Origin of the sequence: Salipaludibacillus neizhouensis, from assembly GCF_002886185.1 — a bacterium.
Taxonomy (GTDB): Bacteria; Bacillota; Bacilli; order Bacillales; family Salisediminibacteriaceae; genus Salipaludibacillus; species Salipaludibacillus neizhouensis.
Genome location: NZ_KZ614146.1, coordinates 2,098,657 through 2,213,999 on the forward strand (window position 1 = coordinate 2,098,657; position 115,343 = coordinate 2,213,999).

Consider the following 115,343-nt stretch of genomic DNA (forward strand, 5'->3'; position numbering starts at 1 on the left):
CGTGATAAATTTTACCCGTAATTCCTTTCCCACTTGCTGCATTTTCTCCATTTACAATCGTAAGATCAGGACGGTATTTCGATTTTAACTTCGGTAAGTATTCTCTCAGCGCTGATCTACCTGGAGAGCCAACAATATCTCCTATAAATAATATTTTCATTTTCAATCCCTCATTTTTTCATTATGTAATCATATAGTTTAGTCGAAAATTCATTACGTATCAAATATAGTGAAAAACTAATTTTTGTACATTTAAGATTTCCAGTCTCTCGCACACAAACACATATGTAAATTTTATTTGAACCCAATCATTGTGATTTCAAGAAAAGTTGCATAGCGGTTTTTGATATGTGCACATTAAAGAGAACTCTTTATTTACATTTTCATCTTTTAAAAAGGAAAAAAAGTGGTATAAAATACCACTTTATTTCGCATACTCAACAGCCCTTGTTTCACGGATCACAGTAACTTTAATGTGCCCAGGGTAATCAAGTTCATCTTCAATTTTTTTCGTTATATCACGAGCAAGTTTATACGAATCTTCATCCGTAATATAATCAGGCTTCACCATAATTCGAACCTCACGGCCAGCTTGGATAGCATATGTTTTCTCCACGCCCTCGAAAGATTCAGAGATCTCTTCAAGTTTTTCCAAACGTTTAATGTAGGTTTCCAATGTTTCTCTTCTCGCACCAGGTCTTGCTGCTGATAAAGCATCAGCTGCAGCTACCAATGTCGAGATAACAGATGTCGCCTCTGTGTCTCCATGGTGAGAGGCAATACTATTTATAACAATTGGATGTTCTTTGTATTTCGTTCCTAACTCAACACCTATTTCAACGTGGCTACCTTCTACTTCATGGTCAATTGCTTTACCAAGATCATGAAGGAGACCGGCACGTCTTGCCATTTGAACGTCTTCCCCTAATTCTGCTGCCATGATGCCCGATAAATGAGCAACTTCTACAGAATGCTTAAGGACATTTTGCCCATAACTTGTGCGAAATTTCAAACGACCTAAGATCTTAATTAAATCGGGATGTAAATTATGAATTCCCATTTCGAATGTCGTTTGTTCCCCATACTCTCGAATTAATTCATCCACTTCTCTTCTTGCTTTATCCACTGTTTCCTCAATTCTTGCTGGGTGAATTCGGCCGTCCTGGACAAGTTTTTCAAGAGCAGTTTTTGCAATTTCCCTTCGTATAGGATCAAAACCAGAAAGGATAACTGCTTCAGGAGTGTCATCGATTATTAAATCGATTCCTGTTAATGTTTCTAATGCACGAATATTTCGGCCTTCTCGGCCAATAATTCGACCTTTCATTTCATCGTTTGGTAAACTAACAACAGAAACAGTAGTTTCCGCAACATGATCAGCAGCACATCGTTGAATCGATAAAGAAAGAATTTCTTTCGCTTTCTTATCTGCTTCTTCCTTCGCTCGCGTAACAGATTCTTTTATAAAAACTGCCTTTTCATGTGCCAACTCATCTTCCATTGTCTTCATAATAATTGCTCTTGCTTCATCTTTCGTAAAAGCAGAGATTCTTTCTAATTCTAGCTTTTGTTCTTGTAATGATTCCTCGACTTTGCTATTCATCTCGTCGATTTCATGCTGACGTTTCGACAATTGCTCTTCTCGTTTTTCAAGAGTAACTTCCTTTTTGTCCAACGTTTCACTTTTTCGATCCAATACTTCTTCTTTTTGAACTAATCGATTTTCTTGTTTTTGAATATCGTTCCGACGATCACGAACTTCTTTTTCAGCATCCATTCGAAGCTTATGAGCTTCGTCTTTTGCTTCAAGAATTGCTTCTTTTCTGCTCGAGTCCGCTTCGCGTTTAGCATCGTCAATCGTATGCTTCGCCAATGCTTCTGCACTCGATATTTTTGCTTCTGCGAGTGATTTACGGACGAAATATCCAACTAGAAAAAAGATTACTACAGTGAATAGCAAAATGAGGATTTGTACGATCAGACTATCCAAGACTGATTCACCTCCTCATGCTATTTCTCGGTGGAACTAAATTTCAAATTTCTTTACATGTTCATCCATTCATAAATAAAGCATTTCATACATCCAAATACGACTTTAAGAAAAAAATCGTAAAATGCAGTATTCTCACTAATTGTATGCTTCATACTCAATAATGTCAAGCATTGGTAAGGGTTCTAAGACCTATTTTTTACATCTGAGGGTAACCCAAAGGAGTCCCGAAAAATAACCGGAACTCCTCCTGTTTTTTCATTATTTTAAATCTAATGGTAGGTCTGCTTCTTCATCAACCTCTTCTGGAACGGGAACATCTTTTGGCTTGACTAGCCCATGATGCTCACGGATTTGTTTTTCAATGTCTGCAGTAATTTCAACATTTTCTTTCAAAAACTGCTTGGCATTTTCCCGGCCTTGTCCCATTCGCTCACTGTTAAAGGAATACCATGCACCACTTTTTTGAACGATATCCAATTCTGACCCGATATCTAGGATCGATCCTTCTCTTGAAATACCAAGTCCGTACATGATATCAACCTCTGCTACTTTGAACGGAGGAGCAACTTTGTTTTTTACTACTTTAATTTTCGTTTTATTCCCTACCATATCATTTCCTTGCTTAAGTGTTTCTGCACGACGGACTTCAAGTCTTACCGAAGCATAAAACTTAAGTGCTCGCCCCCCTGGAGTAGTCTCCGGGTTACCAAACATGACCCCAACCTTTTCACGGATTTGGTTAATAAAGATAACGATTGTTTTCGATTTGCTAACCGCGCCCGAAAGTTTTCGTAAAGCTTGAGACATGAGACGTGCCTGTAAACCAACGTGTGAATCTCCCATTTCCCCTTCAATTTCAGCTTTCGGCACTAGCGCTGCAACCGAGTCAACAACTACGATATCAACAGCCCCACTTCGAACTAGTGCTTCAGCAATCTCTAAACCTTGCTCTCCAGTATCAGGCTGCGACAAAAGTAGATTGTCAATATTAACGCCTAAATTTTGGGCATAAACAGGATCTAATGCGTGTTCTGCATCGATAAAAGCGGCTTGTCCACCATTTCCTTGAACTGCAGAAATAGCGTGCAAAGAAACGGTCGTCTTACCTGATGATTCAGGACCATATATTTCAATTACTCTTCCTCTTGGATAGCCACCTATTCCTAAAGCAATGTCTAATGCTAATGAGCCACTTGAAATGGTCGATACACGATGCTCCGGTTGCTCACCCAGCTTCATAATAGATCCTTTACCAAATTGTTTTTCAATTTGTTTTAACGCCATATCTAATGCTTGTTTACGATCTGACATTCTACAATCTCTCCTTCATCTATTTAAAAATTTTACTATCATCCTTGAATTCTATCTTATCCTATTTAAACACACTTGCCACCATTTTTACAAACATTCGTTCGCTTTTTCATTTTACAAATAAAAAACCGCCTCGTCAATAGATAAGGCGGATTCTATTTTAATTATTTTCTTTTAGGTCTCGGTTTTGCCGGCTCCAGATTAATTCTGGCACCACTGACTCTCGAGTATTTTAACCCTTCGTACACAAACGGTGCTACTTCTTCTGGCACTTCCAAGAACGTAAAGTTTTCAAAGATATCTACTCTCCCGACAGATTTCGGATTCACTCCGACAAGACGTGATACTTCATCGACTAATTTTTTCGGTGTCAAATCTACATTACGCCCAACGTTGATAAAGAAACGGGTCATTCCTTTTTGAGCTCCTGTCTCGCCAAAGTTATACCCATCGTCATTCATATCATCACGGCTGTAGAAGGCAAGTTTCATTAAAGCGGTAACCACTTTTTCCGCAGGATATTGGTCTAGTAAATCTGTAACAACACTATCATACAAACTCTCTTCCTCTTCATCGTTTTCAATTAAATCGATGATTTGACCTTTCCACACATGTTGTTGTTTTTCCACTACCTCTTCCACTGAAGGTAAACTTTGTGCAGGAATATTCATCTTAATTTGTGACTCAATAGAACGTAAATGTTTCATTTCTCTTGGTGTAACAAGCGTTAACGCAATACCATCTCTTCCGGCTCTACCCGTTCGTCCGATTCTATGGACATAACTCTCCGGATCTTGAGGGATGTCATAGTTGATCACGTGCGTAACATTTTGAACATCTATTCCCCTAGCAGCAACGTCAGTTGCAATTAGAAATTCAATTGCTCCATCACGAAACTTTTTCATGACCATATCACGCTGCGATTGAGATAAGTCTCCGTGAAGTCCATCTGCCATATACCCTCTTGCTTGAAGTGCTTCGGTTAATTCTGCTACACCTTTTTTAGTTCTGCAAAAGATAATTCCTAATTCGATCGTTTCACTATCAATAACTCGGCATAAAGAATCTAATTTATTTTTCTCAAGTACTTTATAATAGACTTGATTAATTGAAGGCGCAGTAACGTCTCCTTTGCTAATCGTAATTTGCTTAGGATTTTTCATGTATTTGTTAGAAAGTTTGCGAATTGCCGGAGGCATTGTCGCTGAAAACAGCATCGTTTGTCGATCACTGTTCACTTGCTTAAGAATCTTTTCAATATCCTCAACAAAACCCATATCAAGCATTTCATCCGCTTCATCCAAAATAAGCGTATGAACTTTTTGTAATTTTAAAGTACCACGATTCAGGTGATCTAAAATTCTTCCAGGTGTTCCGACAACTATTTCCACACCTCTATTCAAGGACTTGATCTGATGCCCAATAGATTGCCCCCCGTATACAGGTAAAGTCTGAACATGCATAAATTTAGAAAGTTTTTGTAATTCTCCTGCTACTTGAATCGCCAATTCTCGTGTAGGAGTTAAAATAAGCGATTGAACATGCTTTTCCTTCGTTAAATGCTCTAACAACGGAATTCCAAATGCTGCAGTCTTACCTGTTCCTGTTTGTGCTTGTCCAATGACATCTTGATTTTTTAGTATTTCAGGAATAATTTTTTCCTGAATAGGTGATGGAGCTTCGAACCCCATATCTTTTATTGCTCTTTGTAACTCATCAGAAATTTCAAACTCTTCGAATTTCATCATTATTCATCCACCTTTTCCTTACTAAGTTCATGTAGAAGATAATAAAAACCATGCTTTGCAGCTCTTTCACGTATATTTTTTCGGCTACCTGCTAATTGTAATTTAAACACTTCTACATTGTCATTTACTGCTATTCCAATGTAAACTAGACCTGCACTCTTGCCCTCCAAAGAATCAGGACCTGCAACACCTGTAAAACTGATACCAACATCTGTTTTAAGTAGTTTCTTTACATTCAAAGCAAGAAGTTCAGCACACCTTTTACTCACTGCGCCTTCTTTGGTTAATACTTCTTGCGGTACAGATAATTGAGCTTCCTTCACTGCATTACTATAACATATGATTGCACCCTTAAAAACTGAGGACGATCCAGCAACTTCGGTTAAAGTACTAGAGAAATCCCCTCCTGTCAGGCTCTCTGCTGCTCCGATTGACAACTTTAATTCTTGAAGTCGGTCAACCACTATACCATGCAACTGTGCCTCTCCTTCACCATAAAAATAGGGAGATACACGACTGACAATCTTTTGCTTCAATTCTTCCAGTTTTAGTTCGTTTTCACTCGCATCCGTGCCTTTCACCGTTAACCTTAATGTAACTTCTCCACCTGAAGCTAGAGGCGCTACAGTTGGATTTGTTTGCGATTCAATAATGTCATCAATTTCGTGAACCAATTGCGATTCCCCAATATTAAAAAAACGTAACACTTTTGATTGAATTTGATCTTTTGTATGTAATTCCTGTTGTAGAAATGGCCCAGTATATCTTTCAAACATTGGAATCATCTCTGTAGGTGGTCCTGGAAGAAGAATTACTTTCTTCCCGGATACATCTACTGCCATACCACAGGCCAAGCCATGATCGTTAGGAAATACGTAAGAACCTTGGATTATTAACGCTTGTTTCAGGTTATTTTCCGTCATTTTCTTTTCGCGTCCAGCAAAATATGCATGAAGTCTTGCTTCTGTATTCTCGTCATATACGAGTTCCCTACCTGTAACTTTGGCTAGGATTTCTTTCGTTATATCATCTTTTGTCGGTCCTAAACCACCAGTGAGGATAAGTAAATCGGATCTCTCTAGTGCAGTTTCTACTGTTTTTTCCAAGCGAGCTTCATTATCCCCCACAACAACATGGTGATAGACATCAATCCCAAGTTTTGAAAGTTCTGAGGATAAAAATGTAGCATTTGAATTTTCGATCTGCCCTAGCAGTAGCTCCGAACCTACAGCGATAATTTCTGCATTCATGTTGTAATCATCCTTCCCATACCATCACATTGATTTATTCAAGACATGTTTATTTTTCACAAAATAATCTATGCCGGATAGTACTGTTAGAATGACTGCGACATATACCATTATCGTTGCAAAAGGAAAATTCATGAGTTCAAAAATCATGTTATGCAGTAGGAGTGCTGCTGCTGCAATGATTTGGCTTACTGTTTTCCATTTCCCCCAAGTACTTGCAGCAATAACCTCACCTTCGCCTGAAGCGACAAGTCTTAACCCGGTCACAGCAAACTCTCTACTTAAGACCACAATAGCTGCCCAAGCAGGGAACATGTCCAAACCAACAAGAGAAACAAAAGCAGCTGTAATAAGCAATTTGTCTGCTAACGGATCGAGAAACTTCCCCATGTTTGTTACTAAATTATGTTTTCTCGCATAGTAACCATCAAGCCAATCTGTTGCACTGGCAATGATAAAAATGATGGCAGCAACGAAATGGTGAACGGGAATATCCGCACCTAATATACTCCAAACTCCCCAGTTGAATGGAACAAGCAAAAACACCATAAAAAGAGGGATTAATATAATCCGTGATATTGTAATTTGATTTGGAATGTTCACGAGAATCCTCCTATCTGCTTCATTTTATTATGTAAATATATTCTGGACCTTTTCAATTTTATCAAAAAGACAGGCGTAATGCGAATACTAACGATTCTGATTTTTCTTTAATAGCCAAAAGGGATGAATCAAGGCCAAAGCAGACCATATGACACACCCCAATACAAACAATATGAAAAATATCTCATAAGAAAAACGCAAAGCGTCTTTTGTTAAATACAGCGTGAGCTTTCGCCACCAACATTTAAGCATCATTCAAGCCCTCTGTTCAAAAGCATACATCTCTTAAAATGAAGAATATTATAAACTTTTCAGCTTGCAAAAAAGCACTGAAAAAGTGCAAATCGACTTTTTCAGTACTTTTCTCTTAATACTGAATTATTTTTTGATTACGATTCTAACTCCACTTCAACATATTGTCGAACCCCTGCATCGTCGTTTTGATACTCCAATAGCTCATCGTTAATATAAATATCAGCTGTTGTTACGTTTCCAAGATTAAAAATAATGTGTGATTCATCTGAGACGTCTAAAGAAACAGTATCACCTTGAGTATGCGGTCCTTCATGAAGACTATCGCCATCCGAATTAGAAATTCCGATCCAACTGTCTCCCGCGACTTCTATGCGAATCTCAAAGCTGTCCGTGCCTGAAAGTTGGTAGAAAGAACGATTACCCTCTATTGAGTCTAAAGTCATTGACTGAGCTACTTCTTCTTCCTCTTCTTCATTATTCTCTACACTGTTTGCATTATTCTCATTTTCACTACCGTTGGCAGCGCTGCTATCTTCTTCACTACTAGCATTACTCACTGCTTCTTCATTCCCGTCGACGGTTTCATTCTCCTCGTTGACGGAATCAGTGATTTCAAGAGACGGCTGCTCCTGTTGTTGTTCTCTCGGAACAGATGCATCATCACTATTGCCTTGATTGAAAAGCCAGATTCCACATGCAATAACTAAAAGAAAAATTACAAGCACAATCGTAGGGATGAACGATGCAAAACGAGATTTACGCCTCACTGTTCTAGGTTTTGAACGATTTACTCTTGGCGGAAGATCGACCCGTTCTCTCTTGGGTTGAGGTAATTCCTCCTTGTGCTCATCAAAAATCATATCAGGATCTAAACCTACTGCTTCTGAGTAGCTTTTCACAAAAGCTCTGGCATAAAATTCACCTGGCATCTTTGAAAAGTTACCTTCTTCTATTGCCATTAAATAACGCTTTTGTATTTTTGTGACTTTTTGCATTTCCTCTAGCGTATAACCTTTTTCTTCTCTAGCTGACTTTAGTCTAATTCCTAGTTCTGACATTTAAACACCCACTAACTACCTGATATCAAAGGATGAGAAGCCTGATTCTACAGCCTCGTATGTAATTTCTTCGTTCTCATCACTTCGAAGTTCAATGATATAATCAAAATCTTTTAAAGTATATTCCGTTTCCCTAATAAATATATCAGGGTGCTCTACAACTTTTGTTGCAGGAAGTCTCATCATTTCCGATACAAGCATTTGATGCCTTTCTGACGCTCTCATTGTAGACACGATTCCATCAATAATATAAATATGATGTTCTGACATTTCATCATCGGCAAGTTGACTGCGTATTGTCTGTTTTAAAAGAGTGGAGGATAAAAAAGACCACCTTTTGTTCGCACAGACACTTGCAGCGACAACAGACTCTGTTTTGCCGACACGCGGCATTCCACGAATACCAATTAGGCGATGACCATCTTTTTTAAACAATTCCGCCATGAAATCCACCAGGATTCCAAGTTCTTCACGTGTAAAGCGAAATGTTTTTTTTTCATCCTCATCCCGCTCAATATAACGACCATGCATAACAGCTAATCTGTCGCGAAGCTTTGGTTGGCGGATTTTACGTAACGTGATCACATCCATCGTTTCAAGAATCAATCTTAGTCGCATGATAGCTTCATCATTAACACTTTTAATTAACATTCCTCTTCGACGGTGCTCAACACCATTAATTGTAACAATATTTATATGGAGCATTCCCAATAAAGAAGCAATTTCACCAAGTAGCCCTGGTCGATTTTCATGGATTTGATATTCCATGTACCACTCTTTTTGTTCCATTGGTAACTCCCTTCGTTTAGTTTAGCATATGTCTCTTGCTATCATAATAGATTTTTTTCATCTTTAAAAGGGATTTATGAAAATCCGGGATAATTCCTTCAGGTTTTAGGCAATATTTCCAAAAATAATTGAAAAATGTGGGAAACTATGTGAAACAATATAAATATATTGGCAATTTCGATAAAGAGAAAGAGCACCGTCATAGAGACGATGCTAGAAAAGCTCTTCTTATTCACTCTATTTTTGTACAAGTTTTACCATCATATTAGCTATTGCATGTTGTTCTTCTTCAGATGCAACAGACCACATATCGGCTAACACTTGCTCTTGCTCATTCTTTGGTTGTACTTCATCAGCTAAATATTCTCCAACTTGATAAGCTACCTCTGAGACAGTTGACTGATCCATTCCATCACTTTGACCTTGATCAAGTTTGCCGCCTAAGAAGTCTTTCCATTGATCCCAATGATCTAATACAGACATGCTTCATTCCTCCTTTTTGTTATCTTCGTGTTTATTTTCTCACGAAAGAAGAATATTATTCACACCTGTAAAAGATTCGTTTAACAATACCAAGCACCGTTAAGCCGGAGTATATGTCCATTCATATAAGTCATTTCGGGCGATATCAGAAATTCTACCGCTACCGCTACTTCCCTTGCCTCACCTATGCGACCTGCAGGTATACTATTCTCCAGATGCTCCATTTCCTCCAGCGTATACTCATCTAACATTTTTGTTTTTATGGCACCTGGTGCGATACCGTTTACTTGAATTCCACTAGGTGCTACTTCTTTAGCTAATGCTTTCACAAATGCATTCTGTCCGCCTTTAATCATTGAGTATGACACCTCATTCGAAGCTCCAGTTTCGCCCCAAATAGAAGTAATAAAGATTATTTTTCCTTTTTTGTTTGAAATCATCGCCGGTAAGAACTCTTTTGTAATCATCGATGGTGTGATAAGACCAATAGCCATTTCCGTAGCCAGTTCGTCTTGTGAAATGTCTTGTAATAACCCGGAGTTTGACACTCCAGCATTATGAACAATGACCTCTGGAGTAATGGATAGTGATTGGATAATACTTATTGTTTCTGTTGCATCAGCAAAATCTGCTTGAAATATTTTGCAATTGCTCTTATACGTTTTCTCTATTTCCAGTAAAAGTTTATCCATTGCGGATCTATTTTTATGATAGTGGAGAATTAAGTCATAGCCTGCCTTTGCAAGTCTAATACTAATCTCATGACCAATATCCCCACTGGCACCGGAAATAAATGCTACAGGTCTAGTCATTACTATTCGTGCTATCCTCACTTTTAACAATACATTGACTCATCTGAGTATCCAACGTGAAATGCTCTTTCATCGTTTCTTTTAATTGCTCTAAAGTTAATGACTCAAGCATAGGGATTACATGAAATAGATCCATATCATTAAAACGATAACGGGTAAATTGGTTTGCAATAAATTCAGGAGAGTTCATCGCCTTTAGGAAATATCCGATTTTCTTTTTTCGAATTCTATCTATTGCTTCTTGGTCAATAGGCTGTTCAATAAAATCTTTTACCATCTCTTCAATTCGGGAAGCTAATAGTTCTGGGTCATTGGAATCTCCACCGATGACAGAAAAACCAAATCCTTGCTCTGCTGTATAATCAAAACTAAAGCTATCATCAATTAATCCTTCTTCATAAAGGCTTTGATAATTTGTTGAACTTTGTCCAAACATCATTTCCAGAACTAACTGTAACGATAACTCATGTCTTAAAAGGTCTTCACCGCTTCTATTTGGATTTTTATCCTTAATACCTACTAAACATTTCCCTGTATTAACTGGCATAGGAATAACTTTTTTCTTTGTACTAACTTCTGAAGATTCCGATTCAAAAAAGCGTTTAATCTCTTCAGGTTTTGCGAACGTTTTTGCTTTTTGATTGTTTTTCACTTGTTCCATCACTTCATCAGGGACTACATTTCCAACGATAAATAAAACCATGTTACTAGGATGATAAAATGTTTCATAACATGTATATAGTAATTCTTTCGTTGTTTTCATAATTGAGTCTACTGTCCCTGCAATATCAATAGAAACAGGATGATTTTGGTACATTGCTGTCAACAAACCAAAGAAATTTTGCCAATCCGGATTATCTTCATACATCTTAATTTCCTGTTCAATAATTCCTTTTTCTTTTTCAACAGATTCATCTGTAAAATAAGGTTTCTGAACAAAATTCATTAATGTTTCAAGATTATCTTTTACATTCATCGTACTTGAAAATAAATAAGCTGTTCTCGTAAAGCTAGTAAATGCATTTGCCGATGCGCCTTGTTTACTGAACTGTTGGAATACATCGCCTTCTTCGTCATCGAACATTTTATGCTCTAAAAAGTGAGCAATACCATCTGGTACTCGTGTCTTTTCATCTTTACCAAGAGGAGTAAAATGATTATCGATAGATCCGTATTTAGTTGTAAACGTTGCAAATGTTTTATTAAACCCTTTTTTAGGCAAAACATACACCTGCAGACCGTTAGATAGTTCTTCCGCATAAAGCGTCTCTTGTAATTGATCAAATGTAAGCTTACTCATTTGCAGATTCCTCCTTTCCCTTTAAAAAATAAGTGGTATCCAGTTGAATTTTTGATGCGACCTGTACGATATCTTCTTTCGTCACTTCGTCTATTCTAGTCATCCATTCCTCTAAGGGAATTCTTCCGACCCCTACTTCATTTTGATATTCCAACTCAATTCTTCCACGTGGCGAATCCATTGTTTCAAGGATTTGATTTTTAAATACAGCTTTTGTTTGCTCTATGTCTTCCTCTGTAAACTCACCGTTTTGCATGTCTTCCATCTGCTTGAAAATGATACTAGTTGCTTCATCGTATTTATTTGATTCAATACCAGCCATTACGATTAATAGACCTTTCATACTTTCAATCCGGGATGCTGCATAATAAGCAAGAGATGCTTTTTCACGAACATTTATGAAAAGTTTCGAATGAGAAAAACCGCCGAATATACCGTTGAATAATTGTAAGGCAAAGTACTCCTGGTCTCCGTATGTAACATTAGTCCGGTAACCTAAATGAAGTTTACCTTGCTGTATTTCTTGTTCTTCAACAACTTCGCGCGGCTCTCTTGATTGCTGGTTTGCACTAGAATCTGGGGAGTTATTATTAGTATTAGTTGTTGTTTCATTGCGAGTGATCATAAAATACTTTTCAATCATTTCTTTTAAATCGTCATGGTTCATATCGCCCATAATATAAAAATCTATTTGATCATTTTGCAACACTTGCTGATAATATTCAAACAGGTTTTTACTGTCTATAGCATCTAAATCTTTTTCTTCCCCTAATACGTGAAGACCAAAAGGTTCGTTCTTACACATTTCTTCTGTCAATCGTTTGTTAGCAAATCTCATTTTATCATCAAAAATAGACGCAATTTTTTGGCGATGCGTTCTTATTTCGTCCGAGAGTATTTTATCATCAAATTGATTATTTGATATTTTTGGATGAAGAAAGACTGAAGAAAGCAATTTTAAGCCTTGTTCCATTAAAGGCGTGTTATCTTTTAAGAATTTTTCGTTTGCAATATCCATTCGGAATGACATAATCTGATTTTCACCTTTTTTTACAATATCACCTTGCAAAGAAGCACCATAGAGATCTTCTAAAGCACTTCGCAGAGCCAATCTTGTTGGATAATCCTCCGATCCACTTTGTAAAACTTGAGGCAGAATAGCCCTTTTGGTTACCGTGTCTTTCGCTAATGGGGCTTTCAATTGGATGACAAATGTATTCGTTTTAAATGTGGTTGATGGAATATAATGCACATTTATGCTTCCAGATTGGAAATGAATCACTGGTTCTTGGTTCATATAAATTACCTCCCTCTAATTACTAATACTATTCCTTAAAATGAACTGATTATGTTATTTCATACTCTTTAATTGTACTTAACAGACCAATAATTAGCAAAAAATTCATATTTTCCATGAAAATACTAGCTATTTTTATAAAACAACAAAAAATAAGCAATAAATCGAGATGTGATCACCCGTTCAAGAAAAACTCTCAACAGATAATCACACTTCGGTTCATTACTTACTAAAAAGAGGAAATCCAACACTTTTATTTTGTTCGTCTTAATAAACTCTTTTACGCATTACGTGGAACTTAAACTTGTCTGCTCTAAAATAGTTAATGGAATACAATACCGGTTTATCCAACTCATTAAAGTGCATTTGCTTTAGCACTAATAATGCTGTTTCCGGCTCACATTGCAAAATCTCAGAAATTCGTTCGTGATAACCAATCGGTTCAATTTGTGTCATAGCATAGGTAATTGTTGTACCTGACTTTTCCAATTGATCAAAAATTGATTGTTGTTGGTGGGAAACATAATCAGGTAAATGTTGTTTAGGAATCTTATCTAAACAATAAACAACCGGTTCTTCATCAGCTGTCCTAACTCGATCGATAACGATCATATCTGTCAATTCTTCATCATTAAACCTTCGTATATCATCTTCCGTTGCACTCTCAATCGTAGAAGAGATATAATTAGTGCCAGGTACTTTATTCCCGCGTTTAATCATGTCTGTCACACTAAATAATTCTTCAATGCCAGAAGAAAAAAGGGGCTTCGTATTAATAAATGTCCCAACTCCATGTCTCCGAATAATCACACTCTCATCTTCAAGCATGCGTAACGCTTCTCTAAGTGTTGCTCGACTAATTCCAAGTTGTTTAGATAACTGAAATTCAGAAGGTAATCGTTCTCCAGTTTCGTAAATTCCATTTTCAATGTCTTCTTTGATTTTATCTATTACTTGTAAGTATAATGGCCGTTGATCAGATTTAATCATCTAAACCCCCCTTTTCTGAAACAAAATAGTCATTTTTTCTATAATTTAATGTAACATGAAATATGATTTTGGACTATCATTATTTAATCGTTTTCAGTGTTTTTTGACATCAGACGCCATTCGTGTCATTTTGAGAGATTGGATCCTCTGAGATCTTTGCTACAAGAACTTCGCGAGGTTTACTTCCCTCATAAGGTCCCACAATACCTCTAACTTCCATTTCATCGATCAGTCTCGCAGCCCGAGCATAACCAACTCTAAAACGGCGCTGTAACATCGAAACGGAAGCAGTTTGCATTTCCGTAATTAATTTAACTGCATCGTTATACAGCTCGTCTTGTACTTCCTCCCTTACTGGATCGGAGTCCCCTTCTTTTGGCATCATTTCTTCCGCATATTGTGCCTTTTGCTGCTCAATACAGTGCATCACTATTCTTTCAACTTCATCATCGGATAAAAAAGCGCCTTGAATTCTAGTCGCTTTAGAAGCTCCAACAGGTAAAAATAACATATCTCCTTTACCAAGGAGTTTTTCAGCACCATTTCCATCTAAGATAGTTCTAGAATCTGTAGAACTCGACACACCGAAGGCGATTCTTGATGGTATATTTGCTTTAATCACTCCAGTAATAACGTCAACAGAAGGTCTTTGTGTTGCAATGATTAAATGAATCCCTGCTGCTCGGGCCATTTGTGCTAAACGCGTTATCGCATCCTCCACGTCGGAAGAAGCAACCATCATTAAATCAGCTAACTCATCCACAATGACAACGATAAAAGGAAGTGGTGAATGGGCCTCCGCCTGATCCCGTTTTTTGTTTTCTCTTTTTAAATATGTGTTGTAACCTTCTATATTCCGGGTTCCAGAGGCTGCAAAGAGTTCATACCTGCGTTCCATTTCATTCACTACTTTTTTAAGAGCCTGCGCTGCTTTCTTTGGTTCTGTAACAACCGGAGATAACAAATGCGGAATACCATTATACACATTTAATTCAACCATTTTAGGATCAATCATCATTAATTTCACTTCATGAGGTTTACTTCGCATCAAAATACTAATGATTATTCCATTAATACATACACTTTTTCCACTTCCTGTTGCACCTGCGACAAGAAGGTGAGGCATTTTATTGAGTTCTGCAATAACTGCTTCTCCTGAAATATCTCGCCCCAACGCGATTGCTAACTTATTCTCTTTTTCTTGCATTTGAGAAGAATCAAGCACTTCTCTCAGCGTAACCAGTGACACTTCCTGGTTAGGTACTTCAATCCCTATTGCAGACTTACCCGGAATTGGAGCTTCCATCCGAATATCCCTCGCAGCTAGAGCTAACGCTAAATCATCTGTTAAGTTAACAATCTTGCTAACTTTCACTCCAGTACTAGGATATACTTCATATTTTGTAACAGATGGTCCCAAATGAACCTTTGTAACTTTTGCATCGACTCCAAAGCTCTCTAATGTACGTTCTAATTTTCTCGCGTTTTTTGATAGCATGGCATGTTCTTTTGACTGGCTTGCTTTGGCAGGATTCGATAACAAATCAAGATGTGGAAGTTTATAATCTTCGTTTTCAGATTCTGCAATGACCAAAGACTTTATTACTTTACCGTCTTCTGCTACCTTTGTTTGAACTGGTGCTCCTACAGAAGTATGTGTGGCAGTAGCAGTAGCTGCAGTTACTTTTTCGTTCTCTACTTCAACAGGATCCTCATGTGATACTGGTGGCGTTTCATTATTTCCGTAAGCTTTTTTAGAGAAATCATAAATGATCGGCTCCTCTTCAAATTCATCGTCAGATTCCTCTTCTTTAATTTTCTCAGCTTTTACAGAAGGGGAGGAAGCTTTCTTTTCGCCCCTTTTTTGTTTCACATTTCCCCAGAAAGTAGAAACAGAATCTCTAAGTCTATTTTTCATGTGAATAAAAAAGGCTGAAGGAACTCCTCCACTTTTTTTCAAGATATCAACAAATGATTTACCAGTTATTAAAACTAACGAAGTAATAATAAGTCCTATTGCAAAGAAAATTGTCCCTCCCGAGGAGAAGAGCACATGGCTAACCGAATATACGATTGCACCAATCATTCCTCCACCTAAATTCTCGGTAATCGCTGCCCCCTGTAACTGCTGCCAATATAAATCCCAAGTGTTTCTAATGACAGAGAAATCATTAAATTCTACCCGATCGGACAGGTCTTGAAAGAGTTGTACATGGCTCAATAACATGATAGAAATAATCAATAAATAAAGGCCAATAAATTTCCGGGTCCATACAACAGGGAGTTTTTGCTTTAACATAAGATAAATGGAAAAAAGGAAAAGACTTATCGCTAATAAAATATGCCAGCTTCCAAGAAAAAATCGAAATAATTGCACTAGTCCTTCTCCAATAACTCCTAATTGTGCGAAAGTAACAAGAGAAATAATAAAAAGAAAAAGCCCTGAAAGTTCATACGTCAATTGCGATTTCCATTTCTGTGTTTTTTTTGTGCGTTTTTTTGCCATCAGATCACCTCAAAAATTCTTCAATATGCATTTCTTTATGTATGAACGGAAGAAGCAGCCGAATGATCGGCTGCTGCCACCTTATTCACGAACGCTTGTTTCGTTCATTATAGCATAATTATATTATTTATAACTAAATGTTTTAAGAAAAACGGCATAGCCGTCTTTTATTAAATACAGCGTCAGCTTCCACCGCCCCGAGTAGCACATACGAACTGCGTGTAGGTGCTACTCGAAAGGTAGGGTGGGTTTTTCCCTTGATACGTGCGGTGTGAAGGTAGCTGTCAACTTAACTCTCTCAGAAAAACCGAAGTCCTCTAGAGTTGAATCATTTGTCCAGGGGCATATTTGGATTCTAAAAACATATTTGGATCCGTTGCTAATAAACGAACGATACGACATGACTTTAAATCTTTCTCTCTTTCGACCACAAGCTGCCCTCCAGGAATCGAAACAAGCTCTTGGGCTCCGTACTCAGACTCGTCAACGGGAAACATGAGGTGAGGATTTTCGTAAGTATATAAGATCATTGAACAACATCCCCTTGCATTTGCTGCTTCTGTTCATCAATTAGCTCTTGCAGTTTTTTTATCGCTTGACCTAATCCACCTACTTCGTTTATTAAACCAGCTTTAACAGCATCCGTCCCTATCACATTTGTCCCTATATCACGAGTGAGATTTCCTTTTGAAAGCATTAATTCTTTAAAATCCTCTTCTGATACGGAGGAATGCTGCGTAACAAAATTAATGACACGATCCTGCATTTTATCCATGTACTCAAAACTTTGCGGCACACCAATGATAAGACCTGTTAGCCTTATTGGGTGAATGGTCATCGTTGCGGATTCAGCGATAAAAGAATGTGTGCCAGCTACGGCGATTGGTACACCAATAGAGTGACCTCCCCCTAAAACTAATGTCACTGTTGGCTTGGTCATCGAAGCAACCATTTCTGCCAAAGCTAAACCCGCTTCAACATCCCCTCCGACGGTATTTAGGATTAATAGTAACCCTTCAATTTTGGAATTCTGTTCTGCAGCTACCAATTGAGGAATAACATGTTCGTATTTCGTCGTTTTATTTTGCGGCGGTAACTGCATATGACCTTCAATTTGGCCAATGATTGTTAGAACGTGTATATTGCTTTCTTCCATTGCAGGAACATTCGTCGACCCTAATTGTTGAATTTTATCGAGTATTCCACCTTTATTCTTATTATCCTGATCTTGATTGGGTTCTGGTTGATTTTGATTGCTCTGTGTCATGAAAAACCCTCCTTCTAATCATTAGTATGGAGGGTGGGAAAACTTTTCATGCAAAAATAAAAGAGTTACTTATTCATGCGAACATGATAAGTAGCTCTTTCGTCAGTGTTTAAGCTTCCATTATTATTGGCATGATCATTGGACGACGCTTTGTTTTTTCATATAAAAATCTGCTTAGTTGATCTCTGACTTGCCCTTTCATCTGAGACCACTCCGTTTGATTTAGTTCCATCGACTGAGCTAATGCCTTCACTACCAACTTTTCTGCTTGCTTAATTAACTCTTCAGATTCCCTTACATAGACGAAACCTCGTGAAATAACATCAGGACCTGATAAAATTTCGGTATGCTTCTTATTTAACGTAATGACAACAACAAGTATTCCGTCTTTGGATAGAAGTCGGCGATCTCTTAAAACAATATTACCAACATCACCTACACCAAGTCCATCTATTAGTACATGACCTGCAGGAATCTTAGACGTTCGCTGGCCTTTTCGTTTATTAAATTCTACAGTTTCGCCTTTATCCAGTAAAAAGATATTACTGTCTTCGAGACCCACCGAACGAGCTAATTTCCGGTGCGCATGCTGCATTTTAAATTCACCATGTACTGGGATAAAGTACTGCGGTTTTATAAGATTCAATAGTAGCTTTAGTTCTTCCTGACTTGCGTGACCGGATACATGAACTTTTTTAGAACTACCATACACCACTTCTGCACCTGTTCTAGAAAGAAGATCTACAACTTCAGAGACTGTTTTTTCGTTACCCGGTCTTGGCATAGCAGATATAATTATTCGATCTGTTTTCTCTATTCTTACGAGTGGGTGAGTACCTTTAGCAATTTTTGAAAGAGGACTTAGTGCTTCCCCTTGGCTGCCTGTTGTTATGACAACCAACTTTTCTCTATCATGCTTCTTCATTTCATCAACAGTAAGAATGGTATTATTTTCATCCACTAAATACCCTAATTTCCGGCAAATGTTCGTCACCCGTTCAAGTTCTTTTCCTAAAAAGACAACTTTCCTTTCCACTTTTTCAGCAGCATATAAAACTTGTTGAATGCGGTGAATATGAGTAGCGAAAGTCGCCACAATAATACAACCTTCCGCTTCATGGAAAGCATCTTTCAATCCTTCTGCAACAATGGAATCTGATGGTGTATTTCCAGGAATTTCGGAGTTTTTACTGTCTGAGAGCAGACAAAGAACACCCTTCTCACCAATTTCAGTTAGCTTACTAATTTCAGTAGGCTTACCATCAACTGGATTTTGGTCAAATTTAAAGTCTCCTGTATACACGATAGGTCCCTGCGATGTGTGTACGATAATGCCCAGTGAGTCAGGGATACTGTGGTTTGTCCTAAAAAAGCTTACAGGTGTTTTACCGACTTTAGTTTTTGAATTCGCATGAATTTCAATGAATTTAGGTTTATTTTTTAACTTAACTTCGTTACACGCTTCTTGGACTAGTGCTAGGGTAAGTTTTGATCCATAAACCGGTACATTTAGTTCTCGCAGTACATATGGAATCGCTCCGATATGATCCTCATGGCCATGACTCAAAATGATACCTTTAATTCGTTCTTTGTTTTCGGTCAAATATGATATGTCAGGAATAACAATATCTACTCCAAGCATGTCATCTTCGGGATGCATACATCCTGAGTCTAATATTATTATTTCCTCATCTAATTCTACGACATACATATTTTTCCCGACTTCCCCTAAGCCGCCTAAGGAAAATATTTGTATTTTATCTGTTTGCTGGTTTGACAATTGTAAATCCTCCTATTTTTTTATAATCACTCTCATCCGAACCACCCACTTTCATCAGTATAACGTATTATCGTTTTGACCGACAACTATTGTTTATTTCTAATTAAAAATATAGGCGTCAAAATTATAAAAGACCGTGTATCTTATTTAGGAATATTTCCTAAAATAGATTCACGGTCTTAAAATAGTTTTTTGAATTAGATAGTGTCTAAAACTTGAGAAACTAGTTTTCTCTCTTCGGTTGTTAACGGAACAAGTGGAAGTCTAACGCCACCAACATCCATCCCTTTAAGCTGTAAAGCTGTTTTCACTGGGGAAGGGTTTGGAGCAATAAACATGTCTCTCATCACCGGTAACAATCTCTGATGAATAGTACTGGCTGTTTTAACATCTCCACTTCGGAATGCTTTAACCATCTCTTGCATTTCTTTCCCGATCACATGACTGGAAACAGACACCACACCGTCAGCTCCAACTGCTAACGCAGGAAGAGTTAAACTATCATCCCCGGAATATACTTGGAATTCTTCGGGTGTATTCGAAATTATCGTAGTCATTTGATCTAAGTTACCGCTCGCTTCCTTAATAGAAGTAATGTTTGGAATTTTAGAAAGTGCAACAACTGTTTCAGGCAACATGTTAACAACAGACCGGCCAGGAACATTATAAAGCATTACAGGCAAAGATGTTTTCTCGGAAATAGTTTTAAAGTGTTCATACAAACCTCTTTGGGAAGGTTTATTATAATAAGGGGTAACAAGCATGATTCCATCTACACCGACCTTCTCGGCTCGAACTGTTAATTCTGCCGTCGCATAGGTGTCATTCATACCGCTCCCTGCAATAACCGGGATTCTCCCTGCTGCAGCCTTTACCGATTGATCATATAACGCAACCTTCTCTTCCATACTAAGCGTAGCAGATTCACCAGTCGTCCCACCGACGACCACACCTTCTGTTCCATTAGCAATCAAATAATCTATTAATTTAGGGAGTTTATCAACATCTATTTTCCCATTTGAATCAAATGGTGTAACCATCGCTGTTAAGACGCTTCCTAGTGCCATATATCCCACTCCTCGCTTCGACTAACTCTCTAGATAATCGGATTTAACATTTTTTAACTGTAAATTTTAGTTACCCAGTAAAAACACCTGATGAAGCGCATTTACTGCATTAATCATATCTGTTTCTTTTACTAAGACCCAAATTGTTGTGTGTGAATCGGCTGATTGCAAGATTTGAATGTGCTCATTTGCTAATGCTTCGACTATTTTAGAAGTAATCCCCGGGACCCCTGTCATTCCAGCCCCCACTGCCGAAACCTTTGCGCAATTTCTAGTGATTTCAGGAAGTAAATCCATCTCTTCTAATACTTGCACTGCAAGGCTGGTGAGATGATCCGGGACTGTGTAGGCCACTCCCAGCGGATGAATACTTATAAAGTCCACGGAAATTTCAGCTTTCGCCATAGCTTTAAACACCTTTGACTGTAGTTCATATTCCTCTTCTTTTGCGGTTAATTTAATCTGAGTAACATTGCTCACTTGTGCAATACCGGTAATTGGTCTTTCATCGATATCTTTGCCTAAAACATTTGAAGTACTGGTTGTGATCAACGTTCCGTAGTCGTCCTCGGAAGTAGACCGGATCCGAATTGGAACTTTTGCCTGCATTGCTACTTCCACTGCACGAGGATGAATAACCTTTGCACCTTGATAAGCCAAGTTGGAAATCTCGTTGTAAGTGACAACACTAATCGTTTTTGCATTTTTGACGATTCTTGGATCTGCTGTCATGACACCTGTTACATCCGTAAAGATATCAACCACTTCAGCTTGAAGAGCTGCTCCTAAAGACGTGGCGGATGTATCAGATCCTCCTCGTCCTAATGTTGCTGTAGTACCCTTAGGAGTCTCCCCTTGAAAACCAGCTACAACAATAACATCATAATCCTCTAATGCTGTTCGCAAACCCTCTACTTTCATCTCAGTGATCTTTGCATTTGTATAATCTTCTGTCGTACGAAAACCAGCCTGAGCACCAGACATTGCAAGTGCTTTGACACCCTTTTGCTGCAATAGCGTGGAAAATACGACAGATGAAATTGTTTCTCCACAAGAAGCAAGCATATCCTGTTCCTTTTTTGAGATCGGAGTAGTGATTCCCCCTACTAGGCCTAATAATGTGTCTGTTGCATAAGGGGCCCCATTTCTACCCATTGCAGAAACAACCACTACCACTTTATATCCTTCTCTCAAAGCCTCTAAAACATGATGACCCGAACGTTCTCGTAATTCCTCAGATTGCAGGGAGGTCCCACCGAATTTTTGTACCACAATTTTCATAGACTTCTTCAGCCGCCTTTACGTTCTGTATTATTTTAATAAACCTAGTTTAATTAAAGAAAAACCAATTTGAACGGAATTAAGTGCAGCACCTTTTAACAGATTATCTGCAACAATCCACAAATGGAAACCTTTTTCCTCATCTAGATCTCGTCTGATTCTTCCAACAAACACATCGTCTTTTCCTTTTGCTGCACTTGCTAATGGATAAACCTGATTACTTGGATCGTCTTGAAGTGTAATACCTGGCGCTTCAGACAGTAATTGCCGAATGCCTGGTACATCAAGTCCGTCTTGCTCTACTTCGATATAAACAGACTCTGAATGTCCAGTCTCAACTGGCAACCGGACACACGTAGCCGCCACTTTCAACGAATTATCATGCATAATTTTCTTTGTTTCGTTCATCATTTTTAGTTCTTCAAAAGTATATCCATTCTCTTGAAACACATCAATTTGCGGTATAGCATTAAATGCAATCTGATAATGGTTTTTATCACCAGATACAGGGAGTACTTGAGGATTAATTTCTTTTCCTTCAACGATTTGCTGAGATTGCTCATACATTTCATCAATCGCTTTAACCCCTGCTCCTGAGACCGCTTGATATGTAGAAACAATTATTTTCTTTAAACCTTTTGCTTTCTTGATTGGTTCCAACGCTGCCACCATTTGGATCGTTGAACAGTTTGGATTAGCAATGATGCCTGAATGATTTTTTAGATCTTCTTCATTTACTTCTGGTACAACTAATGGAACATCTTCATCCATACGGAATGCACTTGTATTATCTACAACAATTGCCCCACGCTTTACTGCTTCTGGTGCTAATGCTTGAGAGATGGATCCACCTGCACTGAATAGAGCCAGTTGAATGCCTTCGAATGATTCCGCTGTTGCTTCCTGAACCGTTATTTCCTCACCTTTAAACATAATTTTTTTACCTGCTGACCTTTTTGAAGATAAAGGTAAAAGTGATGCAACCGGAAAATCTAATCTGTCTAAAGTATCTATCAGTTGTTCTCCAACTGCTCCCGTCGCACCTACAATCGCTACATGATAACCTTGCTGTGTCATAATAAAATCTCCTTCCAATTCATCCATTACTGTATTTTTACATTCTTGTTAGAGGATGTTCAAAAAGTTCAACGATCATTTCTTCTGCGTCTCTTTTTAGGTGCAGCACGTCATTACTGTCGATTTTTATCTTTCCTACAGAGCTTGTTCTTTTTATTAATCCCTTTTTGAACTTAACTAATACAATACTACATGATCATCGCCGTTAAGAAAAATCTTAACGACGATCACTTCCTCTACCTCTATTTTATCAAGTGTGTCAAATAATTTCATTATTCTTTATAAGTTTCTATTATAACAGGTTGATATTGTTCTTTTTTCAAGGCAGATTCTATTGTTTGTGGTAACTTGGTAAAGTCTGCCACAAGAGAATTTGGCTTTTTAAAAGGATGATCTTGACCAAAGGGAACAAAAAATATATTTTTTGTTGACATTAGTTTCATCACATTTACCCCGTTCAATCCAAGCGCATCATTTGTAGATATCGCAAGGACAACTGGACTTCCTGTACGAAGTGTCGCCTTTGCTCCCATTAAAACAGGTGTATCAGTTAAGGCATTTGCAAATTTGCTTGTCGAGTTTCCAGTTAACGGAGCAATAACCATGCAATCTAAAGGTGTTTTTGGTCCGAACGGTTCAGCTTTTACAATAGAGTCTACAATAGGCTCTTTCGTAATCTGTTTAATTTTTTCTATCCACATTGCGGCCTCACCGAATTTCGAATCCGTATTTTGAATGGTATAAGACAGAAAAGGAGTCACCTTTGCTCCACTTGCCACAAGAATCTCCATTTGAGGTAAAGCGTCGCCATACGTACAGTGAGATCCCGTCAATCCAAATCCAATATGTTTTCCTTCTAAAGACACGTTATGTCCTCCCTTCTGTTAATTCAATCCATTGATCTTTTAATAGAACGGATAATAATTGTGCCAATTGAAGACCTGCTGTTTTAGGCGCTACTAATCCAGGGAGACCTGGTGCTAACATAGCTTTAATGGATCTTTTTTTAGCAAATTCAAAATCTGTTCCTCCTGGCTTAGATGCTAAATCTATAATAAAAACGTGGCTTGGCATTTGAGATATAACATGAGATGTGATAATTAGAGATGGAATTGTATTAATCACGACATCTGCATGACAAACGACATTGCTCAGTTCATCTAACGGCTTCGGATTCACATTCATTTCATAAGCCCTAGCCAGCAATGCCTCTTCTTCAGCAACCACAGTTACATTTGCACCTAACCCATGAAATTTATTGGCAATTGTTTGACCAACTCTTCCAAAACCTACAACTGTTACGTTTGCTTTGTGAATCGTTACATTTGTATGTTGAATAACAAGCATAATCGTACCTTCCGCGGTTGGAATGGAATTGTAAATTGCTAAATCATCTCTCGTCATTACTTCAATAAGTTCTCTATTTTCTTCAGAAATTAATGACTTCAAAGTTTTGTTCGCAACTCCAGTATAAAACCTCGTGTTGGAAGAGGTTTTTTTCACCCAATCTCTCTCCAGTACTAAAGGATTACCAGAAAATATTGATTCAACTTCATTATTAGTATCCATACCACTAACTGGAAGGATTACTGCATCCAAACTTTCTGGATTAGTCGTACCAAATTCTTTTTTTTCCGCTTCCAGAAAACCATCATCTACATTATTAAATCCGATAAGGTGAAGCGTAGCATCTAGTGCAGATAGTTTTCTAATCACTTCTATTTGACGCAAATCTCCTCCAATAATGGCTATTTCCATTCCACTTAACAAATAATATCTCCCCTCTCGCTATAATAGAAAGGGAATGGAGAACCTTGCGATGTTCTCACCACATTCTATGTAGTGCTATCTATTTTGTGAGTAAAAACAAAAGCATAAATGCCTTGTTTTAAACTGATTATGTAACCTAAATGCGTTCATTATTTCTAAATAAATTAGTGATAATACCTAGGCATTAGCCCTTTCTTTCGATGTTTTAGTGAACCTCATTTCGAGAATAAAAAATTCTTATAAAAACTTTGAATGTTGTTACAAAGAAATGTTTGAAGAAGCGTTTTCTGAGGTAAACAGACTCGAGTACTTCCCCGTTCTAAACATCCAATTTAGCCAAAAACACAAAATCTCCCCATTTTAAAGAGACTGCAGAAAAATAAAAATACCTTTTTCTGCAGTCTCTTTAAAGTTCGTTATTTTACGGCGTCACCTCAATGATGATCATATCGGTTCCTATTTTCCTTATCTGTTTCCAATAAACCGTTACTTCTTTCTCTCGCTTTCCAAGTCCAAACCATTTCAAAGTAGGAATAACAAAAGCTTGTATTTGTCCACTTTTTTCATCAATTTGCAAATCCGTTTGACCCAAAACTCCCAGACGCTCTCCTTTATGATAATCAATGATTTCTTTTTGACTAATTTCACTCAAACGCATAAAACCCTCCCCCTTCTTTATATTATTATATGAAGAGGGGGAGGGTAACTATGATTATCATTTTAGGATATTTAATTAACAGACAGGGTTGCAGGCATTTTCCCCTCAGGACTTATCAAAGTAGAAGAAAAATCTTTAGAAAAAATATCTTCACATGTTTCTTGAATATCTTTCATCTGCACATTGTCAACAGACCTAGCGACTTCATCAAGCGTACGATGTTGTTTTAAAAGCAACTCGTTTTTCCCATTGCGACTCATTCGACTGCTAGTGCTTTCAAGACCTAACATCAGACCGCCCTTTAATTGTTCTTTTCCATTTCTAAGTTCTTTTTCTGTTAAGCCATGTTGACGCATTTCATCGATCGTATTTATTATCACATCATAGACATTATCAAGTTGCGCCTGTGCAGAGCCACTGTAAATTGTCAGCATCCCTGAATCATTGTAGGACGAGTGATAAGAAAATACAGAATAAGCTAAGCCTCTATTTTCACGAATTTCTTGGAATAGTCTGCTACTCATACTTCCACCGAGTGTATTATTCATTAAGATTAACGAATAAATTCGAGGATCATTAATTCGATAGCCATCAAAACCTAAACAAAGATGGGCTTGTTCTGTATCTTTTTTACGCACGATATTATCTGGAATAAATATCGGCTTTTCCAGTGTATCATTGGCAGGCTTCCGTTTTAAGGATGCAAAAAGTTCCTGGACATATTCCACGTAAGACTCATCCACGTTGCCACAGATAGAGATAACGACATTATCAGCGTGATAATATTTGTTCATGAAGTTAAGCAGGTCTTCCTGAGTAAAAGATTCCAGTGTTGTTTCGGTACCTAAGATTGGATAAGCTAATGGATGTTCGCCATAACTAGCCTTACTTAGCAAGTCGTGAACAAGATCATCTGGAGTATCTTCGTACATTTTAATTTCCTCTAATACAACACCTTTTTCTTTATTCAATTCTTTGGTTTCAAACTGGGAGTTAAAGTACATATCTGCTAACACATCTGCAGCATATTTCGCATGGGTATCAAGTACTTTCGCATAATAACAAGTATATTCCTTGGATGTCAGTGCATTCACATGACCGCCAATCGAATCAAAGGCCTCTGCTAATTCTTGAGCAGTTCTTGTTTTTGTCCCTTTAAAAAACATATGCTCAATAAAATGAGATAATCCATTTTCTTGCTTGTCTTCATTTCTTGATCCTGTACCAATCCACACTCCGATCGATACGGAACGAACCGTATGATTAGGTTCAAATACAACTCTTAAACCATTCTCGCTGACATAACGTTTTATCACTGTATATCCTCCTAAAATTAAAAATCATCAAGGTGCTCTTTTTTCGCCTAAAACTTCAGATAATTTCCCTAAAGCTAATCCTTTTTCTTTTACTCCTTGAAGAATCAGTTCCAGACCTTTCTCTGCTGATTCGGTTGGGTGCATTAAAATAAGTGACCCTGCTTCTGTTTCATTCACGACGCGATCAGCCATCGCTTTTGGGTCTGGATTTTTCCAATCAATCGTATCTACTGTCCATAATACGGTATATAAATCATAATCTCTAGCAATTTCTACAACTTCCTGGCGATAACTACCACTCGGTGGAGCAAACCATGTGGGAGTTACATTGAGTGTTGCCTCAATCACTTCATTCGTGCGAGAAATCTCATCATTTATTCTACCAGAAGACAATTGTTTCATGTTTGGATGAGAATAGGCGTGATTACCTATCTCGTGACCTTCCTCTTTAATCATCATAGCAAGATGAGAGTTATTTTTCACCCATGAGCCATCTAAAAAGAACGTAGCTTGAACATTATTCTCACTTAATATTTTTAATAGCTTTGGCAAATATTCGTTTCCCCATGCAACGTTCACCATAACGCCAGCCATTTGTTTCTCTGGATTACCTCGGTAGATCGGTTGAGCGGGCAAATCAGCCAAAGAAACACTTGGAGTTGTTTCATGAAAAATCAGTTCTGATTCATCAAAGGTATCATATTTTTTGAGTTTCTCATAAGACGCTTGCACATCTATGGTTTGACCGTTTAATCCTGGAATAGCTTTCCAAACAGAATCAACTTTTGCATCCATTGGTGCGATATCCAATTCTTTTTTATGACTTAATATTTCCATATATAAAGGGTCTTCTTCTTTCACAACTTCTTCCGCTTGTCCCCATTTTTCTTCCACGTATCCTTTTGAAATAGGGCTATGTGCAGTAGATAGCGTTAAACTTAATATAAAACAGAAGGTGCCTATTTGGATCACTATTTTCTTAAGCATTCTGCATTCCTCCTTCTTTAACAATTATGTTAAAAAAGGACAAGATAGAACCTCATAATTTCAACCAGCCATCGTTTTATAAATCTTTATCCCAAACTTTCACAATGTGCTTAACGCTTGAATAAGAACGCATAAAAAAACGTTTGAGGAAGTATTATCCACAAACGTTTCTCAATAATCTAAGTTACTTTACATCGAATAATTATTGTTAGAGAAATTTACTTTTTTTCCTCTTCTTCCAATAAAACTTTACGAGAAAGGTTGACACGTCCTTGATTATCTACTTCTGTAACTTTAACCATGATTTCATCACCCAAAGAAATCACATCTTCTACTTTTGCAACACGCTCTTTTGCAAGCTGGGAAATATGAACTAAACCATCTTTACCTTTAAATATTTCTACAAAGGCTCCAAATTTTTCAATTCGTTTCACTTTTCCTAAATACGTTGCACCTACCTCGACATCGCGTACAATATCTTCAATCGTTGCTTTTGCTTTATTATTCATTTCTTGATTTAACGAGGAGATATAAACAATACCATCTTGCTCGATATCGATTTTAACACCTGTTTCTTCAATAATTTTATTAATGATCTTACCACTTGGTCCAATTACATCACGAATCTTGTCAGGATGAATTTTCATTGTTAAGATCTTCGGTGCATGAGCACTCAATTCTTTACGAGATTCCGGAATAGTAGCCAGCATGTTTTCCAAAATAACTAATCTGCCTTCTCTAGCCTGTGATAGAGCTTCTACTAATACAGCCTTATCAATCCCTTGAATCTTAATATCCATTTGTATTGCAGTTACACCTTTAGCCGTTCCAGCCACCTTGAAATCCATATCTCCAAGAGCATCTTCCATACCCTGAATATCAGTAAGTACAGTCAAATCATCTTCATGCTTGACGAGACCCATAGCGATACCTGCCACTGGAGCAGTAATAGGTACACCCGCCGCCATCATTGCTAACGTACTAGCACAAATACTTGCTTGAGAAGTCGAACCATTTGATTCTAAAACCTCAGACACTAAACGAATCGTGTAAGGAAATTCTGATTCAGGAGGAATAACTTTCTCCAAAGCACGTTCCCCAAGGGTACCGTGTCCAATTTCCCGACGTCCCGGTCCTCTTATAGGTCCTGTTTCACCCACACTGAATAACGGGAAGTTATAGTGGTGCATAAAACGTTTTGAAGCTTCTACACCTAAACCATCCAGTATTTGAACGTCACCTAAAGCACCTAGCGTACAAATACTTAACGCCTGTGTCTGTCCACGAGTGAATAGTCCTGATCCGTGTGTCCGTTGTAAAATATCGATTTGTGAAGCTAACGGACGAATCTCATCTTTTTTCCGTCCATCAGGTCGGATATTTTCTTTCGTAATTAACTTACGAACCGTTTCTTTCAATAATTTATCTAGTACTTGTTTAGCATCTTTTGTTCGGTCTTGTTCCTCATCAACATAGCCTTCTAACATTTCATCGTAGACTTCTTTGATGGCGATTTCACGTGCGCCTTTTTCAACAACTGTTGCAGCTTGTACAAGTTGTGTTGTAGCCTTTTCACGAAGCTCAGCTTCCAGCTCTTTATCAAGAGTAAGAAGTTTCACTTCCATTTTTGTTTTACCGAGTTTCTCTATAATCTCTTCTTGGAAGGAAACTAATTTTTTGATTTCTTCATGTCCATACATAATTGCATCCAAAATGATTTCTTCAGGAAGCTCATTTGCTTCTGCTTCCACCATATTAATAGCATCTTTTGTTCCAGCAACGATTAGATTTATATCGCTCTGTTTCATTTGATCTGTACTAGGATTGATGATAAATTCCCCATTAATACGACCAACTGTTACTCCGGCAATAGGACCATCAAACGGGATGTCTGAAAGCGATAATGCAAGTGATGAACCGACCATAGCCGACATTTCTGAAGAGCAATCTAGGTCACTACTCATAACGATGCTGATAACTTGAACATCATTTCTAAATCCATCTGGAAATAGAGGTCGAATCGGACGATCGATAAGTCGGCTAGTTAGAACCGCGTGATCACTTGGACGTCCCTCACGTTTAATAAACCCTCCGGGGATTTTCCCAGCAGCGTAAAGGCGTTCTTCATAATTCACTGTTAAAGGAAAGAACGGTAAGTCTTTTGGTTCTTTTGAAGCTGTAGCAGTAGATAATACTGTAGTATCACCATAACGTACCATTACTGCGCCGTTTGCTTGCTTTGCGTACTGTCCTACCTCGAACGTTAACGTACGGCCGGCCCATTCCATTGAAAATGATTGATTTTCTTGATTCATCTTTAGTTTAACTCCTCTCATTCAAGTAATAGTTCCTTTTATAATTAACTTTTATTTATGTAGTTATGATAAAAGCAATAATATTTTTATAATAGAGCAAATCTTTTATGTGTTGAAAAACAAGGCTGTTTTATTAAAAGTTGTTAGGATTCCGCTTGAATTCGCTACAGCCCGTACACTTTCCGATTCTCCAAGCTTATAACCAAACAAAAATATCATAAAAAATCATTCACCAAGTGTCATTCTAAGTTTTAGAAGTAGGAAATTTTTAACTATCTACGTAAGCATAAGAAAAAGCGGGAGAAACTCCCGCTTACGTAATTATCGACGAAGACCGAGCTTATCGACAACTTGACGGTAACGAGTAACATCCTTATTACGTAAATACGTAAGTAAGTTACGACGTTGACCGACCATTTTCAAAAGACCACGACGTGAGTGATGATCTTTCTTATGAGTACGCAAATGATCATTAAGCGTAGTAATTTGCTCCGTAAGGATAGCTACTTGCACTTCAGGAGAACCTGTATCCTTGTCATGAGTCTTGAAATTTTCAATAATTTCATTTTTACGTTCTTGAGTTAATGCCATTTTGCTACACCTCCTTCTTTTCATCCCCAATTGCCGAGCAAACGTCGGTGACTCGATTTGCCAAGCATTGGTTCTTAACATTTTTAATCATACTAGTTTTATTGCCATATTTCAAGTTTTTCATTCATTTTACACAAAGAAAGAAAAATTTAACCCGTTTTTGGCAGATTCTGCGATCTAAGAATCTTGTTCAAATAAGCTTCTAGCTGTTTCTTTATCTTTTGAAATTTGCGCGATTAAATCATCAACGGAAGCAAACTTTTTCTCTCCTCTTATTCTTGCAACAAATGAACAAGAGACTTCTTTGTCGTAAAGATTACCATCGAAATCGAAAAGATGAACTTCAATCGTTGGAATCTCGTTTGAAGGATCATGAAAAGTTGGTTTGTATCCTATATTACAAACTCCGCGATGCCAGTTTTTGTCTACACGTAACCATACAGCGTAAACACCTGTAGTTGGAATAACTACTTTTTCGTGATAAGCAATATTAGCTGTCGGAAAACCAATCGTTCGTCCACGCTTTTCACCATGAACGACCTCGCCATATATGACATATTTTCTTCCCAAATAGGTGGTTGCCTTATCAATATCCCCCTGTAAAAGTGCATGACGAATTTCAGTAGAACTTATTTTCTCACCTTCATACGTGATTTTATCCACCGTTGTCTGAGATATCTTCTCACGAGAATGAAAAGGTAATGTTTCCATGGACCCTTTACCTAATCGACCATAGGAATAATCAAAACCTGCGACAACATGATTAATATTTAACCCAATTAAATACTGATCCACGAATTCCTGAGGAGACAATTCTGAAAAAGCAGTGTCAAATTCAATGATAAACAAGTAATCTATCCCAAGTTCAGATATCTGTTTTTCTTTTTCTTTAATCGTGGATAAATAGTATACGTCATCTTTATCAGTTTTACGTAAAACTTCTTTCGGATGAGGAAAAAATGTCATAACAGCAGACTTCAATTGCATCTCATTCGCTTTTTTTTTCGCTGTAAGAATCACTTCTTGATGCCCTCGATGAACTCCATCGAAAAAGCCCAATGCTGTAGCTGTCTCAGGAAATTCCATTTGAGTATGAGGGTGTTTTAACTTCACTATTTGCATTATTACCACCTCATCGCTGATGAACAGTTCTTATCATTTTTTCAGGTTTCATACTGTCTGCTCTTTTTTCATCTTTTTTATATAAAGCGAGACATTCTCCTTGTTGATTATACAAACCCCAAATCGTTTCGTCCATCGATTTAACTTCTTCTGGTATAGTCAAAATCGCTCCTTGCATTACTCTCATTGCATCATGGTCGGTCACTGTTATTTTCGGAAAACTTGAAAGAGCTTCTTCCGGGCTAATTAATAAATCTTGTTGTTTATCCTGAAGCCGGTATTCATCCAGCGTCTCCAAGGTATAACAATTCTCCCTATGGAAAGCGCCTGACGCTTCACGAATTAAATGAGACATATGTGCTGGGTATCCTAACTTCTCGCCAATGGCAACAGTTAATGTGCGTATGTATGTGCCTTTACTGCAAACGGCTCTAAAAGAAAATGAAACTGTTCCATCTTGATTCTTTTTTGGATGATCTAGTAATTCAAGCTCATAAATCGTTATTTCACGGCTGGGACGGTCTATTGTGATTCCCTCTCTGGCATATTCATAAAGCTTTTTTCCTTTTATTTTCACAGCGGAATACATCGGCGGAGTTTGTTTAATTACTCCTTCAAGCTGGCGCAACACTGCTTTAGCACTGTCTTCCGTGATGTCCTCTTTAATTTCTTTTTTGTCTACTAATTCTCCCGAAGAATCTTCCGTTGTCGTCGAAAATCCTAATGTTACTTCACCAATGTATGTTTTCTTTTCAGCAGTTAAATACTCTACAATTTTCGTTGCTCTACCCAGACAAACAGGAAGAACTCCTTCAACATCAGGGTCTAGCGTCCCAGTGTGACCTGCCTTTTTAGTACCGAATCTCTTCCCAACTTCTCTCACTGCAGAAAAAGAAGTCATTCCTTTAGGTTTCCATAAAGGAAAAACACCTATTAATTCGTTTGACATTATGTCCACTCTCCAGATTAAGTTTAATTTAGTATTTAACCAAAAGAAAGGGGAGACAGATTTCCTCCATCTCCCCTAGTATTATTACTTATCTTTATTTAATCCACGTAAAAGCTCATCAATTCGGTTTCCTCGTTCTATGCTTTCATCGAATGTGAAAGATAACTCCGGTGTCTTTCTAAGTTGAATTCTTTTACCGATTTCAGATCGAATAAAACCGTTAGCTTGCTCTAACGCTTGAAGCGTTTTTTTACGTTCTTCATCTTCCCCGTAAACAGTAATAAATGCTGTTGCTTGTTGCAAGTCACCGGTTACATCGACTGCAGTGACTGTAACGAAACCTATACGGGGATCTTTAAGATCTCTTTGAATGATATCTGTTAACTCTTTTTTTATTTGTTCCCCAACACGATTGGCACGAACTTTACTCATAGCAAGACACTCCTATCGACAACGTAGATTCTTTCTTTTTATATTATAAGCTTAAATCCTATAACCATTCCCAAGTGATTGAAGTAACTTCTAATTGCTCATTCGAATCAATAATGGAAATTGCCCGCTGAAGTTCTTTTTCTACTTGGATCTTTTGTGATCCTACAGAAACAATTGCCCATTCTGTCCGTTGCCAAACATCTTGGTACCCAATCTCTGCAATAGAGACATTGAACCGTTGCTTCACGCGAGTAGCAACACTTTTGGTTACAGATCGTTTTTCTTTCAATGAATGGGGATGATAAATCACCGCTTCAACATTGATCGATCCAATTATCATTTACGTTTAATTTCTTCCATAACATAAGCTTCGATGATGTCTCCCTCTTTCACATCATTAAAGTTCTCAAGAGTTATCCCACATTCGTAGTTGTTGGCAACTTCTTTTACATCGTCTTTAAAACGTTTTAATGCGCGAACGTCACCTTCAAAAACAACAACTCCGTCTCGAATAACCCGTACAGATGATCCTCTTGTAATCTTTCCTTCTGTTACGTAAGAACCGGCAATTGCACCAATTTTAGATACTTTAAATACTTGTCTTACCTCTGCTTGCCCAATAACTTTCTCCTCAAATATCGGATCCAGTAGGCCTTTCATTGCAGATTCAACCTCTTCGATTGCATCATAAATGACACGATGTAAACGAATATCTACTTTTTCAGCATCAGCTGTTCGTTTTGCGTTTACGTCTGGTCGTACGTTGAATCCAATTATGATTGCTTTAGAGGCAGAAGCTAAAATAACATCGGATTCTGCAATTGCACCAACACCTGTGTGAATAATGTTTACTTTCACACCTTCTACTTCAATCTTCTCTAAGGTACCTTTCATTGCTTCTGCAGAACCTTGAACGTCTGCTTTTACAATAAGGTTAATTTCCTTAATTTCTCCCTGTTGGATTTGTTCGAATAAATCTTCCAGGCTAACTGTAGATGTTTCTTTTCTGTCAGCTACACGCTGTTTAGATGCACGAGCTTCACCGAATTGACGTGCTTTTTTCTCATCTTTAAATACGCGGAACTGGTCACCCGCTTGAGGTACAGCATTTAAACCTGTAATTTCAACCGGTGTAGAAGGTCCAACAGATTTAACTCGCTTCCCAAGATCATTGACCATTGCACGCACTTTACCAAAAGAATTGCCCACAACAATTGGGTCTCCAACATGAAGTGTACCCGCTTGAACGAGAAGCGTTGCAACAGGACCACGACCACGGTCTAGTTCTGCTTCAACAACCGTACCTAATGCAGCTTTATCAGGGTTTGCTTTTAACTCTCCGACTTCTGAAACTAAAAGAATCATTTCAATCAATTCATCAATGCCAGTTCCATTAATAGCCGAAACATTTACAAAGATTGTTTCGCCGCCCCAAGCTTCTGCAACTAACCCATGCTCAGTCAGTTCTTGCATTACTCGGTCAGGGTTAGCACCCTCTTTATCCATTTTATTAACAGCTACAATAATTGGTACTTCCGCTGCTTTAGCATGGTTGATTGCTTCTACTGTTTGAGGCATAACACCATCATCGGCTGCAACTACAAGAATCGTAATATCTGTTACTTGGGCTCCTCTTGCACGCATCGTAGTAAAAGCAGCGTGACCAGGAGTATCAAGGAAAGTTATTTTTTTATTATTCTCTTCGATTTGATAAGCACCAATATGTTGCGTAATACCGCCTGCTTCTCCGGCTGTCACTTTTGTGTGACGAATACTATCAAGAAGTGTTGTTTTACCATGGTCAACATGACCCATAATCGTAACAACTGGAGGACGTTCTTCTAAAAGAGCCGGGTCTTCATTTTCTTCAATTGATTCAAAAGCAGTTTCGTCAATAATTACTTCTTCTTCTGCTTTCACACCAAACTCCTCTGCTAAAATATTGATCGTTTCATTATCTAATTCTTGATTAATAGTTGCCATAACACCTAAATCCATAAGCTTTTTAATAAGTTCTGCTGGTTCTTTTTTTAACTTTTCGGCAAATCCACCAACCGTTACAGGTGTAGAATAAACGATTTTAGATGGTGTTTCTTTTACCGCAGGTTTAGGAGATGTCTGTTTTGTTTGTTGCTGCGATTGATTACGAGAGTCATTTTTACGGTTTTTATTATTACCACCGTTATTTACTCGTCCTTTAGAATTATCTTTTGACGCGTTGTCCGTACTTTTATTTCCAGTATTCTTAGCTTTGCTTTGTTCTGGCGTTGCTTTCTTAGAAGCAGGAGCATCCGTCTTTGCCGGGTCTGTTTTGCCACTAAGTTTTTCGATTGTCTTGTCATCAATCACACTCATATGGTTTGTTACTTCAATGCCCATCTTTTTAAGTTGATTAATCACTTCTTTACTTGTCGTATTATTTTCTTTTGCATATTCATAAATACGAATTTTTTTCATATACATACCTCCTATACCTACTACAGCTGATCCTGTAATAGATATTACTCAATTAATGAGCGAAATTTATTTGCAAAACCTTTATCAACTAATCCAACAGTCACTCGTTCGGCTTTTCCTATCGCTTGTCCAATTACATAGCGATCTTCAAAAAATATATATGGAATTTCATAATAATGGCACTTGTCGGTAACCTTTTTTTTCGTGTTATCTGATGCATCTGCTGCAATAATAACAAAAACAACTCGTTTTTTCTGTATTGCTTTAACAACAAGCTCTTCCCCGGTAACAATTTTTCTGGCTCGTTGCATGAGACCCAATAAGTTCACCCATGATTTATCTGTCATGTGACTTTACCTTTATCACTCATACGAAGAAGTTCTTCGTAAACTGTTTCTGGAACCTTAGCTTTTAAATGACGGGATAAGCTGTCTTTTTTTTGTGCGTTTGAGATGACATCGTAATCTTTTGAAACATATGCCCCTCTGCCTGATTTTTTCGAAGATGGATCCACGAAAACTTCTCCTTCAGGCGAACGAACCACACGAATTAGTTCATTTTTAGGTTTCATTTCCTGAGTAACAACGCATTTACGAAGGGGCACTTTCTTTTTACCTGCCATGCCTTTCCCCTCCTTAGTCCTCTTTATTTCCCTCAATATTATCCATATAATCATCTTCATCTTGCTGAATTTCTTCTATAGGAGCATTAGCATCATATATACCTAATTCTTCAGCATCAGTTTGACTTTTAATATCGATTTTCCATCCTGTTAATTTTGCTGCTAACCGCGCGTTTTGGCCTCGTTTACCAATGGCAAGTGATAATTGATAATCCGGAACAACCACTTGGGTCATTTTTTCGTCATCACTTACAGTAACTTGGAGTACCTTAGAAGGACTTAATGCATTTGCCACATACACTTGAGGGTCCGCAGACCACTTAACGATATCTATTTTTTCGCCTTTTAATTCATTCACAATTGTTTGAACTCGTTGTCCGCGTGGTCCAACACAAGATCCAACAGGATCAACATCCTCATCGTCCGCGTGAACAGAAATTTTTGATCGTTCTCCTGCTTCGCGTGACACTGATTTAATTTCAACAGTACCATCATAAATTTCAGGTACCTCTAATTCAAATAACCGTTTTAAAAGTCCAGGATGGGTTCGTGAAATCATAATCTGCGGTCCTTTTGTTGTTTTTTCTACTTTAGTAATATAAGCTTTGATTCGATCATTGTGTTTATAAGATTCATTCGGCATTTGTTCTCCGACAGGCATTAATGCTTCTACTTTGCCTAAATCAACATAAATGAAGCGATGATCTTGACGCTGGACAATACCAGTCATGATATCTTCTTCACGATCTATAAAATCAGAATAAATAATACCTCTTTCTGCTTCTCTTACCCGTTGAGTAACAACCTGCTTGGCAGTTTGTGCTGCAATTCTTCCAAAATCCCGCGGCGTTACTTCGATTTCAACCACATCGTCAACGTCATACAGAGGATTAATTGACTTCGCTTCTTCAATCGCAATTTCAAGTCTGATATCGAAAACCTCTTCAACTACTTCTTTTCTTGCATAAACACGGATGACTCCAGTTTCGCGGTCAATATCCACCCTAACATTTTGAGCAGAATTAAAATTACGTTTATATCCAGTAATTAAGGCTTGCTCAATTGCTTCCAAAATAATTTCCTTATCAATACCTTTATCTCTTTCAATGGATGCCAATGCATCCATAAATTCATTATTCATGGAACAATTTTCCCCCTTTCAAATTTAATGGCTCTACTAGTAAAGGGCGTTGATGACTGGTATGAACTGCCTATAATTACTACAAGTTATTATTGCATGTCAGCACAAACACAGTTTTCTTCATCCTCAACTCTTCATTGTTACAAAGCCATATTAAAAAGCTATCGCTAATCTGGCTTTTGCCACCTTTTCATAAGGTACAGTCACCGTAATACGACGCGTTTTTACCTTCATTTCAATAGTAAGATTTTCTCCATCGAACTGTGTTAATAGTCCTTCGAAGCTTTTGGCTCCATCAATAGGCGCATAAGTTGAAACATGTACATTTTTTCCTACGGCTCGTTTGATATCTTTTTCACCTTTTAATGGTCTCTCAGCTCCAGGTGATGATACTTCCATGTAATAAGCCTGTTCTATAGGGTCCTTTTCGTCGAGAGCTTCACTTAATTTTTCGCTTACCGCTGAACAATCTTCCAAATCCACTCCTTTATCACTATCTATAAATACACGAAGAAACCAATTTTTTCCTTCTTTTTGGAATTCCACGTCCACTAACTCTAGGGACAGTTCTTCAAGAATTGGAGTCACAAGATCTCCCACCTTTGTTTGAATATTTTCAGCCATAGGGTAAACCTCCTTTTTTCGTAAGGTAACTCGTATTGATACCTTGAATCTATGATGCCCAGCTACGCTACCTTATCGATAAAAAGGATAGCTTTAGGCTTCCTTAATTATTATTCCTTCAAATGGAAATGAATATAAGTACAATAGCGTAAGCCCCATAAACACCGACGTAGAAGCAGAACGAAACACTTCCATATTAAACGTATTATGTACAACTCATGAAACTATAATTTCCTAAATAGGTACAAAAGAAAGAGTGGGTTTCCCCACTCTTTCGTAGCCGATATAATCTGAGTCCTTCATTAATATACCATATTCTAGGGACGCATGCAAATTCTCTTGTACTACATGAGTTGTCCCCCCCTTTTGAAAGCAAAAACTTTTTAGAAAATAATCTATTTCTCAAAAAATTATATCACTTAAAATAAAGAAAGTTGATTTGAATCTGACATCCCGTCTAAACAACCATGATCGTCTAAACTTTCGAGAACAGTTTTTGTAATCTTACTTCGCTCCCGTAAGTCTTGCTTAGAAATAAATTCTCCATCTTCCCTAACTGTTTCAATATTTATAGCCGCATTTGTTCCAACACCAGTTATCGCATTAAAAGGTGGGATGAGAGTATCTCCATCGACAATAAATTCTGTTGCCTTAGAGCGGTAAAGGTCAGCTTTTTGGAAAGAGAATCCCCTTTCACACATTTCCAAGGAAAGCTCAAGTACTGTTACAACACTTTTTTCTTTTGGAGAAGCATCGAATCCTTTACGATAAATCTCTTCAATTCTTTTACGAATCGTTGCAGACCCTCGTACCATTGTATCCAATTCAAAATCATCCGCTCTAACCGTAAAATATGCTGCATAAAATAATATTGGAAGATGTACCTTGAAATAAGCTATTCGTACTGCCATTAATACATATGCCGTGGCATGTGCCTTAGGGAACATATACTTTATTTTCAGACATGAACCAATGTACCAATCTGGTACACCATGCTTTTTCATTTCCTCAATCCATTCTTCCTGCAGTCCTTTTCCTTTACGGACAAATTCCATAATTTTAAAAGCCAAAGAATGTTCTACACCTTTATATATGAGGTAAACCATAATGTCATCACGGCAACCAATAACATCTTTTAATACACACGTACCCTGCGCGATAAGATCAGCTGCATTATTTAACCATACGTCTGAACCATGCGATAGCCCTGAAATTTGAACAAGCTCACTGAAAGAATTAGGTTTTGTTTCTTCTAACATTTGCCGAACAAAACGTGTCCCAAACTCCGGTATGCCATACGTCCCCGTCTTACACATAATCTGTTCTGCCGTAACTCCTAAAGGTTGTGGTCCTGCAAATATTTTATATACTTCTGCATCATCCACAGGTATATCATTTGGATCAATACCACTTAGGTCTTGAAGCATTCTGATAACTGTAGGATCATCGTGACCGAGAATATCCAGCTTCAACAAATTATCATGAATAGAATGAAAATCATAATGAGTGGTTTTCCAATCAGATTGGTTATCATCAGCAGGGTATTGTATCGGTGAAAAATCATATATATCGAGATGATCAGGTACAACAATAATACCACCCGGGTGCTGGCCTGTTGTCCGTTTAACACCTGTACATCCAGCTACAAGCCGGTCTATTTCTGCGCCTCTAAGCTGAATATTTTCGTCACCCTCATAGCCTTTGACGTACCCATATGCTGTTTTATCTGCGACAGTTCCAATTGTACCTGCTTTATAAACATAATCTTCCCCGAATAATTCTTTTGTATAATTATGAGCCTTTGACTGATAATCACCTGAGAAGTTCAAGTCTATATCGGGAACTTTATCCCCTTTGAAACCTAAAAACGTTTCAAACGGAATATCATGACCATCTTTATTGTACTCTGCATCACATTTCTCACAGGATCGATCCGGCAAATCAAAACCTGATCCCACTGTACCGTCATTAAAAAAGATAGAATGATAACAGTTTGGACACACGTAATGAGGAGGTAATGGATTCACTTCTGTAATTTCTGTCATTGTTGCAACAAAACTGGAACCAACAGATCCTCTAGACCCAACCAAATAGCCATCCTCTAGCGATTTTTTCACCAGTTTTTGGGAGATCAAATAGATCACGGAAAACCCGTTACTGATGATACTTGTCAATTCTTTTTCTAATCTGTCAATAAGGAGTTGCGGCAAATCATCGCCATAAATGCTTTTTGCTCTTGCATAACACATTTCTCTGATTTCCTCATCTGCACCTTCAATATGAGGTGTAAACAATTCATCTGGGATTGGTTTTATGTCATCAATATCATCCGCGAAATTCTGAGTATTCGTTACAACAATTTCTTTTGCTTTATCTGCCGGTAAAAAACTAAAGCAGTCAAGCATTTCATTTGTAGACCTGAAATGAACTTGAGGAAGTGTCTGTTTATTCAACGGATTGGCTCCACCTTGTGAAGCAATCAGGATTTTCCGGTAGATATGATCTTCAGGCTGTAAATAATGAGCATTACCCGTAGCCACGACTCTTTTTCCTAATTTATCACCAATTAAAATAATATTTTTGATCATATCTTTTAATGCTAATTCATCTCTTACAATTTCTCGCTCTACTAAATGAATGTAATTACTTGGCGGCTGTACCTCAAGATAATCATAGAAAGCGGCTACCTCTTCTACTTCTTCTGGAGACTTTTGCATAAGAGCATCAAAAACTTCCCCCTTATCACAAGCAGATCCTATTAGTAATCCTTCACGATGCTTGATCAATTCAGAGCGCGGAACTCTAGGCACGCGGAAAAAATAGTTCAAATGTGATAATGACACAAGTTTATAAAGATTTTTTAACCCTGCTTTCGTTTGAGCATATACCGTACAATGATTTGGACGTTGTTTCTTATAATCGTCTTTAGATGTCTGATCATTCAATTGGTGATGAACTAAAATTTCTTTTTCTGTGGCATCTTTAACCATTTTCCAAAGGAGATGGCCAGTGGCTTCAGCATCGTAAATCGCTCTGTGATGTGCCACTAATTCGATATTAAATTTCTTACACAACGTATTCAGCCGGTGGTTTTTAAACGTAGGATATAGAAACCGGCCTAATTCCAATGTGTCAATAACAGGATTAGTTACTTTTTCAAAGCCGATCTTTTGATAACCTGCATTCAAAAATGCCATATCAAAGCTTGCGTTATGGGCAACGAGGGTATCGTTTCCGATCCATTCATGAAACTTTTTTAGTACATCTTCAATTTCTGGTGCAGTTTCTACCATATCATCTGTAATTCCCGTTAAATCAATAATCAATGGACTTAGTTTCTCGTGTGGATTTGCAAATGATTCAAACTTGTCAACCACTTCACCATCTTTTATTTTCACTGCTGCTAACTCAATAATAGTATTATAAATAGCAGACAAGCCCGTTGTCTCCACATCAAAAACGACATACGTTTCATCTTGAAGCACACGGTCAGAAGGGTTATATGCAATTGGAACACCATCATTTACTAAATTAATCTCTACCCCATAAAGAATTTTTATATCATGTTTTTTCCCTGCACCAAAAGCTTCCGGAAAAGATTGCAGCACGGCATGATCGGTCAACCCAATTGCTGGATGCCCCCATTTTTTGGCTTGTTCTATATAAGAGCTAACTGGCGTTACAGCATCCATTTGACTCATCGGCGAATGAAGGTGCAGTTCTACTCTCTTCTCATCTTTAGGAGCGCTATCTTGTCGTTCCGCTTTACGGATCTGTTCAAAATCTTTCGCCATCATTACTAAGTCTCGAATAAATGTGTCAAATTGCACACTCCCTCTTACCTTTATCCACATTCCTTTCGTAATAGATTGAAAGACTGGGACATCTTCTTTATCATTCGAAAACATTTTTATAGTTAATGAATCTGTATAGTCTGTTATTTTAAAGGTTAATAACGTCCGTCCACTTTTTAACTCCTTCGTTTCTACATCAAAAACCAAGCCTTGAATAGTAATTCGTCTCTCTTCCTCGATAATGTTTTCAATAGGCTGAGGATCGTCTTTAATTTGAACGCCCATCGTAACTTTTCTATTATGTTGGAGCTCTTTTGCTTTTTCATCGTATTTCTGTTTTTCAAGCATTGCTTCCACGATCTTATTTTGATCTTCTTCCATTTTTTGCTCTGCGAACCGGTCCATTGCTTCTTGTGATTCCTTCACCGTAGTCTCTAATTGAACATTTCCAAATCCTGAATCTTGGAATACTTCTTTCAAAGGACCCAACACTCTTCGATGGAGCATCTCTGCTTCCGTTTCATTAAGCACTGCAATGATAACTTTCCTACCGTCTATCACTGGCACTTGTTCTTGCAACCGCTGAATAAGACCGTTAGTAGTATGCCTCACTTGTTCTACGAAGTAAGGCCAATATTCATTTATATGTTTCGTAATATCACTGTTTTCCTCATAATCTATCATAATACTTACATCTGCAATATGTTGAAGACCTTGAGTAATACGACTTTTAAACAGTTCAAAAGCAGTATAAGGCAGAACTTTAGGTATCATAAACGAAAATTTCCATCTGCGCTCTTTTTGATACACTTCAAGTTTTTGTATATATGAGCCCTGTAACTGATTTGAAATGATTTCATCAGGCATCACAACTTGCTCCATTAAGAGGTTAAATCGCTCCTGCCTAATTTCAATTTCATTACTCACTTTCTTCCCCTCCATTAAGAAAAACGGCATAGCCGTCTTTTATTAATCTTCTAAGAAAAACTGCATGGCAGTCTTTGAAAAATTAAAACATCTAGTTTTGCTTCGAAGAAAACAACAATACAAACTTCGTTGATTACGCGCAGCCTATTAAAGAATTATTATACTTTCTTACCTTTATCTTGTAAAACCAGGTGTTTCATTACTATGAGGGTGCATCATAGAGTCAGTTATCGACTTTATGAACGCACCCTCATTATAAAAATTATCTAACAGTTTTAGCTAAGAATTCCAGGAGATCATCCTCATGAAGTTCTAGCATTTCACCAGTCTTCCTTATTTTAACCTCTACAATGCCATCTGTTGCTTTTTTACCTACAGTAATTCTCACTGGTAAACCATAAAGGTCTGCATCTTTGAATTTAACACCTGGACGCTCTGTACGGTCATCCAATAAAACCTCAAAATGTTGCTGTTCAAGCTTCTCATATAAAGACTCCGCTAGAACCCTTTGCTCTTCTTGCTTTATATTTACCGGGATAAGATGGACTTGAAAAGGAGCTACACTGTTTGGCCAAATAATACCATCATCATCGTGATTTTCTTCTACAATTGCTGCAACTGTTCTGGAAACTCCAATTCCGTAACTTCCCATCACAATCGGTTTAGCTTTTCCTTGGTCATTTAAAAATGTTGCACCTAGTGCTTCACTATAGCGTGTCCCGAGCTTAAATACATGACCCACTTCGATACCTTCTTTGAAAAGGATTGTTCCTTGCCCATCTGGTGAAGGATCTCCTTTTTGGATATTTCGGAAATCTCCGTAAGAAGACACTTCAAAGTCTTTATCAGGGTTGACATTCTTAAGATGGGTATCTTTTTGATTAGCTCCTGAGATAGCGTTAACCATGTACTTCACAGCATGGTCTGCAATAATTTTCACTTTATTATCTATTCCAACCGGACCAATGAACCCAGCCTCTGTTTCAAGCCATGAGCTTGTTTCCTGATCAGAGGCAAGTTCGACTTGCGTTGCTTCAAAGAAATGTTTGATTTTCACGTCATTTACCTCATGATCTCCACGAACCAGCACAAGTACAGGTTCTTTATCAACGATAAATAGTAACGATTTCAAGCAGCGTTGCTTGTCCGCTTCCAAAAATGCAGCAACATCGGTTATAGATTTTTTACCTGGTGTTGAAATTATTTCTATATCATTGAGGGCTTCACTGGATTTTTCGTAGGCTACATTCACAGGCGCTATTTCAATATTCGCTGCAAAATCTGAAGAATCAGAGTAGGCAATCGTATCTTCACCAATGTTAGAAAGAACCATGAATTCATGAGTGTCCTTTCCTCCCATTGCACCAGAATCAGCAACAACTGCTCTGAAATTTAATTCACAACGCGTAAACACATTCTTGTAAGCCTCATACATTTTATTATAACTTTCATCTAATCCTTCAAAACTCGTATCAAACGAATAGGCATCTTTCATTAAAAACTCCCGGCCACGAAGAATCCCAAATCTAGGTCTTCTCTCGTCACGGAATTTCGTTTGAATCTGATATAACGTCATTGGAAGTTTTTTATAGGAACCAACAGCATCTTTTACTAGGCTCGTAATTACTTCCTCATGTGTTGGTCCTAAGGCAAACTCACGGTTATGTCTGTCTTTAAATCTCATTAACTCAGGTCCATAAGCTTCCCAACGCCCTGACTCTTGCCAGAGTTCCGCAGGTTGAATAGCCGGCATCAATAACTCCTGTGCCCCAGCACGATTCATTTCTTCACGGACAATTGTTTCCACCTTTTGCAACACTTTCATACCTAAGGGTAGAAACGAATAAACTCCAGAAGCACTCTGACGAATCAACCCGGCACGAAGCATTAATTGATGACTCTTTACATCAGCATCTGCCGGTATATCTCGTAACGTAGGTGCTAAATATGTACTTTGTCTCATTATAAGCCACCCCAACCTTTACATTAATATTAATCATCTAAAAAATGTGTTCAAAAAATTTGCCAATGATTTGATTTTCCTCTATAGATCACTTTGGTACAACAGTGAAACGAAGCAACACCCTAAGTTGAAATTAGAGGTGTCGCTTCTAAGTTAAAGCTTTTTTCTTTAAGATTATTAGTTTAATTTAAAAAGCAAGGTACTCAAATCCGCTTAAGGAGTAAGCTGGAAAGGTCATCGCTTCCTAGTTGTCTAAACGTCTACAAGAAAAATTTATTTATGTCGTTCCACGTCACTGCAAGCATTAATAACATTAGCAGAGCAAAGCCAACAAAGTGAACGATTCCTTCTTTTTGTGGATCAATTGGTTTTCCTCGAATTGCTTCTAACCCAATAAATATCAGTCGACCACCATCAAGTGCAGGCAATGGTAACAAATTAATTATCCCTAAATTAACACTTAAAATTGCTGCCCATTGGAATAAAACTAGAATTCCCATTGCTGCAACTTCACCCGTGTAATTATAAATCCCTACAGGGCCTGATAAATGATCTAAACTAAATTGTCCGGTGACAAGCATACCTAATGCTTCAACTATGAGCATTGTATACTCATACGTTTGTGTGAAACCGAAAGCAATTGCACCGCCTATACTCTTTTCAGTTGGCGGATAGATACCTACGACCCCTTCTACTTCATCCTCAGCGCCAATTCTTTCTTGAGGGACTATGTTAACCTCAAATTGATCTGACCCACGTTCAATTTCAAACTGAAGGTTTTCATTTGGCTGATCTTGGATAATGCTGGTCATATCTTCCCAGGTGGTGACATTTTCACCATCGATAGAAAGAACTCTATCTCCACTTTCAAGACCCGCTTCCAAGGCAACACCATCATCCGTTAAATCTCCAACTAACGCTTCATCGACTGGCATACCAGCAATAAGTGCATAAGCCATTAATATTACAACAGCTAGTACGAAATTCATCATAGGTCCAGCGAAAATAGCTACTGCACGCTGGCCAACTGTTTTAGATGAAAACTGACGATCATAAGGCGCTATTTGTGTAGCTAGTTCATCATGAACAAACTCAGCTTTTTCATCTATCTGATAAGTTATTAGTTCCTCTGAATCATCTACATACCCTTGTACAAATAAATCATGTTCCATATCTATTTTTTCTACTTGCATCACCTTGCACCCGGGATGTTTAGACTTATTATTAATAATCATACAATTTACTTTACCAGAATCATTAAAAAATAGACCAATTTCATAGCCAGGCTTGATTTGAACCATCTCAGGATCTTCTCCAGCCATTCGCACAAAGCCACCTAATGGAAGGAGCCTAATCGTATATACCGTTTCATTTCGTTTAAAAGAAAATATTTTCGGTCCGAATCCTATGGCGAATTCACGACATAAAATACCGGCCCTTTTAGCAAAAATAAGATGCCCCCACTCATGTATAAACACAAGTAGTCCAAAGATCACAATTACTGCTATTAAAGTATTCATTCACACACACCCTTTAACTGATATAAGATAACACCTTGTTTCTAATCTCATCATCTAAAGAAATGATTTCTTCCAGTGAAGGATCGTTGGATGGGGTGTGACCATCCAATGCTTTTTCTACAAAATATTCTATATCTAAAAATGATATTTTTCCTTGTAGAAATAAAGAGACTGCGATTTCATTTGCCGCATTTAATACAGTCGGAGCCGAACCACCTTGTTTACCAGCCTGATACGCAATTTCCAGACATCTAAATCTCTCTTTGTCCATTTTTTCAAAGTGGAGTGCACCAACTTCCCATAAGTTTAACCTTTCTCCACCCTTTAAATCAAGCCTCTCAGGTAAAGATAATGCAAACTGAATAGGAACTCTCATATCTGGTGTTCCGAGGTGGGCAAGTACACTACCGTCAATATATTCAACCATAGAATGAATAATGCTTTCTTTATGTAAGATAACATCAATTTTATCATAACTCATGTTAAACAACCATTTCGCTTCAATAACTTCCAAGCCTTTGTTCATCATCGTAGCAGAGTCAATAGTGATTTTAGCTCCCATTTGCCAATTAGGATGTTTTAATGCATCGTTAACCGTTACTCCTTCTAGTTCACTCCGTGTTAAATTGCGAAAACTCCCACCAGATGCAGTTAAAATTAGTTTAGAGACCTCTTTATCAATGTTACCGTGTAAACATTGGTAAATAGCTGAATGTTCACTATCGATTGGTATAAGTTGTACACCGTGTTTTTCAATCATCGCTGTGACAATATGTCCGGCTGTCACTAACGTTTCCTTATTTGCAATTGCTATATCTTTTCCAGCCTCAATCGCTTTTAAAGTAGGTTCCAAACCTATTCTTCCCATGACGGCATTGACAAGTACTTCCGATTCCCCATATGTAGCAACTTCTATTAATCCGTGGTCTCCATAGAGAATGCAGGCAGGATAAGTAATCTGTTGTTTTACTTTTTCACAAACTTCCAGAGATCCTACACTTATAATTTCAGGTTGGAATTCTTCAATTTGTGCCATTCCAACCTTTATATTCACACCAAAACTGAGACCTAAAATAGAAAACTTATCAGGATGAGAACGAACAACATCCAGTGTTTGAATCCCTATAGATCCAGTTGAACCAATTAAATTAATTTTTTTCAATGATTAACGCCTCTCTTTTCATGACCAGATTAAATGAATCCAAGCAAATAAATAATTGGCATTACAAATATCAAACTGTCAAATCTATCTAAGATACCTCCGTGACCCGGTAACACTTGACCAGAGTCCTTTACTGCATAGTGTCGTTTAAAAGCCGATTCGACTAAATCCCCTAATTGCCCAGTAATAGAAACAATAAGCATAAACATCATCGTTACAATCCATGATGAGAAAACCGGAATGAAAATTATAAAAATTGAGCCGATTAAAACCGCTAGAACAGTACCGCCAACAGCGCCTTCTATCGTTTTTTTCGGACTAATTTCCGGCCAAAGTTTATGTTTCCCAAAACTTCTTCCAGCAAAATAAGCCCCTGAGTCAGTTGACCAAACGATGGTTAAAATAAAAAATATCACTTCTAGTCCGTTTTCTAAAAATCTGGCATACATAAAGTAATGAAAACCAAAACCTACATACACCGAGGCAAGAATGACAAAGCCGGCTTCATCAAAGGAAAAAGAATTTTTCGTTACAACTGTCAATGCTAAAAGAACGATAATTAACAGTAAAAATAACTCTAATCTTTGAAGGTGAATCCATTGCATGGACACTAAGTTTTCCGGAACTAATAGGAGAAACATAAAAATAAATGCAACAACTCCTTTAACAGAAAACGGTTGGATTCTTTTCATTTTAATTAATTCCCACATTGCAATAGCTGCCAAGGCAATCATTAACAATGTAAAAGGAAGATCCCCTAAAATAATAAGGCCAAGGAAGGCACTACCCCCAACAACCCCGGTTATAATTCGTTGTTTCAAATTTCCTGCTCCTCTCTAAACACCGCCATATCTTCGCTGTCTCTTTTGATACTCCCGGATCGCTTCATCAAAATGCTCCTCTGCAAAATCCGGCCAGAGTACTTTCGTAAACCAAAACTCGGAATAGGCTAATTGCCAGAGCATAAAGTTGCTAAGTCTAATTTCTCCACTGGTTCTAATAAGTAAATCTGGTTCAATAAGATCCGAAGTCATCAGATGGTTGGAAAGCATCGTTTCAGATACGTCATCTATGTGTATAATCCCATTCTCTATATCTCTGTAAATTGATTTCATTCCATCAAGGATTTCTGACCTGCTGCCATAATTAAGTGCAAAATTCAAGATAAGTCCATTATTATTCTTTGTTTTCTCAATAGCATTATCTACTGCTTTTTTCGTATAATCAGGTAATTTCTCGCGATCACCAGTAATTCTGATGACAACATTTTCTTTGATCAGTTTTGGTAATTCAACACTTAAATAGCGTTCTGGGAGTCGCATTAGAAAATCAACTTCTGTTTTAGGTCTCTTCCAGTTTTCAGTTGAAAATGCATAAAGTGTTAAAACTTTAATACCTAGATTATTAGAGTAACGGACAATCTTTTTTATAACACTCATTCCTTCACGATGTCCTGCTATACGAGGAAGACCTCTTTTTTTGGCCCAGCGCCCATTTCCATCCATGATAATTGCAACGTGATTCGGGATGTTTTCTTGTGAGATTAAAAGAGTAGGATCTTCATTTGGTTGTCCGTTTTTATTACGGCCTGTTAATTTATCAAACATGCTTTTTTCCCCCAGGCGGTTTGAAATTCAAATAATGACATTTTTTATATGTATCATACACTTTACCATCTTTGCACATATGTTATCGACCTGAAATGTTAATGTGGAATATATTGGTCCCTTTTTATATTCTACCATGAACAAGCTTATCGTATAAGATGAAAATTTGTAAATGGTCAACACCATATTCATTTAGTATTTCAAGATCTATTGAACATACTCAATTAAATTGAAAAGACCCTCTATCTCGAGAGGGCCCTTTCTCACATTTTTAATTATATACAATTAAGAAAGACTAGACCTCACGAATACTTTCTTCCTTGACTTTAGAAATACTATCGATATTACTAATTGTGGAATCTGTAAGTTTTTGAACTCCATCTTGCCCACGACGAAGTTCATCTTCTGTTAATTCACCATCTTTTTCTTTCTTCTTTAGTTCGTCATTCGCATCCCGGCGTACATTACGAACAGCAACTTTAGCTTCCTCTGCGTAACGACCTACTATTTTAACGAGATCATTACGACGTTCTTCTGTTAGTGCAGGAATCGTAATTCGAATGATATTACCGTCACTGGACGGCGTTAATCCAAGGTCAGCTTTTTGAATAGCTTTTTCGATATCAGAAATAGAAGATTTATCGAACGGCTGAATTAAAAGCATTCTTCCCTCAGGAACAGTTATGGAAGCAAGTTGATTTAACGGCGTCATCATACCGTAATACTCTACTTGAACCTTGTCTAATATAGATGGATTGGCTCTGCCTGCCCGTAACGTGCCTAATTCTCTTTCATACGCCTCAACTGACTTTTCCATTCGCTCTTTTGCTTGTTTTAATACTTCGTTTGACATTATTTTACTTCCCCCTTATTATTGTTCCAATTTCTTCACCTAACACAGCTCGTTTTATATTGCCTTTTTCCGCGATAGAGAAAACAATTAACGGGATATTGTTATCCATACATAGAGACGAAGCCGTGGAATCCATAACAGCCAAACCGTCCTTTAAAATATCTAAATAAGTTAACGTATCATATTTAACCGCAGTTGAATCAATGCTAGGATCAGCGCTATATACACCATCCACATTGTTCTTGGCCATTAAAATGACATCCGCTTCAATTTCAGCTGCTCGTAATGCGGCTGTTGTGTCTGTTGAAAAATAAGGATTACCCGTACCGGCAGCAAAAATGACCACTCGTTTTTTCTCAAGGTGGCGTATTGCTCGGCGTCTTATGTATGGTTCGGCTACTTGTCTCATTTCAATGGAGGATTGAACTCTTGTTTGAACCCCTATATTCTCCAAGCTGTCTTGGAGTGCTAATGAGTTCATTACTGTAGCAAGCATTCCCATATAATCTGCGGTTGCCCGGTCCATACCTTTAGCGGCTCCGGCCATTCCCCGCCAAATATTGCCTCCTCCAACAATAATTGCAACTTCAACTTTCAGAGCGACAATATCTTTCACCTGATCAGCGATGGATTGGATCATTGTTGGATCAATACCGAATCCTTGATCTCCTGATAACGCTTCACCACTCAATTTTAACACAATTCGGCTATACTTTCGCTCCTCCATAGTACCCTCCATTTTATATTATGTATTTTAACTAATACTCTTAGGAAAAAGGGACACGGAGTGCCCCTCTATGATCCAGCAAATATTATTTTTTAACTTGAGACATAACTTCTTCAGCGAAGTTTTCTTCCCTTTTCTCCATGCCTTCTCCAACTTCATAACGGAAGAAAGTTTTGATTTCCGCTCCTTTTGAAGATACATACTTGCCTACTTTTTGATCACTGTCTTTTACGAATGCTTGCTCATTCAAACAAGTTTCTTCGAAGAATTTACCAAGTCGACCTTCAACCATTTTATCAACGATTTTCTCAGGTTTACCCTCGTTCATAGCTTGTTGCTTCAATACTTCACGCTCACGATTTACTTCATCTTCAGAGACTTCTTCACGACGAACATACTTAGGATTTAAAGCAGCAGCATGCATCGCAACGTCTTTTGCAACTTGCTCATCTGCAGTTCCTGTAAGCACAGTTAATACACCGATTCGTCCGCCCATATGAATATAAGCACCAAATGCTTCATTTTCTCCACCTTCAACAAGTGCGAAACGACGCAACGAAATTTTTTCACCGATTTTTGCGATTTGGCTATTAATAAATCCTTTTAGAGTATCTTCTGAACCATCGAAAGATTGTCCTAAGGCTTCATCTACTGTAGTTGGATTATTAGTTAAAATATGACGTGCGATCTTATCCACCATATTAATGAAGTTTTCATTTTTTGAAACAAAGTCAGTTTCAGAATTGACTTCTACGATAACAGCACGATTGTTTTCTGTAACGATATGAGCAAGACCTTCGGCAGCAATACGGTCAGATTTCTTTTCTGCTTTGGCAATTCCTTTTTCACGAAGAAAATCAATTGCGCTATCCACATCCCCGTCAGTTGCTGTAAGGGCTTTTTTGCAGTCCATCATACCTGCACCTGTTTTTTCACGAAGTTCTTTTACCATTTTAGCTGAAATAGCCATTCAAATTCCTCCTTAATTTATATCTTCTGTTTTATTTACATTTTAAGTATAGCGCTTGTTTTTAAATTTCGAAAACTATTTGGGATTCCCCCGGCGCTTTTTTACATTATTACCACTTTACAGCATCAACATAACCTGCAATAGTAATTTTAAAAAAAGGATGATAAAGGGTCTAGCCCTCTATCACCCTTTTGGACGAACATTTTAAGCAGATGTTTCTTCACCCTGATTAGCTTCAATGATTGCATCAGCCATTTTCGCAGTAAGTAAACGAACAGCACGAATTGCATCATCGTTACCTGGAATGACATAATCAATCTCGTCAGGATCACAGTTAGTGTCAACAATCCCAACGATTGGGATATGCAATTTATGAGCTTCAGCAACAGCGATTCGCTCTTTACGAGGATCGATAATAAATAATGCATCCGGTAGACGCTTCATCTCTTTAATTCCACCTAGGAATTTCTCAAGACGGTCCATTTCCTTAACAAGAAGGACAACTTCTTTTTTAGGAAGGACATCAAACGTTCCATCTTCCTGCATAGTTTCGATCTCAACAAGACGAGCAATACGCTTACGGATAGTGTCAAAGTTAGTTAAAGTACCACCTAACCAACGTTGGTTAATGAAGTACATACCACAACGCTCAGCTTCTTCCTTAACAGAATCTTGAGCTTGTTTCTTTGTACCTACAAAAAGCATTGTTCCACCTTGCTCAGCTAAGTTACGAACAAAATTAAATGCCTCGTCAACCTTCTTAACTGTTTTTTGAAGATCAATAATGTAAATACCGTTTCTTTCTGTGAAAATGTAGCGATCCATCTTTGGGTTCCAACGACGTGTTTGGTGTCCGAAATGAACCCCTGCTTCTAATAATTGTTTCATGGAAATCACTGCCATTTCACTCACCTCCTCTGGTTTTTTAAATCCTCCGCTCGCATCTTCTCTAATTAAGACTTTAATTGAATAAAGCACCCTCGATTAGATCCGCAAGCGTGTGTAGTAACACCAAGAGATAATATATCATATACATCATGCTATGACAAGAGATGGAAGGAATTTATTTATAAAATTTTAGGAGTAATTCAACCTCTCCAGCACCAATGCGTAATTCCTTTGCAATATCAGTTACAGAATTCCCCCGTTTGTAAAGCGACAATACTCTAGATGTTGTAGAAGAATCCAGAGCTATTTCTTCTGATGTTTCATCCGGAAGTGGAGGCTCATACTCTTTATAATCTTCTTCATGATCAGCGGAATCAGGAAAAGTATTTACTAAACTCTGATCAGGATCAGTTATTGGTTCTGGTATATTTTCTATCTTTCTATGTTCATTCACTTTAGGAGATGAATTAGCAGAAAGTTTACTAACCCTTCGAGCTAATCTTTCATTATTGTCTTTCATTTCTGTAGTATAAGATAGAAGAAGATCTTCTAATTCTTTCATTGTTTTTTCTTTATCTAAAGGTTTTGTACGCTCCATTCGCTGATAGAGAAGGATCATAATATAAAAACTTACAAAATGCAGCGCCAAACTTATGATTACTAAATATAGCATTATTGTCCCCTTTGCCTTTATTACATCTCCATCATCACTAATATAAGATATTAAACACATCGTTTCCTATTGATTGTAACACTTTTTGTTGTTATAAGGTCTCAAACTTAATTTCACTTTTCTCAATACGAAATAATACATGGTCGTGCTTTGATATAATTTTCCGTTTATATTTACCAAAGTTTAGAACTGTATTTGGATAGATAGTCCGTTGAATTTTCACTTTCACATCATCCTGACTAGCAAATAATTCTTCCAACTCCCCTAATTGCTCACTGGCTTCCTGCATAAGTTTATTAGACTCAAAAAGTGAATTTCTAATCCTGAGTTTCATTATTTTTTCTTGAGCATTTAGAGAACCTTCTGCTTCTTTCGTAACGATCCTTTTTAATAAGACACCTAACTTTTGAACATCGTCTCGAGCTTCCTTGAGTTGAATTTTATATTTTTTCTCCGCGGTAACAATCGATTCACTTAAGCCGATGTATAACTCTGTAGGGGTACTCATATGGTTGCCAAGTTCATTAACCACTATTTCCACACCTGCTGAAATGCTTCCACCAACTATGTTTCCTTTTCCTTGATTACAAAACAACCGTCCTTGCGTTTCGACCTTGCTATGTAGTATAGACTTTGATACGTGGATATCACCTTTAGCTCGAATGTTGGCCTGATTTAAAAAAGAGGTCTTGATTTCTCCTTGTGCATCTATGAGACCTTTCCCTTGTGCAACCACTCCTTGATGTATGTAAATAGAACCACCCGAAACTAATTCGGCCGATTCAACAGAACCATGCACACGAATGTCTCCTTTTGCTTTAATTTCAAAGCCGGAAGGCACGTTCCCGCGAATGTTTACGTTTCCAACAAAGTCAATATTCCCAAAGTTTAAATCCAAATTCCCATTCACTTCAAAGATCGGATAAACATGTACGACTTTCGGTTCAACGGATACTTGACCATCTATCATCGAAATAATTTCCATGCCGTCGTCACTTATCCGCGTATTTTTTCCAGTTCGTAACTTTAGATCCTTTCCAGGTCTTGCTTTTATTTCCTCTCCGTAAACAGAAACACCTTTTTCTTCAGGAGTGGGGTTAATTTTCTTTCCTACAATTGTACCTGCTGTAACAGAAGGAATGTTTATCACTTGCTTTAAATTTTTATCCTCATCCCCTGGTGTTACTTCTGTTGAATCTCCTTTAAAACCTTCTAAGACGGTCCATAAACAAGCATCTATCCCGTGTTTTGGCTTTTCTCCTTGAGCAACAGTAACGGGTAAACTAATTTCTTTCGAGACTATTTTTTCTAAAGTTTCTTTACTAATTCCATATACAATTCCATGTTCCTCGAGGAACAATGTTAGATCTTCTAATTTCAACTCTTCTGGCAAAGAAAGATTTTGCTTAAGAGTAACCTCGAGTGCATCATTGTCAACTTCTATCAATAGTACCTCATTTAGGCTATCCATTATAGGTTCTCCCCCAATATATGAAAATTGGAATATTCAAAAGTAATTAGGTTGGATAACAAACTATAAGTTATCTTTTTTCAATTTTTGCTGAAGTTTAAATAACGTTTTCGAATGGATCTGTGATATACGGGAAGTGGATAGATTTAGTACTTCTCCTATTTCGGTTAAAGTGAATTCTTCGAAATAAAACAAAGAAATAACAAGTTGTTCGTTCTCATTTAATGTTTTTATATATTTTGCTAATTCTTGATTTCTAGCTTTTGTCCCCAGACTTTCTTCAGGGGTGGGAGTTTGCTGGTCCACTATCGAAGAAGAATAGGTATCATCCCTCTCAGTATCAGAGGTAGGTTCATCAATGGATAGAAGATGGGAGAAAAAGCTTTCATTCATAGTATTAGTTACATCATTTGCACTCCATCCAAGTTCAGATGCCACTTCCTCAGAAGTTACATATCGACCATGCTGTTGTTCTAATTGCTCAATTGTTTGTTCCACCTTTTTTGACTTATCACGGATAGACCTTGGAAGCCAATCCTCTTTTCTTAATCCATCTATAATAGAGCCCCTAATACGAAAGGAAGCATATGTGTCGAATTTTAGTTCTCTTGTATGATCAAACTTTTCTAGAGCGTCGTAAAGACCAACTAATCCATGACTTCTTAAATCATCTAGTTGTATGCTCCGGGGAAGGTTTACACTTATCCGCTGGACATGATAATCCACTAATGGCAAATAAACTTCTATCAACCGATCCCCAGCTAGTGGATCCCTGTCTTTTACCCATCGATCCCATACTTTTGTTAACGTCACTGATTCTTTTACCTTAGACATAGGAAACCTCCTATTTGCTCATAAAATATGTCACATACATTTTCTAACCTTTATCTTTTCTCATTAACTTCTTATCCTTTAGTTTCTTGTTCCTTTTCTGTACCTTTAGTACTCTTAGGAAACTGCTCTTTCTCTACCAGATCCACGGTAATAAAACCCCAGATAATATGAAAAATTAATCCGATAAACAGAAATATCGCAAACGCAACACCACCGCGAAAAAGCGAGGTAATGACAGAATTACTTGTGAGAGAAGAAGCAAAAACTACCAAGAAACCAAGAAGACTGGAAACTAGAATAAACAAAATTCTTTGTCTGCTCATTATGCTTGAATCACACCTTTATTTACGGTTCGAATTTCTAACACAGATGATTCAGGATCGAATTCAATGGTTCTGCCACTATTTCCTCCAACATCTTCAAACATGATAGGAACGTTAGCATCCGCTAAAATTCTTTTTACTGCCTCTACATTTCTCGGTCCGATTCTAGTAGCTTCATTACTAGAAGAAAACTTGAACATCTGCGCACCACCAGCTATTTTTGCTTTCATGCGGTATTTAGATGCACCTTGTTCTAATAAATTTTCAAGTAAATCTGTAATAGCAGTGTCTGCATATTTTGCTCTATTCAACTGTCCCGAACGCGCAAACGTCGAATCGGGAAGCATAATATGAGCCATTCCTGATATTCTTAAACGATCATCATACATAATGATACCAACACAAGATCCTAACCCAGACGTTCGAATGGTTTGTGGTGGCTTTGCTAGCTTTAAATCCGCCATTCCGACTTTCACGACATTACCCACGACACTACTCATCAAGAGGTACTCCTAACGAATGAAAAATTCTAATCAGTGATTCAGGGTCCGGCAACAAAAAGAAATGACCTTTTGATTGAATCGTTTCATCTTCTCCTAACTCATTGATTTCTGTATCTATTACTATCGCAAAATCACCAGCCTGTGACAGTTCAACAAGTCCAAAAGACAGGATTGCCATTGTCATATCTATCGCTAAATCTGGCGGGGTTGGCTGCATATTTAATTTCGTAAAGTCCGATAATGCTGACAAATATGACCCCGCCAATATATTGCCTACTTCATTTAATGCTGATGCACCCATTTCATTAATCGGCTCCTCACTAAAATCAATCGTTGAGTCCCCAACTAATTGCTGAACCAATCGGCTTGCTTCGTCAACCGGTAACATAAAAAACATATTACCTGGTGCATCCCCTTTTATACGGAGGAAAATAGCTGCCACGACCACTTCTTCTCCTCCTACTAAATTACTTATTTCATTAAAAGGAACTACCTTAACTGCAGGCACCTTCATATCAATGGTTTTATTTAACATTTGAGATAAAGCGGTAGCAGCATTTCCAGCACCTATATTTCCAATTTCTTTAAGAATATCTAAGTGTTCGAGTCTAATATCGCTTAAATCCTTCATTATACGGACCTCTCGATATCTTTCATTTGCTCTCTTTCTGTTCGGTTTAACACCTTGTCCAAATTTAGTAAGATCAATAGTCTTTTTTCAAGTTTTGCCACACCTTGAATATATTCTGCCTCCAAAGAACCTACTACCTCTGGAGGAGGTTCTACTGACTCCCGAGAAATATCAATCACATCGTTAGCTGCATCTACCACTAAACCAACATCCATATTCCCTACCGTAACAATAATCACCCTTGTTGTATCCGTATGATCTATTGCCTCGATCTCAAATCTTTTACGAAGATCAATAATAGGCGTTACTACCCCACGAAGATTAATTACTCCCTCGACAAAATCAGGAGTACTTGGTACACGAGTTATATGCTCTACTCGCTCTATTGACCTGACTTGGTCCACCTCAACTCCGTATTCTTCATCTTTCAACTGAAAAACAATTACTTTCATATCTTGTAAACCAGATCCTTCACTCATTGTCCTCGTCCTCCCTTATATTATTAATTGAAAATATGTTAAGTTCATAACCATTCACATAGAAACATTTATTTTATTAAAGCATTGCAATCAATGATTAACGCAACTTGTCCATTTCCAAGAATTGTGGCGCCAGATATAGCAAATGCATTGTTCAAATAGTCGCCTAAAGACTTTAATACTATTTCTTGCTGTCCAATAAAGGCATTTACTACTAATGCAGCCATTTTTTCGCCTTTTCGAATAATAACTATTGAATAAAATTCATCGTCTTCCCTTGTCTTAGGTACATCGAAGAAGTTTGTTAGGTTAATTAGTGGAACCACGCTGCCTCTAAAATCAATGACCTTCTGGTTGTGAGCGGCCATTATATCTTCTTTTTTAATAATAGCCGTTTCAATAATCGATGATAGTGGAACCGCATATTTCTCATCTTGAACTTCAACAAGCATGACAGAGATGATAGATAATGTTAACGGTAATTGGATTGAAAATACAGTCCCTTGATCAAGCACAGAGTTAACAGTTACATGTCCACCTAATGATTCAATTTTATTCTTAACAACATCAAGACCTACGCCTCTACCTGAAATATCTGAAATTTCATCTGCAGTGCTTAATCCGCTTGAGAAAAGTAATTCATAGACTTGTGTATCCGTTAAGTTAGCTGCATTTTCTTGGGAGACAACGCCACGACTAATTGCTTTAGCAAGCACTTTGTCACGGTTAATACCTGCACCATCGTCAGATACTTCTATAAATACATGATTTCCACTGTGATAAGCCTTTAACGTAATTTGACCTTCTTCTGATTTTCCTGCTTGTTTTCTTACAGCAGGAACTTCAACACCATGGTCAATAGAATTACGTAACAAATGTACGAGTGGGTCTCCTATTTCGTCGATTACTGTTCGATCCAACTCTGTCTCCGCTCCAATAATATTTAAATTCATTTTCTTATCAAGATCTTTGGCAAGGCCTCTGACCATTCTAGGGAAACGATTAAATACTTGCTCAACAGGCACCATTCGCATATTAAGAATGATACTTTGCAGGTCTCCCGAAATACGTGACATATGTTCCACAGTTTCTGTTAATTCACTGCTGCTTAAATCCTTTGAAATTTGCTCGAGCCTTCCACGATCAATGACTAGTTCTTCGAATAGATTCATAAGGCTGTCTAATCGATCGATATTTACGCGAATTGTTTTACTTGAGGCAGGAGATGTTTTCTTTTCTTGTTGCCCCTCCTCCTCATTCGAAACAGTTTCATTCGCTTGTTGCTGATCATTACTAGTGTTTTCTTTTTCCTCTTTTGAATCAGGAGTCTCTATTAAAGTGATCTTGACATCTTCAATTTCTGAAACTTTCATAACTTTTGCTTTTACATCTTCTTCCGGATCCTTAGTAACAATTGTCACTGAAAAACTTAAGTCAAAATTTTCCTCTTCTAGTTGATCAACAGTAGGCACTGATTTGATCACTTCCCCAATTTGTTCTAATACTTCGAAGACCATAAATACTCTTGCTGCTTTTAGAATAACATCCGCTCTAAGAGAGATCTCCAAAGAGTACCCTTGAAATCCTTGTTCCTTTGATTGCGATAACACCGTTAATTCAAAATCGTCAAAGTCATGTTTCTGATTTGAAGAAGTTTTTTCCATCTCTTTAGTCGCAGCAACCTCACTCAGTACTTCTCCTTTTTCTAGCCTCTCTAGCTTACTAACAGCGGCCGAAACGTCTCGTTTACCTTCACCACCGTTAGCAACATCTGTTACCATTGCTTCGAGGTCATCCACCGACTCAAAAACGACATCCATTAATTCACTGCTAGCCTTTAACTTGTTATTCCGGATTGCATCCAATACATTTTCCATATGATGAGTTAACTTAGCTAAATCTTCATACCCCATCGTAGCGGACATTCCCTTCAGTGTATGAGCTGAACGAAAAATTTCATCGATGATTGAATTGTCAGTCGGATTACTTTCCAGTTTAAGTAAATTGTCATTCATAGCTTGCAGGTGCTCAGTACTTTCATCAAGAAACATATCTAAATATTGATTTTTGTCCAAAAAGATCCCTCCTATTAGGATTGTTCAACTAAATATTTTGCTATTTTGTCTAAATCTAACTCTTTATCGACTAATGATGTTTCAATCGCTGATTTTGGCATTCCGAAAACGATAGATGTTTTCTCAGATTCCGCAATGGCAAGTGTAGGTAATTTTTCCTTTAATTCAACTAATCCCTTTTTACCATCCGTTCCCATCCCGGTCATGATCACTGCAATAACTTTTTTCACTTTGACTGATGAAAGCGATAAAAACATTGTATCTACCGAAGGTCTATGTCCATTTACTAATTCTGATTGATCTAAATGAATCGCGACTGAAGTCCCAATAGTCCTTACTTTTAAATGGTATCCTCCCGGAGCAATATAGGCAATACCTTTTTTTAAAATTTCTCCATCTTTTGCTTCTTTTACAGTAATGGCGGACAAGGAATCCAATCTTTCACTGAGTGATTTCGTGAATCCTTTTGGCATATGCTGAACAATTAGAATAGGGTAAGGAAAATCGGAAGGCAGTTTAGTTATCACTTGATGTAATGCCTTAGGACCCCCTGTAGAAGTCCCTATAGCAACAATAGTCTGCATCCCCGTTCCTGATTCTCTATATTTAGGTTTGCTGTCGCTGATTGGAATTACATGCTCAATTTTACCTTCTCGACTATTTTTGATGGGAGAATGATTTATTTTATGAATAGAAACCTTGGAAGCGTGAATAACTTTCTCAATAAGATCCTTTTCCACTAAATTAATATCTAATGAGATAGAACCTGATGGTTTAGAGATAAAATCAAATGCGCCATACTCCATCGCTTTAATCGTTGTTTCTGTACCTTTTTTCGTTATACTCGATACCATAACCACGGGAGTAGGCCGAGTTTGCATAATTTCTTTCAACGCTTCTAAACCAGACATAACCGGCATCTCTACATCCATAGTTACTACGTCAGGATGTAACTTCATTACTTTATCGACAGCATCTTTCCCATTCCTAGCTTTATCAATAACTTCAATTTCTGCATGCTTACTTAGCATATCTGCAATCATTTTTCTCATAAATGCTGAATCATCAACTACGAGTACCCGTATCACGTTCCCACCCCTCTCTAAAGTACTAGTTTGAAATAAAACTCTTTAACTTGGATAAAAAAGTTCCCATAGTTATTAGTTTGCCGGAGTCTTTCTTATCTCTTCCTATAAAAACGTCAATTGTGTTTTCTATAGCTTTGGAACATTTTGAATTTGGTGCGAGCAATAAAAACGGCTGTTGCGAACGAACGGCTTTCAAAACTGTGTCATCATTTGGAATATACGTTAAATATGTAATCGATTTATTTAAAAACCGGTTTGTAACATTGATGACATTTTCTGCAGTACGATCCGCTTCCTTTTTTGAAAAAGCTCGATTTACCACCATAGAAATAGGGATTTCCTCGTCTTCAAGGTGAATAAATTTTATCATTGCATAGGCATCGGTTATTGAGGTCGGCTCAGGGGTAGTTACCAGTAAAATCTCATGTGATGAGAGTAGAAAATGTAAACTACTTGTTGTTACACCTGCTCCCATATCTAGTAATATGTAATCAAAGCTCGACTCTAAAGATTCAATTTGTCTATAGAAAAAATCAGCTTTCTCCTTATTCATTTCGAATAATCGAGTTAAACCACTTCCACCAGCAACATAAGATAAACCAAGAGGTCCTTTTTCAACGATCGACCAAATAGACATTTCTTGCTCTAGCATGTCGACAATAGAATATTTTGAAGATTGACCTAACAGAATATCAATATTGGCCATACCGATATCCAAATCAATAATTAATACATTCTTATTTCTCTTTTGCAGACCTAGAGCAAAATTAACGACAAAATTTGATTTGCCAACTCCACCCTTGCCACTGACGACAGAGATTACTTGAATAGATGTATTTGATTTTTCATTCCCTTCGTCTGCTACTAATAATTGATTTCGAAGTGAATCAGCTTGATCTCTCACAGGATCCTCATCTCCTTATTAGCCTTTCGAGGATGTTTCCTTGAGTTGCTTCTTCAATGTCATCAGGTACGTTTTGTCCAGTAGTGAGATAACTACTACCAATTTTAGAATCTGCAATGATATTCACCATTGCTCCCAACGTCTCTGTTTCATCCAGTTTTGTGAAAATAAGCTTGTCTACCTTAATTAACTTAAACTGTTCAAGAATCTTTTTCATATCTCGGTATTTTGATGTTACTGCTAAAACGAGGTGAGTCTCCGTTTCATCATTAAAATCCATAATTTCATTAAGCTGTTCTACGTAAACTGCATTTCTGTAATTTCTCCCTGCGGAGTCAATTAAAATAAAATCATAGTCTTGTAGTCGTGTAAGAGCTTCTTTGAAATCTTCCATCGAATAAGCGACTTCAACTGGGACATTTAATATTTTAGCGTAAGTTTTCAATTGTTCTATAGCAGCAATCCTAAACGTATCAGTTGTAACAAAAGCTACTTTCTTTTTTTCCTGGAGAACTGCTCTAGCAGCGATTTTTGCTAATGTCGTCGTTTTACCAACGCCGGTAGGACCGACAACGTTCAAATACTTTTTATCGTATTTGAATTCACCAAAGGAAGCTTCAGAAGTGAGCGCCCGAAGTTCACTTTCCAACCATTCTTTTATATCATTTTGTTTCTTATTTTCGCCTTCCTCTTTATACCATCGTCTTAAAAGATTTTTCATAATAAGCGAACGGTAGTTAGAGTGAATCTCTTGGTCAATTAGCTGACTATTAATCACTTTCAAAGCCTCAGGATAATCTTCACTTGCTGAGGGGCCATCGCCTTGCATATTCGTAATCATCCTTTTTAACTCATCAATTTCAGATGATAACTGATTAGGAGTCTCTTTTTGTTCCGTTTGATTCAATTTTGCAGGAGATACTTTCTTTTTTGATCGAACTGGCGGCAGTTCTTGATCTAAGGCCGCAATAACTTCAATACTTTTTTTAGTGAAAAAACCAAGAAATCCACCGGTTTCCACTTGTTTTGAATTCAGAATCACAGCATTGTGACCTAATTCATTTTTTATTTTAGTCATTGCTTGAGCCATGTCTTTGGCTTGATATTTCTTTACTTTCATCCACCATTCACCACCCCTACACTCTGTACTTCAATGTGTGACTCAAGTTCGTTATAAGATAATACTGGAACTTGAGGAATATACCGTTCAATTAAGTGTCTCACATACATTCGAACCGCGGGCGAACAAAGAATAACTGGCATTTGTCCAGTTTCCTGCATACGTTCTACTTCGGACATGACGGATTCCATAATCGCCTGTGCTTTGGAAGGGTCTAAATTAAGAAAAGTTCCATGCTCTGTTTTTTGAATCGCATCGGCTAACGCTTTCTCAACACTTCCACTCACGGTAATAACGTATAATGCTTCACCTTCTGCTGTGTAATGTTTAGATATTTGTCGTGAAAGGGATTGACGGACATACTCCGTTATTAAATCCGTATCCTTTGTCATCTGTCCATAATCCGCAAGCGTTTCAAATATAATTGGTAAATTTCGGATAGACACTTTTTCTCTTAAAAGATTACTCAAAACTTTTTGAATATCACCAGTAGACAATGGGTTTGGTGTTACATCTTCTACAAGTGTTGGATATGTTTCATTCAAATGGTCAATAAGCTGTTTTGTTTCTTGTCTTCCAATGAGCTCATGAGCATGCTTTTTAATCACTTCTGTTAAATGAGTCGAAACCACAGAAGGTGGATCTACTACCGTGTAACCAGATAACTCGGCTTGCTCTTTTAACTCCTCGGAAATCCATAAAGCTGGCAATCCAAATGCTGGTTCAACTGTCTCTATACCTGTAATATTTTCATCATCTACTCCGGGACTCATAGCCATAAAATGATCAAGAAGTAATTCTCCTCTTGCTACTTCATTGCCCTTAATTTTAATCGAGTATTCATTCGGTTGAAGCTGAATATTATCGCGAATTCGAATCACTGGTACAACCATTCCCATTTCTATCGCTAATTGTCGACGGATCATCACTACTCTGTCAAGAAGATCTCCTCCTTGGTTTGCATCAGCTAACGGGATAAGCCCATATCCAAATTCAAATTCAATCGGGTCTACCTGAAGAAGATTTATAACGCTCTCAGGTGATTTAATATCTTCTTCAGCATTAGCAGCCTGTTCTTCTTCCTGATCCTCTATCTGCACCAGTTTCTTTGCATTTCTTTCTATTGCAAGACCACCAACACCTAAAATTGCCGCTATCGTAGAAGTAACTATTAAGGAAATAGGTGTGAAAATTCCTAGTGCAAGAACGGTTCCGCCTGCTACATAAAGCATTTTTGGATATGCAAAGAGCTGGGAGGTAATGTCGTGACCCAAATTACCTTCGGATGCACCTCTTGTCACTACAATCCCTGTAGCAGTAGCAATTAAGAGAGCAGGAATTTGACTGACTAAACCATCACCTACGGTAAGAAGTGTATATTTACTAGCAGCCTCTGCTACAGGTAGTCCTTCTTGTAACATACCAATAACTAAACCAAATATAATATTTATAATTACAATGACGATACCCGCGATAGCATCCCCTTTAACAAACTTACTTGCTCCATCCATAGAACCATAGAAATCAGCTTCTTGTTCAATCTTTTTTCGCCGATCTCTTGCTTCTGTATCAGAAATCATCCCTGCATTCAAATCAGCATCGATACTCATCTGTTTACCAGGCATGGCATCCAGCGTAAATCTTGCGCCAACCTCAGAAACTCTTTCCGCACCTTTTGTAATAACAATAAATTGAATGACGACCAAAATAACGAATACAACAAAACCTACTAAAGCATTTCCCCCAACAACAAAATCTCCAAATGTAGCAATAACATTCCCTGCATCACCTTGGTTACCTAAAATTGCTCGAGTAGTAGAAACGTTTAATCCTAAACGAAACAAAGTTACTAATAATAATAAAGTTGGAAAAATCGAGAATTGTAATGGTTCTTTCGTATTCATAGATACTAAAATAATCAAGAGTGCAAATGTAATATTTACAATAATCAAGAAATCTATTATTCCAGTCGGTAGTGGAATAATTAACATAATGACTATTAAGATGACTGTTAATAATACGCTAAAATCTTTTAAAGGCATTTGCACGTCTCTCCTCTTCATTCAGACTTTGATACAAACTAGAGTCGACTACAAAGTCTTGAGCTGACCAAAAGTCAGTAGTGTTCTAGATTTAGTGCAGCAATGTAACACTTAGTCATTGCTTTAGTGGACACTTCATGCAGTTTTCAAGATGAAGTAATCATTTTTATACTTTCTTTTCGATACGATAAACATATGCTAACACTTCCGCTACAGCCTTAAATAGATCCTCTGGTACTTGGTCCCCAATTTCTGCTTGGGCATATAAGGCTCTAGCCAAAGGCCGATTTTCTACGGTAATTACCTCGTTGTTTTTTGCGACATTGATGACTTTTAAAGCAATGTAGTCAACACCTTTCGCAATAACAACAGGAGCTTCCATTTTTCCATCCTCATACTTTAATGCAACTGCATAGTGAGTAGGATTTGTAATTACAACGTCTGCTTTCGGAACTTCCTGCATCATTCTGCTCATCGCCATCTGACGCTGTTTTTCTTTAATCTTCCCTTTAATTAAAGGGTCACCTTCCGTTTTCTTATATTCATCTTTCATATCCTGTTTTGACATACGAATGTTCTTTTCGTGATCGTATTTTTGATACATGTAATCTAGGATAGATAGAAAAATGAGTAAGACAGAAACGGATATTCCCATTAACACAACAAGTTCTATAATTAAAATCATACCGTCTTCTATTGAATAAAGACCTAAGCTTAATAAGTCCTCCATAAAAATCCAAAGGACACCGCCAGTAACAAGACTCACTAAAAATATTTTCAGCATTGATTTTAGAAACTCTACGAGCGCACGAACAGAAAAGATTCGTTTAAACCCTTTGATTGGATCAAGTTTACTTAACTTCACTTGTATTGCTTCAGGTGCAAATAAAAATCCAACTTGAATATAATTACTGAAAATAGCTGCACAAATGGTAACTAACATGATAGGTGCAAGCACAATGGTCGATTGATAAGTAAATTCCATGAACATAGCGACAACATTTTCTTCTGATAATTCCAGTAGTAAATAATCAGTAAATGTAAATCTTGCCATAGCAAACAACTGGTCTACAACAAAAGTTCCGATGACTCCAAAAAATAAGAAGACGACTAATAGAATAATTGCTGTATTCACATCGGCACTTTTAGCTACTTGTCCTTTATTTCTTTCCTCTTTACGTTTCTTCGGAGAGGCTTTTTCAGTTTTCTCTTGGGCAAAGTATTGCAAGTCGAGGGAAATATACATCCTCTAAACTCCTCCATATAACTGCATCAACGTTCTCATCGCAATAATCATCGTATCCACCAGATGTGAAACAACCATGAAAAATGGTGCCATAGTTAACATCATCACTATAAAACCTAAAAATATTTTTAGTGGTAACCCAATAACAAACACATTTACTTGAGGTACCGTTCTAGCAACCATACCTAAAGCTACATCAACCAAAAAGATCGAGCCAACAATGGGCATGGACATTTGGAAAGCAATGATAAACATTGTGCTGAAAGTTGCCACTACATGATCCACAACAGCCTCATCACCGAAAGGTATAAACACTTGATCCATGGGAATAAATTGGTAACTGTAAAATACTCCATCTAGTAAAAGATGGTGAGCATTAGTCGCTAAGAGAAATAATAACGAAAACGTATATAAATAACTCCCGATCAAAGGTGACTGAGCACCAGTTTGAGGGTCTATAACATTCGCAATCATGAACCCTAGTTTCAAGTCTATAAGTCCACCTGCAACCTGAATTGCGTATAGCAAAATAGTTGCAATCAGACCTACTGTCAAACCTACTAATGCTTCCTTAAGAATCAGCAGAAAAAACTCATAGTTGATTTCTAATAATGGCCAATCACCCGTGAAAAACATAATCCATGAAAGAAAGATAGAAATTCCAATCTTCACTTGACTAGGTATATTTTGGTAAGAGAAAAAAGGCAGTGTGATGAAAAAAGCTGATACTCGAACTAGAATGAGCAAATAAGCAGGAAGCCATTCAAATATATTTACCATATGATCATCCTATGAATTGATGAAGATTACTAAATATTTCTTCGGCAAACGTAAGCATCTGCGTTAACATCCATGGGCCGAAAACGATGAGTGCGATGAGAACCCCGGCGATTTTCGGTATGAAAGCTAATGTTTGCTCTTGAATTTGTGTCGTTGCCTGGAAGATACTAACTGCCAAACCTATTGCCAATGCAGTAATTAAGAGTGGACCCGATATAAGCAGTGTTGTAAATACCCCTTGCTCTGCCCAATGAATAACCATTTCTGTACTCATACGAATTCCCCCTTTTAAAAGCTAAATAATAATGATCGAACTATTAAGTGCCATCCATCAACCATGACAAATAGTAATATTTTAAATGGTAATGCTATCATTACTGGAGGTAACATCATCATCCCCATTGACATCAGAACACTTGCTACTATCATATCGATCACTAAAAAGGGAACAAATATCATAAAACCAATTTGGAAAGCTGTTTTCAGTTCACTAATTGCAAACGCAGGAACTAATGACGTCAAAGGAATATCATCTAGCGTTTCCGGTCTTTCTTGTCCTGCATATCCCATAAATAATGCTAAATCTTTTTCTCTAGTGTGTTCTGCCATGAATTCTTTGAATGGTTCTGTTGCTGCTGCGAAAGCCTCTTCCTGTGAAATCTCCGCATTAGAAAGTGGTTGCAAAGCATTTTCATTTACTTCCGCCAGTACAGGGGCCATAATAAAAAATGTTAAGAAAAGTGCTAAACCTATTAAAACTTGGTTAGGGGGCATTTGTTGCGTTGCAAGCCCAGATCTTACAAAGGATAATACGATAACAATACGAGTGAAACACGTCATCAAAATTAATATTGCCGGTGCAAGCGATAAAACTGTAAGTAATAGTAACAATTGGATCGTTGCTGTTAAATCGTTGGAATCATCACTGAAAACGTCTAAAGCCGGTATTTGGAATAATAAATCGATCATCGGTCTTTCTCCTCTAATGCAGAATGAACCTTTTTATGTGTTTTTTTTACATCGGTTAATTCTTGCTTTAATAAATTCTGAAATGCTGTTGCATCCGAATTTGAAGAACCAGCTGCACTTGAGTTTGAAAATCCATTTAATTTTTTCTTTTTCAACCACCCTGTGAATTTTGTTAAAGGTTGTTCAAATAATTCTTGTGATTGATTAGATTTTAAAATAACTTCCAGTTCATCAGGATCATCAATTTCTTTTAATAACTGTACTGTTTCACCTACACCTACAATAAGAACACGACTCCCGATATGAACTACCTGAACAGACCGATTAGTACCGACTCCAACACCACCAATGTTTCGAACGAGTGAATTTCCATGGACATTCTGTGATCGCTTATTAATAAATCTCAAAACTACATAAATACCAAGAATAACCACCCCTAAAGCAAGAAATAACTGTAGAGTAAGAAAAAATAAATTCTGTTCACCCATTCCTGTATCTTCATTACCTTCAAGAGCGGGCATTTGTACATTATCAGACTCCGTATCATTTTCTTCGTTAATCCCGGAGTCCGTATTTTCTTCCTCACTATTACTTGGTGTCTGTAATATTTCATTAATTCTTCGATCGCCTTCTCCAAAATTATTAGTTTCTGCATTTACCACAAAAGTTGAAGAAAAACAGAGAATAATAACAAAAGAAAAAACATATAGGTTACATAAATTTCTCACTGTGGTCACTCCTTAAGAGCCTTAGCCTAACGTTTTATTTATTGCTTCCAGAACTCTGTCAGCCTGAAATGGTTTTACAATAAAGTCCTTTGCACCAGCTTGGATTGCGTCTATTACCATTGCCTGCTGCCCCATTGCCGAACACATAATTACCTTTGCATTCGGGTCAAACTTTTTGATTTCTTTCAAAGAAGTAATCCCGTCCATCTCTGGCATCGTAATATCCATCGTCACAAGATCGGGAGAGTGTTCTTTATACATCTCTACTGCTTGCGCACCGTCTCCTGCTTCACCAATAATTTCAAAATTATTTTTTGATAAAATATCCTTAATCATCATTCTCATAAATGCTGCATCATCTACTATTAGTACTTTCGTTGCCATAACTTTCGTCCTCCTTAGTTTTTCAAAACATGTTTACTTTAATTTATTTAACCGATCTTTTTGGCTAACAATATCTGTGACTCTAACACCGAAGTTTTCGTCAATTACGACTACTTCACCTTTTGCAATCAATCTTTGATTCACTAAAATATCAACTGGCTCTCCGGCAAGTTTATCAAGCTCAACAACTGAACCCGGAGACAATTCCAAAATATCTTTAATCGATCTTTTTGTTCTGCCCAATTCCACCGTCACGGAAAGAGGGATGTCCAATAACATATCTAAGTTCTTGGCTTCATTCTCATTTAATGAAGGTGTATCAAAGTTTGAGAAAGCAGCAGGTTGAACATTTACAGATCGGCCAGGAGCAGAATAACCTGAAGTAACGTGTTGAGGCTCTGTTCGATTTGCATACTGCTGTCCACCCAAGTTAGTATCCGAAGATTCCCGTGAACTAGGTTGTGAAGCAGGAACCGTGTTATCTTCCTGTTGACTCTGTGGTTGTGGTGGCAATTCTTCCTGAGCATGCTGAATGACATCATTAGAAGGTGTATCATCTTGAGTAGGATTCATTAGTTGATCAACCATATCTTTCGCAAAAGAAATCGTAACAAGCTGCATGATCTTAGAGTCAATTAAATCCCCTACTTTTAAATTAAATGAAATATTAACCAACACGTCATCATCAGGCAATTCTACATTGCTTTGATTGTTAGAAAAGTCCAATAAATCGATGCCTGGCGGAGAAATATCAACTTTTTTGTTGAATATCGTAGACATCGAGGTAGAAGCTGACCCCATCATCTGATTCATAGCTTCTTGAACTGCACTTATTTCCATATCGCCTAAATCATCAGGAGCGTTTAATCCATCATTGCCCATCATTAAATCTGCGATGATCGAAGCATCAGATTGCTTGATTACAAGTAAATTTACACCTTCGAATCCCACCGTATATTCTACCGAAATTGCCACGTGTGGTTTAGGAAACTCTTTCTCAATCTCTTTTTTACTAATAACGGAAACTTTCGGTGTCGTTATATCAACTTTTTGATTCAATAACGTTGACAAGGCAGTTGCAGAACTTCCAAAGGAAATATTACCTATCTCACCTAGTGCATCTTGCTCTATACTTGACAAGTAGTTTTCAACTTTAAGATTATTATCACTTACATTTTCTTCAGTGTTCTCTTCTTCATTGTCACTGTTATCATCATTATCCATGCCACTCAAAAGGGCATTAATTTCATCTTGAGAGAGCATATCATCATTCATCAATGTTCCCCTCCTCTTCTAAAATGTCCGTGACTTGAACGGCCACATGGTTTTTCAATTTACCTGGTTGAACTTTGAATTTAGGTTCGCCCCCAACACGAAGCAAAAGAGATTCTTCAATTGACTGATCCAGTTCAATGATATCGTTCGCGCCTAGATTTAAAAATTCAGCTATAGTAATCTCTGAATGTCCAAGCTCAACGACTACATCAAGTGGAGCTTGTTTAATATTTCTTCTTAACGATTCTATTTCAATCGGTTGGAGTTCTTTTTTCTTTGTTTGCATCCATAAGTGAACAGACAGCAACGGAAGAAGTGACTCAATCACGACGTGCGGAAGACATATATTAATCATCCCGGAAGACTCCCCTATCGTTGTAGATAAAGAAATTACAACCACGGTCTCATTCGGTGATACTAATTGCAAAAACTGAGGGTTCACTTCCATGTCATCCATTATTGGATCTAATTCTTTCACAGAAAGCCAGGCCTCTCGAAAGGTTTCCAGAGTTCTTTGAAATAATTGTGTCATAATCTTTGTTTCAATTTCAGTTAAATCTTCTACCTTATTATAGGCTTCGCCTTTTCCACCAAGCATACGATCCATCATCGCAAAGGCAATGTTTGGATTCACTTCCATCACGAATCGTCCTTCTAATGGGTAAGGTTCAAACACGTTCAAGATGGTCATCCGCGGAACTGAACGAATGAATTCGTCATAGGGTAGCTGATCGACTGATGCCACAGAAATTTGAACAAAAGTTCTTAATTGTGCGGATAAATGTGTTGTTAATAATCGAGCAAAGTTCTCATGAATTCTTGTTAAACTTCGAACTTGGTCTTTAGAAAACCTTAACGCTCTTTTAAAGTCATACGACCTTATTTTTCTCTCGGTGTCTTCTTTTTTCAGTTCATCTGCATCCATCTCACCAGTGGATATGGCTGATAATAGTGCATCAATTTCACCCTGTGATAGAACATCTGCCATCTTTTTTTCACCTCACTTTTTCAGACATTTAAACGCAGTATTATTGAATAACGCGTTGATTCATATAAACTTCAACTACCTTACCATCCTGCATAATTTCATTGACGCGATCTCTAATACGACTTTCTAATTCCTTAATTCCCTCAGAACCTTGAAAATCAACATCACGCATGTCAGATAGTTCTTGAATAATAATATTTTCTACTTGAAAGCTTCGTTTTTCAAACTCTACTTTCGCATCATCGTTTTCTAATTGAATAACAAATTGTGATCTAATAATATGATTAGACAATAAATTTGTTGTAATTTCTTCCGTTTCAACGGATCTTTCTACAACCTGATCTACGGTAGGTTCCCCTTCAGCTTCCGCTTCCTGGAAAAATTGTGTGTATAACACAAGAGCTAAAACTCCTATTAGGGTTAATGCTATTAAAATGATCATCATAATATTGACTAGCTTGTTCTTAAACATGGTTTATACCTCCTCATTAGAGTCATAGTGTTTCGAAACAAGAGAGGTTAATCCAATCTGTTTATAGAATTCGGTAATTTTTTGATATAACTCTTGTTCTGTTTCTTTCACAACAATCTTTTTGCCATTGGTTAAAGTGACTGTTGTATCCGGAAATGCTTGAACCTGCTCTATGTAAAGGGCATTTAATGTAAAAGATTGGTCATTCAATTTGGTTAAAATTATCATTAGTTTAACGAGCTACACTTTATAAAGCGGGCTCTTCTCTTCCTCCTTTAATTCAAAAATAAGGTTGACTTAGCGCCTAAAATGACACTAAGCCAATCAAACATTATCGTTTTAAATTTATAAGTTCTTGTAAAATCTCATCCGATGTTGTAATCATTTTTGTGTTTGCCTGGAATCCACGTTGTGCCACGATCATTTCAGCAAATTCAGCAGCAAGGTCTACGTTAGACATTTCAAGTGTTGAGTTGACTAGATCACCACGCCCTTGTTCACCTGGATTACCAATGATTGGGTCTCCTGAGTTGGCTGTCGCGGTAAATAAATTTCCACCAGCTTTTGAGAGCCCTCCTGGGTTAGCAAAAGTAGCAATTTGAATTTGTCCCAATTCAGCTGGAGGTTGGCCGTCTGAGAAAATGCCGCTAACAACTCCTGAACCAGAGATTGTATAACTTTCATAACCTGCATTTGGATCTATTTCTATTTGTCCATTATCACTCACTACAAAATACCCGTCTGAATTGACTAGTGTTCCCTCTGCATCGAGATAAAAGTTACCTGCTCTCGTATAGCTTTCTGCTCCGTCACCATCCTGCATAACAAAATAGCCATCGCCGGAAATAGCTAAATCTAAATCTCTACCGGTTGTTTGTAAAGAGCCTTGTGTCGAAATCGTATCAATCGTTGACAGCCCTCCACCCAAACCAACTTGTTGCGGGTTAGTTCCTCCTCGTACATCCCCAGGTTCACTTGCACCTTTCATCTGCTGACTTATCAAGTCATTAAAAGTTGCCCGTCCCTTTTTAAAGCCAAATGTATTCACGTTTGAAATATTGTTACCAATTGTATCTAATTTTGTTTGAAAGTTATTCATTCCGCCAATACCTGAGTATAAAGATCTAATCATAATATTAATCCCCTTTTTGATGGTTCTTTTAATAGCTGTTTCCGTCAATCCACAGCATAAGGCTTCCTGTTAAGGTCCAGCCAGATTACTTAATTATTGATAATAATCGCACCATTTATATTCGTAAACAATTGAGACGCCGCTTCCTCTCGGTCCATCGCAGTTATGACGGTGTCGTTTGTGGCACTAATAACAAATGCTGCATCATTCGTTAAAACAAGAGAATCATTCACGCCTTTGTCGCGTGCTTCTCTTACTTTTGTCTGTATCTCATTCCATGTTTCATTAGATATTTCAATGCCTCTATCCATCATTCTTTTCTCAGCATGTTTACTGATTTTTAATTCTTCTTGACTCTCCAATGTTTTTGTAAGCATATTTTGAAAGCTGTTTTTTTCAGTTGCTTTAGATTCAGAAGTTTGCTTCACTGATGGTTTTGGTAAAGTATGATGTAGATGATGAGGCATGATTTTTACACTCATGTTAATCACCTCTTAGCTTGATTGTTTACTTCGGATTCGTTACAGAAACAACATCTGTGGTATTTATTTTCGTTTCACCATCAATAACAAGCTGCGCTTGTCCATCTTTGAAAATCACGGATGTTACAATTCCGGACTTGGAAACCGTTTCCGTATCATCGTCTTCTGCTGTTTTGTCCCATTCAACTTGTTTACCAATTAAATCACTATGAGAAACAAAATTTTGCGTTGTTTGCATATCCAAGAACTTCTCTAAATTGGAATTCATGTTTGTCGTTTGTTCTAGCGCAGAAAACTGAGCCATTTGTGCAATAAATTCCTGGTCTTTCATAGGATTCATCGGATCTTGATTTTGCAATTGGGTTAAAAGTAATTTTAAAAACTCATCCTTACCCAAGGTTGAACCAGTATTATTTTGAGCTTTTTGTTTCTCCAAATAATCAGCATGATAATTACTTTCTGTAGCTTGCACATTTACCGGCATCCATTCTGCCTCCTTAAACTTCCGTATTAATCGTTGCTTCCAGGAATTCAGCGAAATCAAGGATATCTTCTTCCTCGGTCTCCTCTTTTTTTCGATCAGATTGTTGCTCAGCTGTTTGTTCCTCTTTAGGATTACCTTGAGACAAATCTTTCAGCGTTTGCTGACTTTGTTGCTGAGTTACTTCTATTTTATCAACCTGAATATTTTGCGATTGAAAAGCATTTTTTAAATGTTGTATCTGACCTTCAATTAAGTCTCGAGCAACCGCTGTTGTAGTCATCATTTTAGCAACTAAAACTCCATTCACTTGCTGAATAGTTATATCCAACCTTCCTAGCGAAGCAGGGTTTAACTTCAGGTTTAATTGTTGGACCCCATTACTTAGTTGTTGAAATGAGCTTTTAGCTAACATACTTTGAAACTGGCGAATAAACTGCTCTTGTTGAGGTCGCTCAGTCTGAGACTCTCCGGTATGAACCATAAATTGCTGTAATCTAGCCATATGGCTGTTAGACGTATCGAACAAAACTGGACTCTGATTATCACGGACTACAGGTTTTGCAGAACTACTTGCTAGCTGATTTTGGTGAGCTAACTCTGCAATACGAGTTGTTAAAGTAGACGGTTGAAAGTCAAGCTTAGCTTGTCCCCTTGATAAATCTGTTTTTGATGTACTAGCCAGTTGATTGAGCTGAGCTAATTCAGCAATGCGTATTGCTAGAGTTGATGTTGGTGCTTGTGCTTGTAATGGTGCTGTTTTCACCTGTGCATTTTGAGCTTCAGCAAAAAACTCTTTTAATTGATTGAAGACTTGATGAAGATTTGATGTTTTTTCATTCCCTTGGATTGCCTGTGGAAAGTATGCAGCGACTAGCTGTTGTAAAGCTTGAAATTCATTTCCGCTCTTTAACTCTAATCCTTGTTGTTCTTTTACAGTGAAACTAGTAATGATAGCAAGAAGGATTACTGGATCTCCTGTTGTCTCAAACTCTTCCATAAGCCCTTCAATTGACACATAGCTGTCCATCAACTCTTCTAAATCTTTTTTCCAGGATTCCGGAAGTACATCAAGAAATGCAGCTACTTCCTCGCCCATTAGAATATCCTCAGGTATAAAACCTTCGTCTGTTGGAATCTCTTCTAAAAGCTTATATATTACCTTTAGCAACTCTTCTGTGTCTATTTCCATAAGTTGAGCAATAAAGTCTTTCTCTTCTGAAGATTCCAATGAAAATGCGCTGAGACTATCTTTATTTGTCTCTTTTCCCTCTTTCATAAGACCCTCTAGTGCATGTATGAATGACTCAGACTTTCCCGCCGATTCTTTTTTAGCTAATGAGAAACCTTCCCCATTACCCGTTTTACTTACGTTTACCATTGATGACATCATCATTGCGTTCAATTTTTCACCCCCTCTCATTGACGTTAATGCCAATCGCTAATTTGACATTTCACTAAGTAAGCCCGCTGCGGCTTCGGCATCCATTTTACTTAAAATCTCAGATCTCGAGTTAACTTGCATGATTCGTAAATATGTAATTGCCTCGTCTTGAGGAATCTCTCCGATAATATCTGCAGCTTTAGATGAAGTCATTTCTTCCAGCGTTTTAACGATATCATTTATATCTGTAGTATCGTTCTCTGGTTCTTCCCCTTCAATACCAAGATCTTCCGATTGAATCGTCACTAACTCTTCCTGAAGACTTACAATTTCTTCATCTTTCGAGTTGAGTTCACTCTCTATTCGCGTTATTTCTTGTAAGTAGGTTTCATTCTCATTTTCAAGTTGCAAAATATATTCTTCGTCCGAAATACCCTCTTCGCTTTCTTCACCTGATTCGCTCGCATCTTCCATTTCTTCCTGCGGTTCTTCAATAAAAGGAAGTACACTTGCCAAACGTTGAAGCTGGTCTCCAAATCCAAAATAAAAAGCAAGAACTACTGCCAATATCAGTGCAAAAACGGCAGGAATTAAGATAACCATGAAGAAAACTAAAAACTTACTTTGACCTGATTCTTTCGGTTTATTTTTACTCATAGTCTCACCTGATTTCATCGTCTGACAAACTGTTGAACTGAAATTTCATCAAGAAACCTCTGTTCCTCTTGTTTTTCATTCTCTAAGTATTCTTGCAACTTAATTTCTTTCATTTTTTCATATTTTTTTAAATCAACAGCTTTAAAATTTAAGTAATTCTCTTTTTCGTTCATTTTTATTCTTGCTTTTTGAGTCATCATTTGCAACTCTTCAATTTCCTTTTGAATAAATTCTATCGTTTGTTCATTCCATTGAATCATAGAAATGGCCAAACCAGTTTGAAGCTTTTTATTGTTTTCTTCTGCAAGGACTTCTTTCCTTTTCATCAATTCATATAAATTTGTCGCAATCTCTTCGAATTTCTTTACGGAATCAGTATAAGCAAGCTCGGCATCCGATTTTTCATAATCCTTCATTTCAAGCACTTTTTGTAGTGTAAATTGAAAACTCATCAATTACCTCCCTTGCTAAACTTCAACGACATCTCATGAATTGTTTCCTGGAAAGTATACTCTTCTTCTAATTCTTGTTTGAGAAATCTCATAATTTCGGGATACTTTACGATAGCTTCATCGATCTCTTTATTTGTTCCTTTTTTATAAGCACCAATCGTAATTAAATCTTCAGAATCAGCGTAAGTAGATAATAAACTGCGCATATAATCTGCAAGCCCTTTATGTTCTTGCGAAGCAATATCATTCATTACTCGACTTATGCTCTTTAGTACATTAATTGCAGGAAAATGACCTTTATTCGCAAGTTTGCGATCTAATACCAAGTGCCCATCTAATATCCCTCGCACACTGTCAGCAATTGGTTCATTCATATCATCCCCATCCACAAGTACAGTATAAAAGGCTGTAATTGAGCCGACCTTATTCATGCCACTTCTTTCTAACAGTCTTGGTAAAAGCGCAAATACAGAAGGAGTATACCCTTTAGTAGTAGGTGGTTCTCCTATAGCTAAACCGATCTCCCGCTGTGCCATAGCAACTCTGGTCACCGAATCCATCATCAACGTGACATTCATCCCTTGATCCCGGAAAAATTCTGCAATGGCTGTTGCAGTCATCGCTCCTTTTATCCGCATTAAAGCAGGTTGATCAGAGGTTGCGACTACTACGATCGTATTTTTTAGCCCCTCTTCACCTAAATCTCTTTCAACGAAATCTCTTACCTCTCTACCACGTTCACCAATAAGAGCAATCACATTAAGGTCTGCATCTGAGTTTTTGGCGATCATTGCCATAAGAGTACTTTTTCCTACTCCGCTTCCTGCAAAAATACCTAAACGCTGGCCTTTTCCTACTGAAAACAAACCGTCGATTGCCTTGACACCTAAACTCATCGGCTCACTTATCCTAGGGCGATCCATTGGGTTGGGAGGATGATTGTCGGTAGAAATTGATTGATAGGCTCCTTGAGTGATTTTATCGTCAAATGGACGACCTAGCCCATCAACAACAGAACCGATCATACTCGATCCAACACTAATTTGAAGAGGTTTATGTGTTGTTTCTACTAAACTTCCAGGTGAAATCTCGTCAACACGATCATATGGCATTAGAAGAACTTTCTGATCCCTGAAACCCACTACTTCTACGAAAATACGTCTTGGTTTTTTTTTACCTACAAGAATTGTACACAGATCACCTACTGAAGCTTGTGGACCCTTTGACTCAATCATAAGTCCAACCACTTGAGTAACTTTTCCATACGTTTTAAAGGGAGTAATGCTATCGACATGTGACTGAAGTTGTTTAATACTCACCTGAGTTTCCCTCCCTTAACTTTTCAAACAATGATTTTTTTATTTCCAAGAGTTGACTGTCTAAAGAAACATCCATTTGACCGTAAGGAGTTTCAATGATACATCCATTTTCTTGCAAATATTCATCAGGATAAATAAGTAGTTCTCTCGAGTGAAGAGCTATTTCCTGTAATTCATTTTTATGAAAAAGAGTTAACTCAAACCATTTAGGATGAACGTATAGTTTTACTTCTTCTTGTTCACGTACCTCTAGTACCGCTTTTTTGAGAAGTTCCAGCCATGACTTTTCATTGTCAGCTAATGTTTCGCCTATAACCTTTTTAGCAATTGTAATCGCTAAATCAAGCATAATCGGCTCTGAAGACTCTATCTTTTTTAAATAATCGTCTTTAGCCACTGTCACTGTGTTTTCTGCTTGTTTAATATGTGCAGAATACTCTTTTTTAACTTGTTCAATCGCATCAGAGTAGCCTTGATTATATCCTTCTTCAGCTGCCTGATTTGCTTTAAAATCAGCAGTCTCATCCATCAGAATTTGCTGCTGTTTTTTCTCTTGTAACCAATCTTCTTTTTCTCGTTCAAGGTCGTTTTTTTGCTGTTCTAAACGATTCTTTTCTAGTTGGATTAGTTCTTGTTCATTATAGTGAACATAATCACCTTCAGATTCTATCATTTCTGACGAATTCGTATCAGTTCCGTTATCATAATGGGTAAACGCAGGTGTAATACTTTTCAAGTGAATTAATTTTTCATTAGAAACTCTTTGATCGGTAGAGGCAGATTTAATTAATTTAGACAATAATATCATCTCCTCCACCACGGGCGATGACAATCTCTCCTGCTTCTTCCAATCTGCGAATTATCGCAACAATTCTTGATTGTGCTTCCTCAACATCTTTTAAACGGACAGGTCCCATGAATTCCATTTCTTCTTTAAATGTGTCTGACATCCTCTGCGACATGTTATTGAAAACAATCTCTTTCACTTCATCACTTGCTACTTTTAGTGAAAGTTGCAAGTCATCATTCTCAACGTCACGAATAACTCTTTGTATCGAACGATTATCCAATGTAACAATATCTTCGAATACAAACATACGCTTTTTAATCTCTTCCGCTAATTCAGGGTCCTGAATTTCCAAAGCATCTAAAATTGTTCGTTCTGTACTGCGGTCAACACTATTTAATACTTCTACCACAGACTCAATTCCACCCGCTTTAGTAAAGTCTTGGGTAACAGTCGTAGAAAGCTTTTTTTCCAGAATACTTTCAACTTCACTAATTATTTCTGGTGAAGTGCTATCCATAACGGCAATTCTTTTTGCGACATCCGCTTGCACTTCTTGTGGAAGGGAAGACAAAATTTGGCCTGATTGCTCACTTTCCAAATACGAAAGAATGAGTGCAATCGTTTGTGGATGTTCGTTTTGAATGAAATTAAAAATTTGAGACGGGTCTGCTTTACGAGCAAAATCAAACGGTCTTACTTGCAAAGTAGATGTAAGACGATTGATAATTTCCATTGCTTCAGCCGAACCTAGTGCTTTTTCCAATACATCTCTCGCATATCCTATTCCACCTTGAGTAATATAATCTTGGGCTATTGCTAGATGGTGAAATTGCTCAATGACATCATCTTTCGTATCTTGCTCCACACGTCTCACACCTGCAATTTCAAGTGTGAGTTTTTCAATCTCTTCTTCTGACAAATGTTTATAAACTTGAGCAGAAACATCAGGACCTAAAGAGATTAATAAAATGGCGGCTTTTTCTTTACCTGATAATTCTTTTTTTCTCGCCACTATGATTTCCTCCCTTTAGTCCTCTGATAACCATGTTCGTACCAGTTTTGAAAACTCTTCTGGTTTATCTTTGGCCAATTTTTCTAGTTGCTTACGACGAGCTTTTTCTTCTGAATCAGGTCCACTATCGATTGGAGGTACTTCGTATGGATTGCTATCCTCCATTGAAACTTCCTTCACTTCTTCTTCAGTTTTACGACCTCTAAACAAGAGGAATATTAACAAAAGAACTACAGCAATCAGAGCACCTACGATATAGTACCAAAACGGAATCCCCTCTGCTGGCTCTTCAAATTCGACTTTTCCGAAAAACGGTTGTGACGCAACAAAGATGCGTTCTTCCAATTCTTCTGGTCCCCACTCCGCCGTCAAATCACTATCTACAGATGTTTTCACTATTTGACCTAGTATTTGTTGGATGTCATCAAGGCGTTCTTGTGGAAGTGAATTTGGATCCTCAGGATCAGGAGGTTCTACCATCACTTGAATACCGATGTCCTTTATTTGATATGGGCTTTCCACAATATCTTTTGATATCCGATTAACTTCATTATTTATTCGCTCTTCCAATCGCTCTGAGTCGCCTTGAACAACTCCATTAACTCCCTGGTATGCAGGTATATCTTCCTCACCGGTTCCAGCAACACCACCATCTACTAATTCGCCTCCGGTGTATGTCTCAGTGATTCGCTCAACACTGATAGCCAAACCTTCCATATTCTCTTCATCCACCGGCTCGACTAATTCCTCTTGCCGGTTCTCTTGAGTGAAATCAAGATCCGTTGAAATAGACACGAGTACTTTGTCCTGCCCCATCATTGTACCTAGCATTTGTTGAACTTGTTGTTGGATATCCCGTTCTATATCTCGTTGTATATTTCGATGTTCTTCATAAACTGAAAGCGCAGAATCCCCACCACTGCCAGGACTATCTTGTAATTCTAAATACCTGGATAATTGGTCCATCATTACAATGTTTTCTACTGGTAAGTCTGGAACACTTCTTGACACTAGATGATACAAGGCTCGAATTTGATTTTCATCCATGGAGTGCCCTGCTTCTAATTGTAACAAAACAGAAGCAGTAGCTTGTTCTGGTTCGTCTCCTAGCCATACACTCTCTTCTGGTAAAGTTATCATCACTTGTGATGCCTGAACCCCATCCACATTGCGAATTAGGTCTTCTAAAGAAGTTTGAATAGCCGCTCTCTCAAGAAGTTCAAATTCATTATCCGTTGTTCCAAAACCCATATTATCCCTAAAAGTAGCATAATCAATTCTGCCTGTTTGTGGAACGCCTTCTGCAGCTAAACTAACTTTTAGGTCATCTACTAAAGCCTCTGAAACTGAAATGGATGTCCCGTCGCTACTCACTTCGCTAGCAACACCTTGACTGTCTAATGTTGCTTTTATTTCACCAGTTTCTTGTATTGTTAAATTCGAATAAAGAGGAACATAATTTGTACGTGAACCTAAAATCGAAAATGCTAGAAAAATAACTATGATAAATGCAATTGAGCCAATAAACAATCCTTTTTGTTTCTTTGTCCGAGATTGCCAAAATTCTATTGTTTTATTTTTATAACCAGTCACTGTATCGTTCATGTTGCCTCCCACACTGCCCTAACCATTTAAAAAAGAGAATAAGTCTTTATAGTTAATCTTTTTTAAATTCTTTAGTATAATTTGTTAAGAATCGGTTTAGATATCCGATATATCTTATAGGACATTCAATAATCTAAGCCTTATGTACATTTTTGTCTCTTGTTTGTCCTCATTAACTATAAGAAATAGAATCGACATAACGTAACAGGGTGATTGTCCCATCACAGAATAAAACAACAGCTAATCATTTTTTTATCCTCTAACGAAAATTATGTTCCTCATAAAATATCACTTATAATAGCATCTTATCTAAAAATTAAAAATAAATTTTACCACTCACAATTTAGTGGTATTTAAGATAAAAGTAGAGATTAGACTTGCATTCTCATGACTTCTTGATACGCTTCTATTGCTTTATTACGAATCTCTGTCGTTGTTTGTAATGTAACTGTAGCTTTTTGGCTTGCAATCATAACATCATGCAAATCAACTTGCTCTCCACGGGCCATTTTTTCCGTCATAACAGTTGAATTGACTTGTGTGTCATTCACATTAGTAATTGCTTCATTCAACCAAGTCTTAAAAGATACTTGTGCTTCATGTGGAGTACTCATCGTGTTATTGTTTTTTATTTGTGGATTCATTATAGACTTCGTCTGTTGAAGTGGATTAATATCCATCATTTTACACCCCTCCTAGTACCTAGTAATTAATGAGATCTGGAAAAGTTGATTACTATCTTCCTATTTCCAACGCTTTTAACATCATATTCTTATGAGCATCCAGCGTCGTTACATTGGCTTCATAAGATCTTTGGGCACCCATTAAATCAATCATTTCTTTCAACGGATCAACATTAGGAAGTTCTACAAAACCCTCTTCATTTGCATCTGGATGATCAGGTTGAAAAACTTGTCTGAAAGGAGTCTGATCTTCAATTATATTTTTGACTTTAACACCTTGCCCAACATCCTTACTCATACCCAAGGCTTGATTAAAATGTGATCGGAATCCTGACTCCTGATTTGCCTGCATCGTTACCATTTTTCTTCTGTAAGGTTCCCATTCTCCGTCTACTAATCGGCCTCTCGTAGATTCTGCATTGGCCATATTACTAGATACAACGTCCATTCTTAGACGTTGTGATGTTAAAGCAGAGGCAGAAATATTCATTCCGTGAAACATTGACATTTTAATTACCTCCCATGTCCAATAACTGTCTGTATACTGCTGAATCTTCCATTCATACGATCTACCAGAACATTATAATAAATTTGATTCTTAGCTAGTTCACTCATTTCTTGATCAATATCAACATTGTTCCCATTATGGTTATATGTAGTATTCGTTCTTTCTACAACTTTGGCGGCATCATTATTAACAGTACCCCCAAAATGGTTGTGACGCTCATCTGTCCGGTGTGCTGATAATTGTTGATTACTCATGGCTTCGTTTAATTGGTGAGAAAAAACAGTTTTTTTAGCTTTATAATTTGGTGTATCTACATTTGCAATATTTTGTGATATTGTATTTTGCCTAGTCATTGAAGAAGACAAAGCAGTTTCTAACAATTGAGTAGTAGGATTATTAATTGCGTTCATTGTGCTTTCTTCCTTTCGTCTAGATAACATGTCTTGTTAAAATAGAACTACTATCTAGATGTATTCTATAGAATAAACGGGTCATTGTCTAACAGTTATGGAAAATATAATATTTTCATAAAAAAGTACTAGATTACATTAGGGTTATAGTCACGGTTCGTCACAAATTAACAATTGAAGTCACAATATGACAAAGTTCAACTTTTTCCCCCCTCTATTTTAAACTTTAACATATTTTTTACCATTTTATATATAAAATATCAGTTTATTTTTTGGATACAAAAAAAGAAGGCTAAAGTACTAACAGCCTTCTTTAATATATCTATCTTTTCTTGTTTGAGTTAATTTTTATGTTTTTCTAACTCCGTGAGGAACTTATCATTTAATACTTTAATGTATGTCCCTTTCATACCTAGTGATCGTGATTCAATAACACCAGCACTTTCCAATTTTCGTAGCGCATTTACGATAACTGATCTGGTAATTCCTACCCGGTCTGCTATTTTACTTGCAACAAGCAGCCCTTCCGTACCATCCAACTCCTCGAAGATGTGGTCTACAGCTTCAAGTTCACTGTAAGATAACGAACTTATTGCCATTTGCACAACAGCTTTACTACGTGCCTCGTGCTCAATTTCCTCTGTTTTTTCATGCAGAATCTCCATCCCTACAACTGTAGAACCGTATTCCGCCAGTAACAAATCGTCATCATCAAAGCTCTTATCCAAGCGCGCTAGTATTAGCGTTCCTAAACGTTGACCACCACCTTGAATGGGAACAATTGTTGTTAAACCTTTAGCAAACAGATCTTTATTCTCTACAGGAAATGCAGTAAATTGACTTTCCACATCAAGATTGGAAGAAGTCTCTTCAATCTTAAATAACCCTGAGGTATAATCTTCTGGAAACTGTCGTTCCTCTAACATTTGCTTCATTCGGGAATTTTCTATCTCTTGTTTTATCGAAAATCCGAGCAATTTTCCTCTGCGACTTACAATAAAAATATTAGATTCAATGACATCTCTTAATGTCTCAGCCATATCTTTAAAGTTAACAGATTGCCCTCCACTTTTTTGCAGTAAATCATTAATTGTTCTAGTTTTTGATAATAAATCCATTGTGTGCCTCCTGTTATAATATAAATTGACTTAGATCACGGTTTTTAACTACGTCTTGAAGTTTTTCTTCTACATAGTTAGGCGTAATTAAAATTTCTTCCATGGATATTTCTGACGCTTCGAATGATAAGTCTTCCAGTAATTTCTCTAAAATTGTATGAAGTCTTCTTGCTCCAATGTTTTCAGTTTCATCATTAACTTCAGTTGCTATTTCCGCAATTTTACGAATAGCATCGTCAGAAAATTTCAATTTTATTCCTTCCACCAGTAAAAGTGCTTGATATTGTTTGACTAACGCAAAATCAGGCTCTACTAATATCCGAACAAAATCGTCTACATTTAAGCTGTTTAGCTCTACTCTTATTGGAAATCTTCCTTGTAATTCAGGAATTAGATCCGATGGTTTCGCAAAGTGAAAAGCACCGGCAGCTATAAACAGCATATGATCTGTTTTTACAGGACCGTATTTTGTCACTACTGTTGATCCCTCTACTATCGGAAGAATATCACGTTGTACACCTTCTCTTGAGACATCTGCTGACTGCTGTTTGCCTTTCCCAGCAACTTTATCAATTTCATCAATAAAAATAATTCCCAATTGTTCGGCTTTTGAAACTGCCTCTTGATGAACCTCATCCATATCGATGAGCTTTTGCGCCTCATCCTCTGTTAACACTTTTCTAGCTTCTCTTACTGGGAGTTTTCTTTTCTTTTTCTTTTTAGGCATCATATTTCCAAGCATATCCTGCATATTCATACCCATTTGTTCCATACCAGCACCTTGAAACATATCAGAAAAACTTTGTTGTTGCTCATCAACTTCAATACTAATTTCTTCATTTTCAAGTTGACCATCAGCTAATTTTTTTGATATTTTTTGTCTGCGGTCTCTAATCGAACTATCTTCTTGAGATTCACCTGTTTCTGTTTCCTCGCCTGCGTCCTGCTGATTACCTTGAAAAAGCATTTCAAAAGGGTTTCGATAACTCGTTTCTTTCTTCTGTGAAGGTACCAATAATTCTACTAATCGGTGATTGGCATTTTTTTCTGCTTGCTCTTTCACTTTCGATATTCTTTCATGCTTTACAATTCTAATAGAAGTTTCTACTAAGTCACGAACCATTGATTCGACATCTCTTCCTACGTAGCCTACTTCCGTAAATTTAGTTGCTTCTACTTTTACAAACGGAGCACCAACTAATTTAGCTAATCTTCTTGCAATTTCAGTTTTACCTACACCTGTAGGGCCTATCATTAAAATATTTTTGGGAGTTATTTCATCTCTTATTGCCTCATCAAGCTGACTGCGTCTATATCTGTTCCTTAAGGCAACTGCTACAGATTTTTTCGCTTTATTCTGTCCTACTATGGATTGGTCAAGTTTTTCTACAATTTGTTTAGGTGTCAAATCACTACTCATGTCTTTTCCCTCACTTTTAAAGAACATTTTAGTTTTTTTCTTTGCTAGATAATTCCTCGACAATAATCTGATGATTTGTGTAGACACAAATATCCGCTGCAGTTTTCAGACTAGCATAGGCGATTTCTTTAGCCGTTAAATTAGGGGCATGTTCTTTCAACGCTCTCCCAGCAGAAAGCGCATAATTACCACCCGATCCAATTGCTAATATTCCGTCATCCGGCTCGATTACTTCACCAGTACCTGCAATTAAATACAGGTTCGTATGATCCATTACAAGGAGCATGGCCTCTAGCTTTCTGAGGACGCGATCACTACGCCATTCCTTCGCAAGCTCAACTGCAGCCCTTTGAAGATTACCATTAAACTCTTCAAGTTTTGTTTCAAATTTTTCATAAAGTGTAAATGCATCGGCAACTGATCCTGCAAAACCTGCTATTACCTGCCCACGATAAAGTCTTCGAACCTTTTTAGCTGAATGCTTCATGACTACAGCATTGCCAAATGTGACCTGGCCATCTCCTGCAATCGCAGACTGTCCATTATGTTGAATAGCAAAAATTGTTGTCCCTTTGATCTCTTCCATAGTATCTGTTTCCCTCCTAACCTGTTTTAAGCCCTTGGGTGTGAGGCACGATAAACCTCTCTAAGTCGATCCTTTGTAACATGAGTATAAATTTGAGTAGACGATAATTGACTGTGACCTAGCAATTCTTGGACAGTTCTCAAATCAGCCCCTTCATTTAACATGTGAGTAGCAAATGTATGACGAAGGACGTGTGGACTGATTCTGGAGGATATAGAAGCATCTTTAACAAGGTTATTTAATACTTTTCGAATACTTCTATCACCTAATCTTTTTCCTCGATAACTAAGAAACAAGGCTTTTTCATCTTGTGCATCGTTATGTAATATCATCGGTCGACTTTTCGATAAATAAACATCAAGCGTATCAGCCGCAAAACTACCGACCGGAACATAGCGCTCTTTTCTGCCTTTACCTCTAACAAGTAATGTTCCAATAGTTCTGTCAAAATCTTGTAGGTTCAAGCCAACACATTCACTTACCCGCATTCCCGTACCATACAAAAGTTCTACTAGTGCCAAATTTCTTTTGCCTAGTGGATTCTCGACATTTATAACATCAAAAATTGCTTGCATTTCATCCTCATAGAAAAAAGTAGGTAGGCGTTTCTCAAGTCTCGGAGTCGTAACCATTTGAAACGGATTCTTCATTACTAATTCTTCCCTAACCAAGAAGGTCCAAAACGAACGTAAACAAGAAATTTTCCTGGCTACTGTTTTCCTTGCATAATTCTTATGATGTAATTCCGTTAAATACACGCGAATATCTCCATGGGAAACAGCAGCGATTGATTTAATCAAATGCTGCTCAATAAAATGAAAAAAGTCATTAATATCCAACGTATAGTTTTCAATCGTGTGAGGGGAAGCACCTTTTTCAATTTGTAAATACTCAATAAAGCGCAGTAACCAATCTCTATTCATTGATTTCACCTATTTTATTCAACATTAAGAGCTACTAAATCTTACCACAGATTAGTAGCCCTTTCAAATATTTATACTCTTTTTTCGCAAAATTCTGAATTGTTGCTGTTGATCACCCAGCATACGTTTTATCTTCTTTTCACATTTGGTTTGCTCTTCGAAAAGTGGCCACAGTATTGATTGCTAAAATTTTTATGGATATTCGGTGGTATGAACTCTTTCATTGCTACGCCCATTGTATCCTTTGAAATACACAATGAGCGTTTTTCTCAGCATAGTATGGCTCCATTCTTCAGCAAGCCTGACAGCACTTATGCAGTTAATTACTTTCTTCCTTATAATCACATTGTGAACACTGAACATGAACACCTTTTTTAGATTTTTTCTCTACTAACATACTTTCACACTTAGGACATGGTCTCGCAATTGGTTTATCCCAAGAAATAAAATCACATTCCGGATATCTGTCACATCCATAAAAAATACGTCTTTTTTTACTTCGTCTTTCAACAATATTTCCTTCTGAACATGTAGGACATTTCACTCCAATATCTTTCACTATCGCTTTTGTATTTCTGCAATTTGGAAAGTTTGAACAAGCCATGAATTTCCCATATCTACCCATTTTAAATACCATTTCATTCTCGCATTTTTCGCAATCTTCACCAGCTGGTTCATCTTTTATTTCTACTTCTTTCATCTCTTCTTCTGCGTACCTGAGACGTTTTTCAAAACCTTGGTAAAATTGATCGATGATGTTTACCCAATCTTTTTCGCCTTCTTCAATAGAATCTAAATTAGATTCCATCTCAGCAGTAAATTCAACGTTTAGAATCTCAGGAAAGAATTCGTTAATGAGTTCTAATACGATATCACCAAGTTCAGTGGGAATAAAACGTTTATCCTCCAATGAAACATAACCTCTGCGTTGGATTGTATCTAGTGTTGGTGCAAAAGTCGATGGTCTGCCTATTCCTAGTTCTTCTAAAGTTCGAACTAACCTTGCCTCTGTATATCTTGGAGGTGGTTGAGTAAAATGCTGATTAGGGTCAATACTTTCAGAAGTTGCCTTTTCTCCTTCTGTCATGTCTGGCAGAAGACGGTCTTCTTCTTTTTTCCCTTCATCATTTCCTTCTATATATACTTTCATAAAACCCGCAAACTTTAATTTAGATCCAGTTGCACGGAACATTATACCGTTGTTCGTTAAATCAACTGACATCGTATCCATCACTGCAGGTGACATTTGTGAGGCTACCATACGTTCCCAAATTAGCTTATATAGTTTATGCTGATCACGACTTAAATAAGATTTAATTTGTTTTGGATCAAGCATGACAGAAGTAGGTCTAACAGCCTCGTGCGCATCTTGACTATTTTTACTCGCCTGCGTCTTTTTTGTTTCTCCTTTATTATGATATTCTTCACCATAATTTGTTTCAATGTAGTCTTTAGCTTCTTGCTTGGCAGTCTCAGATAGCCGTGTGGAATCTGTTCTCATATACGTAATAAGACCAATAGTTCCTGATTTACCGATATCGATTCCTTCATAAAGTTGTTGAGCAATCATCATTGTCTTTTTCGCTCGGTAATTTAATTTTCTCGCCGCTTCCTGTTGAAGCGAAGAAGTTGTAAAAGGAACGACAGGATTTCTCTTACGTTCTCTTTTTTTCACTTGATCAATATGAAATTCAGTTCCTTCGATTCGCGTCAATACTTCTTTAACTTCTTCTTCAGAGGATAGCTCTGTTTTCTTTCCATCAACTGACATGAATTTTGCTTCAAATTCCTGGCCTTCTTTTTTCATGGAAGCTGTGATTGACCAATATTCCTCTGGATTAAAAGCTTTTATTTCATTTTCGCGATCAATAATCATCTTTACTGCAACAGATTGAACTCTTCCCGCACTTAATCCTTTTTTCACTTTCTTCCAAAGTAAAGGACTAATATTATAACCTACTAACCTGTCTAAAACTCGACGGGCCTGTTGCGCATCAACTAAGTTCGTATTGATCGTTCTCGGATGTTTAAATGAATCCTTGATCGCTTGCTTCGTAATTTCATTGAACACCACTCGGCATTCAGAAGTTTTATCAATATTTAAGCTCTCTGCTAAATGCCACGCGATTGCTTCCCCTTCTCTATCAGGGTCAGCTGCTAGATAAATGCGTTTAGCTTTTTTAGCTGCTTGTTTTAATTCTTTTAATATCGGGCCTTTCCCGCGAATAGTAATATATTTAGGTGTATAATTTTCTTCCACATCAACGCCCATTTGACTTTTTGGTAAGTCGATTACATGTCCCATAGATGCTTTCACAGAATATTTCTTCCCTAAATACTTCCCTATAGTTTTAGCTTTTGCGGGAGATTCCACGATTACTAGGTAATCGGCCATACATTAGTTCCTCCCCTTTAGAGGTATATTAAATCTTCCCCATTATTAAACACTCTTTTATCATTTGTCAAATTCCACAAGAATAAAGTTATAATAAAACAGCATGAATAGTCAAAAAAATCGTGTTATTCATGTCATTTTTTAATTTATTTGAATTCATTAGCTTTCTACAGAATAACATAGGAATAAGCAAAATGTATAAAATATCTAATAAAGCTCTAAAAACAGATGGTATATTATTCGGATTCATTTATGAAAACGCCCGCCTGTGACTTGTAATTAAGTGTAGGAAAAAGAGTCGAACAAAACTCAGTTTTACATATAAAGGGGAGGTATATCAGAAGTTATAACGAATATTCTTCGAGGATATCACTTGCATGTAGAATCATTTTGGCTCCTTCTTGGATAAGTCTATTTGTACCTTTGGAATGCATGTCTATTATTCTTCCTGGCAATGCAAAGACATCCCTGTTTTGAGATAGTGCAGAATCACTTGTGATTAATGAACCACTTTTTTCTTTAGCTTCAATTACAAAGGTAGCTTGGGATAAACCACTGATGATGCGGTTTCTTTCAGGAAATTGCCATCGATTAGGTTGAACATAAGGTGGATATTCCGTTATAATCAATTGATTCTTTTCTAAGTTCTCCTTGAATATAGAAAGATTCTTAGGATACGTATAGTCCAATCCGTAACCTAGTACTGCTATAGTATTTCCATCAGCTCTTAAACATAGCTCATGAGCCAAAGAATCAATTCCTATTGCCATACCACTCACGATTGGCAGTCCTGTCTGTACAACGTCTACCAGTATCGTGTTTAACGAATCTTTGGCATAGTCTGATGGATGTCTCGTACCTACAACACTTAATTTGTTGGGATAACTTAACAAATGAAGATTTCCACGATAATAAAGGAGCCAAGGGGGGTCGTAAATAGTGGATAATAATGAGGGATAACACGGGTGAACGATAGAAATATAACCAATGTTCTTTTTTGCAAGCTCGTACTTTAAAAAAGAAATATCTATTTTTTTTAATGTATCAAAAATCTCTGACGCTCTTTTTGATGATTTAGGAAAAAATTTAAGGAAATATTGTTTATCCGTATGATAAATCCATTCCAATGTTGGATCAACTTGCATACAAGTTTGGAGGAATTTAAAGCTTCCTGACGAAGAATAGTGGAGATGAAGCAAACGCTCATCCAAAGTAGTGGGGAGGTTCATGGGAGAATCCTTTCTCTAATGAAGTTTCGGAGAATTTTTATAAAGGTTGTGCCAAACGTCGTTTTGTTACGTTTGGCACAACCTTTTTTCACTATTTTATTTGTGAGTTAAACATTTTTCATATAAATTAGCTTCTTTCAATGCCGCAATAAGCGTCTCACCCATTACAGCAGGTGTTTCCGCTACTTTAACACCTGCAGCAGTTAATGCTTTCATTTTCTCATCAGCAGTACCTTTACCGCCTGAGATAATTGCACCAGCATGACCCATTCGCTTACCTGGAGGTGCTGTTTGACCACCAATAAAGCCTACAACTGGTTTTGTCATATTAGCTTTAATCCACTCAGCAGCTTCTTCCTCTGCTGACCCGCCAATCTCACCAATCATGATCACGGCTTCCGTATCTGGATCTTCATTAAATAAATTTAATACATCAATGAAGTCTGTACCATTGACCGGGTCTCCCCCAATTCCTACTGCAGTTGATTGACCAATACCTTCAGTAGAAAGCTGGTGGACAGCTTCGTAAGTTAAGGTACCTGAACGGGAAACAACCCCCACATGTCCTTTTTTATGAATGTATCCTGGCATAATACCTATTTTACATTCATCAGGAGTAATCACACCAGGACAATTCGGTCCGATTAAGCGTGTTTTTTTGCCTTCAAGATAACGTTTTACTTTTATCATATCAATAACAGGAATACCTTCAGTAATCGTAATGACAACATCTACACCTGCATCTGTCGCTTCCATAATTGCGTCTGCCGCAAATGCTGGTGGAACGTAAATTACGGAAGCATTTGCACCAGTTTTTGCAACAGCTTCACTTACTGTATCAAATACTGGAATGCCTTCTACTTCTGTTCCACCTTTTCCTGGTGTCACGCCTCCGACAACTTGTGTACCATATTCCACAGCTTGTTTAGTGTGAAAAAGACCAGTAGCACCGGTAATTCCTTGAACAATGACTTTAGTATCTTTATTGATCAAGATGCTCATATATATCCCCGCCTTCCTTACGCTTTAACTAATGAAACTATTTTTTCTGCACCATCAGCCATAGAGTCTGCCGCAGTAATATTTAATCCAGATTCTTTAAGAATCTTTTTCCCAAGCTCCACATTGGTTCCTTCAAGACGAACCACTAATGGAATTTCTAAACCAACTTGCTTTGTAGCAGCTACAACACCATCAGCAATGATGTCACACTTCATGATCCCGCCAAAAATGTTTACATAAATACCTTTTACATTTTTATCCGACAAGATGATTTTAAAGGCTTCTGTAACCTTTTCTTTTGTTGCACCGCCCCCAACATCTAAGAAGTTAGCAGGATCACCAGAATAGTGCTTGATAATGTCCATTGTAGACATAGCTAATCCAGCTCCATTAACCATACAACCGATATTTCCATCTAAAGAAATATAACTGAGATCAAATTTTGAAGCTTCAATTTCCTTCTCGTCCTCTTCATCTAAATCACGATACTCGATGATGTCTTTTTGACGGTATAGTGCATTGGAATCGAAATTAAATTTCGCATCTAATGCCATAACTTTTCCGTCTCCAGTTGTCACTAGTGGGTTAATTTCAGCAATTGAGCAATCTTTTTCTGAAAATACTTTGTAGAGACCCATCATAAATTTCACAGCTTCACGAACAAGCTCTTTTGGAATGTTAATATTAAAAGCTAGTCGTCTTGCTTGGTAAGGCATCAGTCCAGTTACAGGATCAACGACCTCTTTGAAAATCTTTTCCGGTGTAGCTTCTGCTACCTCTTCAATTTCTGTTCCGCCCTCTTCTGATGCCATCATGACAATTCGTGAAGTAGCACGGTCAACAACTAATCCAACGTAATATTCATTTTGGATATCGCAACCTTCTTCAATTAGCAAGCGCTTTACTAATTTACCTTCAGGGCCCGTTTGATGTGTGACAAGCGTTTTACCTAGAATCTCGTCAGCATATGTACGAACTTCATCTAAGTTCTTCGCAACTTTGACACCGCCGGCTTTTCCTCGTCCACCTGCATGGATTTGGGCCTTAACAACGTTTACAGCGCCCCCTAAAGATTTAGCTGCTTCTACAGCCTCTTCAACAGAGTATGCAACTTGTCCATTAGGTACTGCAACGCCATAATTTCTTAACAGTTCTTTTCCTTGATACTCATGGATATTCATTTCCATCCTCCTTACTGATTCAAATAATGATGAATCTACACAACCATTATAATAACATTGCTGTGTTGTTGACAAATCCAACAAATCCTTTATTAGAAACAATTATCTAATTGAAGGAACCAAGAAAAGACAAAGTGAAGCTTTGTTATCTTTTCACACAATAACCATTTTACTATACTTTCCGACAATTATGTGAATAAAAAGCTTAAAAATTTTAATAAATCTACATTTTCATTTTTGAATAGGGAAAGTGGAATTTTTAGTTTGTTCAAATTCGTGTTTTCATGCTAAATGAATAAATTTACATTGGAATTGATCGCTTTTCTCCTTGGTTTGATCGCGTTCCTCTCAAATGAATGCGTTCCCTCCTGAATTGATCACGTTTCTCTTTCAATTGAACACGTTCCCCTTAAATGAATGCGTTCCTCCATGAATTGATTGCGCTTCTCTCTCAATTGATCACGGTTCTCTTTAAATTGTCCGCGTCTTTCCTCGAATTGAACGCGTTCCCCTCAAATGAATGCGTTCCCTCCTGAATTGATCACGTTTCTCTTTCAATTGAACACGTTCCCCTCAAATGAATGCGTTCCTCCATGAATTGATTGCGTTTCTCTCTCAATTGATCACGGTTCTCTTTCAATTGACCGCGTCTTTCCTCGAATTGAACGCGTTCCTCTCAAATGAATGCGTTCCCTCCTGAATTGATTGCGTTCTTCTCTCAATTGATCACGTTTCTCTTCCAATCAATCTCGTCTTCCCTTGATTTGAATACGCTCCTCTCAAATGAATGCATCTGCCCTCCATCTCAATTAAGTACTCGATCATCCATAACAATCAACCACATACAAAAGGTCACTGAAAAAGTAACATTTACTTTTTCAGTGACCTTTCAAATTCATGCTCTATTTCTTTTTTAATTCCTCTTTATCTAGCCGATATACAAAAGCAAATACTTCTGCAACTACATCATATAAATTTTCTGGAATTCGTTCATTAATATCTAACTGAGATAATATTTCAACTAACGAGGCATCTTCTTGAATCGGAATGTTATGTTGTTTTGCCCGGTCAATAATTTCCTCGGCTACATAACCTTTTCCTTTTGCCTTTAAACTTGGAGCAGAGTCTTTCAAAACATCATAACCAAGAGCTATTGCTCTTTTACTGTAATCTATTTTCTTATCTCTTTGGTTTGAAGCCTTTTCACTCATATTCTTACGTCAACCCCTCTATATCCATATTCGTCCTTTCGATAGATATTTCCCGGTTGAGAAAAGACTTGATTACTTGTTTCTGATTTTAAAGGTTGTTTCCATTGGATACTCGATAATTGATAATCCATATTGGATAGTTTTTCTTTAAGAATCGGAAACCAGCGTTCAGCCACAGATTTTGGTTTTTCTGTTTCATTAAATATAGTTAATGTCATGATTCGATTTTGAATCTGAACATCGACAACAGTTTCATTCAGTGCTTCTAAATTCAAGTAAAATATGATTCGACAATGGGATTCGTCTATGAGCCCATTTTTTGTTTGACCTTCCCATTGAATCGTAAGATCTTGATACTTGTCCGTAATTTTTACGGGCGCTTGAAAAAGAGTATGCTGAATAGGACCATGTTGTTCAGAGGACATTAATTGTTGCCCAGTCACTCTTTGCAGTAAAAATTCCGCCTGCTCTCTCGCCCCTTGAGTTTGAGTGGAAGTCTGTTGCAGAAACTGCATCAGTAAAGACTTTAACGATTGTACTTTTTGCTGTGCTTCCTGGTTTGTCATAGACCGTAAATCACCTTCGTGTTGTAACCCGAATTGTTGCAATAACATGCGTAGAGGCGATTCATCCCTTGTACCGTTTCCATTCGTTAAAAAAAATGATTCTTTCGATGCATTTTGTACGTTTGACCAAACTTCTCGAATTTGGTCACTAGGTTGTTGAAGAAGCCATTGTTGGAACTGATTAGTCATATTTGCAGAATTACCGCCCGGGTTCAAAAGTTGCAACATCATTTGCATTCCTTGAGGCTGATCCATTCGGACATTATTCATGAAAGCTTGAAACAATGCCTTTGGTTCCATTGCCTGCATTGCCGTCTGGCTTTGATTACCTTGAAATAGCTGTGGTGCAATTTGACGTAATAACTCTTGATTTTCAGGCTTTAAAATAGTTGCTTTAAACTGCTTGAAGAACTCTGGTAATCGTTGATTTTCCGGAATAACTCCGATTTGATTTGCGACTGTAGCTGCTTGTTGTGCTGTTAATCCGTTGCCTCCAAGCTGCTGTAAAAGAGTATGAAATGCTCCCGTTGTGCGAGAGGGGTCTGCTTGATTTAATATCGTAGAAAGCATTTGCTGTAATTGCTGATTTACTGCAGTTCCTTGTGGTGTTGATTGAAGTTGCGTGTAAAGGCTTGACATTGTCTCTCCCATGGACTGGTTCGATTGCATAGACACTAACGATTGGAAAGTTGTAGTTGTCAAAGGAAAGCCTCGTTGAATCATATTTATAACTACTTCTAATGATTGTTGCTGATTAAGAGAACTCTTTTGTAGAAGCTGTCCACCTTCTAATATATTCGATCGGGTAAAGGGGAGATTAAGCTGTTGCAGTTGCTGCAGGACTCGTTCGTATGTAGCCCCTTGAGGCACCCCGAGCTGTTGCAGTACTGCTTGCGCATTCGATGGACTTTGGTTACTTCCCGAGGAAGGGGGGACATTCTCTAATACTTGTAACCGAGGAATACCTTCTCCTCCCATGACTCGAAACCAATATCTGGATCCTTTTTCTAGGTGTGCTTCCAACTGCGCAGAGAGTGTCATTGACCCTAACTGAAGCTGAGCTAGCTGCCCCGGATAAAGTTGAGTAATCGTTCCTTGGAAAACTTGTCCGGGTCTCAACTGTATCGTTTTAGAGTGAATAGGATCTAATCCTTTTACAAGATTTTGGAGAATTTTAGTTTCGAACATGTTTACCTCTCCCCCGTTAACTTCCTGAATCAATTACTTGTTTAATAGGTGCAAAGCTCGTGCGGTGTTCATCCATTACTCCATAAGTTTCAAGAGCTTCTAAATGTACCTTGGTTCCGTATCCCATGTGACGATTAAAATGATAGTTTGGATACTTTTTATGTAGATCTTCCATATAACGGTCTCTTGTAACCTTAGCGACAACAGAGCTAGCCGCTATTGATATTGACCGGGAATCCCCTTTAATCAAGTCTAACTGGGGAATTGAGGTCGGCAGCTTCATCGCATCCACTAACAAATAGTCAGGCTTTTGAGAAAGTTTTTCCAAAGCTCTCATCATGGCATGCTTTGAAGACTGGTAAATATTGAATCTATCAATTTCTTTAGAAGATGCTTCGCCAACCTCAACGGCTATAGCATAACGAAGAATTTCTTCGTAAAATTCCTCTCGTTTCGCCTTCGATAACTTTTTAGAGTCTGTTAAACCCGGCAAATAAAAATCTTTTGGTAAAATAACACATGCGGCCACTACCGGTCCGGCAAGTGGTCCTCTTCCTACCTCATCAATTCCTGCAATGAAATTGCTTCCTTGCTTATAAGCCTGTTTTTCATAATACATCATGTCATAGAATTGGGTACGCAACTGTTCTTTTTCATTTTGCTTTTTCTTCCATGAAGTAATCAGCTTTTGTACGCCTTTTCTGTCGTCCTCAGACAACTCTTTTAATATGCTTACTTCTTCCGTATCTAAGTTTTCTAAGATATTTTTAACTTCAATAATTGTTTTTTTCGTCATACAAAAACCCTCTCTTACTATCTATCGGCTAATCCGTGTTTTAGTTGATTCATTATTAAAAAATGAATCATTTTCTAGTTCGGTTTTAAGAATTATAATTTCCTTTAGATGGACAAAAGAAAAGACACGCATTTGCGCATCTCATCCCTTTATTTATTAGGTCTTTCTAAACTAATATTTCCTAGTTTTCCTTGTCGGAAATCACGAAAGACAATTTCTGCAACACGGTCGTAGTCAACATGTCCACCGGGAACGAGGCACCCTCTTCTTTTCCCAATTGCGTCAAAAAGATCAACAACATCCTCTGTTAACTCCGTCAAATCATATCTTTCTTTAAGCAAATTCGGATATTCATCCTTTAGATAACTAAGTAGAAATACCATCGTTTCTTGAAAATCAAAAATTTCTTCCTTAATTGCACCAGTTATCGCTAACCTAAACCCAACGTCTTGATCCTCAAATTTCGGCCATAATATACCTGGTGTATCAAGTAGTTCCATTTCTTTTCCTACTTTAATCCACTGTTGCCTTTTCGTAACTCCTGGCTTATCACCAATATTCGTAATCCTTTTATTTGCCAGACGGTTAATGACTGTTGATTTCCCCACATTAGGGATACCTAGAATCATTGCTCTTATCGCTCTTGGATTAATACCTTTTGATCTAAACTTATCTAAAAGAGGTTTTGCCTGTTCCATCACTTTTAAAGGAACATCTTTTATTCCTTTGCCTCGCTGAGCATCAATTATAAGCGTTGCCCAATTTTCTTTTTCGAAATAAGCAACCCATTCTTTAGTTATACTAGGATCTGCGAGATCTGCTTTATTTAATAATACGAGCCTAGGCTTATGAGAAGTCAATTCATCGACCATTGGATTCCTCGAAGATACAGGTATTCGAGCATCAACGATTTCTATCACTACATCGATGAGCTTTAATTTTTCCACGACCTGCCTTCGTGCCTTCGCCATATGCCCCGGGTACCATTGTATTGTCATCGTGCGTAAAACCTCCTAATCCACCATACGAACTTCCTGGAACGGCCAGAAGACAAAGTTTGCCTTCCCTACTACATCCTCGGAGTTTACAACGCCTATATGGCGGCTATCTTTACTATGTTGACGATTATCCCCTAAAACAAAAATATGTCCTTCAGGGATTGTTTCTACCCCTGTGACTTCCTCTAACTGGAAATCACCTGTTAACGGTTTACTTGGAGCTTCTTCTTTATAAACATCGAGATAAGGTTCTTCCACTTCCTCACCATTTATATATAAAACATCATTTTCATATTCTATTGTGTCTCCTGGAAGTCCAATGACACGTTTGATATAGTCTTTATTTTGCGGTGCATGAAAAACAACAATATCAAATCGATCGGGTTCAGAAATATTGTAGCCAATTTTATTAACAATCATGCGATCATTATTCTCTAGCGTAGGCATCATTGATTCTCCGTCAACTACAATTGGAGCAAAAAAGAAATATCGGATAACGATCGCTAAAGTTAAGGCTACTGCTACCGCTTTAATCCATTCCCATGATTCTGACTTTGCCATGAAACATCCATCCTTTTAATAAAATGTGCTGATTACAACAGGCTATCACCTCGTGTGACAAGAACCCGCATCTATCATCCATTTATTCTACCACATTACTAGTTGATTGTGGTTATCATAAATAGTTATATATGGATAGTTCATTTAGTACATGAACATCTAGTATTATTTATGTATTTTCAAAACAAAAAGGAGCTTGATCACAAGCTCCTTTTAGAAAATTCTCTTTCATACCCAAACGTAATTTAACGGTATGCACGTTCTTTGATACGAGCTGCTTTACCGCGTAGATCACGCAAGTAATACAATTTCGCACGACGTACTCTACCACGACGAGCTACTTCTAGCTTATCAATACGTGGGGAATGCACTGGAAATGTACGTTCAACACCTACACCGTAAGATATCTTACGAACAGTGAATGTCTCGCTTATACCAGTTCCACGACGCTTAATGACAACACCTTCGAATACCTGAATACGCTCACGAGTACCCTCGACAACCTTCGCGTGTACTTTAAGAGTATCACCAGGACGGAAGTCTGGAATGTCTGTTTTCAGTTGGTCTTTTGTAATATTACGAATGATTTGTTCCATTTATCTGTTCGCCTCCTTCCCTACAGATCTTCATGTCTTTTAAAATGACAGCGGAACATCTTGATCTGGCCAAAGCCACAAAGACTATAATATCATATATATTACTTTGGCTCAAGGTATAAATCTTTTACTTTGGCTATCTTCGTAAATTTTGTTGTTTTTATCGAACTGCTTGAAGAAATGAAAAACGGCCAGCCTTGATTCGAAGAGTCAGTTATTTTAAAAATTTAATAAAATCAGCATCTTTATCTGATAATTCTATTTCCTCTAACATATCGGGCCGTCTTTCAAACGTTCTTTTTAACGATTGTTGTCTTCTCCACGTATTTATCCGCTCATGATGCCCGGATAAGAGAATATCAGGGACTTTCATGTTCCGAAATTCAGCTGGTCTAGTATAATGAGGATATTCAAGAAGCCCTGTACTATGTGAATCAGTCACTGCAGACTGCTCATTACCCAGCGCACCAGACTGGAGCCTGGTGATGCTGTCTGAGATAACCATTGCTCCAATTTCTCCCCCGGTAAGAACATAATCACCTATGGATATTTCATCAGTAATAATGTGTTCACGAATTCTTTCATCATAACCTTCGTAATGACCGCAAATTAACATTAGATGATCTTCTTTTGCAAGTTCTTCGGCTTTTTCCTGCGTGTATTTCTCTCCTTGTGGGCATAACAATATTACCCTGGGAGGCTTTTCATTAGATGCAGATGATTGCTCTGCTTTTAGAGCATCGACAGCATCAAATAAAGGCTGGGGCGTTAATACCATGCCTCCTCCACCACCGTAAGGATAATCATCTACTCTTTTATGACGGTCAGTGGAGTAATCCCTGAAGTTTACGACATTAAATTGGATAACCCCTTTCTCCTGAGCCTGTTTTAAAATAGAGCTCGAGAAGACACCATGAAACATTTCCGGAAAAAGAGTAAGAATGGAGACCTTCATCAATCTAACAGTCCTTCCATTGGCGTAATTGTAATTACTTCTGTTTCCAGATCAACTTTTTTCACAACTTGATCAATATAAGGAATCAAAATATCCTTTCCTCTATTGTTTGGACGAACAACCCATACATCGTTCGCTCCAGGAGAAAGAATTTCTACTACTTTCCCAATGTCTTCGCCGTCATCAGTAACTACCTGTAAGCCGACAATATCACGATAATAGAATTCATCTTCACTCAATTTGTCGTCTAAGTCTGAAGCATCTATTTTCAAGAGAGTATCTTTGAATTTCACTACGTCATTAACATTTCCGTATCCTTCAAATGTTAATAAATCAAATTGTTTATGCTGCCGCCATGATTGTACTTTGACAATAGTTGTTTTATTATTTTTGTCAAAGATAACAAGTTTGTTCCCTTTCGCGTATCGTTCCTCCGGAAAATCAGTTCGTGAAATAACACGAACTTCTCCTTGAATGCCGTGAGTGTTAACGATTTTTCCAACGTTTAACCACTCAGTCATCTTCCATGCCTCCCTGGCGCAGTTGATGCACAACACCATCTTTTATCACGATTTCGGTTCCTTTCATTATTTCTTCCCAGTTGTCACCTTCCTCAACTTGCTCGATCATCTGAATTGTGCCTTCACGTAATTCAGAGCCAAGATCGAGTTCATCCAGTTGGCCGAGCTTTAGCTCTAATTGACGAAGCTGTCCCTGTCGTTTCGCAACTTCTTTATTAAAACTCTCTTTAAGAGACGTTTGGTAACTTGCACTTTTATTTTCTTTCATTTTTTTATGTAAGACGAATTCTAACTGCTTCATTTCTTTAGATAATTGATATTGTCTTGCAAGAAATTGCTCCTTCAACCTAGTCCTGCTACTATCTGTCAAAATTTGTTTAACCACTACTTTTTTAATAATTTCCATCTTATAACCCTCCATACTTTTCACTTATTAACTCTTTTATTTTACCATACTTTATTATTATGTAAGAATGTCTAAAATTTTTATCTTAAAAGAGAGCCATATTCCAAATAAATCCCTTTCTTTGACGACTCAACGCCTAGTCAATCTTGCAAATGCGCTAAGCCTCCTTCAAGGCGGTTACGCTTTCTTTATACATACAGAAAAAAGGGAGAGGTTTTCCTCGCCCTTTTATCCAATCTCTAATTGAATTCTTTGGTTTTGATTCGCTCCTGCTGCATTCACAACCGACCGAATCGCTTTTGCAATTCGACCTTGCTTTCCAATCACTTTGCCCATGTCGTCCGCGTGTACTTCCAGCTTCAGTGTGAGTGAACGACCGTTTTCCACTTCTGTTACGACGACATCATCAGGATAATCAACAAGTGCCTTAGCAATAGATTCAACGAGTTCTTTCATGGTCACTCACCTTCTTGGATTATTTCCACACGAAGGACTATTTTGCGTTCTTCGCGTTGTGAAGTTGTTCCATAAGACCAACCTTTGAAAACAAGTTACGAACTGTATCGGAAGGCTTCGCTCCATCTAACATCCATTTCAACGATTTCTCTTGATCTACGTTAAATTCAATCGGATTTTTTAGTGGATTATACGTTCCTAGTTCTTCAATAAATCGACCGTCACGTGGAGAACGAGAATCCGCTACAACTACACGATAGAACGGCGCCTTTTTTTGTCCCATTCGTTTCAAACGAATTTTAACTGCCATGTGTTTCACCTCCATAAATCTTTCACACAATTAATTATATTATCATAAAACCTACCAGGGATCAACCCTAGTAAAGTAAAAAAACTTTACAGCATCTTTTTACACCTGAAATACAAGGGTTAATCTTCAAGAAATTACATGAAAGGAAGCTTCATACCGCCTTTTTTCTTTCCTTTTTGCATTCCCGACATTTGCTTCATCATCTTTTTCATTTCATCAAATTGTTTCACTAAACGGTTAACTTCTGGTACGGAAGTCCCGCTTCCTTTAGCAATTCGTCTTTTTCGACTACCGTTTAAGAGTGAAGGTTCTTCCCTCTCAGCCTTCGTCATAGATTTGACAATTGCCTCAATGTGCACAATCTGCTTCTCATCTACTTGGATATTCTTTAAACCTTTCATCTTACCTGCACCAGGCATCATATTAAGAAGTTCGTCTAAAGGTCCCATACTACGAACCTGGGCGAGTTGTTCAAGAAAATCATCAAATGTTAATTCATTCGTACGCATTTTGCGCTCTAATTCTCTTGCACGTTCCTCATCAACACTCGATTCGGCTTTCTCTATTAAGGAGAGAACATCACCCATGCCGAGAATACGTGATGCCATTCTCTCAGGATGAAAAGGCTCAAGTGCATCTGATTTCTCCCCCATCCCTGCAAACTTAATGGGGGTGTTTGTCACTGCTTTAACTGAAATGGCTGCACCACCTCTAGTGTCGCCATCAAGCTTCGTGAGCACCACACCAGTAATGCCTAGTCGTTCATTAAAGTTCTGGGCAACGTTCACAGCATCCTGTCCAGTCATCGCATCAACAACAAGAAGAATTTCATCAGGTGAAACCACTTCTTTGATTTCATCTAATTCACCCATTAAATTTTCATCCACGTGCAACCGACCAGCAGTATCAATAATGACATAATCGTGATGCTCTTCCTTAGCCTTCGCTATAGCTTGCTTGGCTATCTCCACTGGGCTGACTTGATCACCTAAAGAAAACACCGGCATATCTAATTGCTTCCCTAATGTTTCAAGTTGCTTAATTGCAGCAGGTCGATAAATATCAGCTGCCACCATTAATGGACTGCGATTATGCTTTTTCCGTAAATGAAGGGCCAATTTACCCGTGGTCGTTGTTTTACCGGCACCTTGAAGACCAACCATCATGACGACAGTTGGGGGCTTCTGCGCAGTAGCAATCTTGCTTTGCTCCCCACCCATAAGTTTCGTTAGCTCTTCATTGACAATTTTAATAACTTGTTGACCTGGGGTTAAGCTATCTAAAATATCCTGCCCCACTGCGCGTTCCTTAACATCAGATACGAATTTTTTCACTACTTTAAAGTTAACATCCGCCTCTAGAAGAGCCAGACGTACTTCACGCATCATTTCTTTTACATCTTGCTCCGCAACTTTACCTTTACCCCGCATTTTCTTTATCGAGCCTTGGAGTCGCTCTGCCAATCCTTCAAATGCCATATAAATGTGCCCCCCTATTCCAGTTTCTCGAGAGATTCAACGATCTGGATCAAACGATCGGGACTTTCCTTTTGTTGTATTGATTCTCTTAACCGACTAATATATGTTTGCCGTTGCTCAAATCGAGCGTGAAGATTTAATTTATCTTCATATTCTTCCAACAGAGCTTCTGTACGTTTAATATTATCATACACAGCTTGCCGGCTCACATGGTAGCTTTCTGCAATTTCACCTAATGACCAATCATCCAAATAATACATTGCCATATAGTGATTTTGCTTTATCGTTAATAACGATTGATAAAAGTCATATAAATTATTCATGCGGATTGTCTTTTCTATCAAGATTTACACCGCCTTGTTAAGGTATTTTCCTTTACGTGTAATTATGATACAAGAGCTTGTAAAGTATGTCAAATTTAATCCTTGTTTCTTGCAAGACTTTATCAGCTCTAGAGACATTCTCTATTTTGGTCCGCTATCCGCTGCCTCTTCTACTTGTTCCAACACATCCGAAAATAACCCGTGAACAAACTGATCTGCTTCAAACTCATAGAGATCATCTAAGCCTTCACCTAAGCCAATTAATTTAACAGGTATATCCAATTCATGACGAATTGCTAAGACAATTCCGCCTTTTGCTGTACCATCTAACTTTGTGAGTACAATACCTGTAACATCTGTAGCTTTTTGAAAGACTTTTGCCTGACTCATTGCATTCTGACCAGTAGTTGCATCTAATACGAGTAATACCTCATGAGGTGCATCCGGTATTTCTTTCGTTAATACTCGCTTGACCTTTTCAAGTTCATTCATTAAGTTAACTTTATTTTGCAACCGACCTGCTGTATCACACAAAAGAATATCTACTTTTCTTGATTTAGCGGATTGAATCGCATCAAACATTACCGCTGCAGGATCTGAACCTGCCTGTTGTTTTATCACATCTACACCTACACGCTCGCCCCATACTTCCAGTTGCTCAATCGCACCTGCTCTAAAAGTATCTCCTGCAGCAAGAAGCACCTTTTTGTTTTCTTGTTTAAACTTATGAGCAAGCTTACCAATACTAGTTGTTTTCCCTACTCCGTTCACTCCGACAAATAATATGACAGTCAGTTCATTTTCTTTGATAAGGAGATGTGATTCTTGATCTGATTTTTGCAGTAACTCCGCAAGTTTTTCAGAAATGACAGGCTGAATATCTTTAGCATCTTGAATGTTTCTTTTTCTAGCTTCATCTTTTAAATCATCTATTAACTCCATAACAGTATGAACACCGACATCTGCAGAGATTAAGATTTCTTCTAACTCTTCAAAGAAATCCTCATCGACGGTACGATAATTTTTTACCAGATCGTTCATTGCTCCAACGAAAGAATTTCTCGTCTTGGACAAACCTTCTTTAAATTTCTCTGTTACAGCATCTGATTGCCCGGTAAATTTTTCTTTCATTTTTTTAAAAAAACTCATTTTTTTCCTCCATTCACGTTCTCTTATTTCGTAGTCATTAATTCTTTTGTTTCCTCTAATTTTACAGAAACCATATTGGAAACTCCTGATTCCTGCATGGTTACACCATATAGCACATCTGCTTCCTCCATTGTTCCCTTACGGTGTGTAACAACGATAAACTGTGTCTGTTCACTAAAATCTTTTAAATAGTGTGCAAATCGGACAACGTTGGCATCATCCAAGGCTGCTTCCACTTCGTCCAGTACACAGAAAGGGACAGGACGGACCTTTAAGATAGAGAATAATAAAGCAATCGCAGTTAATGCTCGTTCTCCACCTGATAACAAAGCAAGATTTTGCAGTTTTTTACCGGGTGGCTGTGCGACAATCTCTACCCCCGTATGAAGAAGGTCTTCTGGGTCTGTTAATTCAAGTGACGCCCTTCCGCCACCAAAGAGCTCCCGGAAAACTTCTTGGAAATGTGACTGTATCTGATCAAAGGTTTCTTTGAAAAGACGGGTCATCTCTTCATCCATTTCCGAAATAACCTGATGAAGGGTAGCCTTCGCTTCCTCTAAATCCGCTTTCTGTTCTGCTAAAAATTCATACCTTTCCTTGACGCGGTCATACTCTTCAATCGCACCTACGTTTACTGAACCTAACTCTTCCATCGCCATCTTAATTAACTTAACTTTTGTTTTCGCTTCCTCTAAAGGTATTTGGAGTGGGAATTTCTCTTTTGCACCGTCATAACTTACTTCATATTCTTCTTGCAGTTTAGTTAGTCTAGTATCCAGCTCCACATCAAGGCGATTTACTTTCACTTCTTTTTCATGAAGTGTCTGTGAAACAAATTTAAGCTGCCTGTTTAACTCTTTCGATTCCCGTTCTTTATCATCATGATTTTGTTGAAGAGCGAGACGATCTTTACGTCTTGTTGTGATCAATCCAATTGTCTTGTCTTTTTCTTCTTTCCGATGATCAATCACTTGATCAAGATCAGACGCATTCACCGCTTGATTAGACAGTTCCTGCTCCAGTTGCATAAAATCTTGATCTTTCGTGAGAATTAATTGTGAGACTTCCTGTAACTCCTGCGAGAAACGATTGAATTCTGCTTGGAAATTTGAAAGCTGCTCTTGTTCTGTAGCAAATTGAATTTTTTGCTCAGTCAGTTTGGAAGATAACTCCTGTTTATTTGATTGATCCTTCTTCTGCTGCTTACCAATCTTTTCAATTTGCTCGTTTAATACTTCAATTTTAAGCTCTGCTTTTTCAATCATTTCAGAGAGATCAGTAATTCGATTCGTTTTCTCTGTCATCTCATCCTTGTAATCATTATATTCTAAATCATAAACTTTCAATCGCTCATTCAAATTACCTTCAGAAAGCTCCAACTCTTTTAACAAGGCTCGCTTATCTTGTTCCGTTGTACGAGCCTGTTCACCTTCTTCAGTCAGCGATCTTTTCTTGTCCTGGATGTTCATTCTTTCTTCTTTAAGAAGGCTCACTTGTTTTTGCAGTTCTGCCGTTTGGCTATCTAGCTTCTGAACTTTTTCTTGTACCCGTTCAAGCTCTTGCTGCCGACCTAATATTTGACTTTGATTTTGCTTGACACTACCGCCTGTCATACCCCCGCCAGGATTCACAACATCTCCATCTAACGTCACAATTCGAAAACGGTAGTTTAATGTTCTCGCAATTTCTTGCGCTCCTTTCATGTCCTTAGCAATCACTACATTTCCTAGAATATGCTGAATAACAGATGTGAATTTTACATCAAAATTGACTAAATCACTGCCAATGCCTATAAAGCCTTGGAGCGATTTTATTCGATTATGGTCATGCGAAGGAACAGATCTAGGCTTTACTACATCTATTGGTAAAAAAGTCGCCCTTCCTAACTTTCTCTCTTTTAGAAATTGGATTGCTTTTCTTCCGGTATTCTCATCGACTACAACAATATGTTGTTGTGATGCCCCTAAAGCAATTTCAATTGCAGTCTGGCGACTGGTCTCTACTTCAATAATTTCAGCTACCGCTCCATGGATACCAGGGAAAGTTCGATCACGTTCCTTCAATATTTCTTTTACACCATGGAAAAAACCTGCATAGTCATTTTGCATTTCTTCAATAACTTCTTTACGAGAGGTTAATTGCTGCAAATGTCTTAGTGCATCATAGAGAAGCTTTTCTTTTTTCTCATATTCTCCATCTTTACTTTCTTCCTCGCGTTTCACATTCTGATAATCCATTAAGAGCTTATCAACATTTTCTTTAGCTTCTGTCCATGAAGATGTAGCCTTTTCTTTTTCCTGTTGGATGTTTTGCCGTCGTTCTACCAACCCTTCATTATCTCTTTCTAAACGTAACCGCTTGTCTTCACTTTTCACAGTTTGCTCTTTTAAAAAACTTTGTTCATTTTTATAGGATGCCTTTTCGTTAAGCCACTCTATGTAGTCCGCTTTTAAGCTTTCCAGTTTTTCTTCTGAACCCTCTTCAAGTTCCTCAAGTTTGCTTTCAAGCTCTTTAACAGCTTTACTCGTAATCGTAACTTTCTCTTTATGCTCTTGCACAAGTAGCTCTTGTTTTTTTAATTGTAGAGATATTTCCTGCTTTTTATCTTTTAAATTTGAGATTTCCAGTGAAAACTGATCTTTATTTTGAGCGAAATTTTTTCTTCGCTCCTTCCAAACTTCTCTTTGCCCTTCTTGTTTTTCGAGATCTTCACTCGCAGTTAGTAAGATGCTTTGAAGATCCTCAATCGAATCGTCCAGTGTCTGCATGTTAGAGCGGTAGCGTTCTAATTTCGCCTCCAGATTCTGAACGGCCACTTGCAGTGTACCCTCCCGCCCCCTTAAATCATCAAGTTCTTTTTTCCCATCTGACCATTCTTCATGGAGAATTTCAATTTCTTTAACTAAAACTCCAACTTCATTGTTCTTTAGTTCCTCTTTCTTCTCTAAATACTCTTTAGCAATCGAAGCTTGCTCTTTCAGTGGCTCAACTTGAGCTTCCAATTCATGTAAAATATCTTTGACTCGATTTAAATTGTCTTGTGTATCAAATAATTTTTTCTCTGATTTTTGTTTGCGGTTTTTGTATTTTAAAACCCCTGCGGCTTCTTCAAAAATCATCCTGCGTTCTTCAGGTTTACTACTAAGGATTTCTTCAACACGACCTTGTCCAATAATGGAAAAGGCTTCTTTTCCCAGGCCGGAATCCATAAATAAATCAACAATATCTTTGAGACGGCATGATTGTCTATTAATTAAATATTCACTATCTCCAGAGCGAAATACTCTTCTTGTAATAGAAACCTCACTATAATCAATGGAAAGATGCTGATCCTCATTATCCAAAACCAGCGTTATTTCAGCCATGTTTAAGGCTGCTCTACTATCACTGCCTGAAAAAATAACATCTTCCATTTTTGCACCACGTAGATTCTTTGCTGATTGTTCCCCTAAAACCCAACGTATAGCATCTGAAATATTACTTTTTCCACTTCCGTTAGGTCCCACAACTGCAGTAACACCTTTTACGAAGTCTATAGATAGACGTTCCGCAAAGGATTTAAATCCTACTAGTTCTAATCTTTTAAGGAACAATGTTATTCACCTCTTTTATTTTTTCTCAGAGGCCTTAAGTTACTGACCCCAACTTATTTATTTTATCACAAAAAACTACTGATATTAATTGATTTTAAAGGTTACTATGGTGTTTTCCTTAGGTCATGTTAAAATAGAGTCAACTGATTATGTTGAAAGGGTGAGATCATTGTCAAATGAGGAAAAAAAGAGAGAAGATCTATCTATAATGATTGAGGATATTAAAAAGCAACTCCATATCGTAAATGGGGCAGCGATTAAGCCTGAGAACTTCTCATTAAAAAAATATGATGATATAGAAGAAATACACACTATGGTTATGAAAAAAACTAATTTTAGTGTCAGTGAATTGGACGCAATCGTGTCTGAACTAGGAACTATGCGAGATAAAGATCCAGAATAAAATAAAAATGCCTAGTATCTTTTATTTACAGCATTAAAACCACTTCTTACCAGGAGTGGTTCTTAATTTTTCTGAAGTTTCATGTAAAGTATAACAGCTATGCTAAACTTTATACGAAGTTACTTAGAAAGGGGTTTTTATATGAGCGAAGAATTTCAGCCAGGACAAACTGTAACAGGGTTATATAAAACCGGAAAATATATTGGTGAATTAATCAGCCAAAATCGAGCAGGAACACACTTCGTAGTAAAAGTTCTTGCAGTAATAAAACACCCTACTCAGGGTGATCTTCATTCTCCTAAAAGTGTCGATGTTCCACTTTTTCACGAACGACGGGCATTAAGTTTTTCAGAAAAGACGAACATACCGCAAACATACTTAAAACCTTTTGACGGCGATATTCCAGAGTATGGAGAATCATTGAAACATGCTCTAGAAGAACAAAAACGCGAGCTCCAAGAACTAGACAACGACTGGGCAAACAAATCCATAGAAACATTAGAAACACTTGAAAAAGATTATTTCAAGTAAAACGTACGCTAAAAATAGAGGTGTCTCAAAAGGTTATGAAAATTTTTGAGGCATCTCATCAGATTTTAATCAGGTTTTGATCAAAAGATTCAATGCCTGTTTTACATTAGACATCGTTCTTAGTGAAGTTACATTCGGACAAGAACTTACTGCTTTTCGAGCTAGACCAGGTCTTAACCCCGTAAATATAAGAGAAATCCCCAGCAATTTCATAATCGCACTAATTTCATAAAGGAAATTAATTACAACTTCATCAATATTATAAATGCCAGAGACGTCTATTATTAAATATTGCAAATCATGGCCTTGAATTTTTTGAGGAATAATATCTATTAGTTGTTGCGTTCTATCTTCATCTATCTCACCAACGATAGGGATAACAGCGATTCCTTCAAAAACTGGAACAATGGGTGTAGCTACTTCACTTATTAATCGTTTTAATTTTTTTTCTGATTCTTTACGTGAAGTGATGTCTCTGATGATTGATTGGATTGCTTGCCGGTCACCAAAATTGACTGGGTGGCAATATAATTCAACATCCACATTAGTTCCATCAAATATGTGAACTGTCGTTTCGATAAGCTCTCCAATTTGATTCTCTTCTGTTGCTCTTCTAATTCTTTCAGTGATCACTTCTTTAAATTCATCCGTAAAAACATCAACAACCTTTGCCCCTATAATAGTCTTTTTTTCTGTCTTGAAAAAATCTGCTCCTGATTGATTTATATAGAGAATTCTATTATCTGAATGAATAATTGTAGTTTCAAATGAGTATTCAACAATTTGGCGGTACATTTCTTCTCTTTCCGAAATTGATAAATGATTATTATCCGACATTTGTTTCACCCTACCTCCCCTCCCTACTTCCTAAATATATATTGAATAGTTTCAATGATACTCCGACTTCTCTAAATGTCTACAGTTATAATTATTCAACGAATATTCTTTGTCCGAAGCAGAAGCATGCCCACGGAAAGCGTCCGCCTAGAGCGGATTCGAGACTCCTTGTTCGATGAAAACAACAATCTCTAGAAAACCGATAATTTTATAAATTCTTATCTTGCAAGAAAAACTGCATTGCAGTCTTTAAAAACCTTTATATCTAATTTGGTGAATTTATTGCTATGTTATCCTCGAAGGTGCTTTCTTAGCTGTTAAAAGGAATGACTAATGAAAAAGGGCTCTAAAAAGGTTAAATGACTTTTTCAGAGTTCCCTTTTTCCTATCACCGTATCAATTAATCCTCGTCTTTCACATCCGGATCCTCCGGAATTGGTTCCTGTTTCCATTCATCTATAAGCTGTTTAACCTTTTCTAATTGATCAAAGTGGTCGTTGAACTGTTCAATATTAATAACAAATTGCTCTCCATCATGAACCGCTCTAATTTTGCCTTCGTGAACAAGATGCAGGATGATTGGCTCAGACATAGATAAATAATCTGCAACTTCCTTTACGGTAAAGTACATGTTGAAATCCACCTTTGTCTTTAAGAAAAACGCGTAGCGTCTTTTATTAATGCAGCGTCAGCTTCCACCGCCATCTTTTAAGTATCAAGGATGGGTTTCCCTTGATACTTGCGGTGTGAAGGTAGCTACCAATTTTATAAATTCTTATCACTTTAAAAAAACTATTATAAGAAAACAGCCTAATTTAAGGTTGTACGATAAACATAGCTTACTTTTTTATAATTCATTTTTCCTTCATAAAAACGGTGTGTATCTTTTCGATCTATCCCAGAGGACAATGCGACCGAATTATATTTATTCTTTCTTGCCCAGTCATGGACAAAAGTTAGAAGTTCTTCACCAAATCCAGACGAGCGCTGTGTTTCATCTGTAACTAAGTCACACACCCATATAAACCTTCCGTAATACAAGGTAATCATAGGCATGAAACCTATTACAGCAACTATTTTTTCATTTTCGTACAAAGCAAACAAACGATATTGCTCTTTTATTTGAGCTTCTAAAATTAATTCTACATATGCTTTTTCAGACAGATGATTCCGAAGTTGGCTCATGATAGGATACGCTGACTCTATTTCTTCCTGTGTCTTCAACTCTTCAATGAGAGACATTTTCCATCCTCACCTTTCTTTTTGAATCTAAATGAATTCCATGTGATCGGAATATATCTTTATGTTGAGTACTTTAATTATTACCATTGATCTTTTATCCAACTATATTTTATTAATCGATATACATTCCACTATATATAAATACCCCTATAAAAAGCCCCTATACGGTAAAAGAATTTACCTTCAGGCTTCTTATCGGGGAATGTGATCTCTAATTTATTTTGTCTCAAGTTTTTCTAGAGCTTTTTGAGCTGCCATTTGCTCTGCTTCTTTTTTCGATTTACCAGTTCCTACTCCTAGCTCCTCTGAAGACAGGGCAACTTGCGATACAAATTCTCTTGCATGAGCAGGACCTTTTTCTTGTACAATACGATATTCAACTTGTCCCTGATTTTCCCGTTGAATAAGTTCCTGCAATTGACTTTTGAAATCCATCATATGTGAAAAAGTACCATTGTGAATTTTAGGATAAACATGATTTTCTAGAAATTGATACACCGCATCCATCCCTAAGTCCAAGTACAGAGCACCTATAAAAGCTTCAAAAACATCAGCTAATAAAGCAGGTCTTTTTCTGCCGCCTGTCATTTCTTCCCCTTTACCTAGTAAAACGTAGTCACCGAACTTTAATTCATCTGCATTAATAGCAAGAGACGGTTCACAGACGATTGCAGCCCTGAGTTTGGTCATTTCACCTTCACTCATATGATCAAAGAGCTTAAATAAATATTGTGATATTGCCAGCTCTAAAACTGCATCTCCAAGAAATTCAAGTCGTTCATTATCATCGTGTGGACGAATCCTATGTTCATTTACATAGGAAGAATGAGTAAAAGCTTGGATAAATAAGTCTTCATTTTTATATTCCACACATAACACCTTAAGAAATTGACGATATTTTTGTTTTTGAGCATTCGTCATTTGCATTTTCTTAGATTGACGCTTCATTCCTCTTCTATGTATCTTCCTTGTTTGTTGCATGCGAACCCCCATCACTGTCTCCCAATGAAATCATTCAAAAACTAGGAAAACGTCTTATGAACATCATTATCATTTCTCCACTTTTACATATGAAATGAAAATTCCATCGCTCAAAGAGTCGTTCCATAAATAAATGTTTTACATATTTTCCTTGTTTTTGAATTACTCATTTGTATTTTAAATCCCAAGTCCTCCATTTTAAAAGAAGACTTGGGTGTAGTATACCTGCCAAAATAGACAATTGTTTATAAGAGAAAAAATCTCAAATTAACCTAATTGTAAAAACCATCGCTTGTAACTAGATAGCGTCAACACAGAGCTAGCGTTGATTAAATCAATATATTATTGATGACGCTCTATGTATTCCATCACGTCACCAACTGTCGCTATTTTTTCAGCGTCCTCATCAGAGATTTCCAAATCAAATTCATCTTCAAGTTCCATCACTAGCTCAACAACATCTAGAGAATCAGCTCCAAGATCATCCTTGAAAGTAGCTTCTTTTTTAACCTCAGACTCGTCAACACCGAGGCGTTCGGAGACGATTTTCGTAATTCTTTCATTAATCGTTGCCATTATTACTTCACCTCCTCTCAGTTATTATAGGATACTGTAAGATAAATTACTAGTTCGTTTTTTGAAAACCAACAGAATACCTATCACTATACCCATTTAGCAATGTTCACATTCAATAAGACTTAGGGCATCACCATGCCGCCATCTACATGAATGGTCTGTCCAGTAATATAAGATGCCGCGTCGCTAGCTAAAAAGGTAACTACTTTTGCAACATCTTCCGGTTTCCCTAATTCTCCAAGAGGAATTTGCTTTAGTAATTCATCTTTCGTCTCATCAGTCAGCTGGTCAGTCATTTCTGTTTGTATAAAACCAGGTGCTATTGAATTAGCTCTGATATTTCTATTTGCAAGCTCACGTGCTAACGATTTAGTTAAACCAATCACACCCGCTTTACTGGCAACATAATTAGCTTGCCCGGCATTCCCTAATACTCCTACCACGGAAGAAATATTAATGATTCTGCCATATCGCTGCTTCATCATTGGACGTGTAACTGCCTTTGCGCAGTTAAATACGCCTTTTAAATTCGTATCAATGACAGCATCAAAGTCTTCTTCTTTCATTCGCATAATAAGTGTGTCACGAGTAATGCCTGCATTGTTTACAAGGATCTCAATCGAACCGAATGTCTCCACTACAGTCTTGATCATCTGCTGCACACTTGCGGAGTCAGCGACATTTGCTTGTAAAGTGATAGATTCTACTCCGAACTCCCTACAAGCTTCTGCAACCGCTTCTGCCTTCTCTTTACTACCTGAATAATTTACGGCCACATGAACACCTTGACTAGCTAATTCCAAGCAAATTGCTTTGCCGATTCCTCTTGATCCTCCTGTGACGAGGGCGTGTTGTCCTTTCATTAAATCGTCACTCTCCTTCCATTTTTAATGTACTAATAGCCTTATTCAAGGTCTCTATGTCAAAAACCGGAAGAACTGTTGCTCTTCTCGAAACTTTTTTTACTAAACCGCTAAGAACTTTTCCGGGGCCAACTTCAATAAATGTATCTACCCCTTCTTCCACCAGTTTATTGATCGTATCTTCCCACAATACTGGGGAATAAATTTGTTGAACCAAGGCATCCTTAATTGCAGTAGCCGAATCCACAGCTTCCGCTGACACGTTGGCAATCACTTTTAACTGAGGTTCTTCGAACGCAATGTTATCAAGGATTACTTTCATTTTATCTGCTGCAGGTTTCATTAAATCAGAGTGGAAAGGACCACTAACTGAAAGAGGCAATGCACGTTTGGCACCCTTTTCTTTCGCTAACTCAATGGCACGTTCCACGCCTTCTACAGAACCGGAAATAACAATTTGACCAGGGCAATTAAAATTAGCCGGTTGCACAGGTCCAGCTTCTTGAGTGGCTTGGGTTGTTACTTCCATTAATATTTCCCGGTCAAGCCCAAGAATAGCTGCCATCGTTCCTTTTCCTTTAGGAACGGCCTCTTCCATGAATTGACCTCGCTTACGAACAGAGACTACTGCATCCTCAAATGTCATTGCACCGCTTGCTACAAGCGCTGAATACTCTCCTAAACTATGTCCTGCAGCAAACTCCCCATGAATATCGTGTTCTTGAAGAACTTTCCAAATAGCAATACTTGTTGTTAACAAAGCTGGCTGTGTATTTTCTGTCTTTTTAAGTTCTTCGTCATCGCCTGTGAAAATTAATGATGTAAAATCTTCAGCTAGGGCTTTGTCAGCTGCTTTAAAAACATCGGCACATACAGAATACTCATTGGCTAACTCTTGTCCCATCCCAACCTTTTGAGAGCCTTGTCCTGGGAATAATAAAGCTATTTTACTCATCCTTCTCCTCCTTGAAGCTTCGAACCTAATTCAAGCTCTGTTTTAATCGTTTCAATCACTTCTTCATCGTGCATTAATTTTGCTTGACGAATGGCACTATAAAAAGCTAATTCACCTGAGGAACCATGCGCTTTTATAATTGGTGCAGCCAACCCGAATAATCCTGCCCCGCCGTACTCCGAATAATCCATTTTTTGTTTTACTCGATTAAATGAAGGTTTTAAAAATCCTGCTGCCAGTTTGTTAGGCACAGAAGAAGTTAATTCTGATTTAAGTATAGAGAATAATGACATGGCAGTACCCTCTATAGTTTTCAACACGAGATTACCTGAAAACCCATCACAAACGACGACGTCCGCAACACCGTTGAGTAAATCTCTTGATTCTACATTTCCGATAAAATTCAACGAACTATCTTTTAGTTTTGTAAATACATGTTTTGTAAGGTCTGTCCCTTTCCCGGGCTCAGATCCAACATTTAAAAGTCCTATCCGAGGTTCTTTAATTCCACGAACCTTCTTCATGTACACATCGCCCATCATTGCATATTGGACAAGATGTGAAGGTTTTGCATCCATATTGGCTCCCACATCCAACAGCAAAAATCCTTCTCCGCCAAGTGTTGGCAGCATCGGAGCTAATGCAGGGCGTTCTATGCCCTTCGTTCTCCCAACTACCAGAAGACCTGCTGTCATTAACGCTCCTGTATTTCCTGCTGAAACTGCTGCATCAGCGCGTCCGTCTTTTACAAGTTGCACCGTTAAAACCAAGGAAGAATTTTTTTTGCGGCGAACTGCTTTTACAGGAGAGTCTTCACCTTCAATTACTTCATTCGTATGTAAGACATCGATTTTATCAGTTTTTTTTAAAAATGGCTTAATTTTAGTTTCATCGCCAATAAGTGTAATATGCAAATCCTTAAATGTTTCCACTGCTTTTACACAGCCTTTAACAATGCTCTCAGGTGCATTGTCTCCACCCATTGCATCTACTGCTAACCTCATGATTAACTCTCCTTCCCTTCATTCGCATCATCCCGGAACATAGAGAACTCACCTTTAAAAACAAGTTCTTGTTCGACATAGCTTTGAACTTCTACGATTGTTCTATTATCTTTTATTTCAAGAACCTTTGCTTTGGCAACAACACGTTCCCCATCATTAACTTGAGACTTAAAAGATACATTCGCTTGAGCGGTTAGTGCTAATTCATCATTGATAATTGCTACAGCTAATGAGTTAGCTTGTGCAAATATATGATGTCCTCTTGCAATTCCTGTACGGGAAAAAACATGTTCTCTTTTTATGTCTAAGATAGAAATAGCGTGGCTGTCCAATTCCAGATCAATCATTTCTCCAATTACTTCTTCAATAGGTAGAGCCTTCACAGTATCATACTGCTGCTTGGCTACATACTTAATTCTTTCTCTAACTTCCGGTATATTCATTTCCAAACGATCTAAACGTACAGTCTGAACACTTACCTCAAATTCCACGGCTAATACGTCATCCGTAATAAATGGATTCTGTTCAATTTTTTCTTTTAATAACGGCTGACGTTTCCTTTTAGATAATTTCATTCTTATCACTTCCACACTCATATGACTAGGTACTAACAGTAGTATATATTTCTATTGGTTTGTTTTCAACCGAAAATATAATCATTAATCAAATTTGTGGTCTTGAAATGCTCCTTGCTTCTCTAAAATGTCTCTCAAATTCATGTAATCTGAACTGTTCCAAAAAGCATTAGAATGAACGAGTTTACTTGCGTCTTGTCTAGCTATCTCCAACACACGGTAATCTTCTATTAAATCTGCCACCTTAAAAATA

At 37.5% G+C, this 115,343-nt stretch carries 116 protein-coding genes (2 of these 116 only partly in view); 2 read left to right on the top strand and 114 right to left on the bottom strand.

The window, feature by feature from the left end:
* The 104 genes from CEF18_RS09800 to smc form a co-directional block, all read right to left on the bottom strand.
* A protein-coding gene (locus tag CEF18_RS09800; RefSeq protein WP_110936294.1) for a TIGR00282 family metallophosphoesterase crosses the window boundary here: on the bottom strand, positions 1-160 show its 5' portion. The gene continues 641 nt to the left of window position 1, outside the view; only the first 160 of its 801 coding nucleotides appear in the window; its start codon is at positions 158-160; the stop codon falls past the left edge of the window.
* 264 nt (positions 161-424) lie between these two features.
* On the bottom strand, positions 425-1,990 hold the full coding sequence (gene rny, locus CEF18_RS09805) for a ribonuclease Y (protein WP_110936295.1): 1,566 nt from the start codon (positions 1,988-1,990) through the stop codon (positions 425-427).
* A gap of 261 nt (positions 1,991-2,251) precedes the next feature.
* On the bottom strand, positions 2,252-3,304 hold the full coding sequence (recA, locus tag CEF18_RS09810; RefSeq protein ID WP_110936296.1) for a recombinase RecA: 1,053 nt from the start codon (positions 3,302-3,304) through the stop codon (positions 2,252-2,254).
* A gap of 164 nt (positions 3,305-3,468) precedes the next feature.
* On the bottom strand, positions 3,469-5,052 hold the full coding sequence (locus tag CEF18_RS09815) for a DEAD/DEAH box helicase (protein ID WP_110936297.1): 1,584 nt from the start codon (positions 5,050-5,052) through the stop codon (positions 3,469-3,471).
* Positions 5,052-6,302 carry a competence/damage-inducible protein A gene (locus tag CEF18_RS09820; protein ID WP_110936298.1) on the bottom strand — a complete coding sequence of 417 codons (1,251 nt, stop codon included), beginning with the start codon at positions 6,300-6,302 and terminating at the stop codon, positions 5,052-5,054. The genes CEF18_RS09815 and CEF18_RS09820 overlap by 1 nt, the downstream gene beginning before the upstream one ends.
* A gap of 24 nt (positions 6,303-6,326) precedes the next feature.
* Positions 6,327-6,905, bottom strand: a complete 579-nt coding sequence (gene pgsA, locus CEF18_RS09825; protein ID WP_110936299.1) for a CDP-diacylglycerol--glycerol-3-phosphate 3-phosphatidyltransferase — start codon at positions 6,903-6,905, stop codon at positions 6,327-6,329.
* 389 nt (positions 6,906-7,294) lie between these two features.
* On the bottom strand, positions 7,295-8,218 hold the full coding sequence (locus CEF18_RS09830) for a helix-turn-helix domain-containing protein (protein WP_110936300.1): 924 nt from the start codon (positions 8,216-8,218) through the stop codon (positions 7,295-7,297).
* Between the two features lie 15 nt (positions 8,219-8,233).
* Positions 8,234-9,007: a YmfK family protein gene (locus CEF18_RS09835; RefSeq protein WP_110936301.1), complete on the bottom strand. Its 774-nt coding sequence runs from the start codon at positions 9,005-9,007 to the stop codon at positions 8,234-8,236.
* A gap of 237 nt (positions 9,008-9,244) precedes the next feature.
* Positions 9,245-9,490 (bottom strand): DUF3243 domain-containing protein, encoded by a 246-nt coding sequence (locus CEF18_RS09840; protein ID WP_110936302.1) that lies wholly within the window; start codon positions 9,488-9,490, stop codon positions 9,245-9,247.
* An 80-nt stretch (positions 9,491-9,570) separates the two neighbouring features.
* A complete protein-coding gene (gene ymfI, locus CEF18_RS09845; RefSeq protein ID WP_110936303.1) occupies positions 9,571-10,302 on the bottom strand; it encodes an elongation factor P 5-aminopentanone reductase in 732 nt (243 codons plus the stop codon).
* Entirely contained in the window at positions 10,295-11,602 is a 1,308-nt protein-coding gene (gene yfmH, locus CEF18_RS09850; RefSeq protein ID WP_110936304.1) for an EF-P 5-aminopentanol modification-associated protein YfmH, read from the bottom strand. The genes ymfI and yfmH overlap by 8 nt, the downstream gene beginning before the upstream one ends.
* Positions 11,595-12,899, bottom strand: a complete 1,305-nt coding sequence (yfmF, locus tag CEF18_RS09855) for an EF-P 5-aminopentanol modification-associated protein YfmF (protein WP_110936305.1) — start codon at positions 12,897-12,899, stop codon at positions 11,595-11,597. Before yfmF ends, yfmH begins: the two co-directional genes overlap by 8 nt.
* 267 nt (positions 12,900-13,166) lie before the next feature.
* The gene (locus CEF18_RS09860; RefSeq protein ID WP_110936306.1) at positions 13,167-13,889 is read right to left on the bottom strand and encodes a GntR family transcriptional regulator; all 723 of its coding nucleotides are present in this window, start codon (positions 13,887-13,889) and stop codon (positions 13,167-13,169) included.
* 109 nt (positions 13,890-13,998) lie between these two features.
* Positions 13,999-16,395 (bottom strand): FtsK/SpoIIIE family DNA translocase, encoded by a 2,397-nt coding sequence (locus tag CEF18_RS09865; protein WP_110936307.1) that lies wholly within the window; start codon positions 16,393-16,395, stop codon positions 13,999-14,001.
* Between the two features lie 317 nt (positions 16,396-16,712).
* Entirely contained in the window at positions 16,713-16,925 is a 213-nt protein-coding gene (locus tag CEF18_RS09870) for a YlzJ-like family protein (protein ID WP_110936308.1), read from the bottom strand.
* Complete coding sequence (locus CEF18_RS09875) at positions 16,922-17,662, bottom strand: ClpP family protease (protein ID WP_110936309.1); 741 nt, start codon at positions 17,660-17,662, stop codon at positions 16,922-16,924. Before CEF18_RS09875 ends, CEF18_RS09870 begins: the two co-directional genes overlap by 4 nt.
* Positions 17,663-17,771: 109 nt before the next feature.
* Complete coding sequence (locus CEF18_RS09880) at positions 17,772-19,442, bottom strand: ribonuclease J (RefSeq protein WP_110936310.1); 1,671 nt, start codon at positions 19,440-19,442, stop codon at positions 17,772-17,774.
* Between the two features lie 197 nt (positions 19,443-19,639).
* Positions 19,640-20,509, bottom strand: a complete 870-nt coding sequence (gene dapA, locus CEF18_RS09885) for a 4-hydroxy-tetrahydrodipicolinate synthase (protein WP_110936311.1) — start codon at positions 20,507-20,509, stop codon at positions 19,640-19,642.
* 66 nt (positions 20,510-20,575) lie between these two features.
* Entirely contained in the window at positions 20,576-21,790 is a 1,215-nt protein-coding gene (gene dapG / locus CEF18_RS09890) for an aspartate kinase (RefSeq protein ID WP_110936312.1), read from the bottom strand.
* Between the two features lie 30 nt (positions 21,791-21,820).
* On the bottom strand, positions 21,821-22,867 hold the full coding sequence (asd, locus tag CEF18_RS09895) for an aspartate-semialdehyde dehydrogenase (protein ID WP_110936313.1): 1,047 nt from the start codon (positions 22,865-22,867) through the stop codon (positions 21,821-21,823).
* A gap of 272 nt (positions 22,868-23,139) precedes the next feature.
* Positions 23,140-23,733, bottom strand: coding sequence for a dipicolinate synthase subunit B (locus CEF18_RS09900; RefSeq protein ID WP_110936314.1), 594 nt, complete (start codon positions 23,731-23,733; stop codon positions 23,140-23,142).
* 1 nt (position 23,734) lies between these two features.
* Positions 23,735-24,637, bottom strand: a complete 903-nt coding sequence (gene dpaA / locus CEF18_RS09905; RefSeq protein WP_110936315.1) for a dipicolinic acid synthetase subunit A — start codon at positions 24,635-24,637, stop codon at positions 23,735-23,737.
* Positions 24,638-25,058: 421 nt separating this feature from the next.
* Entirely contained in the window at positions 25,059-25,295 is a 237-nt protein-coding gene (locus CEF18_RS09910) for a YlmC/YmxH family sporulation protein (RefSeq protein WP_110936316.1), read from the bottom strand.
* Between the two features lie 71 nt (positions 25,296-25,366).
* Positions 25,367-26,611 carry a M16 family metallopeptidase gene (locus CEF18_RS09915; RefSeq protein WP_110936317.1) on the bottom strand — a complete coding sequence of 415 codons (1,245 nt, stop codon included), beginning with the start codon at positions 26,609-26,611 and terminating at the stop codon, positions 25,367-25,369.
* Between the two features lie 27 nt (positions 26,612-26,638).
* Positions 26,639-27,598 (bottom strand): polysaccharide deacetylase family protein, encoded by a 960-nt coding sequence (locus CEF18_RS09920; protein ID WP_110936318.1) that lies wholly within the window; start codon positions 27,596-27,598, stop codon positions 26,639-26,641.
* Positions 27,599-27,816: 218 nt separating this feature from the next.
* The gene (gene pnp / locus CEF18_RS09925; RefSeq protein WP_110936319.1) at positions 27,817-29,913 is read right to left on the bottom strand and encodes a polyribonucleotide nucleotidyltransferase; all 2,097 of its coding nucleotides are present in this window, start codon (positions 29,911-29,913) and stop codon (positions 27,817-27,819) included.
* 321 nt (positions 29,914-30,234) lie between these two features.
* Positions 30,235-30,504 (bottom strand): 30S ribosomal protein S15, encoded by a 270-nt coding sequence (rpsO, locus tag CEF18_RS09930; RefSeq protein ID WP_110936320.1) that lies wholly within the window; start codon positions 30,502-30,504, stop codon positions 30,235-30,237.
* A gap of 177 nt (positions 30,505-30,681) precedes the next feature.
* Entirely contained in the window at positions 30,682-31,626 is a 945-nt protein-coding gene (locus tag CEF18_RS09935; protein ID WP_110936321.1) for a bifunctional riboflavin kinase/FAD synthetase, read from the bottom strand.
* Positions 31,627-31,636: 10 nt separating this feature from the next.
* Positions 31,637-32,575 (bottom strand): tRNA pseudouridine(55) synthase TruB, encoded by a 939-nt coding sequence (gene truB / locus CEF18_RS09940; protein ID WP_110936322.1) that lies wholly within the window; start codon positions 32,573-32,575, stop codon positions 31,637-31,639.
* Between the two features lie 84 nt (positions 32,576-32,659).
* Positions 32,660-33,007, bottom strand: coding sequence for a 30S ribosome-binding factor RbfA (gene rbfA, locus CEF18_RS09945; protein ID WP_110936323.1), 348 nt, complete (start codon positions 33,005-33,007; stop codon positions 32,660-32,662).
* 58 nt (positions 33,008-33,065) lie between these two features.
* Complete coding sequence (locus tag CEF18_RS09950) at positions 33,066-33,347, bottom strand: DUF503 domain-containing protein (protein ID WP_110936324.1); 282 nt, start codon at positions 33,345-33,347, stop codon at positions 33,066-33,068.
* Entirely contained in the window at positions 33,344-35,464 is a 2,121-nt protein-coding gene (gene infB / locus CEF18_RS09955) for a translation initiation factor IF-2 (protein WP_110936325.1), read from the bottom strand. Before infB ends, CEF18_RS09950 begins: the two co-directional genes overlap by 4 nt.
* Positions 35,465-35,508: 44 nt before the next feature.
* Positions 35,509-35,811 (bottom strand): YlxQ family RNA-binding protein, encoded by a 303-nt coding sequence (locus tag CEF18_RS09960; protein ID WP_110936326.1) that lies wholly within the window; start codon positions 35,809-35,811, stop codon positions 35,509-35,511.
* Complete coding sequence (gene rnpM, locus CEF18_RS09965) at positions 35,808-36,086, bottom strand: RNase P modulator RnpM (protein ID WP_110936327.1); 279 nt, start codon at positions 36,084-36,086, stop codon at positions 35,808-35,810. The genes CEF18_RS09960 and rnpM overlap by 4 nt, the downstream gene beginning before the upstream one ends.
* Before the next feature lie 13 nt (positions 36,087-36,099).
* Positions 36,100-37,227 carry a transcription termination factor NusA gene (gene nusA / locus CEF18_RS09970; protein WP_110936328.1) on the bottom strand — a complete coding sequence of 376 codons (1,128 nt, stop codon included), beginning with the start codon at positions 37,225-37,227 and terminating at the stop codon, positions 36,100-36,102.
* Between the two features lie 153 nt (positions 37,228-37,380).
* Positions 37,381-37,851, bottom strand: a complete 471-nt coding sequence (gene rimP / locus CEF18_RS09975) for a ribosome maturation factor RimP (RefSeq protein WP_110936329.1) — start codon at positions 37,849-37,851, stop codon at positions 37,381-37,383.
* Positions 37,852-38,270: 419 nt separating this feature from the next.
* On the bottom strand, positions 38,271-42,572 hold the full coding sequence (locus CEF18_RS09980) for a PolC-type DNA polymerase III (RefSeq protein ID WP_110936330.1): 4,302 nt from the start codon (positions 42,570-42,572) through the stop codon (positions 38,271-38,273).
* Positions 42,573-42,834: 262 nt separating this feature from the next.
* Positions 42,835-44,535, bottom strand: a complete 1,701-nt coding sequence (locus CEF18_RS09985; RefSeq protein ID WP_110936331.1) for a proline--tRNA ligase — start codon at positions 44,533-44,535, stop codon at positions 42,835-42,837.
* A gap of 260 nt (positions 44,536-44,795) precedes the next feature.
* Complete coding sequence (gene rseP / locus CEF18_RS09990) at positions 44,796-46,055, bottom strand: RIP metalloprotease RseP (RefSeq protein ID WP_110936332.1); 1,260 nt, start codon at positions 46,053-46,055, stop codon at positions 44,796-44,798.
* Between the two features lie 13 nt (positions 46,056-46,068).
* Positions 46,069-47,217, bottom strand: a complete 1,149-nt coding sequence (locus CEF18_RS09995; RefSeq protein ID WP_110936333.1) for a 1-deoxy-D-xylulose-5-phosphate reductoisomerase — start codon at positions 47,215-47,217, stop codon at positions 46,069-46,071.
* Between the two features lie 29 nt (positions 47,218-47,246).
* Entirely contained in the window at positions 47,247-48,038 is a 792-nt protein-coding gene (locus tag CEF18_RS10000; RefSeq protein ID WP_110936334.1) for a phosphatidate cytidylyltransferase, read from the bottom strand.
* Between the two features lie 15 nt (positions 48,039-48,053).
* Positions 48,054-48,824, bottom strand: coding sequence for an isoprenyl transferase (locus CEF18_RS10005; RefSeq protein ID WP_110936335.1), 771 nt, complete (start codon positions 48,822-48,824; stop codon positions 48,054-48,056).
* A gap of 295 nt (positions 48,825-49,119) precedes the next feature.
* Positions 49,120-49,677 carry a ribosome recycling factor gene (frr, locus tag CEF18_RS10010; protein WP_110936336.1) on the bottom strand — a complete coding sequence of 186 codons (558 nt, stop codon included), beginning with the start codon at positions 49,675-49,677 and terminating at the stop codon, positions 49,120-49,122.
* 4 nt (positions 49,678-49,681) lie between these two features.
* Complete coding sequence (gene pyrH, locus CEF18_RS10015; RefSeq protein ID WP_110936337.1) at positions 49,682-50,404, bottom strand: UMP kinase; 723 nt, start codon at positions 50,402-50,404, stop codon at positions 49,682-49,684.
* An 85-nt stretch (positions 50,405-50,489) separates the two neighbouring features.
* On the bottom strand, positions 50,490-51,374 hold the full coding sequence (gene tsf / locus CEF18_RS10020) for a translation elongation factor Ts (RefSeq protein WP_110936338.1): 885 nt from the start codon (positions 51,372-51,374) through the stop codon (positions 50,490-50,492).
* 204 nt (positions 51,375-51,578) lie between these two features.
* Positions 51,579-52,277 carry a 30S ribosomal protein S2 gene (rpsB, locus tag CEF18_RS10025; RefSeq protein ID WP_110936339.1) on the bottom strand — a complete coding sequence of 233 codons (699 nt, stop codon included), beginning with the start codon at positions 52,275-52,277 and terminating at the stop codon, positions 51,579-51,581.
* A 160-nt stretch (positions 52,278-52,437) separates the two neighbouring features.
* Complete coding sequence (locus CEF18_RS10030; protein WP_110936340.1) at positions 52,438-52,935, bottom strand: DUF6115 domain-containing protein; 498 nt, start codon at positions 52,933-52,935, stop codon at positions 52,438-52,440.
* A gap of 91 nt (positions 52,936-53,026) precedes the next feature.
* Positions 53,027-54,406 carry a DUF342 domain-containing protein gene (locus CEF18_RS10035; RefSeq protein ID WP_110936341.1) on the bottom strand — a complete coding sequence of 460 codons (1,380 nt, stop codon included), beginning with the start codon at positions 54,404-54,406 and terminating at the stop codon, positions 53,027-53,029.
* Between the two features lie 63 nt (positions 54,407-54,469).
* Positions 54,470-55,240: a FliA/WhiG family RNA polymerase sigma factor gene (locus CEF18_RS10040; protein ID WP_110936342.1), complete on the bottom strand. Its 771-nt coding sequence runs from the start codon at positions 55,238-55,240 to the stop codon at positions 54,470-54,472.
* Between the two features lie 71 nt (positions 55,241-55,311).
* Positions 55,312-55,563: a hypothetical protein gene (locus CEF18_RS10045; protein WP_110936343.1), complete on the bottom strand. Its 252-nt coding sequence runs from the start codon at positions 55,561-55,563 to the stop codon at positions 55,312-55,314.
* Positions 55,563-56,063, bottom strand: coding sequence for a chemotaxis protein CheD (locus CEF18_RS10050; RefSeq protein WP_110936344.1), 501 nt, complete (start codon positions 56,061-56,063; stop codon positions 55,563-55,565). The genes CEF18_RS10045 and CEF18_RS10050 overlap by 1 nt, the downstream gene beginning before the upstream one ends.
* Positions 56,056-56,697: a chemotaxis protein CheC gene (locus CEF18_RS10055; protein ID WP_110936345.1), complete on the bottom strand. Its 642-nt coding sequence runs from the start codon at positions 56,695-56,697 to the stop codon at positions 56,056-56,058. Before CEF18_RS10055 ends, CEF18_RS10050 begins: the two co-directional genes overlap by 8 nt.
* Positions 56,697-57,176, bottom strand: a complete 480-nt coding sequence (locus tag CEF18_RS10060; RefSeq protein WP_110936346.1) for a chemotaxis protein CheW — start codon at positions 57,174-57,176, stop codon at positions 56,697-56,699. Before CEF18_RS10060 ends, CEF18_RS10055 begins: the two co-directional genes overlap by 1 nt.
* A gap of 68 nt (positions 57,177-57,244) precedes the next feature.
* The gene (locus CEF18_RS10065; protein WP_110936347.1) at positions 57,245-59,251 is read right to left on the bottom strand and encodes a chemotaxis protein CheA; all 2,007 of its coding nucleotides are present in this window, start codon (positions 59,249-59,251) and stop codon (positions 57,245-57,247) included.
* Positions 59,252-59,265: 14 nt separating this feature from the next.
* Entirely contained in the window at positions 59,266-60,339 is a 1,074-nt protein-coding gene (locus CEF18_RS10070; RefSeq protein ID WP_183040910.1) for a protein-glutamate methylesterase/protein-glutamine glutaminase, read from the bottom strand.
* 22 nt (positions 60,340-60,361) lie between these two features.
* Positions 60,362-61,243 (bottom strand): MinD/ParA family protein, encoded by an 882-nt coding sequence (locus tag CEF18_RS10075; protein WP_110936348.1) that lies wholly within the window; start codon positions 61,241-61,243, stop codon positions 60,362-60,364.
* 7 nt (positions 61,244-61,250) lie between these two features.
* Complete coding sequence (gene flhF / locus CEF18_RS10080; RefSeq protein ID WP_110936349.1) at positions 61,251-62,363, bottom strand: flagellar biosynthesis protein FlhF; 1,113 nt, start codon at positions 62,361-62,363, stop codon at positions 61,251-61,253.
* Positions 62,360-64,405, bottom strand: coding sequence for a flagellar biosynthesis protein FlhA (gene flhA / locus CEF18_RS10085; RefSeq protein WP_110936350.1), 2,046 nt, complete (start codon positions 64,403-64,405; stop codon positions 62,360-62,362). The genes flhF and flhA overlap by 4 nt, the downstream gene beginning before the upstream one ends.
* Before the next feature lie 166 nt (positions 64,406-64,571).
* The gene (flhB, locus tag CEF18_RS10090) at positions 64,572-65,651 is read right to left on the bottom strand and encodes a flagellar biosynthesis protein FlhB (protein ID WP_110936351.1); all 1,080 of its coding nucleotides are present in this window, start codon (positions 65,649-65,651) and stop codon (positions 64,572-64,574) included.
* Between the two features lie 3 nt (positions 65,652-65,654).
* Complete coding sequence (fliR, locus tag CEF18_RS10095) at positions 65,655-66,431, bottom strand: flagellar biosynthetic protein FliR (RefSeq protein ID WP_110936352.1); 777 nt, start codon at positions 66,429-66,431, stop codon at positions 65,655-65,657.
* A 4-nt stretch (positions 66,432-66,435) separates the two neighbouring features.
* The gene (fliQ, locus tag CEF18_RS10100) at positions 66,436-66,705 is read right to left on the bottom strand and encodes a flagellar biosynthesis protein FliQ (protein ID WP_110936353.1); all 270 of its coding nucleotides are present in this window, start codon (positions 66,703-66,705) and stop codon (positions 66,436-66,438) included.
* 14 nt (positions 66,706-66,719) lie between these two features.
* Positions 66,720-67,400: a flagellar type III secretion system pore protein FliP gene (gene fliP, locus CEF18_RS10105; RefSeq protein ID WP_110936354.1), complete on the bottom strand. Its 681-nt coding sequence runs from the start codon at positions 67,398-67,400 to the stop codon at positions 66,720-66,722.
* Positions 67,397-68,128: a flagellar biosynthetic protein FliO gene (locus tag CEF18_RS10110; RefSeq protein ID WP_110936355.1), complete on the bottom strand. Its 732-nt coding sequence runs from the start codon at positions 68,126-68,128 to the stop codon at positions 67,397-67,399. Before CEF18_RS10110 ends, fliP begins: the two co-directional genes overlap by 4 nt.
* A gap of 21 nt (positions 68,129-68,149) precedes the next feature.
* The gene (locus CEF18_RS10115) at positions 68,150-68,512 is read right to left on the bottom strand and encodes a response regulator (RefSeq protein ID WP_110936356.1); all 363 of its coding nucleotides are present in this window, start codon (positions 68,510-68,512) and stop codon (positions 68,150-68,152) included.
* A 33-nt stretch (positions 68,513-68,545) separates the two neighbouring features.
* The gene (gene fliY / locus CEF18_RS10120; RefSeq protein WP_110936357.1) at positions 68,546-69,787 is read right to left on the bottom strand and encodes a flagellar motor switch phosphatase FliY; all 1,242 of its coding nucleotides are present in this window, start codon (positions 69,785-69,787) and stop codon (positions 68,546-68,548) included.
* Positions 69,780-70,775: a flagellar motor switch protein FliM gene (gene fliM, locus CEF18_RS10125; protein ID WP_110936358.1), complete on the bottom strand. Its 996-nt coding sequence runs from the start codon at positions 70,773-70,775 to the stop codon at positions 69,780-69,782. The genes fliY and fliM overlap by 8 nt, the downstream gene beginning before the upstream one ends.
* Positions 70,776-70,815: 40 nt before the next feature.
* Positions 70,816-71,247 (bottom strand): flagellar basal body-associated protein FliL, encoded by a 432-nt coding sequence (gene fliL / locus CEF18_RS10130; RefSeq protein WP_110936359.1) that lies wholly within the window; start codon positions 71,245-71,247, stop codon positions 70,816-70,818.
* 3 nt (positions 71,248-71,250) lie between these two features.
* Positions 71,251-71,475, bottom strand: a complete 225-nt coding sequence (locus CEF18_RS10135) for a flagellar FlbD family protein (protein WP_110936360.1) — start codon at positions 71,473-71,475, stop codon at positions 71,251-71,253.
* A gap of 103 nt (positions 71,476-71,578) precedes the next feature.
* Entirely contained in the window at positions 71,579-72,379 is an 801-nt protein-coding gene (gene flgG / locus CEF18_RS10140) for a flagellar basal body rod protein FlgG (protein WP_110936361.1), read from the bottom strand.
* A gap of 89 nt (positions 72,380-72,468) precedes the next feature.
* A complete protein-coding gene (locus tag CEF18_RS10145; RefSeq protein WP_110936362.1) occupies positions 72,469-72,861 on the bottom strand; it encodes a TIGR02530 family flagellar biosynthesis protein in 393 nt (130 codons plus the stop codon).
* A 25-nt stretch (positions 72,862-72,886) separates the two neighbouring features.
* Positions 72,887-73,345 carry a flagellar hook assembly protein FlgD gene (gene flgD / locus CEF18_RS10150; protein ID WP_110936363.1) on the bottom strand — a complete coding sequence of 153 codons (459 nt, stop codon included), beginning with the start codon at positions 73,343-73,345 and terminating at the stop codon, positions 72,887-72,889.
* A gap of 13 nt (positions 73,346-73,358) precedes the next feature.
* The gene (locus tag CEF18_RS10155; protein ID WP_223292370.1) at positions 73,359-74,738 is read right to left on the bottom strand and encodes a flagellar hook-length control protein FliK; all 1,380 of its coding nucleotides are present in this window, start codon (positions 74,736-74,738) and stop codon (positions 73,359-73,361) included.
* A gap of 45 nt (positions 74,739-74,783) precedes the next feature.
* Positions 74,784-75,383 (bottom strand): magnesium transporter MgtE N-terminal domain-containing protein, encoded by a 600-nt coding sequence (locus CEF18_RS10160; RefSeq protein WP_183040908.1) that lies wholly within the window; start codon positions 75,381-75,383, stop codon positions 74,784-74,786.
* Positions 75,384-75,397: 14 nt separating this feature from the next.
* On the bottom strand, positions 75,398-75,835 hold the full coding sequence (fliJ, locus tag CEF18_RS10165) for a flagellar export protein FliJ (RefSeq protein WP_110936366.1): 438 nt from the start codon (positions 75,833-75,835) through the stop codon (positions 75,398-75,400).
* Positions 75,835-77,154 (bottom strand): flagellar protein export ATPase FliI, encoded by a 1,320-nt coding sequence (gene fliI, locus CEF18_RS10170; protein WP_110936367.1) that lies wholly within the window; start codon positions 77,152-77,154, stop codon positions 75,835-75,837. Before fliI ends, fliJ begins: the two co-directional genes overlap by 1 nt.
* Positions 77,144-77,953 carry a flagellar assembly protein FliH gene (fliH, locus tag CEF18_RS10175; RefSeq protein WP_183040907.1) on the bottom strand — a complete coding sequence of 270 codons (810 nt, stop codon included), beginning with the start codon at positions 77,951-77,953 and terminating at the stop codon, positions 77,144-77,146. Before fliH ends, fliI begins: the two co-directional genes overlap by 11 nt.
* Positions 77,946-78,956, bottom strand: a complete 1,011-nt coding sequence (gene fliG, locus CEF18_RS10180) for a flagellar motor switch protein FliG (protein WP_407690392.1) — start codon at positions 78,954-78,956, stop codon at positions 77,946-77,948. Before fliG ends, fliH begins: the two co-directional genes overlap by 8 nt.
* Positions 78,957-78,971: 15 nt before the next feature.
* Positions 78,972-80,561 (bottom strand): flagellar basal-body MS-ring/collar protein FliF, encoded by a 1,590-nt coding sequence (gene fliF, locus CEF18_RS10185; RefSeq protein ID WP_110936370.1) that lies wholly within the window; start codon positions 80,559-80,561, stop codon positions 78,972-78,974.
* 371 nt (positions 80,562-80,932) lie between these two features.
* On the bottom strand, positions 80,933-81,244 hold the full coding sequence (gene fliE, locus CEF18_RS10190) for a flagellar hook-basal body complex protein FliE (RefSeq protein ID WP_223292283.1): 312 nt from the start codon (positions 81,242-81,244) through the stop codon (positions 80,933-80,935).
* Between the two features lie 52 nt (positions 81,245-81,296).
* Positions 81,297-81,752, bottom strand: coding sequence for a flagellar basal body rod protein FlgC (gene flgC, locus CEF18_RS10195; protein WP_110936371.1), 456 nt, complete (start codon positions 81,750-81,752; stop codon positions 81,297-81,299).
* 5 nt (positions 81,753-81,757) lie between these two features.
* On the bottom strand, positions 81,758-82,162 hold the full coding sequence (flgB, locus tag CEF18_RS10200; RefSeq protein ID WP_110936372.1) for a flagellar basal body rod protein FlgB: 405 nt from the start codon (positions 82,160-82,162) through the stop codon (positions 81,758-81,760).
* A 341-nt stretch (positions 82,163-82,503) separates the two neighbouring features.
* Positions 82,504-83,280 carry a GTP-sensing pleiotropic transcriptional regulator CodY gene (codY, locus tag CEF18_RS10205; protein ID WP_110936373.1) on the bottom strand — a complete coding sequence of 259 codons (777 nt, stop codon included), beginning with the start codon at positions 83,278-83,280 and terminating at the stop codon, positions 82,504-82,506.
* Positions 83,281-83,293: 13 nt separating this feature from the next.
* Positions 83,294-84,700 carry an ATP-dependent protease ATPase subunit HslU gene (hslU, locus tag CEF18_RS10210; protein WP_110937653.1) on the bottom strand — a complete coding sequence of 469 codons (1,407 nt, stop codon included), beginning with the start codon at positions 84,698-84,700 and terminating at the stop codon, positions 83,294-83,296.
* 28 nt (positions 84,701-84,728) lie between these two features.
* Entirely contained in the window at positions 84,729-85,286 is a 558-nt protein-coding gene (hslV, locus tag CEF18_RS10215; protein ID WP_110936374.1) for an ATP-dependent protease subunit HslV, read from the bottom strand.
* Positions 85,287-85,312: 26 nt separating this feature from the next.
* Positions 85,313-86,209, bottom strand: a complete 897-nt coding sequence (xerC, locus tag CEF18_RS10220; protein WP_110936375.1) for a tyrosine recombinase XerC — start codon at positions 86,207-86,209, stop codon at positions 85,313-85,315.
* Between the two features lie 319 nt (positions 86,210-86,528).
* On the bottom strand, positions 86,529-88,604 hold the full coding sequence (topA, locus tag CEF18_RS10225) for a type I DNA topoisomerase (RefSeq protein ID WP_110936376.1): 2,076 nt from the start codon (positions 88,602-88,604) through the stop codon (positions 86,529-86,531).
* A gap of 344 nt (positions 88,605-88,948) precedes the next feature.
* Positions 88,949-89,833: a DNA-processing protein DprA gene (gene dprA / locus CEF18_RS10230; RefSeq protein ID WP_110936377.1), complete on the bottom strand. Its 885-nt coding sequence runs from the start codon at positions 89,831-89,833 to the stop codon at positions 88,949-88,951.
* A gap of 96 nt (positions 89,834-89,929) precedes the next feature.
* Positions 89,930-90,835: a succinate--CoA ligase subunit alpha gene (gene sucD / locus CEF18_RS10235; RefSeq protein ID WP_110936378.1), complete on the bottom strand. Its 906-nt coding sequence runs from the start codon at positions 90,833-90,835 to the stop codon at positions 89,930-89,932.
* A 17-nt stretch (positions 90,836-90,852) separates the two neighbouring features.
* Entirely contained in the window at positions 90,853-92,016 is a 1,164-nt protein-coding gene (gene sucC / locus CEF18_RS10240) for an ADP-forming succinate--CoA ligase subunit beta (protein WP_110936379.1), read from the bottom strand.
* Positions 92,017-92,918: 902 nt separating this feature from the next.
* Positions 92,919-93,227 (bottom strand): EscU/YscU/HrcU family type III secretion system export apparatus switch protein, encoded by a 309-nt coding sequence (locus CEF18_RS10245; protein ID WP_110936380.1) that lies wholly within the window; start codon positions 93,225-93,227, stop codon positions 92,919-92,921.
* Positions 93,224-94,981 (bottom strand): hypothetical protein, encoded by a 1,758-nt coding sequence (locus CEF18_RS10250; protein ID WP_110936381.1) that lies wholly within the window; start codon positions 94,979-94,981, stop codon positions 93,224-93,226. Before CEF18_RS10250 ends, CEF18_RS10245 begins: the two co-directional genes overlap by 4 nt.
* A 16-nt stretch (positions 94,982-94,997) precedes the next feature.
* A complete protein-coding gene (locus CEF18_RS10255) occupies positions 94,998-95,777 on the bottom strand; it encodes a ribonuclease HII (protein WP_110936382.1) in 780 nt (259 codons plus the stop codon).
* Between the two features lie 149 nt (positions 95,778-95,926).
* Positions 95,927-96,775 carry a ribosome biogenesis GTPase YlqF gene (gene ylqF, locus CEF18_RS10260; protein ID WP_110936383.1) on the bottom strand — a complete coding sequence of 283 codons (849 nt, stop codon included), beginning with the start codon at positions 96,773-96,775 and terminating at the stop codon, positions 95,927-95,929.
* A gap of 15 nt (positions 96,776-96,790) precedes the next feature.
* Positions 96,791-97,336, bottom strand: coding sequence for a signal peptidase I (gene lepB / locus CEF18_RS10265; RefSeq protein ID WP_110936384.1), 546 nt, complete (start codon positions 97,334-97,336; stop codon positions 96,791-96,793).
* Positions 97,337-97,581: 245 nt separating this feature from the next.
* The gene (rplS, locus tag CEF18_RS10270; protein ID WP_110936385.1) at positions 97,582-97,932 is read right to left on the bottom strand and encodes a 50S ribosomal protein L19; all 351 of its coding nucleotides are present in this window, start codon (positions 97,930-97,932) and stop codon (positions 97,582-97,584) included.
* 214 nt (positions 97,933-98,146) lie between these two features.
* On the bottom strand, positions 98,147-98,887 hold the full coding sequence (trmD, locus tag CEF18_RS10275; protein ID WP_110937654.1) for a tRNA (guanosine(37)-N1)-methyltransferase TrmD: 741 nt from the start codon (positions 98,885-98,887) through the stop codon (positions 98,147-98,149).
* Positions 98,887-99,408 (bottom strand): ribosome maturation factor RimM, encoded by a 522-nt coding sequence (gene rimM, locus CEF18_RS10280; RefSeq protein ID WP_110936386.1) that lies wholly within the window; start codon positions 99,406-99,408, stop codon positions 98,887-98,889. The genes trmD and rimM overlap by 1 nt, the downstream gene beginning before the upstream one ends.
* Complete coding sequence (locus tag CEF18_RS10285; RefSeq protein WP_110936387.1) at positions 99,401-99,814, bottom strand: YlqD family protein; 414 nt, start codon at positions 99,812-99,814, stop codon at positions 99,401-99,403. Before CEF18_RS10285 ends, rimM begins: the two co-directional genes overlap by 8 nt.
* Before the next feature lie 228 nt (positions 99,815-100,042).
* Positions 100,043-100,270 (bottom strand): KH domain-containing protein, encoded by a 228-nt coding sequence (locus tag CEF18_RS10290; RefSeq protein WP_110936388.1) that lies wholly within the window; start codon positions 100,268-100,270, stop codon positions 100,043-100,045.
* A gap of 37 nt (positions 100,271-100,307) precedes the next feature.
* Positions 100,308-100,580, bottom strand: coding sequence for a 30S ribosomal protein S16 (gene rpsP, locus CEF18_RS10295; RefSeq protein WP_110936389.1), 273 nt, complete (start codon positions 100,578-100,580; stop codon positions 100,308-100,310).
* A gap of 134 nt (positions 100,581-100,714) precedes the next feature.
* On the bottom strand, positions 100,715-102,058 hold the full coding sequence (gene ffh / locus CEF18_RS10300; RefSeq protein ID WP_110936390.1) for a signal recognition particle protein: 1,344 nt from the start codon (positions 102,056-102,058) through the stop codon (positions 100,715-100,717).
* 14 nt (positions 102,059-102,072) lie between these two features.
* On the bottom strand, positions 102,073-102,402 hold the full coding sequence (locus CEF18_RS10305) for a putative DNA-binding protein (RefSeq protein ID WP_110936391.1): 330 nt from the start codon (positions 102,400-102,402) through the stop codon (positions 102,073-102,075).
* Positions 102,403-102,522: 120 nt separating this feature from the next.
* The gene (gene ftsY / locus CEF18_RS10310) at positions 102,523-103,530 is read right to left on the bottom strand and encodes a signal recognition particle-docking protein FtsY (RefSeq protein WP_110936392.1); all 1,008 of its coding nucleotides are present in this window, start codon (positions 103,528-103,530) and stop codon (positions 102,523-102,525) included.
* Between the two features lie 23 nt (positions 103,531-103,553).
* A complete protein-coding gene (gene smc / locus CEF18_RS10315; RefSeq protein ID WP_110936393.1) occupies positions 103,554-107,123 on the bottom strand; it encodes a chromosome segregation protein SMC in 3,570 nt (1,189 codons plus the stop codon).
* A gap of 169 nt (positions 107,124-107,292) precedes the next feature.
* Between smc and CEF18_RS10320 the strand changes: the two genes are divergently transcribed.
* Together CEF18_RS10320 and CEF18_RS10325 are read left to right on the top strand one after the other, a co-directional pair.
* Positions 107,293-107,526 (top strand): DUF1128 domain-containing protein, encoded by a 234-nt coding sequence (locus CEF18_RS10320; protein WP_110936394.1) that lies wholly within the window; start codon positions 107,293-107,295, stop codon positions 107,524-107,526.
* 141 nt (positions 107,527-107,667) lie between these two features.
* Complete coding sequence (locus CEF18_RS10325; protein WP_110936395.1) at positions 107,668-108,057, top strand: kinase-associated lipoprotein KapB; 390 nt, start codon at positions 107,668-107,670, stop codon at positions 108,055-108,057.
* 69 nt (positions 108,058-108,126) lie between these two features.
* On the opposite strand, the gene CEF18_RS10330 is transcribed toward CEF18_RS10325, so the two are convergent.
* From CEF18_RS10330 to recG, 10 genes are all read right to left on the bottom strand, one after another.
* Entirely contained in the window at positions 108,127-108,894 is a 768-nt protein-coding gene (locus tag CEF18_RS10330) for a PAS domain S-box protein (protein ID WP_183040940.1), read from the bottom strand.
* Between the two features lie 400 nt (positions 108,895-109,294).
* Positions 109,295-109,525: an excisionase family DNA-binding protein gene (locus CEF18_RS10335; protein WP_110936397.1), complete on the bottom strand. Its 231-nt coding sequence runs from the start codon at positions 109,523-109,525 to the stop codon at positions 109,295-109,297.
* Between the two features lie 179 nt (positions 109,526-109,704).
* The gene (locus CEF18_RS10340; RefSeq protein WP_110936398.1) at positions 109,705-110,136 is read right to left on the bottom strand and encodes a GNAT family N-acetyltransferase; all 432 of its coding nucleotides are present in this window, start codon (positions 110,134-110,136) and stop codon (positions 109,705-109,707) included.
* A gap of 216 nt (positions 110,137-110,352) precedes the next feature.
* On the bottom strand, positions 110,353-111,117 hold the full coding sequence (rnc, locus tag CEF18_RS10345; RefSeq protein WP_310793557.1) for a ribonuclease III: 765 nt from the start codon (positions 111,115-111,117) through the stop codon (positions 110,353-110,355).
* A 342-nt stretch (positions 111,118-111,459) separates the two neighbouring features.
* Positions 111,460-111,693, bottom strand: a complete 234-nt coding sequence (gene acpP / locus CEF18_RS10350; RefSeq protein WP_110936399.1) for an acyl carrier protein — start codon at positions 111,691-111,693, stop codon at positions 111,460-111,462.
* Positions 111,694-111,815: 122 nt separating this feature from the next.
* Positions 111,816-112,556 carry a 3-oxoacyl-[acyl-carrier-protein] reductase gene (gene fabG / locus CEF18_RS10355; protein ID WP_110936400.1) on the bottom strand — a complete coding sequence of 247 codons (741 nt, stop codon included), beginning with the start codon at positions 112,554-112,556 and terminating at the stop codon, positions 111,816-111,818.
* Positions 112,557-112,563: 7 nt separating this feature from the next.
* The gene (gene fabD / locus CEF18_RS10360; RefSeq protein WP_110936401.1) at positions 112,564-113,511 is read right to left on the bottom strand and encodes an ACP S-malonyltransferase; all 948 of its coding nucleotides are present in this window, start codon (positions 113,509-113,511) and stop codon (positions 112,564-112,566) included.
* A complete protein-coding gene (gene plsX / locus CEF18_RS10365; RefSeq protein ID WP_110936402.1) occupies positions 113,508-114,515 on the bottom strand; it encodes a phosphate acyltransferase PlsX in 1,008 nt (335 codons plus the stop codon). Before plsX ends, fabD begins: the two co-directional genes overlap by 4 nt.
* A gap of 2 nt (positions 114,516-114,517) precedes the next feature.
* Positions 114,518-115,090, bottom strand: a complete 573-nt coding sequence (fapR, locus tag CEF18_RS10370) for a transcription factor FapR (RefSeq protein WP_110936403.1) — start codon at positions 115,088-115,090, stop codon at positions 114,518-114,520.
* Positions 115,091-115,174: 84 nt separating this feature from the next.
* A protein-coding gene (recG, locus tag CEF18_RS10375) for an ATP-dependent DNA helicase RecG (RefSeq protein ID WP_110936404.1) crosses the window boundary here: on the bottom strand, positions 115,175-115,343 show its 3' portion. 1,865 nt of this gene lie beyond the right edge of the window; only the last 169 of its 2,034 coding nucleotides appear in the window; the start codon falls outside the window, past its right edge; it ends in the stop codon at positions 115,175-115,177.

What these genes read in the sequence shown, in the direction of transcription:
- recA (WP_110936296.1), bottom strand. Translation starts at nt 3,304, where the DNA reads ATGTCAGATCGTAAACAAGCATTAGATATGGCGTTAAAACAAATTGAA.
- CEF18_RS09815 (WP_110936297.1), bottom strand. Translation starts at nt 5,052, where the DNA reads ATGATGAAATTCGAAGAGTTTGAAATTTCTGATGAGTTACAAAGAGCA.
- CEF18_RS09820 (WP_110936298.1), bottom strand. Translation starts at nt 6,302, where the DNA reads ATGAATGCAGAAATTATCGCTGTAGGTTCGGAGCTACTGCTAGGGCAG.
- CEF18_RS09830 (WP_110936300.1), bottom strand. Translation starts at nt 8,218, where the DNA reads ATGTCAGAACTAGGAATTAGACTAAAGTCAGCTAGAGAAGAAAAAGGT.
- CEF18_RS09835 (WP_110936301.1), bottom strand. Translation starts at nt 9,007, where the DNA reads ATGGAACAAAAAGAGTGGTACATGGAATATCAAATCCATGAAAATCGA.
- CEF18_RS09840 (WP_110936302.1), bottom strand. Translation starts at nt 9,490, where the DNA reads ATGTCTGTATTAGATCATTGGGATCAATGGAAAGACTTCTTAGGCGGC.
- ymfI (WP_110936303.1), bottom strand. Translation starts at nt 10,302, where the DNA reads ATGACTAGACCTGTAGCATTTATTTCCGGTGCCAGTGGGGATATTGGT.
- yfmH (WP_110936304.1), bottom strand. Translation starts at nt 11,602, where the DNA reads ATGAGTAAGCTTACATTTGATCAATTACAAGAGACGCTTTATGCGGAA.
- yfmF (WP_110936305.1), bottom strand. Translation starts at nt 12,899, where the DNA reads ATGAACCAAGAACCAGTGATTCATTTCCAATCTGGAAGCATAAATGTG.
- CEF18_RS09860 (WP_110936306.1), bottom strand. Translation starts at nt 13,889, where the DNA reads ATGATTAAATCTGATCAACGGCCATTATACTTACAAGTAATAGATAAA.
- CEF18_RS09865 (WP_110936307.1), bottom strand. Translation starts at nt 16,395, where the DNA reads ATGGCAAAAAAACGCACAAAAAAAACACAGAAATGGAAATCGCAATTG.
- CEF18_RS09870 (WP_110936308.1), bottom strand. Translation starts at nt 16,925, where the DNA reads ATGATCTTATATACTTACGAAAATCCTCACCTCATGTTTCCCGTTGAC.
- CEF18_RS09875 (WP_110936309.1), bottom strand. Translation starts at nt 17,662, where the DNA reads ATGACACAGAGCAATCAAAATCAACCAGAACCCAATCAAGATCAGGAT.
- dapA (WP_110936311.1), bottom strand. Translation starts at nt 20,509, where the DNA reads ATGGCACTAGGAAGCGTCTTAACAGCGATGGTTACACCATTTGATTCA.
- dapG (WP_110936312.1), bottom strand. Translation starts at nt 21,790, where the DNA reads ATGAAAATTGTGGTACAAAAATTCGGTGGGACCTCCCTGCAATCTGAG.
- asd (WP_110936313.1), bottom strand. Translation starts at nt 22,867, where the DNA reads ATGACACAGCAAGGTTATCATGTAGCGATTGTAGGTGCGACGGGAGCA.
- CEF18_RS09910 (WP_110936316.1), bottom strand. Translation starts at nt 25,295, where the DNA reads ATGCGTTTGAGTGAAATTAGTCAAAAAGAAATCATTGATTATCATAAA.
- CEF18_RS09920 (WP_110936318.1), bottom strand. Translation starts at nt 27,598, where the DNA reads ATGCTTAAGAAAATAGTGATCCAAATAGGCACCTTCTGTTTTATATTA.
- pnp (WP_110936319.1), bottom strand. Translation starts at nt 29,913, where the DNA reads ATGAATCAAGAAAATCAATCATTTTCAATGGAATGGGCCGGCCGTACG.
- rpsO (WP_110936320.1), bottom strand. Translation starts at nt 30,504, where the DNA reads ATGGCATTAACTCAAGAACGTAAAAATGAAATTATTGAAAATTTCAAG.
- CEF18_RS09935 (WP_110936321.1), bottom strand. Translation starts at nt 31,626, where the DNA reads ATGCAAATAGTGAAGTTAAAACACCCTCATACTCAAATGGAATTTCCT.
- truB (WP_110936322.1), bottom strand. Translation starts at nt 32,575, where the DNA reads ATGTCAAACGAATTAATAGGTGTTTTTCCTTTATGGAAACCTAAAGGA.
- rbfA (WP_110936323.1), bottom strand. Translation starts at nt 33,007, where the DNA reads ATGAGTAAAGTTCGTGCCAATCGTGTTGGGGAACAAATAAAAAAAGAG.
- CEF18_RS09950 (WP_110936324.1), bottom strand. Translation starts at nt 33,347, where the DNA reads ATGATAATTGGATCGATCAATGTTGAAGCGGTGATTTATCATCCCCAT.
- infB (WP_110936325.1), bottom strand. Translation starts at nt 35,464, where the DNA reads ATGAAAAAAATTCGTATTTATGAATATGCAAAAGAAAATAATACGACA.
- CEF18_RS09960 (WP_110936326.1), bottom strand. Translation starts at nt 35,811, where the DNA reads ATGACAGATAAATCATGGGTGAACTTATTGGGTCTCATGCAACGAGCC.
- rnpM (WP_110936327.1), bottom strand. Translation starts at nt 36,086, where the DNA reads ATGGCAGGTAAAAAGAAAGTGCCCCTTCGTAAATGCGTTGTTACTCAG.
- nusA (WP_110936328.1), bottom strand. Translation starts at nt 37,227, where the DNA reads ATGAATAATGAATTTATGGATGCATTGGCATCCATTGAAAGAGATAAA.
- rimP (WP_110936329.1), bottom strand. Translation starts at nt 37,851, where the DNA reads ATGGCTGAAAATATTCAAACAAAGGTGGGAGATCTTGTGACTCCAATT.
- CEF18_RS09985 (WP_110936331.1), bottom strand. Translation starts at nt 44,535, where the DNA reads ATGAGACAAAGTACATATTTAGCACCTACGTTACGAGATATACCGGCA.
- rseP (WP_110936332.1), bottom strand. Translation starts at nt 46,055, where the DNA reads ATGAATACTTTAATAGCAGTAATTGTGATCTTTGGACTACTTGTGTTT.
- CEF18_RS10005 (WP_110936335.1), bottom strand. Translation starts at nt 48,824, where the DNA reads ATGTTTGATAAATTAACAGGCCGTAATAAAAACGGACAACCAAATGAA.
- frr (WP_110936336.1), bottom strand. Translation starts at nt 49,677, where the DNA reads ATGTCAAACGAAGTATTAAAACAAGCAAAAGAGCGAATGGAAAAGTCA.
- pyrH (WP_110936337.1), bottom strand. Translation starts at nt 50,404, where the DNA reads ATGGAGGAGCGAAAGTATAGCCGAATTGTGTTAAAATTGAGTGGTGAA.
- tsf (WP_110936338.1), bottom strand. Translation starts at nt 51,374, where the DNA reads ATGGCTATTTCAGCTAAAATGGTAAAAGAACTTCGTGAAAAAACAGGT.
- rpsB (WP_110936339.1), bottom strand. Translation starts at nt 52,277, where the DNA reads ATGGCAGTGATTTCCATGAAACAATTATTAGAAGCAGGGGTTCATTTC.
- CEF18_RS10030 (WP_110936340.1), bottom strand. Translation starts at nt 52,935, where the DNA reads ATGCTATATTTAGTAATCATAAGTTTGGCGCTGCATTTTGTAAGTTTT.
- CEF18_RS10035 (WP_110936341.1), bottom strand. Translation starts at nt 54,406, where the DNA reads ATGGATAGCCTAAATGAGGTACTATTGATAGAAGTTGACAATGATGCA.
- CEF18_RS10040 (WP_110936342.1), bottom strand. Translation starts at nt 55,240, where the DNA reads ATGTCTAAGGTAAAAGAATCAGTGACGTTAACAAAAGTATGGGATCGA.
- CEF18_RS10045 (WP_110936343.1), bottom strand. Translation starts at nt 55,563, where the DNA reads ATGAGCAGACAAAGAATTTTGTTTATTCTAGTTTCCAGTCTTCTTGGT.
- CEF18_RS10050 (WP_110936344.1), bottom strand. Translation starts at nt 56,063, where the DNA reads ATGAGTAGTGTCGTGGGTAATGTCGTGAAAGTCGGAATGGCGGATTTA.
- CEF18_RS10055 (WP_110936345.1), bottom strand. Translation starts at nt 56,697, where the DNA reads ATGAAGGATTTAAGCGATATTAGACTCGAACACTTAGATATTCTTAAA.
- CEF18_RS10060 (WP_110936346.1), bottom strand. Translation starts at nt 57,176, where the DNA reads ATGAGTGAAGGATCTGGTTTACAAGATATGAAAGTAATTGTTTTTCAG.
- flhF (WP_110936349.1), bottom strand. Translation starts at nt 62,363, where the DNA reads ATGAAAGTAAAGAAATATCAAGCCAAAGACATGGCTCAAGCAATGACT.
- flhA (WP_110936350.1), bottom strand. Translation starts at nt 64,405, where the DNA reads ATGCCTTTAAAAGATTTTAGCGTATTATTAACAGTCATCTTAATAGTC.
- flhB (WP_110936351.1), bottom strand. Translation starts at nt 65,651, where the DNA reads ATGTATATTTCCCTCGACTTGCAATACTTTGCCCAAGAGAAAACTGAA.
- fliR (WP_110936352.1), bottom strand. Translation starts at nt 66,431, where the DNA reads ATGGTAAATATATTTGAATGGCTTCCTGCTTATTTGCTCATTCTAGTT.
- fliQ (WP_110936353.1), bottom strand. Translation starts at nt 66,705, where the DNA reads ATGAGTACAGAAATGGTTATTCATTGGGCAGAGCAAGGGGTATTTACA.
- fliP (WP_110936354.1), bottom strand. Translation starts at nt 67,400, where the DNA reads ATGATCGATTTATTATTCCAAATACCGGCTTTAGACGTTTTCAGTGAT.
- CEF18_RS10115 (WP_110936356.1), bottom strand. Translation starts at nt 68,512, where the DNA reads ATGGCAACGAAAGTACTAATAGTAGATGATGCAGCATTTATGAGAATG.
- fliY (WP_110936357.1), bottom strand. Translation starts at nt 69,787, where the DNA reads ATGAATGATGATATGCTCTCTCAAGATGAAATTAATGCCCTTTTGAGT.
- fliM (WP_110936358.1), bottom strand. Translation starts at nt 70,775, where the DNA reads ATGGCAGATGTTCTATCACAGGGTGAAATTGATGCACTATTATCAGCC.
- fliL (WP_110936359.1), bottom strand. Translation starts at nt 71,247, where the DNA reads ATGTTTAAGAACAAGCTAGTCAATATTATGATGATCATTTTAATAGCA.
- CEF18_RS10135 (WP_110936360.1), bottom strand. Translation starts at nt 71,475, where the DNA reads ATGATAATTTTAACCAAATTGAATGACCAATCTTTTACATTAAATGCC.
- flgG (WP_110936361.1), bottom strand. Translation starts at nt 72,379, where the DNA reads ATGATTAGATCTTTATACTCAGGTATTGGCGGAATGAATAACTTTCAA.
- CEF18_RS10145 (WP_110936362.1), bottom strand. Translation starts at nt 72,861, where the DNA reads ATGAGTGTAAAAATCATGCCTCATCATCTACATCATACTTTACCAAAA.
- flgD (WP_110936363.1), bottom strand. Translation starts at nt 73,345, where the DNA reads ATGCCGGTAAATGTGCAAGCTACAGAAAGTAATTATCATGCTGATTAT.
- CEF18_RS10155 (WP_223292370.1), bottom strand. Translation starts at nt 74,738, where the DNA reads ATGATGATGTCATCAATGGTAAACGTAAGTAAAACGGGTAATGGGGAA.
- CEF18_RS10160 (WP_183040908.1), bottom strand. Translation starts at nt 75,383, where the DNA reads ATGAGTAAAAATAAACCGAAAGAATCAGGTCAAAGTAAGTTTTTAGTT.
- fliJ (WP_110936366.1), bottom strand. Translation starts at nt 75,835, where the DNA reads ATGAGTTTTCAATTTACACTACAAAAAGTGCTTGAAATGAAGGATTAT.
- fliF (WP_110936370.1), bottom strand. Translation starts at nt 80,561, where the DNA reads ATGAACGATACAGTGACTGGTTATAAAAATAAAACAATAGAATTTTGG.
- fliE (WP_223292283.1), bottom strand. Translation starts at nt 81,244, where the DNA reads ATGATGGATATTAATCCACTTCAACAGACGAAGTCTATAATGAATCCA.
- flgC (WP_110936371.1), bottom strand. Translation starts at nt 81,752, where the DNA reads ATGTCAATGTTTCACGGAATGAATATTTCTGCCTCTGCTTTAACATCA.
- flgB (WP_110936372.1), bottom strand. Translation starts at nt 82,162, where the DNA reads ATGAACGCAATTAATAATCCTACTACTCAATTGTTAGAAACTGCTTTG.
- codY (WP_110936373.1), bottom strand. Translation starts at nt 83,280, where the DNA reads ATGGATTTATTATCAAAAACTAGAACAATTAATGATTTACTGCAAAAA.
- hslU (WP_110937653.1), bottom strand. Translation starts at nt 84,700, where the DNA reads ATGAGTAGTGATTTGACACCTAAACAAATTGTAGAAAAACTTGACCAA.
- hslV (WP_110936374.1), bottom strand. Translation starts at nt 85,286, where the DNA reads ATGGAAGAGATCAAAGGGACAACAATTTTTGCTATTCAACATAATGGA.
- xerC (WP_110936375.1), bottom strand. Translation starts at nt 86,209, where the DNA reads ATGAATAGAGATTGGTTACTGCGCTTTATTGAGTATTTACAAATTGAA.
- topA (WP_110936376.1), bottom strand. Translation starts at nt 88,604, where the DNA reads ATGGCCGATTACCTAGTAATCGTGGAATCTCCCGCAAAAGCTAAAACT.
- dprA (WP_110936377.1), bottom strand. Translation starts at nt 89,833, where the DNA reads ATGAACCTCCCCACTACTTTGGATGAGCGTTTGCTTCATCTCCACTAT.
- sucD (WP_110936378.1), bottom strand. Translation starts at nt 90,835, where the DNA reads ATGAGCATCTTGATCAATAAAGATACTAAAGTCATTGTTCAAGGAATT.
- sucC (WP_110936379.1), bottom strand. Translation starts at nt 92,016, where the DNA reads ATGAATATCCATGAGTATCAAGGAAAAGAACTGTTAAGAAATTATGGC.
- CEF18_RS10245 (WP_110936380.1), bottom strand. Translation starts at nt 93,227, where the DNA reads ATGAGTGAAAAGGCTTCAAACCAAAGAGATAAGAAAATAGATTACAGT.
- CEF18_RS10250 (WP_110936381.1), bottom strand. Translation starts at nt 94,981, where the DNA reads ATGTTCGAAACTAAAATTCTCCAAAATCTTGTAAAAGGATTAGATCCT.
- CEF18_RS10255 (WP_110936382.1), bottom strand. Translation starts at nt 95,777, where the DNA reads ATGACGAAAAAAACAATTATTGAAGTTAAAAATATCTTAGAAAACTTA.
- ylqF (WP_110936383.1), bottom strand. Translation starts at nt 96,775, where the DNA reads ATGACAATACAATGGTACCCGGGGCATATGGCGAAGGCACGAAGGCAG.
- lepB (WP_110936384.1), bottom strand. Translation starts at nt 97,336, where the DNA reads ATGGCAAAGTCAGAATCATGGGAATGGATTAAAGCGGTAGCAGTAGCC.
- rplS (WP_110936385.1), bottom strand. Translation starts at nt 97,932, where the DNA reads ATGGAACAAATCATTCGTAATATTACAAAAGACCAACTGAAAACAGAC.
- trmD (WP_110937654.1), bottom strand. Translation starts at nt 98,887, where the DNA reads ATGAAGGTCTCCATTCTTACTCTTTTTCCGGAAATGTTTCATGGTGTC.
- rimM (WP_110936386.1), bottom strand. Translation starts at nt 99,408, where the DNA reads ATGACTGAGTGGTTAAACGTTGGAAAAATCGTTAACACTCACGGCATT.
- CEF18_RS10285 (WP_110936387.1), bottom strand. Translation starts at nt 99,814, where the DNA reads ATGGAAATTATTAAAAAAGTAGTGGTTAAACAAATTTTGACAGATAGT.
- CEF18_RS10290 (WP_110936388.1), bottom strand. Translation starts at nt 100,270, where the DNA reads ATGAAAGAACTCGTTGAATCTATTGCTAAGGCACTTGTTGATTATCCT.
- rpsP (WP_110936389.1), bottom strand. Translation starts at nt 100,580, where the DNA reads ATGGCAGTTAAAATTCGTTTGAAACGAATGGGACAAAAAAAGGCGCCG.
- ffh (WP_110936390.1), bottom strand. Translation starts at nt 102,058, where the DNA reads ATGGCATTTGAAGGATTGGCAGAGCGACTCCAAGGCTCGATAAAGAAA.
- ftsY (WP_110936392.1), bottom strand. Translation starts at nt 103,530, where the DNA reads ATGAGTTTTTTTAAAAAAATGAAAGAAAAATTTACCGGGCAATCAGAT.
- CEF18_RS10325 (WP_110936395.1), top strand. Translation starts at nt 107,668, where the DNA reads ATGAGCGAAGAATTTCAGCCAGGACAAACTGTAACAGGGTTATATAAA.
- CEF18_RS10330 (WP_183040940.1), bottom strand. Translation starts at nt 108,894, where the DNA reads ATGTCGGATAATAATCATTTATCAATTTCGGAAAGAGAAGAAATGTAC.
- CEF18_RS10335 (WP_110936397.1), bottom strand. Translation starts at nt 109,525, where the DNA reads ATGTACTTTACCGTAAAGGAAGTTGCAGATTATTTATCTATGTCTGAG.
- CEF18_RS10340 (WP_110936398.1), bottom strand. Translation starts at nt 110,136, where the DNA reads ATGTCTCTCATTGAAGAGTTGAAGACACAGGAAGAAATAGAGTCAGCG.
- rnc (WP_310793557.1), bottom strand. Translation starts at nt 111,117, where the DNA reads ATGCAACAAACAAGGAAGATACATAGAAGAGGAATGAAGCGTCAATCT.
- acpP (WP_110936399.1), bottom strand. Translation starts at nt 111,693, where the DNA reads ATGGCAACGATTAATGAAAGAATTACGAAAATCGTCTCCGAACGCCTC.
- fabG (WP_110936400.1), bottom strand. Translation starts at nt 112,556, where the DNA reads ATGAAAGGACAACACGCCCTCGTCACAGGAGGATCAAGAGGAATCGGC.
- fabD (WP_110936401.1), bottom strand. Translation starts at nt 113,511, where the DNA reads ATGAGTAAAATAGCTTTATTATTCCCAGGACAAGGCTCTCAAAAGGTT.
- plsX (WP_110936402.1), bottom strand. Translation starts at nt 114,515, where the DNA reads ATGAGGTTAGCAGTAGATGCAATGGGTGGAGACAATGCACCTGAGAGC.
- fapR (WP_110936403.1), bottom strand. Translation starts at nt 115,090, where the DNA reads ATGAAATTATCTAAAAGGAAACGTCAGCCGTTATTAAAAGAAAAAATT.